Annotated in this window: 105 protein-coding genes, 1 other RNA gene and 4 pseudogenes (1 of these 110 running past the window's edge); 41 read left to right on the top strand and 69 right to left on the bottom strand. The window is 54.7% G+C overall.

Going from position 1 to position 115,343, the window contains the following annotated elements:
* Nucleotides 1–183, bottom strand: partial view of a GPW/gp25 family protein gene (locus ACK13D_RS08200; RefSeq protein WP_418796123.1) — the 5' portion only. It extends 174 nt beyond the left edge of the window; only the first 183 of its 357 coding nucleotides appear in the window; it begins with the start codon at nt 181–183; its stop codon lies off the left edge, out of view.
* Nucleotides 180–758, bottom strand: coding sequence for a phage baseplate assembly protein V (locus ACK13D_RS08195; protein WP_418796121.1), 579 nt, complete (start codon nt 756–758; stop codon nt 180–182). The genes ACK13D_RS08200 and ACK13D_RS08195 overlap by 4 nt, the downstream gene beginning before the upstream one ends.
* A gap of 75 nt (nt 759–833) precedes the next feature.
* Here ACK13D_RS08195 and ACK13D_RS08190 point away from each other — a divergent pair, with 75 nt between their 5' ends.
* Entirely contained in the window at nt 834–2,279 is a 1,446-nt protein-coding gene (locus tag ACK13D_RS08190; protein ID WP_418796120.1) for a hypothetical protein, read from the top strand.
* Between the two features lie 8 nt (nt 2,280–2,287).
* Here the strand turns inward: ACK13D_RS08190 and ACK13D_RS08185 are convergent, their stop codons facing one another.
* From ACK13D_RS08185 to lysC, 3 genes are read right to left on the bottom strand one after another with little or no spacing between them, the layout of a single operon-like run.
* Nucleotides 2,288–2,737, bottom strand: coding sequence for a phage virion morphogenesis protein (locus ACK13D_RS08185; protein WP_418796118.1), 450 nt, complete (start codon nt 2,735–2,737; stop codon nt 2,288–2,290).
* On the bottom strand, nt 2,730–3,161 hold the full coding sequence (locus tag ACK13D_RS08180; RefSeq protein WP_418796117.1) for a phage tail protein: 432 nt from the start codon (nt 3,159–3,161) through the stop codon (nt 2,730–2,732). The genes ACK13D_RS08185 and ACK13D_RS08180 overlap by 8 nt, the downstream gene beginning before the upstream one ends.
* Nucleotides 3,124–3,408: an Rz1-like lysis system protein LysC gene (lysC, locus tag ACK13D_RS08175; RefSeq protein ID WP_418796216.1), complete on the bottom strand. Its 285-nt coding sequence runs from the start codon at nt 3,406–3,408 to the stop codon at nt 3,124–3,126. The genes ACK13D_RS08180 and lysC overlap by 38 nt, the downstream gene beginning before the upstream one ends.
* A 45-nt stretch (nt 3,409–3,453) precedes the next feature.
* Between lysC and ACK13D_RS08170 the strand changes: the two are divergent.
* Nucleotides 3,454–4,008: pseudogene (locus tag ACK13D_RS08170) on the top strand (phage portal protein); the annotation flags it as partial.
* Nucleotides 4,009–4,055: 47 nt separating this feature from the next.
* Here the strand turns inward: ACK13D_RS08170 and ACK13D_RS08165 are convergent.
* From ACK13D_RS08165 to ACK13D_RS08140, 6 genes and pseudogenes are all read right to left on the bottom strand, one after another.
* Nucleotides 4,056–4,925 (bottom strand): hypothetical protein, encoded by an 870-nt coding sequence (locus tag ACK13D_RS08165; RefSeq protein WP_418796115.1) that lies wholly within the window; start codon nt 4,923–4,925, stop codon nt 4,056–4,058.
* A gap of 14 nt (nt 4,926–4,939) precedes the next feature.
* The gene (locus ACK13D_RS08160) at nt 4,940–5,611 is read right to left on the bottom strand and encodes a hypothetical protein (protein ID WP_418796114.1); all 672 of its coding nucleotides are present in this window, start codon (nt 5,609–5,611) and stop codon (nt 4,940–4,942) included.
* Between the two features lie 12 nt (nt 5,612–5,623).
* Nucleotides 5,624–6,382 carry a TIGR04255 family protein gene (locus ACK13D_RS08155; RefSeq protein WP_320513732.1) on the bottom strand — a complete coding sequence of 253 codons (759 nt, stop codon included), beginning with the start codon at nt 6,380–6,382 and terminating at the stop codon, nt 5,624–5,626.
* Between the two features lie 67 nt (nt 6,383–6,449).
* Nucleotides 6,450–6,623, bottom strand: a complete 174-nt coding sequence (locus ACK13D_RS08150) for a hypothetical protein (protein ID WP_418796113.1) — start codon at nt 6,621–6,623, stop codon at nt 6,450–6,452.
* Nucleotides 6,624–6,670: 47 nt separating this feature from the next.
* Complete coding sequence (locus ACK13D_RS08145) at nt 6,671–6,859, bottom strand: hypothetical protein (protein ID WP_187505866.1); 189 nt, start codon at nt 6,857–6,859, stop codon at nt 6,671–6,673.
* Nucleotides 6,860–6,967: 108 nt separating this feature from the next.
* Nucleotides 6,968–8,735, bottom strand: a pseudogene (locus ACK13D_RS08140) (replication endonuclease).
* Between ACK13D_RS08140 and ACK13D_RS08135 the strand changes: the two are divergent.
* Nucleotides 8,698–9,686 (top strand): annotated as a pseudogene (locus ACK13D_RS08135) (phage integrase). The pseudogenes ACK13D_RS08140 and ACK13D_RS08135 overlap by 38 nt on opposite strands.
* Before the next feature lie 73 nt (nt 9,687–9,759).
* On the top strand, nt 9,760–10,371 hold the full coding sequence (locus ACK13D_RS08130; protein WP_418796112.1) for a hypothetical protein: 612 nt from the start codon (nt 9,760–9,762) through the stop codon (nt 10,369–10,371).
* A gap of 616 nt (nt 10,372–10,987) precedes the next feature.
* Here ACK13D_RS08130 and ACK13D_RS08125 read toward each other — a convergent pair.
* The 4 genes and pseudogenes from ACK13D_RS08125 to ACK13D_RS08110 all read right to left on the bottom strand — a co-directional run.
* Nucleotides 10,988–11,299: a DUF1493 family protein gene (locus tag ACK13D_RS08125; RefSeq protein ID WP_418796111.1), complete on the bottom strand. Its 312-nt coding sequence runs from the start codon at nt 11,297–11,299 to the stop codon at nt 10,988–10,990.
* A gap of 8 nt (nt 11,300–11,307) precedes the next feature.
* Nucleotides 11,308–11,751 carry an STM2901 family protein gene (locus tag ACK13D_RS08120; RefSeq protein WP_418796109.1) on the bottom strand — a complete coding sequence of 148 codons (444 nt, stop codon included), beginning with the start codon at nt 11,749–11,751 and terminating at the stop codon, nt 11,308–11,310.
* 440 nt (nt 11,752–12,191) lie between these two features.
* A complete protein-coding gene (locus ACK13D_RS08115) occupies nt 12,192–12,413 on the bottom strand; it encodes a hypothetical protein (RefSeq protein ID WP_418796107.1) in 222 nt (73 codons plus the stop codon).
* A gap of 477 nt (nt 12,414–12,890) precedes the next feature.
* Nucleotides 12,891–12,980 (bottom strand): annotated as a pseudogene (locus tag ACK13D_RS08110) (tail fiber assembly protein); the annotation flags it as partial.
* 367 nt (nt 12,981–13,347) lie between these two features.
* Here ACK13D_RS08110 and ACK13D_RS08105 point away from each other — a divergent pair.
* Nucleotides 13,348–13,620: a hypothetical protein gene (locus ACK13D_RS08105; RefSeq protein ID WP_418796105.1), complete on the top strand. Its 273-nt coding sequence runs from the start codon at nt 13,348–13,350 to the stop codon at nt 13,618–13,620.
* A gap of 118 nt (nt 13,621–13,738) precedes the next feature.
* On the opposite strand, the gene ACK13D_RS08100 is transcribed toward ACK13D_RS08105, so the two are convergent.
* Complete coding sequence (locus tag ACK13D_RS08100; protein WP_216844881.1) at nt 13,739–13,894, bottom strand: YnfU family zinc-binding protein; 156 nt, start codon at nt 13,892–13,894, stop codon at nt 13,739–13,741.
* Nucleotides 13,895–14,202: 308 nt separating this feature from the next.
* Between ACK13D_RS08100 and ACK13D_RS08095 the strand changes: the two genes are divergently transcribed.
* Both ACK13D_RS08095 and ddlA read left to right on the top strand, forming a co-directional pair.
* A complete protein-coding gene (locus tag ACK13D_RS08095) occupies nt 14,203–22,788 on the top strand; it encodes a GH36-type glycosyl hydrolase domain-containing protein (RefSeq protein WP_418796103.1) in 8,586 nt (2,861 codons plus the stop codon).
* 225 nt (nt 22,789–23,013) lie between these two features.
* Nucleotides 23,014–24,111, top strand: coding sequence for a D-alanine--D-alanine ligase (gene ddlA, locus ACK13D_RS08090; RefSeq protein ID WP_418796101.1), 1,098 nt, complete (start codon nt 23,014–23,016; stop codon nt 24,109–24,111).
* 20 nt (nt 24,112–24,131) lie between these two features.
* Here ddlA and ACK13D_RS08085 read toward each other — a convergent pair whose 3' ends face one another.
* The 4 genes from ACK13D_RS08085 to ACK13D_RS08070 all read right to left on the bottom strand — a co-directional run bounded on the left by ACK13D_RS08085 (nt 24,132) and on the right by ACK13D_RS08070 (nt 29,320).
* Nucleotides 24,132–25,553 carry a GGDEF domain-containing protein gene (locus ACK13D_RS08085; RefSeq protein WP_060681123.1) on the bottom strand — a complete coding sequence of 474 codons (1,422 nt, stop codon included), beginning with the start codon at nt 25,551–25,553 and terminating at the stop codon, nt 24,132–24,134.
* A 269-nt stretch (nt 25,554–25,822) separates the two neighbouring features.
* Entirely contained in the window at nt 25,823–27,298 is a 1,476-nt protein-coding gene (locus tag ACK13D_RS08080; protein ID WP_052271971.1) for a SulP family inorganic anion transporter, read from the bottom strand.
* Nucleotides 27,295–27,930, bottom strand: a complete 636-nt coding sequence (locus ACK13D_RS08075; RefSeq protein ID WP_029519418.1) for a carbonic anhydrase — start codon at nt 27,928–27,930, stop codon at nt 27,295–27,297. Before ACK13D_RS08075 ends, ACK13D_RS08080 begins: the two co-directional genes overlap by 4 nt.
* Before the next feature lie 580 nt (nt 27,931–28,510).
* Entirely contained in the window at nt 28,511–29,320 is an 810-nt protein-coding gene (locus ACK13D_RS08070) for a 5'-nucleotidase, lipoprotein e(P4) family (protein ID WP_010699771.1), read from the bottom strand.
* 106 nt (nt 29,321–29,426) lie between these two features.
* On the opposite strand from ACK13D_RS08070, the gene ACK13D_RS08065 reads away from it, so the two are divergent.
* The gene (locus ACK13D_RS08065; RefSeq protein ID WP_187495875.1) at nt 29,427–30,134 is read left to right on the top strand and encodes a polyphenol oxidase family protein; all 708 of its coding nucleotides are present in this window, start codon (nt 29,427–29,429) and stop codon (nt 30,132–30,134) included.
* 267 nt (nt 30,135–30,401) lie between these two features.
* Nucleotides 30,402–32,420 carry an oxidoreductase gene (locus ACK13D_RS08060; RefSeq protein WP_418796099.1) on the top strand — a complete coding sequence of 673 codons (2,019 nt, stop codon included), beginning with the start codon at nt 30,402–30,404 and terminating at the stop codon, nt 32,418–32,420.
* Here the strand turns inward: ACK13D_RS08060 and rlmG are convergent, their stop codons facing one another.
* Nucleotides 32,421–33,539 carry a 23S rRNA (guanine(1835)-N(2))-methyltransferase RlmG gene (rlmG, locus tag ACK13D_RS08055; RefSeq protein WP_418796098.1) on the bottom strand — a complete coding sequence of 373 codons (1,119 nt, stop codon included), beginning with the start codon at nt 33,537–33,539 and terminating at the stop codon, nt 32,421–32,423.
* A gap of 83 nt (nt 33,540–33,622) precedes the next feature.
* On the opposite strand from rlmG, the gene ACK13D_RS08050 reads away from it, so the two are divergent.
* Nucleotides 33,623–34,126 (top strand): M48 metallopeptidase family protein, encoded by a 504-nt coding sequence (locus ACK13D_RS08050; protein WP_010256568.1) that lies wholly within the window; start codon nt 33,623–33,625, stop codon nt 34,124–34,126.
* Here the strand turns inward: ACK13D_RS08050 and ACK13D_RS08045 are convergent.
* A complete protein-coding gene (locus ACK13D_RS08045) occupies nt 34,123–35,811 on the bottom strand; it encodes a chloride channel protein (RefSeq protein ID WP_122889570.1) in 1,689 nt (562 codons plus the stop codon). The genes ACK13D_RS08050 and ACK13D_RS08045 overlap by 4 nt on opposite strands.
* A gap of 146 nt (nt 35,812–35,957) precedes the next feature.
* On the opposite strand from ACK13D_RS08045, the gene ACK13D_RS08040 reads away from it, so the two are divergent.
* The 3 genes from ACK13D_RS08040 (at nt 35,958) to sstT (ending at nt 39,638) form a co-directional block, all read left to right on the top strand.
* Nucleotides 35,958–36,944: a Gfo/Idh/MocA family protein gene (locus ACK13D_RS08040; protein WP_418796096.1), complete on the top strand. Its 987-nt coding sequence runs from the start codon at nt 35,958–35,960 to the stop codon at nt 36,942–36,944.
* Nucleotides 36,945–37,201: 257 nt separating this feature from the next.
* Entirely contained in the window at nt 37,202–38,170 is a 969-nt protein-coding gene (locus ACK13D_RS08035) for a TerC family protein (protein WP_010699777.1), read from the top strand.
* Between the two features lie 235 nt (nt 38,171–38,405).
* Nucleotides 38,406–39,638 carry a serine/threonine transporter SstT gene (sstT, locus tag ACK13D_RS08030; protein WP_187505854.1) on the top strand — a complete coding sequence of 411 codons (1,233 nt, stop codon included), beginning with the start codon at nt 38,406–38,408 and terminating at the stop codon, nt 39,636–39,638.
* A gap of 196 nt (nt 39,639–39,834) precedes the next feature.
* Here sstT and ACK13D_RS08025 read toward each other — a convergent pair whose 3' ends face one another.
* The 3 genes from ACK13D_RS08025 to uxaC are packed head-to-tail and all read right to left on the bottom strand — an operon-like array spanning nt 39,835 to nt 44,196.
* A complete protein-coding gene (locus ACK13D_RS08025) occupies nt 39,835–41,325 on the bottom strand; it encodes a UxaA family hydrolase (protein WP_033780651.1) in 1,491 nt (496 codons plus the stop codon).
* A gap of 4 nt (nt 41,326–41,329) precedes the next feature.
* Complete coding sequence (locus ACK13D_RS08020) at nt 41,330–42,778, bottom strand: tagaturonate reductase (protein WP_050679851.1); 1,449 nt, start codon at nt 42,776–42,778, stop codon at nt 41,330–41,332.
* A gap of 2 nt (nt 42,779–42,780) precedes the next feature.
* Nucleotides 42,781–44,196: a glucuronate isomerase gene (gene uxaC / locus ACK13D_RS08015; protein ID WP_010256553.1), complete on the bottom strand. Its 1,416-nt coding sequence runs from the start codon at nt 44,194–44,196 to the stop codon at nt 42,781–42,783.
* Nucleotides 44,197–44,595: 399 nt separating this feature from the next.
* Between uxaC and ACK13D_RS08010 the strand changes: the two genes are divergently transcribed.
* From ACK13D_RS08010 to ACK13D_RS07965, 10 genes are all read left to right on the top strand, one after another.
* Nucleotides 44,596–45,900, top strand: a complete 1,305-nt coding sequence (locus ACK13D_RS08010) for an MFS transporter (protein ID WP_010699779.1) — start codon at nt 44,596–44,598, stop codon at nt 45,898–45,900.
* Between the two features lie 86 nt (nt 45,901–45,986).
* Nucleotides 45,987–46,763, top strand: coding sequence for a transcriptional regulator ExuR (exuR, locus tag ACK13D_RS08005; protein WP_022623920.1), 777 nt, complete (start codon nt 45,987–45,989; stop codon nt 46,761–46,763).
* Between the two features lie 324 nt (nt 46,764–47,087).
* Nucleotides 47,088–47,762: a DedA family protein gene (locus ACK13D_RS08000; protein WP_010699781.1), complete on the top strand. Its 675-nt coding sequence runs from the start codon at nt 47,088–47,090 to the stop codon at nt 47,760–47,762.
* Nucleotides 47,762–48,109 (top strand): EnvZ/OmpR regulon moderator MzrA, encoded by a 348-nt coding sequence (gene mzrA, locus ACK13D_RS07995; RefSeq protein ID WP_010256540.1) that lies wholly within the window; start codon nt 47,762–47,764, stop codon nt 48,107–48,109. Before ACK13D_RS08000 ends, mzrA begins: the two co-directional genes overlap by 1 nt.
* 194 nt (nt 48,110–48,303) lie before the next feature.
* The gene (locus tag ACK13D_RS07990; RefSeq protein WP_010256536.1) at nt 48,304–48,678 is read left to right on the top strand and encodes a DUF1090 domain-containing protein; all 375 of its coding nucleotides are present in this window, start codon (nt 48,304–48,306) and stop codon (nt 48,676–48,678) included.
* A 35-nt stretch (nt 48,679–48,713) separates the two neighbouring features.
* Nucleotides 48,714–49,019 (top strand): DUF883 family protein, encoded by a 306-nt coding sequence (locus ACK13D_RS07985; RefSeq protein WP_010256532.1) that lies wholly within the window; start codon nt 48,714–48,716, stop codon nt 49,017–49,019.
* Between the two features lie 2 nt (nt 49,020–49,021).
* On the top strand, nt 49,022–49,417 hold the full coding sequence (locus ACK13D_RS07980) for a phage holin family protein (RefSeq protein ID WP_010256529.1): 396 nt from the start codon (nt 49,022–49,024) through the stop codon (nt 49,415–49,417).
* Entirely contained in the window at nt 49,417–49,701 is a 285-nt protein-coding gene (locus tag ACK13D_RS07975) for a YqjK-like family protein (protein WP_010256526.1), read from the top strand. Before ACK13D_RS07980 ends, ACK13D_RS07975 begins: the two co-directional genes overlap by 1 nt.
* Before the next feature lie 202 nt (nt 49,702–49,903).
* A complete protein-coding gene (locus tag ACK13D_RS07970; RefSeq protein WP_010256522.1) occupies nt 49,904–50,317 on the top strand; it encodes a DoxX family protein in 414 nt (137 codons plus the stop codon).
* 76 nt (nt 50,318–50,393) lie between these two features.
* Nucleotides 50,394–51,368, top strand: a complete 975-nt coding sequence (locus ACK13D_RS07965) for a glutathione S-transferase family protein (protein WP_418796091.1) — start codon at nt 50,394–50,396, stop codon at nt 51,366–51,368.
* 294 nt (nt 51,369–51,662) lie between these two features.
* On the opposite strand, the gene rnpB is transcribed toward ACK13D_RS07965, so the two are convergent.
* Nucleotides 51,663–52,041, bottom strand: an RNA gene (rnpB, locus tag ACK13D_RS07960) — RNase P RNA component class A.
* 33 nt (nt 52,042–52,074) lie between these two features.
* Nucleotides 52,075–52,941: a 16S rRNA (cytidine(1402)-2'-O)-methyltransferase gene (gene rsmI, locus ACK13D_RS07955; RefSeq protein WP_010256516.1), complete on the bottom strand. Its 867-nt coding sequence runs from the start codon at nt 52,939–52,941 to the stop codon at nt 52,075–52,077.
* A gap of 62 nt (nt 52,942–53,003) precedes the next feature.
* Between rsmI and ACK13D_RS07950 the strand changes: the two genes are divergently transcribed.
* Genes ACK13D_RS07950 through dolP form a run of 4 tightly spaced genes read left to right on the top strand, consistent with a single transcriptional unit; the run spans nt 53,004 to nt 56,570 of the window.
* Nucleotides 53,004–55,028, top strand: coding sequence for a penicillin-binding protein activator (locus tag ACK13D_RS07950; protein ID WP_045139594.1), 2,025 nt, complete (start codon nt 53,004–53,006; stop codon nt 55,026–55,028).
* Nucleotides 54,986–55,381 (top strand): YraN family protein, encoded by a 396-nt coding sequence (locus ACK13D_RS07945; protein WP_010699787.1) that lies wholly within the window; start codon nt 54,986–54,988, stop codon nt 55,379–55,381. The genes ACK13D_RS07950 and ACK13D_RS07945 overlap by 43 nt, the downstream gene beginning before the upstream one ends.
* 14 nt (nt 55,382–55,395) lie before the next feature.
* Nucleotides 55,396–55,983, top strand: a complete 588-nt coding sequence (gene diaA / locus ACK13D_RS07940; protein WP_010256507.1) for a DnaA initiator-associating protein DiaA — start codon at nt 55,396–55,398, stop codon at nt 55,981–55,983.
* A gap of 14 nt (nt 55,984–55,997) precedes the next feature.
* A complete protein-coding gene (gene dolP, locus ACK13D_RS07935) occupies nt 55,998–56,570 on the top strand; it encodes a division/outer membrane stress-associated lipid-binding lipoprotein (RefSeq protein WP_010256504.1) in 573 nt (190 codons plus the stop codon).
* Between the two features lie 52 nt (nt 56,571–56,622).
* On the opposite strand, the gene ACK13D_RS07930 is transcribed toward dolP, so the two are convergent.
* A complete protein-coding gene (locus tag ACK13D_RS07930) occupies nt 56,623–57,327 on the bottom strand; it encodes a pirin family protein (protein ID WP_060681136.1) in 705 nt (234 codons plus the stop codon).
* 129 nt (nt 57,328–57,456) lie between these two features.
* Between ACK13D_RS07930 and ACK13D_RS07925 the strand changes: the two genes are divergently transcribed.
* Nucleotides 57,457–58,356, top strand: coding sequence for a LysR family transcriptional regulator (locus ACK13D_RS07925; RefSeq protein WP_010256496.1), 900 nt, complete (start codon nt 57,457–57,459; stop codon nt 58,354–58,356).
* A gap of 9 nt (nt 58,357–58,365) precedes the next feature.
* Here the strand turns inward: ACK13D_RS07925 and ACK13D_RS07920 are convergent, their stop codons facing one another.
* From ACK13D_RS07920 to pmbA, 11 genes are all read right to left on the bottom strand, one after another.
* Nucleotides 58,366–60,288, bottom strand: coding sequence for a BglG family transcription antiterminator (locus ACK13D_RS07920; protein ID WP_031594357.1), 1,923 nt, complete (start codon nt 60,286–60,288; stop codon nt 58,366–58,368).
* A 107-nt stretch (nt 60,289–60,395) separates the two neighbouring features.
* Complete coding sequence (gene dagF / locus ACK13D_RS07915) at nt 60,396–61,136, bottom strand: 2-dehydro-3-deoxy-phosphogluconate aldolase (RefSeq protein WP_033780645.1); 741 nt, start codon at nt 61,134–61,136, stop codon at nt 60,396–60,398.
* Nucleotides 61,133–62,254, bottom strand: a complete 1,122-nt coding sequence (locus ACK13D_RS07910; protein WP_033769812.1) for a DgaE family pyridoxal phosphate-dependent ammonia lyase — start codon at nt 62,252–62,254, stop codon at nt 61,133–61,135. The genes dagF and ACK13D_RS07910 overlap by 4 nt, the downstream gene beginning before the upstream one ends.
* The gene (locus ACK13D_RS07905) at nt 62,238–63,368 is read right to left on the bottom strand and encodes an amidohydrolase/deacetylase family metallohydrolase (RefSeq protein ID WP_418796088.1); all 1,131 of its coding nucleotides are present in this window, start codon (nt 63,366–63,368) and stop codon (nt 62,238–62,240) included. The genes ACK13D_RS07910 and ACK13D_RS07905 overlap by 17 nt, the downstream gene beginning before the upstream one ends.
* 43 nt (nt 63,369–63,411) lie before the next feature.
* Nucleotides 63,412–64,053 (bottom strand): DUF4310 family protein, encoded by a 642-nt coding sequence (locus ACK13D_RS07900; protein WP_010256482.1) that lies wholly within the window; start codon nt 64,051–64,053, stop codon nt 63,412–63,414.
* A gap of 11 nt (nt 64,054–64,064) precedes the next feature.
* Nucleotides 64,065–64,841 (bottom strand): DUF4311 domain-containing protein, encoded by a 777-nt coding sequence (locus ACK13D_RS07895; protein ID WP_010256480.1) that lies wholly within the window; start codon nt 64,839–64,841, stop codon nt 64,065–64,067.
* A 128-nt stretch (nt 64,842–64,969) separates the two neighbouring features.
* A complete protein-coding gene (locus ACK13D_RS07890; RefSeq protein WP_010256479.1) occupies nt 64,970–65,269 on the bottom strand; it encodes a DUF4312 family protein in 300 nt (99 codons plus the stop codon).
* 2 nt (nt 65,270–65,271) lie between these two features.
* Nucleotides 65,272–65,628: an SFCGS family glycine-rich protein gene (locus ACK13D_RS07885; RefSeq protein WP_010256477.1), complete on the bottom strand. Its 357-nt coding sequence runs from the start codon at nt 65,626–65,628 to the stop codon at nt 65,272–65,274.
* A gap of 1 nt (nt 65,629) precedes the next feature.
* Nucleotides 65,630–65,977 carry a glycine dehydrogenase gene (locus tag ACK13D_RS07880; RefSeq protein ID WP_418796085.1) on the bottom strand — a complete coding sequence of 116 codons (348 nt, stop codon included), beginning with the start codon at nt 65,975–65,977 and terminating at the stop codon, nt 65,630–65,632.
* Nucleotides 65,978–66,272: 295 nt separating this feature from the next.
* Nucleotides 66,273–66,659 (bottom strand): cytochrome b562, encoded by a 387-nt coding sequence (cybC, locus tag ACK13D_RS07875; protein WP_010256473.1) that lies wholly within the window; start codon nt 66,657–66,659, stop codon nt 66,273–66,275.
* A gap of 62 nt (nt 66,660–66,721) precedes the next feature.
* Nucleotides 66,722–68,062 (bottom strand): metalloprotease PmbA, encoded by a 1,341-nt coding sequence (gene pmbA, locus ACK13D_RS07870; protein WP_010256470.1) that lies wholly within the window; start codon nt 68,060–68,062, stop codon nt 66,722–66,724.
* Nucleotides 68,063–68,177: 115 nt separating this feature from the next.
* On the opposite strand from pmbA, the gene yjgA reads away from it, so the two are divergent.
* The gene (gene yjgA, locus ACK13D_RS07865) at nt 68,178–68,723 is read left to right on the top strand and encodes a ribosome biogenesis factor YjgA (RefSeq protein ID WP_010256467.1); all 546 of its coding nucleotides are present in this window, start codon (nt 68,178–68,180) and stop codon (nt 68,721–68,723) included.
* A gap of 40 nt (nt 68,724–68,763) precedes the next feature.
* Here yjgA and ACK13D_RS07860 read toward each other — a convergent pair whose 3' ends face one another.
* Together ACK13D_RS07860 and mpl are read right to left on the bottom strand one after the other, a co-directional pair.
* On the bottom strand, nt 68,764–69,504 hold the full coding sequence (locus ACK13D_RS07860; RefSeq protein WP_010256466.1) for an oligogalacturonate-specific porin KdgM family protein: 741 nt from the start codon (nt 69,502–69,504) through the stop codon (nt 68,764–68,766).
* 353 nt (nt 69,505–69,857) lie between these two features.
* A complete protein-coding gene (gene mpl, locus ACK13D_RS07855) occupies nt 69,858–71,210 on the bottom strand; it encodes a UDP-N-acetylmuramate:L-alanyl-gamma-D-glutamyl-meso-diaminopimelate ligase (protein WP_010256463.1) in 1,353 nt (450 codons plus the stop codon).
* Between the two features lie 168 nt (nt 71,211–71,378).
* On the opposite strand from mpl, the gene fbp reads away from it, so the two are divergent.
* Complete coding sequence (gene fbp, locus ACK13D_RS07850) at nt 71,379–72,386, top strand: class 1 fructose-bisphosphatase (protein WP_010256459.1); 1,008 nt, start codon at nt 71,379–71,381, stop codon at nt 72,384–72,386.
* Between the two features lie 61 nt (nt 72,387–72,447).
* Here the strand turns inward: fbp and ACK13D_RS07845 are convergent, their stop codons facing one another.
* Complete coding sequence (locus tag ACK13D_RS07845; protein ID WP_418796082.1) at nt 72,448–73,101, bottom strand: hypothetical protein; 654 nt, start codon at nt 73,099–73,101, stop codon at nt 72,448–72,450.
* Nucleotides 73,102–73,257: 156 nt separating this feature from the next.
* Nucleotides 73,258–74,817 carry a methyl-accepting chemotaxis protein gene (locus tag ACK13D_RS07840; protein WP_418796080.1) on the bottom strand — a complete coding sequence of 520 codons (1,560 nt, stop codon included), beginning with the start codon at nt 74,815–74,817 and terminating at the stop codon, nt 73,258–73,260.
* Between the two features lie 169 nt (nt 74,818–74,986).
* On the opposite strand from ACK13D_RS07840, the gene ACK13D_RS07835 reads away from it, so the two are divergent.
* The 3 genes from ACK13D_RS07835 (at nt 74,987) to ppa (ending at nt 76,539) form a co-directional block, all read left to right on the top strand.
* Complete coding sequence (locus tag ACK13D_RS07835; RefSeq protein WP_418796078.1) at nt 74,987–75,397, top strand: lysozyme inhibitor LprI family protein; 411 nt, start codon at nt 74,987–74,989, stop codon at nt 75,395–75,397.
* A gap of 61 nt (nt 75,398–75,458) precedes the next feature.
* The gene (locus ACK13D_RS07830; RefSeq protein WP_003855520.1) at nt 75,459–75,908 is read left to right on the top strand and encodes a DUF441 domain-containing protein; all 450 of its coding nucleotides are present in this window, start codon (nt 75,459–75,461) and stop codon (nt 75,906–75,908) included.
* Nucleotides 75,909–76,008: 100 nt separating this feature from the next.
* Entirely contained in the window at nt 76,009–76,539 is a 531-nt protein-coding gene (gene ppa, locus ACK13D_RS07825; RefSeq protein ID WP_003855519.1) for an inorganic diphosphatase, read from the top strand.
* A gap of 59 nt (nt 76,540–76,598) precedes the next feature.
* Here ppa and ACK13D_RS07820 read toward each other — a convergent pair whose 3' ends face one another.
* The 3 genes from ACK13D_RS07820 to tamA are packed head-to-tail and all read right to left on the bottom strand — an operon-like array spanning nt 76,599 to nt 82,434.
* Entirely contained in the window at nt 76,599–76,952 is a 354-nt protein-coding gene (locus ACK13D_RS07820; protein WP_010256451.1) for a gamma-glutamylcyclotransferase family protein, read from the bottom strand.
* Between the two features lie 2 nt (nt 76,953–76,954).
* On the bottom strand, nt 76,955–80,722 hold the full coding sequence (gene tamB / locus ACK13D_RS07815) for an autotransporter assembly complex protein TamB (RefSeq protein ID WP_033758895.1): 3,768 nt from the start codon (nt 80,720–80,722) through the stop codon (nt 76,955–76,957).
* Nucleotides 80,719–82,434: an autotransporter assembly complex protein TamA gene (gene tamA / locus ACK13D_RS07810; protein ID WP_154210861.1), complete on the bottom strand. Its 1,716-nt coding sequence runs from the start codon at nt 82,432–82,434 to the stop codon at nt 80,719–80,721. Before tamA ends, tamB begins: the two co-directional genes overlap by 4 nt.
* A 518-nt stretch (nt 82,435–82,952) precedes the next feature.
* Between tamA and ACK13D_RS07805 the strand changes: the two genes are divergently transcribed.
* Entirely contained in the window at nt 82,953–84,275 is a 1,323-nt protein-coding gene (locus ACK13D_RS07805) for a hemolysin family protein (protein ID WP_010256442.1), read from the top strand.
* Between the two features lie 146 nt (nt 84,276–84,421).
* Here ACK13D_RS07805 and ACK13D_RS07800 read toward each other — a convergent pair whose 3' ends face one another.
* Nucleotides 84,422–84,628, bottom strand: a complete 207-nt coding sequence (locus tag ACK13D_RS07800; RefSeq protein ID WP_003855513.1) for a DUF1107 domain-containing protein — start codon at nt 84,626–84,628, stop codon at nt 84,422–84,424.
* A 314-nt stretch (nt 84,629–84,942) separates the two neighbouring features.
* Here ACK13D_RS07800 and ACK13D_RS07795 point away from each other — a divergent pair, with 314 nt between their 5' ends.
* Nucleotides 84,943–85,500 (top strand): YtfJ family protein, encoded by a 558-nt coding sequence (locus tag ACK13D_RS07795; RefSeq protein ID WP_010256439.1) that lies wholly within the window; start codon nt 84,943–84,945, stop codon nt 85,498–85,500.
* A gap of 74 nt (nt 85,501–85,574) precedes the next feature.
* Here the strand turns inward: ACK13D_RS07795 and cysQ are convergent, their stop codons facing one another.
* Nucleotides 85,575–86,318 (bottom strand): 3'(2'),5'-bisphosphate nucleotidase CysQ, encoded by a 744-nt coding sequence (cysQ, locus tag ACK13D_RS07790; RefSeq protein ID WP_010256437.1) that lies wholly within the window; start codon nt 86,316–86,318, stop codon nt 85,575–85,577.
* 293 nt (nt 86,319–86,611) lie between these two features.
* On the opposite strand from cysQ, the gene ACK13D_RS07785 reads away from it, so the two are divergent.
* Nucleotides 86,612–88,555 carry a bifunctional 2',3'-cyclic-nucleotide 2'-phosphodiesterase/3'-nucleotidase gene (locus ACK13D_RS07785; protein ID WP_050680379.1) on the top strand — a complete coding sequence of 648 codons (1,944 nt, stop codon included), beginning with the start codon at nt 86,612–86,614 and terminating at the stop codon, nt 88,553–88,555.
* Nucleotides 88,556–88,602: 47 nt separating this feature from the next.
* Here ACK13D_RS07785 and fklB read toward each other — a convergent pair whose 3' ends face one another.
* Nucleotides 88,603–89,223: an FKBP-type peptidyl-prolyl cis-trans isomerase gene (gene fklB / locus ACK13D_RS07780; RefSeq protein WP_010256433.1), complete on the bottom strand. Its 621-nt coding sequence runs from the start codon at nt 89,221–89,223 to the stop codon at nt 88,603–88,605.
* A gap of 219 nt (nt 89,224–89,442) precedes the next feature.
* Here fklB and ACK13D_RS07775 point away from each other — a divergent pair, with 219 nt between their 5' ends.
* Nucleotides 89,443–90,120, top strand: coding sequence for a LysM-like peptidoglycan-binding domain-containing protein (locus tag ACK13D_RS07775; protein WP_149917073.1), 678 nt, complete (start codon nt 89,443–89,445; stop codon nt 90,118–90,120).
* An 82-nt stretch (nt 90,121–90,202) separates the two neighbouring features.
* Here the strand turns inward: ACK13D_RS07775 and rplI are convergent, their stop codons facing one another.
* Genes rplI through rpsF form a run of 4 tightly spaced genes read right to left on the bottom strand, consistent with a single transcriptional unit; the run spans nt 90,203 to nt 91,643 of the window.
* Nucleotides 90,203–90,652 carry a 50S ribosomal protein L9 gene (gene rplI / locus ACK13D_RS07770; RefSeq protein ID WP_010256429.1) on the bottom strand — a complete coding sequence of 150 codons (450 nt, stop codon included), beginning with the start codon at nt 90,650–90,652 and terminating at the stop codon, nt 90,203–90,205.
* A gap of 39 nt (nt 90,653–90,691) precedes the next feature.
* A complete protein-coding gene (gene rpsR / locus ACK13D_RS07765; protein ID WP_002210155.1) occupies nt 90,692–90,919 on the bottom strand; it encodes a 30S ribosomal protein S18 in 228 nt (75 codons plus the stop codon).
* 4 nt (nt 90,920–90,923) lie between these two features.
* Nucleotides 90,924–91,241, bottom strand: a complete 318-nt coding sequence (gene priB, locus ACK13D_RS07760; RefSeq protein WP_010256154.1) for a primosomal replication protein N — start codon at nt 91,239–91,241, stop codon at nt 90,924–90,926.
* A gap of 6 nt (nt 91,242–91,247) precedes the next feature.
* Entirely contained in the window at nt 91,248–91,643 is a 396-nt protein-coding gene (gene rpsF, locus ACK13D_RS07755; RefSeq protein ID WP_003855334.1) for a 30S ribosomal protein S6, read from the bottom strand.
* Between the two features lie 405 nt (nt 91,644–92,048).
* Between rpsF and ACK13D_RS07750 the strand changes: the two genes are divergently transcribed.
* A complete protein-coding gene (locus ACK13D_RS07750; protein WP_010256150.1) occupies nt 92,049–92,255 on the top strand; it encodes a hypothetical protein in 207 nt (68 codons plus the stop codon).
* A gap of 48 nt (nt 92,256–92,303) precedes the next feature.
* Here ACK13D_RS07750 and yjfP read toward each other — a convergent pair whose 3' ends face one another.
* Nucleotides 92,304–93,053, bottom strand: coding sequence for an esterase (yjfP, locus tag ACK13D_RS07745; protein WP_167430469.1), 750 nt, complete (start codon nt 93,051–93,053; stop codon nt 92,304–92,306).
* Between the two features lie 158 nt (nt 93,054–93,211).
* On the opposite strand from yjfP, the gene ACK13D_RS07740 reads away from it, so the two are divergent.
* Both ACK13D_RS07740 and bsmA read left to right on the top strand, forming a co-directional pair.
* On the top strand, nt 93,212–95,143 hold the full coding sequence (locus tag ACK13D_RS07740; protein ID WP_163640159.1) for a methyl-accepting chemotaxis protein: 1,932 nt from the start codon (nt 93,212–93,214) through the stop codon (nt 95,141–95,143).
* Nucleotides 95,144–95,199: 56 nt separating this feature from the next.
* A complete protein-coding gene (bsmA, locus tag ACK13D_RS07735) occupies nt 95,200–95,526 on the top strand; it encodes a biofilm peroxide resistance protein BsmA (protein WP_187491961.1) in 327 nt (108 codons plus the stop codon).
* On the opposite strand, the gene ACK13D_RS07730 is transcribed toward bsmA, so the two are convergent.
* From ACK13D_RS07730 to nnr, 15 genes are all read right to left on the bottom strand, one after another.
* Nucleotides 95,500–97,128, bottom strand: a complete 1,629-nt coding sequence (locus ACK13D_RS07730; RefSeq protein WP_187500599.1) for an isovaleryl-CoA dehydrogenase — start codon at nt 97,126–97,128, stop codon at nt 95,500–95,502. The two genes, bsmA and ACK13D_RS07730, sit on opposite strands and share 27 nt — an antisense overlap.
* Nucleotides 97,129–97,348: 220 nt before the next feature.
* Nucleotides 97,349–98,083, bottom strand: coding sequence for a 23S rRNA (guanosine(2251)-2'-O)-methyltransferase RlmB (gene rlmB, locus ACK13D_RS07725; RefSeq protein ID WP_010256134.1), 735 nt, complete (start codon nt 98,081–98,083; stop codon nt 97,349–97,351).
* Nucleotides 98,084–98,152: 69 nt separating this feature from the next.
* Nucleotides 98,153–100,645, bottom strand: coding sequence for a ribonuclease R (gene rnr, locus ACK13D_RS07720; RefSeq protein WP_061902002.1), 2,493 nt, complete (start codon nt 100,643–100,645; stop codon nt 98,153–98,155).
* A 16-nt stretch (nt 100,646–100,661) separates the two neighbouring features.
* On the bottom strand, nt 100,662–101,105 hold the full coding sequence (gene nsrR / locus ACK13D_RS07715; protein WP_010256130.1) for a nitric oxide-sensing transcriptional repressor NsrR: 444 nt from the start codon (nt 101,103–101,105) through the stop codon (nt 100,662–100,664).
* 218 nt (nt 101,106–101,323) lie between these two features.
* Nucleotides 101,324–102,622 carry an adenylosuccinate synthase gene (locus ACK13D_RS07710; protein WP_031592738.1) on the bottom strand — a complete coding sequence of 433 codons (1,299 nt, stop codon included), beginning with the start codon at nt 102,620–102,622 and terminating at the stop codon, nt 101,324–101,326.
* Between the two features lie 166 nt (nt 102,623–102,788).
* The gene (locus ACK13D_RS07705) at nt 102,789–102,989 is read right to left on the bottom strand and encodes a DUF2065 domain-containing protein (protein WP_010256126.1); all 201 of its coding nucleotides are present in this window, start codon (nt 102,987–102,989) and stop codon (nt 102,789–102,791) included.
* Between the two features lie 57 nt (nt 102,990–103,046).
* Entirely contained in the window at nt 103,047–104,051 is a 1,005-nt protein-coding gene (gene hflC / locus ACK13D_RS07700; RefSeq protein ID WP_010256123.1) for a protease modulator HflC, read from the bottom strand.
* A 3-nt stretch (nt 104,052–104,054) separates the two neighbouring features.
* Entirely contained in the window at nt 104,055–105,293 is a 1,239-nt protein-coding gene (gene hflK, locus ACK13D_RS07695) for an FtsH protease activity modulator HflK (RefSeq protein ID WP_022623936.1), read from the bottom strand.
* Between the two features lie 227 nt (nt 105,294–105,520).
* Nucleotides 105,521–106,801, bottom strand: a complete 1,281-nt coding sequence (hflX, locus tag ACK13D_RS07690; protein WP_010256119.1) for a ribosome rescue GTPase HflX — start codon at nt 106,799–106,801, stop codon at nt 105,521–105,523.
* 72 nt (nt 106,802–106,873) lie between these two features.
* Nucleotides 106,874–107,185: an RNA chaperone Hfq gene (gene hfq, locus ACK13D_RS07685; RefSeq protein WP_010256116.1), complete on the bottom strand. Its 312-nt coding sequence runs from the start codon at nt 107,183–107,185 to the stop codon at nt 106,874–106,876.
* 103 nt (nt 107,186–107,288) lie between these two features.
* Nucleotides 107,289–108,239: a tRNA (adenosine(37)-N6)-dimethylallyltransferase MiaA gene (miaA, locus tag ACK13D_RS07680; protein WP_010256112.1), complete on the bottom strand. Its 951-nt coding sequence runs from the start codon at nt 108,237–108,239 to the stop codon at nt 107,289–107,291.
* The gene (gene mutL, locus ACK13D_RS07675; RefSeq protein ID WP_089414878.1) at nt 108,232–110,097 is read right to left on the bottom strand and encodes a DNA mismatch repair endonuclease MutL; all 1,866 of its coding nucleotides are present in this window, start codon (nt 110,095–110,097) and stop codon (nt 108,232–108,234) included. Before mutL ends, miaA begins: the two co-directional genes overlap by 8 nt.
* A gap of 46 nt (nt 110,098–110,143) precedes the next feature.
* Complete coding sequence (gene amiB / locus ACK13D_RS07670; protein ID WP_418796069.1) at nt 110,144–111,814, bottom strand: N-acetylmuramoyl-L-alanine amidase AmiB; 1,671 nt, start codon at nt 111,812–111,814, stop codon at nt 110,144–110,146.
* Nucleotides 111,811–112,287, bottom strand: a complete 477-nt coding sequence (gene tsaE, locus ACK13D_RS07665; RefSeq protein ID WP_064690027.1) for a tRNA (adenosine(37)-N6)-threonylcarbamoyltransferase complex ATPase subunit type 1 TsaE — start codon at nt 112,285–112,287, stop codon at nt 111,811–111,813. The genes amiB and tsaE overlap by 4 nt, the downstream gene beginning before the upstream one ends.
* Complete coding sequence (gene nnr / locus ACK13D_RS07660) at nt 112,284–113,804, bottom strand: bifunctional ADP-dependent NAD(P)H-hydrate dehydratase/NAD(P)H-hydrate epimerase (RefSeq protein ID WP_263056240.1); 1,521 nt, start codon at nt 113,802–113,804, stop codon at nt 112,284–112,286. Before nnr ends, tsaE begins: the two co-directional genes overlap by 4 nt.
* Between nnr and queG the strand changes: the two genes are divergently transcribed.
* Nucleotides 113,803–114,942 (top strand): tRNA epoxyqueuosine(34) reductase QueG, encoded by a 1,140-nt coding sequence (gene queG, locus ACK13D_RS07655; protein ID WP_010256097.1) that lies wholly within the window; start codon nt 113,803–113,805, stop codon nt 114,940–114,942. The genes nnr and queG overlap by 2 nt on opposite strands.
* Nucleotides 114,943–115,343 lie beyond the last annotated feature (401 nt).

Below are 115,343 nucleotides of genomic sequence, written 5' to 3'. Positions count from 1 at the left end.
TACCTGCAGGCGGATCACGTCGTTCTGTGGCTGGTCAATCAGCACCGACAGCAGCGAGCCGTAATCACGCCGGGCGATGCGGCTGCCTTCCGGGGTGATCAGGATGTCGCGCACGCTCTGCCGGATGTGTTCAATGTCGGTAATGGCTTCGCCGGTGCCGCGGTTCATGCCGAGGTACATCATTGCGGGCCTCCTGACATATCGGTGCCGATCTTCACTTTGTTGTGTAAGTGCTTATCAGCAATCACGCCGTTAGAACTCATTGAGCCACCGCCGTGTGTAACGTTTCCGTTCATCACCGTGTCGCTTTTGATCCGTGTCTGGCTGGCGTCTATTCCCAGCGCGTCGGTGATCAGCAGAATGCCGTCCGCCGCTTCAATGCGCACGCTCCTGATGTTCTTAATCAGCAACTGGCCCGTTTCCGGTTCGTACTGAAACCAGCCACCGTCCTTAAACACGGTGGTGGTGCCGTCTTCCGAGTAGTCGGGCGGCGGGAAGGCTTCGGAATAAATGGCAGGCAGCGCAAAGGCGGTTTCAAGATTGCCGCCCAGGCTCAGCAGCACAACCTGTTCCCCGACGGTGGGCTGCCACCATGTGCGCGTATTACCGGCGCGCAGGGTAAGCCAGTTAATCCAGTTGGTTTCAAGGTCGCCCGTTTTCACCCGGCATAGCCAGTTCACCGGATCAACTTCGGACACGGTGCCGGTGCGGATCAGGTTGGTGATAAGGCGCATAATTTCGGTGAGTTTGTCATTCATGAATTCATTATGCGAAGATGTTGTGATAGTACTAAGCACACACAATTGTGCTAGAAACCACACAAGGAAAAAATAATGGCTATAAAAAAAATGGAATCAAAGTTATTAACATTTGAATTTAAAAACGATGCATTGCAAGATATTAAATGTAACATCGAAATTGAAGATGATTCCCACTGGAATAAAATACTTGTCACTACCCTCGATAGCTCTATTGTGAAATTTCAAGATATGAAAGAAGGCCGAGTCACCATATCTTCTAAAAACTTAAGTGGCGACTCCTTTAAGAAAATTGAGTTTTTGGGTGTGTCTATTAGAGGCTTTGAAATGAGCTGGGGTGACGTAGCCATTGTTAGGTTTACAATGTATCCTAAAGAGGTTTTTGTTACCCAATCTTTTGATGGCATAAAAAGAAAACGCATAGCAACACTCAACTATTACATTAACAAAACCCCCATGTTTTCTCCTCGGATTATTTGTTCTCCCGATGAGCATGGTAACGTCAAGCAAAAAAAAGGAGAAGTGCTGACTTTTGAAACAGCTAACGGTGATGTAATAAAATCTGATACTTTATTTACTTATCATTCTAAAAACGGTCACTTTGAGTCTGATCAATATCAAGTATTAACTACAAAAATTCGCAAGACCAATCTTATAATCAATAAAATAATTTGCGACATCAATCCTCATGTTGAAGATATCATGTTAATGATGTCGTTCTTACAAGATAGTAAGGTTCATAGTGTTAACTGGAGGGTTCAGTACAGTAATAAGATGACATGGCATTATAAAAGTAATAACTTCAAGGCTCACGATATAGATAACCATAGGTACAATGAATTAATTGATAGAGTTTATATTAAAGATTTTATGAGCGTAGCATTAAAGAAATACCACACCTCTTCTTTTAGGAAAGAAATAAAGAACAGCATTAGCTCATTATCAATAAGAAAAAAAGGTTATGTTGAACTTACATTTTTGTCTTTTTTTCAGGCCTTTGAATCGTTGGTTCTTTCTTATAAACGCAGTAACGGATTGGAGTTTATAATTGACAAGGCCACATTTGAAAGTCTTAAAAAATCAATAGCTGACACTATCAAGGCAGAACTTCCGCTATTGAAAGTTCAAAGAGGGAAAATAAAAAACAAACTCAATGAGCTTAACAGGCTATCTCTAAAGGAATCAACCGAAATGTTCCTTACTGAATTTGATGTAAGAATAGAGGATGCGTGGCCTTTATTTGATAATAAAGCACAAGGTGTTATTGGGTTATCTACTATCCGTAATGTACTAATACATGGTGACTTATTACCTTCAGATCAGCTAATCAACATTGCAATTGCACTGGAGCATTTACGTATAATTTTATCAAGATGCATTTTTTGCATTTTGGGCTGGGATGTATCCAAAACCAATATTAGCGAGGAATTCCTATTCAGAAATCATAACCTCTTTGACCCTAAGGTGCGGCAATCTTCAATTATGGAAATTAATGATTACTTCAAAACTAAAAATAACTAATAGCTATATTAGCTTTCATTCAGCCAAAGCATTAAAATTTCCTGAACTTTTCTTTGTACACTGTCATCTACACCCAAAAGTGCGCGCTCCGCATATTTCACCACCGGCCCGCGACGGCTTACCCTGTCGCGCAGGCCGTAGTGATGGACGCGGGCCAGCTTCTGAACCCCCGGAACAAAGGCAACCTCTGCGGCGTCTGCGCCTGCTTGCGCCTTGAGATATTTTGCCGTTTTCAGCTTCGCGAACATGCCGCGACGGATGCGCCCCTTTTTGCTGCGGGCGCTGACGCGGCGCGGCTCCCATGCGGTGCCGTCCGGGGAACGTTGTGCTGTGATGTTTGCCTGCTGAATGCGGCGCACGTCGTGTGCCACCTCGCGCAGCATCTTTTTCCGGGCTGCCGGTTCCAGCTGTGAGAGAAGCGCAGCCAGCCAGGCATCCACTTCATGCAGTTCAGCCATGCTTCACCGTCCAGAATTCCTCCGGCGCGTCCGGCTCCGGCACCGCTTCGATATGTGCCTTGCCGTTCTCAACCGTCGCTATCACGCGCTCGGTCAGCTTCAGGTCCATGCTGATGTCACAGCGGTCATTTGCCAGAATATCGACCTCAAACGAAAACAGCTTTTCGCGCGCCTCGCTGTTCTGCATCGCGTCGGGCTGATTTTCCCGCAGCCATAAAAGTACCGGGGCCATCAGCAGATTCTGGTCGCCGGTGAAGTCGGTGATCACCACGTTCAGCGTGTAGCGATACTCCCACGACAGGGACGCGGCGGACGTGGCGACCAGCTGGCCGCTGTCTACGAACAGGTGCAGGCGGTCAGGGTTTTCGGCAACGTAGGGGACCGGCTTATTCAGTGCGCTGCGTAAGGACTGCGGCTTGTTCATCGTCTTTTTCCTGACAGCTGATGATGGTATCCACCTTACCGGCACATGCCACCCAGGCGGCCTCGATTTCGTCCAGCAGGGCTAGAAGATCTCCGTTAGTGCGCGGCGCTGCCGGGTCCAGCTGGCAGCGTGTTATTTTCGGACAGCCACTCACGGTAAGATTCACCTCCTGAGAGGGCCGGTCGCTGGCGCAGCCGGACAACAGGATCAGGCAGAGTGGTATCACTCCAGCGGCGCAGGTCTTCATTTTCACGTTTCAGTTCCTGAATCTTTCGCTGCCGGTCGCGCAGCAGGTAGCGTCTTCCACCTGATGGAGCCGGATATCAATCAGGAGATTTACGGCCTGCCGGGCTACCTGTCGGCCATCCCGTCCGCGCTGCTTAATGAGTCGGCTACGCTGTTCCGCCGCAATTATTACCTCAATGGCAGCCATGCGGGCTTCATCATGTACATGACCGACCCGGCGCAGAGCCAGCAGGACGTGGACAATATCCGCGGTGCCATGAAAAGCGCAAAGGGCCCTGGCAACTTCCGTAACCTGTTTATGTACAGCCCGAACGGGAAAAAGGACGGCATCCAGATCATCCCGCTGTCAGAGGTGGCGGCAAAGGATGAGTTTCTGAACATCAAGAACGTGAGCCGTGATGATATGCTGGCTGTGCATCGCGTTCCGCCGCAACTGATGGGGATCATCCCGAACAACACTGGTGGATTTGGGGATATCGAAAAGGCCAGCATGGTGTTTGTGCGTAATGAATTGATGCCATTACAAAGACGTTTTGAGGAATTAAACAATTGGCTTGGTGAAGAAGTCGTAAAATTTAATTCCTATAACCTCAACTTATAAACTGATTGTTAATAGAGTAGAAGATGCCTATTTTGGCATCTTCTATCTTATGCTCCAAGAAACTCTCCAGGCAGAGGATGTTCTTCCAGTCCGGGATTATATGAAAAATACTCTAATGAGAACCTGCTAAATTGTCGTTCGACCTCTTTGGTTAACTCACGCTCAGTTAGAGTTTCAATTTTATTAAGCTCAATGCCTTTCGCAGCATCGAAAATACTTTTTAGCTGAAAGGTCATAGTGTCTGAATGATTTTGCTCAAAGTTCCTATACTCTCTTCCTTTCATATAATACGGAATGGAGATGATGACTTCAATATTATAGATATCATCGTCTTCTAGTTCCTCGTTAGTGTCGATTTTGACAAATACACCAGATGCAAATTTGCTAAAAAGCTCACTCTCCCAGAGTTTCTTTAACTGCTTTTTAAATGGTTCCAGCCTTTTATTAAAGCTATCTGGAAACGTAGCCTGCCTGTAACGTTGAGCTACCCAATCAAGTAACATTGAAAGGTTATCACTTTCAAATTGCATGTTTGAATCGGGTGTTGCCTTCAAAAGAGTCTCTCTATCTACTTGAGCGAAACTCAAGGCACTAACCTCAAAGCAAACTGGATTGCTTTTTTCTGATGCCGTTATGTGTAACTTTCTGGGATTACGGGCATTAGCAAAGTTCCCATCAAATTTAGCTTCCCAAACAACAAGAACTTGTGCCCAAGGCTCCTTGTAGAAGGAGTGTTCCACGAGGGCACAATCATAAATTATAGGAACTATACACGCTAAAGTTTTATCTTTAACCACATCTACGATCTTCTTTGGAAGCTCACCAAGAAGATCGGGATTAGAGTCCAATCGGATAAATGCACCACGCTTCCAACCAGCTTTTATCCAAGCTGCTCTTAAATTATCAGGCTGCTCCATTGAACTCTCCAAAATTACTCATCAAGCATATAGCTTCGCTTTGCCATACCATCTAACTTGGTGTAGATATTGTCATACTGATTCAATAACTCATTGAAATCTAGTGGTTCTTTTAAAAAAGCAGATAAAAAATCAGCATCTGCCTTACGACCAAAAAGAAATTTACCAAGAAAGTTGGCATGCTGGGGATTAAATTCCTCTGCAAACTTAGACAATACTGACAATTTCTGAGCAGCACTTGCCTTTATCTTAGTGTCAGGAGATCCTCTCCAGTTGTAAATTGTTTTTCTTTCAACTTTTAAAATTTTAGCCCACTGAGCAGTATTAAATCCAAATAAGTTTTGTAGTCTATCGCTCTCGTTGAGATCTTCATCGTCCTCGCTATCTTCATCACCAATAGCGTTACGATTAATACCTGACAAAGTTAATGGCTTAACAATACTATAATTATTGTTATTGTTAGAGCTAGTAACCCCTATATTGGCTAATGCTAAAGCAGCCGCAAAAAGAATACCTGTAAATATGCTACCATAAATAAACTTACTTTCTGAATGGCTGCTGCTAACCCCGGTATACGAATCCGGATAAAAAGCATCATCAACCATAAACTTTGCATTTTTTAATGCAGAAGCTGAATCTGATCCTGTAGCAACTCTACTTGCTTTTATATCTACATATCCACTCATGTCTGCCCCTTACTAAACTTTAATGATATCGAAAAATGCTGCGTTAGCATTATTCCTTAGCACTTGGGTTTTTTCAGAAACAAAATCAAAATTAAAATCCACCAACTCTTTAGTATAGTAAAAAGAATCAATATCTAAGTGCGCAAATATTCCTTCTCGAAAATTGTTTCCCTCAAATAAATCAGAAGCAAATTCCATTAAGTCGGGTAAATATTTTGGTGCATTCATTAATACACCGCTGTTAATGGTTATAGATTCAGTATCCATTCCATACCTAGCAGTCATGTTGCTGCCACCACGACCCCATGAGTTAAGAGTGGGCTGTAAAAAGTCCAATCTTTCGAAATACTCACTAAATTCTGTATTAGGATCGTAATCAAAATTATTTACGAATCTCATGCCTACAAAAGACAAATGAGTTATATTAAAAATATCATGAACACGCTTTAATAAACCCAATAATCTTTCGTGGAAATTGGTAAAACCCTCATATTTTTTTGTATGAAGTATTATAGCCCCCGGCGAGATCCTTATTCCCCATGCCTTGTTAGAAGATAACAATGACAACACAGGATCAGTATCTGTGACTACCTCTGGCACTCCCTCTGCCTTAAATTCGAAGCGATATGTGTGGCTTTTCTTCACATGCTGAACATGAGGAAAATCTTTTCTAAGATCCTCTATTATCTTATCCCTGCCTTCATTGAATTTGGACTTCGATATGCGTCCGTACTCAATCTTTGCAAGCATGTAAATCAGATGTTTAGACATCCGGCACCTCTAAGTTAGTGTTCCACTACTGCTAATTTTACACACTTTTCTTTGAGGCGTATATCATTTACACACTTTTGATATGTGCTGTCGCGCTATCTGCAAGTGCGCGCGCTCGTAGCCCCGCCACGCCTGCCCGCTTTATGTAGTGGTTTTCATGCACCTGCATGACATAAACAAAAGCCTGCCAATACTGGCGGGCCTGAGCATCAGACATCCTTCCGAGATCATGCGATTTCATGCAGCATGGTCATGCACTTAAGGCTCGCAGTTATGTTGGACCTTTTATCATTCAGCCTGATTCATTGAAAGGCTGTATTCATGCTTGCGTAGACGCGCCATTAACTCATCTGTGAGTTCGGAAACCCACTCAATTGCCATACGTTTTTCTTGATCACTACAATCGCTGACAGCAACAAGTTTTAAAAAGAAATCAATACGCTGAAGCTTCACCGACTCCAAAAGATAGTCCTGCATTTTCCCTCACCTGCTTACAACCACTGTTTATGCATACAGTATAGAAAATCCAGTCGGAATTGAAACTATTTCTTATGTATCAATGGGATTGATCTGAACCTTGCCAGATCAAAATGGTTCTTCCTGCAATCTGCCGTTCCGGTAGAAAAGCCGCATTTTCGCCCCTGCATTGACACTACAGCCCTTAATCAACAGCCCAATCTCATATTCATCGCCGTTAAATCCCTTGGCTTTTAGTTGCAGCTCTAACCGTCGGCGCTCTAGCCCCGTACAGTTATTGACAGAACTCCAAGGGGCGGCGATGCCGCCAGAAAAATCTGCCTCCGCTGACCTTCGCCCAATTTAGCAACTTTTTCCCATTTGACCAGGCGCGTCATGACTTCTGAATCCGGCACCATTGGCGAATAGATATCCTGCACCCGCTGAACATCTTCGCCGTACTCATTGCCCATTTCAGTAAGTTCGTAGCAAAGGCGGATCACTAAATCCTCACGCGCTACTAATGGCCCGCCCTGCGCCATCGTATGGGACGCCCAACAGCTGGCAACGGAAGCTGACGCCAGCACCGCATCCATCTGCTTATCTGGCAGACGTGCATCACCCATACGGCGCAGCTCACGCCAGACAGTCACAGGCGCACCACCGATCTGCTGAAAATGACGAATACGCCAGCGTGAAGCCCATGCCGAAACAGCCTTAACCATGTCGCGCATATTTGCGCCGGTTTCATCATCTTTCTCTCTGTCCATCGCGTAACCGTCGATATTCTTTGAAATATATTTGGCGATATAGCCTGTCGCACTGCCCTTCTCAGGGTCGATCGGCTCGGCATGAAATCGTGCTTTCATTGCCTGCGGTGTGGTCAACTCCCCGGAATCCTCTTTATAAGCCTGATCACGCATGATTTGCTGAACCCGCTGGACGTTTTGAGGGCGCATAAACAGCAGAATGTGCCAGTGCGGCGTGCCGTCGTGGTGAGGTTCAACAACGCGAAAACCAAAGAAATGAATAGCTTCGCGTGACAGTGCCGCGCGGATCCTCGCCCATACACGGCAGAGATAACGCTGGGTGTCACGTGGGCTTGAACCGCTCCACTGAGAAACAAAGCCGCCCTGGCTGTAAACTGCGTGATAACGTGATGGTGCTGTGATTGTATAAAATTCACCTACGCACCCTGTTTCATTGGCGACATCGTCAAACCCACGCATTCTGGTCATCAATTCGCGGCGGCGTATTGCCGATTGGACACGCTGCGGTTGACCATTTCATGCAGCGCAATACGGTCCCCGTCCTGATTGATGAGATCAAAGCATTTGAAGAATTCACGGTTACGTTTTTTCTGCTCTATCCATTCGACCAGCGTACTGCGGGAAACGTAAGATGATGCGGCTTTCTGTACTTGCCCAACCGTGATAGCCATGTGTTCACGCTGTAAATCTCGCATCTGCTTCAGGCGGCCACGCCACCATTCAGGAGCCATCATGCGAAGCAGACCAGACTGGGCTTTGCGCAGATGCAATTCACCTTTAGCTGAACAGAACTCTGCCCAGTAAGGTGGCTGCGTTCCTGTCAGCGCAGCCAGTTCAGCGATGTAACGGTATCCGGTGAGCGTCACGGTCAGTTCGTCCGCCTCCTGTGGTATGGAGACCTTATCAACGAACTCAGCCAGACTTTGTGACAGGAAGAAGGCCATCTTATAAGCCAGATCGCGAATGTCCTGGCGGTCCAGCGTCGGAAGGCGATCAAGCTGTTTGATAAAGGGCAGCTCAAACTGCGCAGCATCGTTCAGCCGGTAGCGGTTGCGTACAAGCTGCAGGCGTGGCAATACGCTATGGCCAATGGTCTGGCGCAGTTTCCCAAATGGCCGTGACGGCAAAAGGATTCGCCGCCAGTTTGCAACTAAGGGCGAAGCACAATCCTATGAGAAGTTCGTAAAAGAGCAGGCTCAAAATAAGCCCTGGCTGGGAGAGAAAGTAGATAAGCGGCGAGTAATTGAGTTGGATGAATTGTGGTTCAACACACATGGCATTACGTTGGCGGATGGTGAGAAGCGGCAAACCACAATGGCATTCGCCTGCGAGGCGATGGGAAACCCACTCGCAACCGAGTTTAATGCGAAAATTTTTGCGTCTTATCGCGAGCAGCAGTTAAGCGGCAAAATCACCCGCTCCAGCAGAGTGAGACGGTTACGCCGCGTACGGTGAATTTAGATTTGGCGTATTTCAGGCCGATGTTTAACGAGCTTCGCCGGTTAGATGAATGGACGGCACCGAACCCATTAGAGAACGTACGCGAGTTTAAGATCAGTGAATCAGAGATGGCATATCTCACCATTGAGGAAATCAGAATCCTCCTCGCCGAATGTGAGAACAGCCGCTCCAAAGACCTGACGACTATTGTGAAAATATGCCTGGCAGCTGGCGCACGATGGAGAAAGGCGGAAGGCTTGAATGGAAACCAAATCCGCGCCGGTCAGATCATCTATGTGAAAATTAAAGGCAAGAAAAACCGAGCGGTGCCGATAACTGAAAAATTATAGGCTGAACTGCCATCGAGTAGGAAAGCGCAACTGCTCTTTAAATCTTGTTACTCAGCTTTTAGAAAGGCCATGCAGCGCGCCGGTATCGAGACACCTACCGGGCAGCTTACGCATGTTTTGCGCCACACCTTCGCCTCTCATTTTATGATGAATGGTGGAAATATTCTTGTTCTTCAGCGAATACTAGGGCACACAGATATCAAGGTAACGATGCGGTACGCACATTTTGCTCCGGATCATCTGTCAGAAGCGATTTCATTTAATCCATTGAATCAATTGGAATTATGAAATAAATAGAACCTTCACTGCACAGAAATTCATGATGATCATTTTAAAATAGGTATTTTGTGAAGGAGGCAACATGCCGACTATCGGGGAAAGAGTTAAGTACGCAATAGATCACATGGAGCGAGGTGAGATTTATGCGGCATTAGAACACGCCTGTAATGCTCTTGATGTGACATCACAGCGTTACTATGAGCAAAAAACCAGTAGCAGAAGACACTTCAAAAACATCATAAAAAAATATTCTTGGTTGGTTGAGTTTATGGCTCTTGGCGGAATAAATCTCGATGAAACCATATTCGACAACTTCCCAATCACTGACGGAGTGCGTGAACCAATACTAAAACCAGATTTTTCAGACTTAATGTATCATGTTGTAAGGTGTGGTCTGGTTCATAGTGATTCATTATCTAAGGGATTTTCTTTCCATAAAGAAGGTGCTGTACTTCTTGCAGAAAGCACGATCATATTCCCTGAAACGGTAGTTTGGGGAATACTTTCAATTTCTATATTTTGTCCAATAAACAAAGATGAAATTACCGCACCTGATTATTGGATAGGATTCTTCCAAAATAGGTTGGTTATAAACGATTTCTGGGGCAATGAGAGCATAGCACGGCACCTTACAAACAGATATCCTCTCCCAAGAGTGACCTTGACTGATTTATGCAACCTCAAAGCCGATTAATGAGTTGAAGAGGATGGCAGCAAAGTGGCAGCAGAGCGCAACGCTATGTGCCACTTTTTATCACTATTCGGCCTAAAGGAAACATAAAAATCAGTAAGTTACTGATTTAACTCGCTTCAAAATGGGACTCATAATCGCTTTGTTGCTGGTTCAAACCCAGCAGGGGTCCACCAAATCTAAGCTGTTAAATCAGCTGATGAAGACCACTATGATCCTCATTTTTAAAGCTACTGCATGAGTCTTTCAAAACCCCGATAGAACTAATATTAAAGAAGATCCCGACGGATAATCCACGCTCACAAACCATGCACCAGTTGCATTCATTGTTCTCCTGGGTGAAGAAGAGCTTTAAAAAATATGAAAGTTCTGTGGAATAGTCCTTCTCATTCAAATACCTAATGAGACGCCGAATGAAGATACCAAGCCATTAATGAGTAGTAAGCCCCCAGCAATCCTGCACAAACTCAATGTCATAGCGAGCTATTAGTAGCGCTCATACCAATATCAACCTCTGTTATACTCAGTAGTTTTAACTACTTTCCTTTTGGCTATTTTAATTTCATATCCAATCTTTTAATTTTTAAAAAATGAACACTCTTTTCTACTGCATCACATTTTAGTAAAGCCACTCCCCCGCCTCAGCGGAATTAATCAGCATCTGAACAGTCAAAGGCTCAGGCTGATGATGATCGGTGCGCAAATATTTTGGCAAAATAGCGTTCGGCAAAAAATGGATTCCTGTAGCCGGGAAATAGAGACGAAAATCAAATCGCTTCATATCAACACTAAATAGTTCAGCATATTCTTCAAAAAAATCAAAAGCCTCTTCAGGCAAAACGCAATTTTTACCTGTACTCAGGGATGCATCATCTGGCATTTCCCAAAAGTATTTTTTTATCAGACGATGAACATCTTCAACTTTACTCATAACCAGCCTTATCCTTTTTCACCTGTAATCAGCTTATAGCGATGAACAACATTGCGGGTAATAATCGAAAGATCATATGCAGTTAACGCAGCGCCAATCCAGGGCACCCAACGACCAACATATGCCCCAACACTTGTTGTATATGCCCATTCACCGCGCACCATTTTTCTCCAGGTAATAGTACGATGTTTTTTCTGAAAACGCTGGCGAATAAGCATTCGGCTTGCGAGAGAAAGCGGGCTGGTTCCACGTGTGGTTTTTTGGGCATCCAGCTTACCTCTGACTGGAATCACAGGGAAGCTTGCCAGCATTGACGCGATTGCAACCATATCAGTTATTCCACTAAAGTTTTTTTTGAACTCATCAAGTATAAGCCAAAACAGAAGCTCATCACCATCAACACTCATTCCATCAAAGAAGTATCTTCCATTTATTTGCTCTGTCGTATCCATACCGTTTTCCTGACATAAATGAAGATAAATATCTTAATGCCTCTGTTTAGCTTGGTCCATACTGAATCATTTAACTGAGAAGATTAACTTAAACATAAAAAAATGCTGTAAGCCATTGTGGAACTATAGTCTCAGCATTCTCCATCAGGCTTCTGTAGAGGATACTTTTGTGTTTAACGTTCATACGGCCTATACATACTTTTTCTATTACGTAAGCGACGATCTTAACCGAAGCAGTAATTAATCCTGGCAGCGGCTGCGACCTCCACTACGCGTGCATAACTCGCTAATAAATATCCCGCTAATGATATGCATCAGCCTGGCTTTGATGGTCAGCTTTATAGTTTTATTGGTATCTTTGGCGACTACAAAGAAAGTCACAATCAGTACCACGGCATTGTTGTTTGATAGCTTAAATTACGGATCACATCCCATACCGATCATGCTTCTCCTTTTAGCTTATCCATCAGGTAAGCAACAAAGTAGGCAAGCATGAAGAACCCGAAGAAACCAACAATTTTCCACAGCCAGCCATCAAGTAACAACAAAGAGAAAAATGCAGCAAATGAGCAAATCCCTGTTGAGATGGCTTCAAAAATATTTGCAGTTTGTATACCAATGAACTTACCGAATTTTAGAAGAAATGATTTTGCAGAGCTCATTTTGCATCCTTTCACATATTAATCAATGTCTCTTGATATGAATCAAATAGGATTTGAGTGGCCACTCTAAGAGGAAATAGACCATATCCAGATTCATTCGAAAAACCTTTGAAGAGTCCATCAGAAATCTACTTTGCATCCGCCTTGATAAGACTTAAGCTCCTTCAGTCTATCCTTGCACCATGAGAACCTTCAACAATAGCGAAGAACCAACTCTGACTTACCGCTTAACATCCTCAACTGTAACGACACGAGTGAATATTTTTTTAGCGATAAATTGGGTAAGGATAAATTGTGAACCCAATCCTTCCCCGCGTCTGCCAGCCCCCTATCCCGGTTTACAATCGAAAGCTTGTTTACCTTCATTATCGAGCTTTGCGTAAAAACCGTTAATCACAATAGTAATCAGTTGCCGGATAGGTTCGTGTCTGTCTGCAGTGGCTTTGATTGATGGATAATAAAAAACCCGCTGGAATGTTAGTTCCACTCAGCCAGACACGCGATCTCGTCATCAGCTGCAATGCTGATATCAACCGCATCCTGCAGCGGCTTGGTGGTCCGGTTTGCCTCATCGGTCGCGGCGGCGAGTCACTTGATAGCCTTCAGCACTTCATTTTCATCTTCCGTTACCTGGGTTACAGGTTCACCTCTCCCTTTCCCTGCTTAACCTCACACTTTCTTTACCCACTATTTTCCCTGTAAAAGACGCCACTCATCCTAACTCTGATAGCCCGACTGATACCCCGGAGTCACTTTTTAACCCTGCAGAGGGTGTATCAGATTATTTTCATAAACCCGCTATATTTACGGATATGAACAAATGCAGTCCAGACGGGCCAATTGAAATCTGCACAACGTGTGCGCTGAGGTCAGATTCACAATTATGCAGATTAATTTATTGAACAGAAGAGTATGAATAGATTAGAGGTTTATCATGAAAAGTTCATCGAGTGCTGAACTCTGCTGCCGGGTACTTCGTGGAAGAACCATCATGCCGCTGAAGAAAGTTGCGTTGTATCAGGTCGAATTTGAAAATGGCAGATTTGCTGTGTTACGCATTAATAACCTTCTGACGCTTCAGGAAGGCGATATTATCTCAAGAGTTAATGAAGTGTGGTCTGCAGGACCAGATATTATTCAACTTTCTCAATTCGAATTTCTCGACCAGGGTGAAGCACAACGTTATTTCACCGAGTACGAAAGATAATGCAGAGTTATCAGCGCATTGAAATTAATGTTACGAAGATATTGCCTCAATGAGGGATAGGGTTAAACAATATGACTTGCTGCTGCCTGTTGATCGCAACATAAAAAGACGACGGAGTTTATATAACATACAATGACTTACAGTGAGGGCATAAGACTGCCTGTCCTTTATTCTTTTTAGCTACAGACTGTCTGGAAAACTTTTTACACACCGGACACTGTGTATTGGTTTCGCTGCTATGTAGCGCGTCGAAGAGAAAGCTCAACCAGGTCATGTCGTTATCCTCTGAAATGTTGCCATCAGCGTAACACAGTGCAGGTAAATTAATTTTTTTATCTGTCGGCTCTGATGTTAAACAGGGCTAAGGTGAGGAGAAGGCAGCTGTTTATTTTTTTTAACTTTATTTTATCGCTACAAGAGAACGCCAGCCGGTTAATCAGGATAGCTACGAATAACGGAAACAGGACTATAATCAATATCATCTACACCTGTTTATCACCTCCAGCCCTTCTTTTGGCTCCTTTTTTGTCATCCTTTCTTTTTTTCCGGATCCAGCTGCTGCGTAAGCGCAAGGAAATGAGTGTGAAAATAAAACTGACGACGTGGTTCAGCCGGGAAAGTGAATTACCCGATGAGCATTTTCCTTTGTTCCCGACTGAAGGTATTTATCAGGCCCACCGGCCAGATATTTTTTCGGCTGAACAAATGGATAACTACGGCGAAAAATTAGCGAAAACGCATAATCTGTCGGGTGGAAAATGGTCCTACCGACTGTTGCAGCAGCTGGCAGATAATGAATTGTCATTGACGCGCAGCGCAGAGATCCTGAGTGAAGGCGATAAGCGCAGCCAGACACCGGCGGCCGTCTGGATACTGGATAATTTTTACATCATTGAAGAGCAGATCCGCCTGGTCCGGCACCTGTTACCGGCAAAATTTGGTAAAGGACTGCCCATGCTGGAGGAGTCGGCTCATTACCTGCGCATCCAGGCTATCGCCGAGGAGATGATTAAGCACAGTGATGGCCGACTGGAAACCAGCGTCCTGCATCCTTTTATCGCTGCCTACCAGCGCGTTACGCCCCTGCTGCTCGGCGAACTGTGGGCCATGCCTGCCATGTTACGGTTTGCGCTTATCAACAATCTGGCCCGGATTGCGGCTGACGTGGCCAGGGTACATCAGGAACGTAATAAAGCGGAGCAGTGGATCAGCGATATCCTCTCCACTGCCGCCGAAGATGCGTCAAAAGTTATTCTGGTCATCGCTGATATGGCCCACCAGAACCCGCGGGTTTCCGGCGCTTTCGTCGCTGAACTTGAACGGCGATTAAGTGGCCAGAACAATACTCTGGCGTTAACCTGGGTCGAACAACAGCTGGAAAATACCGGCCGGAAAACCTCGGAAGTCATTGAGCAGTTCAACCGGCAGCTGGCCCTGAGTCAGCTCTCTGTCAGCAACAGTATTACCGGCCTGCGACAACTCGGCGAAATTGACTGGCAGGCCTTTGTCGAATCCGTCAGCCTGGTTGAGAAAGTCCTGCAGCAGGATCCCACCGGGACATACCCGCTGATGCATTTTGACAGTCGCGATGACTACCGCCACGTGATTGAACGTCTGGCACGGCACAGTCGCTTTGATGAACGTGAAGTCGCCCAGGCTGTGCTGACGCTGGCAAGCCAGCCTGATCTTCCCCTGCGTCAGCAGCATGTCGGCTATTACCTGCTGGATAAAGGATTTCAGCAACTGGAACAGCAGCTTGACGTTAAGGTGACGTGGCTGAACAGGAGCCGGCAGCATCTGAGCCAGACTCCTTTACTCTCCTGGTTAGGCAGCCTTTTACTGCTGACAACCGCGTTTACCGCCGAGATGCTCTACAGCACCCATCAGGCGGGCATGGCGTCATTACTCTGGTTGCTGGTGCTGCCCGCCATCATTGTCAGCAGCCAGCTAGCCTTGCAGTTGCTGAGCGAGTTAACCACCCGCAGCCGCCATCCCCTTCCCCTGCCCCGACTCGATTATTCTCTGGCGGTACCGGAGCATGACCGCACACTGGTAGTTATCCCCTGTTTACTCAGCAGCAATGAGGGAACAGACGCCCTGCTGCGCTCTCTGGAAATCTGCTATATCGGTAACGCCTTAACGAATATCAGTTTTGCGTTACTGACCGACTTTACCGATAGCGCCGAACAGGACCATCATCATGACGCCGCGCTTATCCGTTACGCCGTGCTGAAAACGGAAGCGCTGAATCGGCGCTACAGCGGGGGTAAATCGGACATTGCGCTCTTCTCCCTGTTACACCGTGACCGCACCCATAATATTTCTCAGGGCGTCTGGATGGGGTATGAACGCAAGCGCGGTAAGATCCATGCCCTGAATCGCTGGCTTCAGGGTGAAGAAAACGCCTTCAGCGTCACGGTAGGTGCCACGCAGACGCAGCTGCACAGCGTTAAATATGTGATTACTCTCGACAGCGACACAATACTGCCGCGTGAGACTGCGCATAAGCTGATTGGCGTCATGGCCCACCCGCTCAATGCGCCGGTATTCGACGATGTCAAAAATCGGGTAGTTGAAGGCTATGCCATCCTGCAGCCTCGTCTGGCTGAAGAGATACCGGTTAACGGTCAGAGCCGCTATGCCCGGCTGTGCAGCAGCATTCCGGGGAATGATGCTTACTCCTCACTCTCATCCGATATTTATCAGGATCTGTTTGGTGAAGGCTCATTTGTCGGCAAGGGTATTTACGATGTCGCTGCCTTTAGCCGGGCGATACGCAATACCTGTCCGGAAAATCTGGTGCTGAGCCATGACCTGCTTGAGGGGTGCTATGCCCGCTCCGGTGTGGTCAGTAACGTCGTCCTGTATGAACAATATCCGGATAGTTATCTGAGCGATGTTGCCCGACGATTTCGCTGGGTGCGGGGCGACTGGCAGCTCCTTAACTGGCTACGGCTGCAGGTGCGGCAGGAAGATTGCAGTCGTCAAAAGAACCCGCTCAGTGCGCTTTCCCGCTGGAAATTAACAGACAATCTGCGCCGCAGCCTGGTGGCGCCTGCCCTGCTGATGCTGGTGTTTATGCTGTGTACGATAGTACCGAATCCAATATTCTGGGTCGGGTGCATCATGCTATTTCTGCTGCTTCCGGGACTGCCAGCGTTGGTGATCGATGGGGTGACGAAAAGTAAAACGCGTGCCTGGCGACAGCATTTATCCATGCTGGTCACCGATGCCTTTAACCGCCTCTCCCGCGCTGGCCTGGCGCTGGCCATCCTGCCACACGAAAGTTACTGGTCGCTGAAGGCGATTATCGTGACCTTATGGCGCCTGACTATCAGCCATCGCTACCTGAACGAGTGGAAGAGCGCTTCATCACTGAAACCTGTCGAGCCTGATGTGCGCCATTTCTACCGCCGCATGTGGATTAATCCGGTAGCAGGCGCGGTTCTGGTATTCCTGACCAGCCTGAGCATGCCGTCGATGACGCATGTCGCACTGGCGCTCGCTTTATTGTGGGCGGTCGCCCCCGCGTTACTGAGCCGCATGAGCCAGCCCAAACGCGCTCAGCCAGGCAGCCTTTCAGCGGAACAGCGCATCTTTTTGCGTCGCACCGCGCGTAGAACCTGGGCCTGGTTTAACGAATTTGCCAGCAGTGATAACAACCATTTGCCGCCGGATAATCTGCAGGAGATTCCGGAGTCGCGGGTGGCCAACCGGACCTCACCGACCAACATTGGCCTGTCGCTGCTGGCAAACCTGACGGCCTGGGATTTTGGTTATATCAGCCAGAATCGGGTCATCAGCCGGACTCTCGACACCCTCGATACCCTTGATCGAATGGAGCATTTCAGAGGACATCTTTATAACTGGTATGACACCCAGACGTTAAAACCGCTGAACCCACGCTACGTCTCAACCGTAGACAGCGGTAATATGGCGGCTCACCTTGTAACCCTTCAGGCTGGCCTGGCGCAGTGGAAATACCAGCCGGTGATGTCTCTCCCCTGTATCCTGGAAGGTCTCTCCGATACCTTCTCACTGCTTAAAGACCAACTGAGCGACACCCGCAGCGACATAGTGGAACAAATCGCAGCTAAGCTAAGCCTGATGCAGCGCGCTTCACCCGCCGATTTTCACGCCGGGATGCAGGCTCTGCTGGCATTAAGCGTATTGGCAGAACAGGCTTATCTTCCGACAACGCGGGTAAACTGGCCGGCGCTTTTCCACCAGCAGCTGGTCGATTTCACTCAGGAGTGGGCCCTCCTTTTCAGCTGGGTTACCCCGGATGCGCCACTGCCTGCCGACATTCCGTCATTGCTGTGGCTCGCTGAGTTGAACCTGAACCGCCCCGGGCTCCCGGAAAAACAGGCAGAGACTGCGATATGGGCCGCCCGCGAACGAATGGCTGCCCTGCTGGAGCTGGACAGCCGCCTCAGCGATCACGCCAGTATGGACTTCCGCTTTCTCTATTATCCGGCCACGTCTTTACTCAGCGTGGGCTATAACATGGACAGCGGTCTGCTGGATGCCAGCAAATATGACCTTTTCCCTTCAGAAGTCCGCCTGACGCACTACTTTGCTATCTCCACCAGCCAGCTTCCGGCCAAGAGCTGGTTTGTGCTGGGTCGCTTATTTACTCAGCTGAATAACCAGCCCGCCGTGATGTCATGGAGCGGCTCAATGTTTGAATACCTGATGCCGCACCTGGTCATGCCGGTTTACCCCGACACGCTGCTGGAAAAAATGGCGTTATCGGCGGTCAGGCAACAGATAGCCTCGGGTAACAGCACCAATACGCCCTGGGGCGTTTCGGAATCGGGTTACGCTGCGTTTGACGTCAATCATAACTACCAGTATCGGGCATTTGGTACGCCGGAACTGGGTCTGAAACGCGGCCTGAATGACAATCATGTTGTTGCGCCCTATGCGACGCTGCTGGCGCTGATGGTGCTGCCGCAGGAGGCGACGGCTAATCTGATAAGACTTAAAAAAATGGGTGCCAGCGGTGACTACGGTTATTACGAAGCGCTGGATTTCACCGCGGACCGACTGGCTCCCGGTCAGCCATTTTCGATCGTCAAATCGTATATGGCCCATCATCAGGCGATGGGATTGCTAGCGCTTTCTCACCAGCTGCTGGATGCGCCCATGGTCGCGCGCTTTATGTCCAGCGCACTGTTTCAGTCTTCGCGTTTGCTGCTGCAGGAAAAAGTGCCTGATGATATTGAGCTCTATACCCCACGCCGCAGTTTTGTCGAAAACAGTGACCCTAAACAGCAGCGCAGCATTCCCGACCAGCGTGAATTCAGTGGTTCAGATCCGCGCCAGCCACAACTGCAGCTGCTTTCCAATGCAGATTATCATCTGATGGTGACGCACGCGGGGACAGGCTACAGCCAGTGGAAGGGGCTGGCACTCACCCGCTGGCGTGCGGATAGCACCAGCAACAACTACGGAACGTTCTGTTACGTTACCGATCAGCAATCCGCCGAAGTGATTGCTCACAGCTATCAGCCGACCTGCTGCGAGCGTCCGCATTATAAAACCCGTTTCAATGATGCCGGGATTGAGTTTGACGCTTCAGGCACCACTTTCAGCATTCACACGCATATCGTGGTCTCCCCGGAAGATGATGTGGAGATCAGACGCATCACGGTCACTAACCGTTCCCGTCAGACCCGCCCGTTTGATATCACCAGCTACACCGAAGTGGTACTGGCACCAGCAGCCAGCGATATGGCCCACCCTGCGTTCAGTAATCTGTTCGTCCAGACTGAGATCGTTGACAGGCTGGAAGCGATTCTGGCTCACCGTCGACCACGTGAAGAGAAAGAAGTGACGGCATGGATGTTTCACGCGATGGCGATACATGGCAATACCGGCCGCCAGACCTCTTTTGAAACCGACCGGGCTCGTTTTCTCGGGCGCGGCAGGACGCCAGCCGATGCTCAGGCGCTGATGCCGGGCAGTGAATTAACGGGTCAGCAGGGAGCGGTGTTAGATCCCGTGTTATCAATTCGCCAGTCAGTGACGTTAAAAGCGGGAGAGGCCGTCACCATCGATATGCTTTACGGTGTGACACTTCAGCGTGACACCACTATTGCGCTGATTGAGAAGTACCGTAACCACATCAGCGCCGATCGGGTGTTTGAACTGGCGTGGTCCCACAGTCAGGTCGCCTTGCGTCAGTTGAATATCCGCACCGAAGATACCAGCCTGTTTAATCAGCTGGCCAGTGCCGTACTGTTTTTCAGTGCCGAAATGCGTGGCGAATCAGACGCGCTGATGCAGAACCGGCTGGGCCAGGAGTCATTGTGGCGTCATGCGATTTCGGGTGATCTGCCGATTCTTCTGGTTCGGATAGAAAACATTAATCAGCTCGACCTGGTCACCACCCTCATTCAGGCGCATCAGTACTGGCGACAAAAAGGGCTGACGGTCGATCTGCTCATCCTGAACAGCGACCAGGGCGGCTACCAGCAGAACCTGTTCAATCAGCTCACGACCCTGATCCCTGCCGGAGATGAACGGCAGCAGGCGGACAAACCTGGCGGCATATTTATCCGCAAAAGCGAAAGTTTTTCCGCTGACGATCTGCAACTGTTGCTGAGCGTCGCGGCGGTCGTGCTGGAAGGCCGGAACGGCAGCCTCGCCGATCAGCTCAGCACGCTGTTAAAACCGGTGCGCACCCCGCCTGCTTTTGCGTTTCCATCGGTCAGTAAGACGCCGCCGCCTGCAGCCGTCACCTTTTCGCCGGAGCGGTTGCAGTTTTTTAATGGCACCGGTGGCTTCAACGAGGACGGCAGCGAATATCACATTATTCTTTCCGGCCAGCAGCAGACACCTGCGCCGTGGTGCAATGTGCTGGCCAACAGCCAGTTGGGCACCGTCATTTCCGAGAGTGGCCAGGGCTATAGCTGGTATGAAAATGCGCATGAATATCGTCTGACGCCCTGGCACAATGACCCCGTCAGTGACAGCTCTGGCGAAGCGCTTTATCTGCGTGATGAAGAGACGGGTGATGTCTGGTCGCCCACGCCGCTTCCGGTTCGCGGCAAGGGCGATTATCTGACCCGTCATGGCTTCGGTTACAGCACGTTTGAACACACGGAGTATGGCATCAGCAGCACGTTAACGGTGTTCGTGGCAGAGGAGGCGCCGGTCAGACTTTCCCTGCTGACGCTGAGTAACCTCTCTGGCAAAACGCGTAATCTGTCGATTACCGGATACGTCGAATGGGTTCTGGGTGAGCTGGCGAGCCGCTCCGCAAGGCATGTGGTGACGTCCCCTGCCGCTATCGCGACAGGCAGCGCGGTTCTGGCCAGAAACTTTTATAACAGTACGGGCTCTGCAAGGACCGCTTTTTTTGCCGTCACAGGTACCCGGATTGCGTACAGCGGCAACCGGCTTGAGTGTCTGGGTCGTAACGGCACCACACGGCAGCCCGCGATGATGAATGTTCGTGGTCTGTCGGGTAACACCGGGGCAGGAATGGATCCCTGCGCCGCGCTGCAGACGCTGACGACACTGATTGACGGCGACAGCCGCAGCTTTGTTTTTGCCCTTGGCGTCGGTGAGGATGAGAGTGCAGTGACCGCGCTGATGCAGCAGTTCCTCTCCACCGGGGAGGCTCAGAACGAGCTGTCCAAAGTTAAACAGCACTGGCACCAGCTACTGACTAAAGTGCAAATCCAGACACCGGCAGCGGAGGTCGATTTACTGGCAAACAGCTGGCTGCTGTACCAGACGCTGGCCAGCCGTTTGCTGGCGCGCAGCGGATATTACCAATCCGGTGGTGCCTTTGGTTTCCGCGATCAGTTGCAGGATACGCTGGCGCTGACCCACGCTGCCCCTCAGCGCCTGCGCGATCAGCTGTTGTTGTGTGCATCCCGCCAGTTTATCGAGGGAGATGTACAGCACTGGTGGCATCCGCCTGCTGGCCGCGGCGTCAGAACCCGCTGCTCCGACGACTACCTGTGGCTGCCTTATGCGCTGTGCCGCTATGTGCAGGCAACCGATGATATTGCGCTGCTGTCACAGCCCGTCAGCTACCTTGAAGGTCGCCTGCTGGCTGAGGACGAAGAGTCTGTCTATGAGCTTCCGGGCGTCAGTAAGATTAACGAACCGCTATGGCAGCACTGCGTTCGCGCGGTTAACCACGCCCTTAATTACGGTCAGCACGGCCTCCCGCTGATGGGCTCAGGGGACTGGAACGATGGTATGAGTACCGTCGGGATTGCCGGCAAGGGTGAAAGCGTCTGGCTCGGCTTCTTCCTCTATACGGTTCTGGACCGCTTTGCCGCGCTGGCTGTGCGGTTCGGCGATACCGATACCGCCCGCCACTGTCAGGAGCACGCGCAGACGCTCAAAACCGCGCTTAACCATGCGGCCTGGGATGGCGAATGGTATCTGCGCGGCTTTTTTGACAGTGGCCAGACGCTCGGTTCACATGCTGACAGTGAGTGCCGGATAGACGCCATTGCCCAGAGCTGGTCGGTACTCTCTGGCGCAGGCGAGGACGCCAGATGCCGGTCAGCAATGGCGGCGCTTTATCAGCATCTGGTTGATAAGGATAACCGGCTGATTAAATTGCTCACTCCGCCTTTCGATGGCGCAGGGCCAAATCCGGGCTACATTCGCGGTTATTTACCGGGCGTCAGGGAAAATGGCGGTCAGTACACCCATGGGGCTCTGTGGGCGATTATGGCCTTTGCGGCGATGGGTGAAACAGAGCGCGCCTGGTCCCTGCTCTCTATGATTAATCCGGTTAATCATAGTGGCAATCAACAGGATATGGCGATCTACAAAGCAGAGCCTTATGTGATGGCTGCGGATGTGTATGCGGCCGAAGGCCACAGCGGGCGAGGCGGCTGGACCTGGTATACCGGCTCGTCAGGCTGGACCTATCAGCTTATCAGTGAGAGTCTGCTTGGGATAACCCGGCGCGGCAACGCGCTGTCTGTCCGGCCACAGCTTCCCGCTGACTGGTCAGAGATAAAAATTGTCTACCGTGAGGGGGAAGGGATCTACAACATCCGGGTCACTCGCGGTGACAGCACCTATCAGCTGTGGCTGGATGGCAAACGGTGTGACGGTGACGAAATAGCGCTGGAAAGCCATCGCCAGGAACATCAGGTTGAAGTCAGGCTGGGCTCTGCATCAGGTTAAGTTAAACCTGACACCCCGCCTGCATCAGGTTAAAGAGGAGATTCAGTGACCTTTGCGAGCGGGCCGTTGAGCTGCCACCCGCGTCAGCACTGGGAGCTGAACGGCAGCGTTCTGGTGAGTGGCGAGGGTTAATCGCCTGCCCACAATTATCTGTCGCCCTGCCCTGTTTTCCCTCGCGAAGCCCATGCTATCTTGTGGTTTTGATTTTTTCAGTGGGCAAAATTGATGACAAAGTTGCGGGTAGGGATCGTGTTTGGCGGGAAATCGGCTGAGCATGAGGTGTCGTTACAGTCGGCCAAAAATATCCTTGAGGCGATCGACAAAACCAGGTTTGACGTGGTGCTGCTGGGCATTGATAAGCAGGGACACTGGCGTCTTAACGATGCTTCAAACTTCTTACTTAACGCTGAAAATCCGGCGCTGATCGCGCTGAATCACGCCGCTGAAGATGTGGCGCTGGTGCCCGGCACGACTCAGCAGCAGATTATCACCCGTCATAACGCCCATCCACTGTCGCAGATCGACGTTATTTTCCCTATCGTGCACGGTACGCTGGGTGAAGATGGCTCCCTGCAGGGCCTGTTGCGTATGGCCTCGTTACCTTTTATCGGTTCCGACGTGCTGGGCTCTGCGGTCAGCATGGATAAAGATTTTACCAAACGCCTGCTGCGCGACGCAGGCCTCAACGTCGCGCCGTGGGTGAGCGTCACCCAGGCCCAGCGTGCACAGCTGGACGCCAGCGCAGTCATTGCCCGCTTTGGCCTGCCGCTGTTTATCAAACCCGCCAACCAGGGTTCATCGGTGGGCGTCAGCAAAGTGGACAGCATTGAAGAGTTTGATGCCGCGCTGGCGCTGGCCTTCTCCTTTGACCGCAAGGTGCTGATTGAACAGGGTATCAAAGGTCGCGAGATCGAGTGTGCGGTGCTGGGCAACGATGCCCCTGAAGCCAGCCCCTGCGGTGAAGTGGTGGTGCATGACGCCTTCTACTCGTATGACACCAAATATATCTCTGAGAGCGGTGCGCAGACGGTGGTCCCGGCAGCCATTTCACCGGAAACCAGCGATGCGATACGTGAGGTTGCCATCAAAGCCTTTACCGCGCTGGAGTGCTTTGGCATGGCGCGCGTCGATGTGTTTTTAACTGCCGATGGCGAAATTATCGTCAACGAAGTGAATACCCTGCCCGGCTTCACCAATATCAGCATGTATCCGAAACTGTGGCAGGCAGCCGGACTCAGCTATCAGGATCTGATCAGTCGCCTGATCGACCTGGCAATTGAACGCCACCAGCAGGCCAGTACTCTGAAAAGCAGCGTCAGCTGACAGAACCCGGCGGCGTGGCGTTATGCCACGTCGCTGGTGATGGCACGGTAGTTAACCGGCGAGGTCTGATTGCGGCCATTGCGTTTCGACAGATAGAGATTTTTATCGGCTGCGGAGATCAGCCGGTTGATCACGCGGTGCCACTCCGTCGCCTCACCGGCACTGCCATGCGCCAGCCCCAGACTGACGGTTACCGTGGCCGTACTGCCCTGCAGCCAGAACTTCTCTTTAGCCATCTTCTGCCGGATGCTCTCAGCAAGAAAATAGAGCTTTTCCGGATTCTGGTCGAACAGCACCACCGCAAACTCTTCGCCGCCAAAACGGCAGATGCGCCCCTCTTTACCCACAACGCGCTGCATACGGCGGGCGATCTCTTCCAGCACGCTGTCACCCGCATCATGACCAAAATTGTCGTTAATCGCTTTAAAGTAGTCGACATCCAGCAGGATCACGCCCGCCCGGCGGTCCGGGAAGATCGGCTCAGCACGCAGACTTTCATAGAGGCCGGACCGCGACAGCAGCCGGGTCAGGAAGTCATAGTTGGCGCGCAACGCCAGACGCTGGTTGAGCTGGCGAATCGCATCCATGCTCACCGCCACAATCAGCGGGCTGATCGCAATGGTCGCCACGCCCAGCCGTGCCGAAGTCAGATGGGTGATCGGCAGCATATTGTCATCGCCCTGGATATTCATCACACCGTGCGAAACCAGAATGATTTCGCTAATGCCGGTGAGCAAAATCACCAGACTGGTGAGCGGCATCGGCAGCACGATGGCGCACCAGACCAGCGCCGGAACCGGGAACGTCAGGCTGCCTGCGCCGCCCATCATCGCGCCAATCATCAGCGAAAAAATCACGGCGACAACCGGTGCCAGCTTGCGCATCTGCATAAACTGCCGGGGCGACAGCGACGCCCAGTCGCGCGTCAGCAAAAAGGGCAGCAGCATCAGCCCGGTTGAGAACTGTTCGCTGAACCATTCGCCCCAGGCCGTCACCAGCCCGCTGTTAAAATCGGCCTGCTGCGCCAGCGCCCCCCAGCTGGCGCAGGCCAGTCCGGCCAGCAGACAGGCCGGAAAAATGCGCAGCACGCTGGTTATACGCTCGCTGCCGGAGTCGTGCTGAAGATGTTTTACCAGCAGCGTCACCGCCACCAGCACAAACAGAAGATTCGCCATGTTGAGGGTAAAAGCAGAGAGCGCCCAGCCTGAAAAAACGGTGTCGTTAAACACCATCGCAGCAAAGGTGGCCAGGTAATAGCGGGTCTGATGCAGAAAAGGATTCCGGACGATCACGCCAGTGACGATCGCATTGACCGGCCAGAACAGCGACAGCTCCTGTGGAAAGCGCAGGTGTCCGCCGATAAAGCAAAACAGCAACGTGATTAAAAACAGTGAAAATGCGTTCTTCTTAACGTTGTGCTCTTCAAACAGCTGTATGCGCATACATCCGGACCTTGTCACAGAGAGGCTGGCTGTCCACGCCAGCCTGGACAGGCGCGTGGTGTCAGAATGATTAAATCCTGAATATCCTCAATGTCATCCGGCGATAAAACCTCGTTTCATGGGCTAACTCAGAAAAGTTACCGTTTTGAGGCTAAACCCATCAGATGACAGCAAAAACTGGGGCTCTATTATGCATCGCAAATAAAAAAATCGGATATCCGAGATATCCGATTTTTGCTGTTCTGACGACTTTACCGTTGCGCTAAACGCTATTTTACGGCAACCGGCCACTGACTCAGGCGAATGCCGCGTTTGTCGGCGTTATCGCCAAAATCTTTCAGCACCGCTTTGACGTCGGGATCGATATACTCCGCATTGTCGTTATCGACGATGACTACGCTGTTCTCCGGGATCTCATCCAGCAATCCCTGCAGCTTTGGATTGTGCATAAAGGTCAGGTTCTGCTGAAAGCGCAGCACGTAGTGGTCGTCATAGCGGGTGAGCTGCAGCGCGTTGCGATGGCTCTTATAGATGCTATAGAGGATCTGCGTGGCGATGCCGATACCAATCCCGACCAGCATGCCCAGCGTGATAATACCGACGATGGTGGCCAGAAACGGCACGTACTGCTGGGCGCCCATCCGGAACTGCTCAATAAACAGTTTGGGTGTCGCCAGCTTGTAGCCGGTATAGAGCAGCACGGCAGCGAGGCTGGCCAGCGGAATGGCGTTCAGCATCTCACTGAACCACATACCGCAAATCAGCAGCAGCACACCGTGAATGAAGATCGACAGTTTGGTCTGCGCGCCCGCACTGACGTTAACCGAACTGCGCACGATCACCGCCGTTATCGGCATCGCGCCAAGAAAACCGGCTGCCAGGTTACCGATGCCCTGCGCGAACATCTCTTTGTTAGGCGATGGCGCGGGCGTCTGAGGACGCAGTTTTTTCAGCGCCTCCTGACTCAGCAGCGTTTCCAGACTGGCGACCAGGGCTAAGGTTACCGCAACAACCCAGACCTGCGGATTCTGCCAGGCCATCCAGTCGGGCGTTTCCAGCTCTGCTACCAGCGCGGAAATGCTGTCAAAAGCGGGCAACGAAATACGCGCCAGACCGCTGGTCATCTCCGGGAACAGCCGTCCACCCAAGACGGTAGCAAGGCAGCCTATCAGCACGGCAATCAGCGGCCCAGGGATCCAGGCCAGCGCTTTGATCCGCTTCACCGGTGCGGTAGTCCAGAGACATAAAATGGCCAGGCCGACACCCGCTACCGCTACCGCAGGCAGCGAGAAGGTCATCTCACCGGTCACCAGTGAAACCAGCTCCGCATCGCCCGCGGCTCCCAGCGCCACCGGGATCTGCTGCATGATCAGCAGCAAACCGATCGCCGCCAGCATCCCTTTGATGACGCTGCCCGGCACCAGCGAAATAAACCGTCCGGCACGCAGCAGGCCAAACAGACATTGCAGTGCTCCGGCGATAATCAGCGCGGTGAGAAAGGCGGAAAAACTGCCCAGAGACGCCATTGAGGCGACGACGATGGTGACAAGGCCTGCCGCCGGGCCGCTGACGGCAAACCGGGACGGACTCAGTGATGTGACCACCAGGCCGCCAATCACACCGGTCAGCAGACCGGCAAACGGCGGTAATCCGCTGGCCTGTGCGATGCCAAGACAGAGCGGTAAGGCGACCAGAAACACCACCAGACCCGCAGGAATATCACGACGCAGGGTATCGAGGTTCATAATGAAGGTTCCTCTGCAGATTGATGAATCAGCTCTTTAAGATGGCCGGAGCGCAGGTCATACACACAACCAAACACCTCCAGTTCCTGGCCCGATTGCCAGATTTGCCGGACCGGTTCAGATTTCACCAGTCTGGCGAATTGCGCCTTAACGTTGGCCTCAACCAGCCGATCGAGCTGTTCACCCGGCTCCGCGTCTGAAGGGGGGCTTTCCGCCAGGCCATGCTGAATATCATGACGCAACGTCTGAATGCGTCTCGCCAGCGCGCTCTCCTGCCCGTCCAGCACGCTGCCCGGCAGATTCTGCGCGGCTTCCACCCCACCGCAGCCATAGTGGCCGCTTAATACAATGCGTTTCACACCGAGAAAGAAGAGCGCGTATTGCAGCACGCTCAGTAAATTGTCATCGTCCTCAATCACCATGTTGGCGATATTACGATGCACAAAGAGTTCGCCAGGATGGGAGCCGGTTAAGACTTCTGCCGGAACGCGACTATCAGAACAACCTATCCAGAGTGAGTGCGGCTTTTGCTGATGAAGGAATTTTTTAAAGTAGTCTGGATTACGCTGGCGGCGCTGTAATGCCCAACTGCGATTTTTCGCTAATAAGGGTTTAAGTGTCGTCACAATCATCTTCTCTCTACTACCGGGATGTCGCATCCTGGCTAACCACAAAGTGTATCGGCTCACAAATAAAGCGTGAGCCGCCAGGTAAATAAGAACTAAGTCACAGAAAAAGGTTATAGCCGCTAACCATTGCCAATGCACGAGCAATATTTCACAGCACTTTAACATCATGCTATTTGTCAATCCGGCGTCAGTAAGAGTCAGGGTTAAGTAAATTTAATTAAGCAGAAGAGAAGTGGGATAATTAGCGTTTATAAATTTAAAATCAACAATATCAATAAATTAAAATATAAAATATAATAAACTAAAGTTACTGCTGACAAAAAAATACAATCATTAACCAAGGGGATATTCACTGCCATACCAACCGGCCTGCTTTTTACCAGGAATACTCTTAATTAAAAAATTAACCATTAGCACGATCAACCGGCTTAATTGCTGATAGCCAGTCAGATATGCCTGATTTTAGATAAGAATGAAGCAAGAGATAATTAATTTAATTTGCAGCAAAATAGTGACGGGAGAAAGTAAATCAGGACCATGTTTTAACAGAGCCTGACACGGTCAGGCTCTTTTTCTTGACGAATTATTTACCGTTCCAGCTTTGCAGCCGCGATTCCCGCACTGACAGCTGCTGTTCCGGTGTCAGTTTATTGTAGTTTTCCGCCATTCCGCTCTCCCAGTCGCCGTAGAGCGGATTCGGCAGCACGATGAACTGCGTTCCAAACTGCTGATGGTTAAGATTCACAAAATCACGACGCGTCTGATTACCCTGATGCCAGGTCGCGCCACCAAAATCGTTGAGGTTATCGCCAACGTAGAGCACCACGTTATAGCCGGCATTTTTAATGGCATCGAAACGCGCCTGCTTATTGGAGCTGTCAGTATTCAGACGTACCGTTTTATCGCTGACGTTGGGGAAGCCGAGCTGCTGCATGTTAGCGACCGTGGCCGCGTAATCTTTCTGATCGCGGTTCGACACATAGAACAGCGTGCCGCCATTCTGTGTGACATGACGCGCAAACTCTATCGCGCCCGGCACCGCTTTCGCCTGCCGCGCCTGTGTCCAGGCTGACCAGGTTTTGCTGCTGAACGGCTGGCCGTTCTTCGCCTGCCACGCGCTGTAGGCACTGTTATCCAGCATCGTCTCATCCAGATCGACAATCACCGCTTTGGGTTTGCCAGTCAGCGAGGGGGCCTGATCAAACGCCATACGCGCGGTATTAAATGCCTGCCAGGTCAGCGCCTGATATTCACCAGACTGCTGGAACCAGTTTACCGCCAGCACCGATTGCTGGCCGAGTTGCTGTTGCGCGGTCTGATGTGTCGACGAGGCGCAGCCGGTAAGCAGCAGCGCGACCAGTCCGGATGCAGCCAGTTTTGCGGAGGTTTTCATCATTTCATCCTTAAGGTGAGAAAGGTCTGAGGAGAAGCTTCAAAAATGTAGCAGTTAACGTAAGCTGTGGGCAGCCCAACGCACGCTGTTATAACAGGAGATTCCTATGGCCGTGATCCCGCGCTCGCCATTGCTCGATTCGCTGGAGTGGCTCGAATATGCGTTTCAGCCAGCCGGTGAGCCCCCACCCGCTGATGCAGCCTATGGACATCAGCGCCACAGCGCGACCGTGGTCACCGATATCGAGAACATCCCACCCAAAAGCTGCGAGTCTGATGGCGTGATTAGCAGCGGGACGCGCCCGGTGGCGGTCTACACCGCCGACTGCCTGCCAGTGCTGTTCGCCGATCGCCAGCAGCGGATCGTGGCCGCGGTTCATGCCGGACTCAAAGGTACGCTGGCGGGTGTGCTGACCCGCGCGGTTGAAAAACTGTGCGAGCAGGGCTGTGAGCCGCAGAACCTGATGGTGGCGATCGGTCCGGCGATGGGCCCCTGCTGTTATGAACTGGCCGAACCGCAGCTGGCGGAGATTGCGCAGAACCCGGCATTGGCCAGCGGGCTGCGCTGGCACCAGAACCAGCCGGTTAATCCTCTGGCGCAACGTCCACAGGCCGCTGCCCGCCAGCAGGGTGTCTGGTTCGATCTGCCTGCGCTGGCAACGCATTTACTGGTGCAGGCGGGTGTGCCGGCTGCGCAGATCGATAACGTCAATGTCTGCACCTACTGCATGGCCGAAAGCGGTTCAAGCTACCGCTTCAATACCCACCACGGCAGCGGCTATCACTCCCGCTATTCGTGGATCCGTCGACGTTAATGGGTTTTCTGGCACCGCGCTGACAGCATGTAGCGGAACCTGAACAGCGACGGGCGCTGACGCCTGTCGCAAAGCTACGCGGGCCACGGATGGCGGTCTTAACTTCTTTGCGCAAGGCACGGGCTAGCTCCGCCCACTCTTTGTTACTCACCTCACTCCCCTGCCGTTGTTTATGATTTCACTCACACCCTGACATTCTTTCACTTTTTTTTAACGCAGAAGTGGCTAGAGTGAACTCATCCGACCACTTTACCGTGAGTGACTATCATGTCCGTCAATCCTGACTATCCTGCGCTGTTTACGCCGCTGGACCTTGGCTTTACCCGACTGAAAAACCGCTTTCTGATGGGGTCAATGCACACCGGACTGGAAGAGCACCCGGATGGTGCAGCCCGGCTGGCGGCTTTCTATGGCGAGCGGGCGCGTGAAGGTGTCGCGCTGATCGTCACCGGCGGCATCGCCCCCAATGCCCAGGGTGTCACCACCGCGCATGGCGCGATGCTCACCGACGAGACGCAATGTGACTGGCACCGGCAGATCACGGAGGCAGTACATCAGCATCAGGGCAAAATCGCCCTGCAGATCCTGCATACCGGTCGTTACAGCTATCAGCCCGATCTGGTTGCGCCCTCAGCACGCCAGGCGCCGATTAATCCGTTTACGCCACAGGCGATGAGCGAGGCGGCGATTGAACAGACCATTGAGGACTTTGCCCGCTGCGCCCGACTGGCACAGCAGGCGGGCTACGATGGCGTGGAGATCATGGGTTCCGAAGGCTACCTGATTAATCAGTTTCTGGTGAAGCACACCAATCAGCGCACCGACCGCTGGGGCGGCGACTTCCGGCAGCGGATGCAGTTCGCGCTGGCGATTACCCGCGCCGTTCGCGCCGCGACCGGTGACGCCTTTATCATCATCTTCCGGTTGTCGATGCTCGACCTGATCGAAGAGGGCAGCACGCTGGAGGAGACGCTGTTGCTGGCGGGCGAACTGGAGCAGTGCGGCGTCACGCTGTTTAATACCGGTATTGGCTGGCATGAGGCGCGCATCCCGACCATCGCCACCTGCGTGCCGCGTGCGGCCTTTGCGTGGGTGACGCAGCGCCTGCGTGAACAGGTGAAGGTGCCGGTCATCGCTACCAATCGCATCAACCATCCCGCTGTTGCCGAGCAGCTGTTGCAGTCCGGCTGCGCCGATATGGTGTCGATGGCGCGCCCTTTTCTCGCCGATCCCGCCTTTGTCACTAAAGCACAGCGCGGTGAACCGGACAGCATCAACACCTGCATTGCCTGTAATCAGGCCTGCCTCGATCAGGTGTTCGCCGGTAAAATCACCTCCTGCCTGGTCAATCCGCGCGCCTGCCATGAGTCGCTGATGCCGGTCATCGCCAGCACCGCCCCGCGCAGGCTGGCCGTAGTGGGTGCCGGTCCGGCCGGAATGGCGTTTGCGCTGCAGGCGGCGCAGCGCGGTCATCAGGTAACACTCTATGAGGCCGCGCCGGAGATAGGCGGCCAGTTCAATATTGCCCGGCTGATCCCTGGCAAATCGGAGTTCAGCGAAACGCTGCGCTATTTCCGGCATGAGCTGGCAGCCGCAGGCGTGACGGTTCAGACGGGCTGGCGGGTGACGGCGGATCAGCTGAGTGACGCCGATGAAGTGGTGCTGGCGACCGGCATTCAGCCGCGTACGCCCGATATTCCGGGCATCGACCACCCCAGCGTGCTGAGCTATCTGGAGGTGCTGCGCGATAAGCGCCCGGTGGGGAAACGGGTGGCGATTATCGGCGCAGGCGGTATTGGCTTTGATGTGGCGGAGTATCTGTCACAGCCATCCCATGACGAAGATCTGGCGGCGTTTTATGCCGAATGGGGCATCGACCACAGCCTGACGCAGCGTGGCGGCGTGATGAAACCCGAGCCGCCTGCTGCGTTACGGCAAATCTGGCTGCTGCAACGCCGATCGGGAAAACCGGGTGCCGGGCTGGCAAAAACCACCGGCTGGATCCATCGCGCCAGTCTGCAGGCGCAGGGCGTTGAGATGTGGGGCGGCGTTGAGTATCTGGCGATTGATGACAGAGGCCTGCATCTGCGGCGCAACGGCGAAACGCTGTTGCTGGAGGTCGATAACGTGATTATCTGTGCCGGACAGGAGCCGCAGCGCGAACTGGAAGACGCGCTGCGTGCAAAAGGACAGAGGGTGACAGTCATCGGCGGTGCGGATGTGGCGCAGGAGCTGGATGCGCGCCGTGCGATTGCGCAGGCGACGCAGCTGGCATTAACCGTCTGACTAGCGCATTTTCACCGCGCGCAGCACCACGAACTTCTGGTTAGAGGCGATCAGCGTACAGTTACCAAACAGCTTCTTCAGCTTGGGGTGATAATCGAGGTGGCGGTTGCCGACAATGCGCAACTCGCCGCCATACTGAAGGCAGCGTTTGGCATCGCGGAACATCTGCCATGCCAGGTGATCGGTCACCGCGTGCTGCTGGTGGAACGGCGGGTTGCACAGCACCGCGTGCAGCCGATCTGACGGATAGCCGCTCAGCACGTTGTTCACCAGGAACTGACAGCGTGACAGATCCTCAGGACGGTTCACTTCCACGTTAAGCTGACTGGAGGCGACCGCCATGTAAGACTCATCAAGGAAATGCACCTCGGCCTGCGGGTTCTGCTCCAGCGCCACCAGTCCCACCACGCCGTTACCACAGCCGAGATCGACAATCTCGCCCTCAATGTTTTCCGGCAGATGCTGCACAAAGAGCCGTGCGCCGATATCCAGCGAAGCGCGCGAGAAGACGTTGGCGTAGTTGTGAATCTGATACGGGGTACCATCCAGCGGCCAGACCAGCGTCGGCGTGGCCTCACGCAGTTCAGGCTTGCTGAACTGGCTGTAGATCAGACGCGCTTTTTTCCACGCCAGTGAGGTTTTGGTTTCACCAATGATCTGTTCGAACAGCTGCAGCGTAGAGTTATGGATCTCTTTGGCGCGCGCCGCCGCCAGAATCACCGTATCAGGCGTGACGACTTCGCGAATGGCGCGCAGCTGGTGCTCCAGCAGCGCCAGGGTTTTAGGCACCTTGATCAGCACAGCCGCAGGTGAAGCAGGCAGTTCAGCCAGGCTATCAACAAAGTGAACGTCGCTGTCATCCAGCCCATTAAAGGTCAGGTTCTGACGGGCGGCCTGCTGGCTCAGCCAGGAGTCGCTGACGTGCCAGACGGTACGCGAATTCAGGGCGCAGGTTAAGGCCCCGAAACTGTCGTTGAAGACCAGCACCGGCCCCTCTGGCAGCGCCTGCTGTAACAGATATTCATCAGCCGCATCCCAGGCTTGTAATGGACTTTCGTCACGCATCTGCGGGAAGCGATGCAGGATCAGTGTGCGATCGTTCAGTTCAAGTTGGCTCATGAATTCTCCGGCGTGGTACACTTTGGTTGATTTTCGCCCCAAAATCGGGGGCGCAGTATACTGTCTTTCGCCTGGAATCCCTAATGTCCTCACTGATCTACCTTCAGGGTTATCCTGCCCCCCTTCTTGAGCAGGTTCAGTCATTGATCGCCCATCAGCGCTTAGGTGCGTTCCTGCAGGAACGTTATCCCGACACCCACGACGTGATGAGTGATAAAGCGCTGTATGACTACACGCAGGCGCTGAAAAATCGCTATATGCGCAATGCGCCGCCGATCAGCAAAGTGATGTGGGATAACAAGATTAAGGTGATGAAGCATGCACTCGGGCTGCACACTGCCATCTCGCGGATTCAGGGCGGTAAGCTTAAGGCGAAAGCGGAAATCCGTATCTCGACCTTTTTCCGCCTCGCGCCAGAGCCGTTTCTGCGGATGATCGTGGTGCATGAGCTGGCACACCTTAAAGAGAAAGATCACGATAAGGCGTTCTACCAGCTCTGCTGCCATATGGAGCCGGATTATCACCAGCTCGAATTTGATGCGCGACTGTGGATGACGGACCAGGCGATGCGCGGCAACGCGGCTTAAAGAAACTCCTGCGCTTTCTGAATCAGGCTGGTTTTGGTCAGCGCCCCCAGAAAGCGCCGTTCTTGCGGATTGTTGAGCACAGGCAACCGCTCCAGCGTCACCGCCGCAAAGGCTTCCCATCCCTCACGCATACTCTGATTCTGATACACCACGGGGAAATCCTGATCCATCACGCACTGCACCGGTGAGTCGAGGGTGATCTCCTGGGCCAGCACCCGGCGCGAAATTTCATGAATCGAGACCACACCGAGGAAAGCGCCCGCGGCGTTGATCACATAAACATAGCGTTCGCGCTTCAGGGAGCTGACCGCCAGCGCCTGCCCCACCGACTCCTCCGGCTGCAACGCCGCACCCGCAATAATCAGCTCGGCAATGCGCATGTTATCGAAATCATATTTCGCTTCTGAACGGCTGAAGTGATGACTCACGACCGGATAAGTACTGGCGGATTGCAGGCGATAGACCACCATCGACGCCAGCACCGTGGCGATCATCAGCGGAAACAGCAGGCTGCTGTTGAGCGTCATCTCCAGCACCATCAGCATCGCCATCAATGGCGCCTGACTGACCGCCGCCAGCACCGCCGCCATACCAATCGCGGCATAGAGCAGCACATTGCCGAGCGGCAGATGCAACGCCGCCCCCATCGTCGCGATGATCACCCCCAGCAGCGCGCCAATCAGCAGCGAAGGGGTAAAGAGTCCGCCGACGGCGTTCGACCCTACCGACAGGCTGGTAGCGAGGGTTTTCAGCACCAGCAACAGCAGCAGACCCGGCAGCAGGTAGTGCCCGGCCATCACTTTGACGATCACCTCGTAGCCGTTGCCGAGGATATCAGTGGAGATCAGCGCCAGTAAGCCGACCGCAAAGCCGCCCGCTCCGAGGCGCAGCGGCAGGGAGGCGACCCGGCTGAACAGCACTTTGCTGCGGGCGATGCATTTAATCACGATCCAGCCCGCCAGACCGGCGCACAGACCAATCACCACCGTCATCAGCAGGCTGCTGAGATCCATGGCGAAGTTCGCGTCTGCCAGCGGATAGAGCGCGCTGCGAAAACCCAGCGTCCACATGGTCATCACCGCCGTGGCGGCAGCGATGATCAGGGGGATCAGCCGCTGCAACGCAGAAATGCCGAAGGCGATTTCCGCCACAAAAATCGCCGACGCCAGCGGCGCATGGTAAACCGACGCGAGGCCCGCCGCCGCCGCCATCGCCACCACGTCACTGTTTTTCAGGTTAAGTGAGGCCGGTAACAGGCGACCAATCGCACTGCCGCATAGTGCCGAGAGCTGCACCATCGGCCCCTCTTTACCTATCGACGCGCCGCTGCCGATACTGGCAATCGACGATAAGGCACGGAACAGTGAGGTCCGGGTCGGCACCGCATCGAGCCGGGCGTTGATCACTTCAAGGTAATCCGTTTTCACCGTCTGCTGCTGCTCAATGGCAACGGCATAACGCAGAAAATAGCCCGCCAGAACGCCGCCCGCCCCCACCAGCAGCGGCCAGAAGATCCACGGCCAGAGATGCAGGGATTCGGTTATTTCGCCACTGCGGGCAAACAGCAGATGGTTGATCAGTTCAATCACGCCGCGGAAAGCCAGCGTCACCAGCGACGCCGCACACCCGACCGGAATGGCGATCAGAAGTGTGGTCCAGTTTAATGCGTGCTTACTTGCTTTCACCTGCGCTCCCTGGTTGGTACATAAACATCATCGCTTCCGCATATTATTGGAATGCGGATCGCAGGATCAATCCCTGCCCGCCCGGCACCATTGCACAGCGTGGGTGAGATGTTACTCTGCCGCTTTACAGCTGCCGGAGAGATGACGTGATTCGTTTTGCCATTGTGGGAACAAACTGGATTACACGCCAGTTTATTGATGCCGCTCATGAAACCGGAGCGATGAAGCTCTGTGCGGTCTATTCACGCAGTCAGCAGCAGGCTGAGGCCTTTATCGCCGATTATCCCTGCAAACAGACCTTTACCTCACTGGAAACGCTGGCCGCCAGCCCGGAGATCGATGCGGTCTATCTGGCCAGCCCCAACGCACTGCACTGTCAGCAGGCGCTGCTGTTTATGTCGCACGGCAAGCATGTGATTTGCGAAAAACCGCTGGCCTCTAATCTGGCAGAAGTGGAACAAATGATCGCCTGCGCCCGTGAGCATCAGGTGGTGCTGTTTGAGGCGTTTAAAACTGCCAGCCTGCCTAATTTCCTGCGGCTGCAGCAGGCACTGCCTGACGTGGGTAAACTGCGAAAAGCGCTGCTGAATTACTGCCAGTACTCCTCACGCTACCCGCGCTATCTCAACGGTGAGAACCCCAATACCTTTGATCCGCGCTGGTCGAATGGCTCAATTATGGATATCGGTTATTACTGCCTGGCCTCGGCAGTGACGCTGTGGGGCGAGCCAGATCGCGTGCAGGCCAGGGCGACTTTGCTTGCGAGCGGCGTGGACGCGCACGGCGTGGTGGTGCTGAGTTACGGTGATTTCGATGTGACGATTCTGCATTCGAAGGTGAGTGATTCCAGCCTCCCCAGCGAGATTCAGGGTGAAGCGGGCGCGCTGGTGATAGAGAAGTTATCGGAGTGCCAGCAGCTGACTTTTGTGCCGCGGGGCGCGGAAAAGCAGACGCTGAGCCAGCCGCAGCATATCAACACCATGCTGTATGAAGCCGCCGCTTTTGCCCGGCTGGTTGAGCAGCGCCAGGTGGACCACCCTTCGCTTGAGGTTTCGCGGATTACTGCATCGCTGCTGACTGAGATACGCCGCCAGACCGGCGTGATCTTCCCGGCCGACCAGGCTGCTGTGTAAATATTTCTAAATATGTCTGAGAGGTGTTGCTTCCTGTGCGGCTAAACCGTAACTTACCCTCCTGCAAAGGGGAGTAACTTGTAAGCTGATTGATCGTCATTACGATGCGAAAGCATCCGGTCATCAGGCAACCCGGAATCAATTTCTGTGTTGTAAGTGAGACCTTGCCGGAAGGCGAGGTTTGCTTACACAAAAATAAGCGGCTGACGTCTTCTGACTTCAGCCGTTTTTTTTTATTTTTCGGACAGGATACGAATATGCAAACTGTGGGTACGCCTTTACTGTGGGGCAGCTTTGCGGTTGTGGTGCTTATCATGCTGGCTATCGACCTGCTGTTGCAGGGACGCCGTGGCGCGCAGACCATGTCTTTCAAACAGGCGGCCGTCTGGTCGCTGATCTGGGTTTCAGTCTCACTGCTGTTCAGCGCCGCCTTCTGGTGGTATCTGGAGGGCAGCGCGGGACGTGAAGTCGCTAACACGCAGACGCTCGCCTTCCTGACCGGTTACGTGCTGGAAAAAGCGCTGGCGGTGGATAACGTTTTCGTCTGGCTGATGCTGTTCAGTTACTTCTCTATTCCGGCCAATCTGCAGCGCCGGGTGCTGATCTATGGGGTATTAGGCGCTATCGTGCTGCGTACCATCATGATCTTCGCCGGTAGCTGGCTGGTCACGCAGTTCAGCTGGATCCTCTATGTGTTCGGTGCCTTCCTGCTGTTCACCGGTGTGAAAATGGCGCTGGCGAAAGAGGATGACAGCGCGGTGGGCGAAAAACCTGTGGTGCGCTGGCTGCGTAAGCATCTGCGCATGACTGACGATCTCGACGGCGAGAAGTTCTTCACCCGCAAAAACGGCGTGCTGTTTGCGACGCCACTGCTGCTGGTGCTGATCATGGTGGAAATCAGCGACGTGATCTTTGCGGTCGACAGTATCCCGGCGATCTTCGCCGTGACCACTGACCCGTTTATCGTACTGACCTCAAACCTGTTCGCTATCCTGGGTTTGCGTGCCATGTACTTCCTGCTGGCAAACGTGGCGGAACGGTTCTCGATGCTGAAGTATGGCCTGGCGATTGTGCTGGTGTTCATCGGCTTTAAGATGCTGATTGTCGACCTCTACCATATCCCGGTCGGTATCTCGCTGGGTGTGGTCGGTGCCATTCTGGCATCAACCCTGCTGATTAATGCCTGGGTTAACCGCAAAAGAGACCAGAAAAAGCTCGCACCATAATTACCTGCAGGGGCAGCCGATGCCCCTGTTTTATTTTGTGGCAGCCTGTCACGCCATTTCATCCCTCTGTCACACTTCCACTATCCAGCATAATAAAAATCTGACCTGCTCCACAGTGACAGAACTTTCTCTTTTCTCGTCCGATCTTTTCCTTATACTCCGCCGGGCAAACCGTTTTAGCCGATGCAAAACATCGCGTCTGAAACTACATCCGCGACAAAATATAGAAAATATTATGCAGAAAACTCTCTCCGCACGTCTGGGCACGCTGCTCGCCGGAAGCCTGGTGAAGCAAATCATGATTGGGCTGATCGCCGGTGTGGCGCTCGCCTGGATTTCACACGATGCCGCTATCGCGGTCGGTCTGCTGGGTGAACTGTTTGTCAGTGCGCTGAAAGCAGTCGCGCCATTGCTGGTACTGATGCTGGTGATCGCCTCGATTGCCAACCACCAGCAGGGCCAGAAGAGCAATATCCGGCCGATTATTATGCTTTATCTGCTGAGCACCTTTTTCGCGGCGGTGGTCGCGGTGGTCTTCAGCCATCTGATCCCGCAGACGCTGACCCTGGCGGTGGGCACCACGGAAATCGTTCCGCCTTCCGGCATTACCGAAGTGCTACGCGGACTGCTGATGAGCATGGTGTCGAATCCAATCACGGCCCTGATGAACGCCAACTACATCGGCATTCTGGTGTGGGCCATTGGTCTCGGGCTGGCTTTCCGTCACAGCAGTGACACTACCCGCGCCTTTCTCAATGATGCCTCTCATGCGGTGACGTGGCTGGTACGCTGCGTGATTCGCTGCGCGCCGATTGGTATTTTCGGTCTGGTGGCCTCGATCCTCGCGTCTACCGGCTTTGGCGCGCTGTGGCAATATGCGCATCTGCTGGCGCTACTGATCGGCTGTATGCTGCTGATGGCGCTGGTGGTGAACCCGCTGCTGGTGTTCTATAAAATCCGTCGCAACCCCTATCCACTGGTCTTCACCTGCCTGCGCGAAAGCGGCGTGACCGCCTTCTTTACCCGCAGTTCTGCCGCCAACATTCCGGTGAATATGGCGCTGGCGAAACGTCTGGATCTGGATGAGGATACCTATTCGGTGTCGATTCCGCTGGGCGCAACTATCAGTATGGCGGGGGCGTCGATTACCATTACCGTGCTGACGCTGGCGGCGGTGCATACGCTGGGGATCAGCATTGATGTGCCGACGGCGATTCTGCTGAGTCTGGTGGCGTCACTCTGTGCCTGTGGTGCATCTGGCGTGGCGGGCGGTTCGCTGCTGCTGATCCCGGTGGCCTGTAACATGTTCGGCATTCCGAATGATCTGGCAATGCAGGTGGTGGCGGTCGGCTTTATTATCGGCGTCCTGCAGGATTCGGCGGAAACCGCGCTGAACTCCTCAACCGATATTCTGTTTACCGCCGCCGTCTGTCAGGCTGAAGCGGAGCGCGAAACCAGTCGGGCTTAACCTTTCAGATAGCTCAAAAGCTCAAAGAGTGGGTGGCAGAGTCCGAAGAGCAAAGCGTCCCGCGCCAGGGAAGGCGCGGGCCGAGCGAGCAGGGATGCTTTAAGCGACTTTGCGATCGGACTCTGCCACCCACGAAGGGCACAGGATTAACCGACGGTAATAACAACATCAGGATCGCCATTGTTTGCCTGACAAACTATAGCGTTACACCGCTTTTGAAAATCGCCAGCTCGCGGAAATCGTTCTTCTCGTTGTTGGTCGGCTGACCGCTGGCAATCGCCACAATGCTGTCGACAAAGTCTTCCAGCATCGCATCCATACTCATTCCCTCGATCAACCGTCCGGCATTAAAGTCGATCCAGTGCGGTTTCTTCTCCGCCAGCGGCGTATTGGTGGCCAGCTTCACCGTCGGCACAAAACCGCCATAAGGTGTGCCGCGTCCGGTACTGAACAGCACCATGTGGCAACCGGCACCTGCCAGCGCACTGGTGGCGACCGCATCATTGCCCGGCGCACTCAGCAGATTCAGCCCCGGCGTTTTTAACCGTTCGCCATACTTCAGCACATCGACCACCTGGCTCTGCCCCGCTTTCTGAGTACAGCCTAGCGACTTCTCCTCCAGCGTGGTGATACCGCCCGCTTTGTTGCCTGGTGACGGGTTTTCGTAGATCGGCTGCTGGTGATCGATAAAATACTGTTTGAAATCGTTGATCATCGCCACCGTTTTGCTGAAGGTCTCCTCGTCGCGACAGCGACTCATCAGAATCCGCTCTGCGCCAAACATTTCCGGCACTTCGGTCAGTACGGTCGTGCCGCCATTGGCGATCATCTGGTCCGAGAAACGTCCCAGCAACGGATTGGCGGTGATGCCAGACAAACCATCCGAACCGCCGCACTCCAGACCAAACTTCAGCTCGCTGAGTTTGCCCGGCTCGCGCTGGTCGTGACGCATTTTTTCATACAATGCGTGCAGCCGCTCCAGCCCGGCTTCCACCTCATCGTCATGCTGCTGGCACACCATAAACTCGACCCGGTCGCTTTCAAACGCGCCGAGGGTGTCACGGAAGGCATCAACCTGATTGTTTTCGCAGCCGAGACCAATCACCAGCACCGCGCCAGCATTAGGATGGCGCACCATGTTCTGCAGCATGGTGCGGGTGTTTTCGTGATCCTGCCCCAGCTGCGAACAACCGAAGGTATGGCTGAACAGGAACGCGCCATCGATATCTTCTGCCTCCTGCGTCTCTTTCAGGAAACGCTGCAGGATCTGACGCGCAATGCCGTTGACGCAGCCGACGGTCGGCAGGATCCACAGCTCATTGCGGATGCCGACCTCGCCGTTAGCACGACGATAGATCTGCACCTCACGGTCACCCGGCTGCGGCGGCAGCGTCACAAACTCGGGCTGATACGCATATTGATCCAGATCGCTGAGATTGGTGCGGGCGTTCTGCGAATGGATTAACTCACCGGCGGCCACAGGCTGCGTGGCATGGGCAATCGGCAGCCCATATTTGATCACCAGCTCATCCTGCGCGATAGGCTGCAGGGCAAATTTATGCCCGCGTCCGACCGCCTGTTGCACCGCCACACGCAGTGGCGGCAGCTCTATCATGGCGCCCGCGTCTAAATCACGTAACGCCACGGCGACATTGTCGCGGGGATCAATTTTAATTGCGTCTTGCATAGCGTTATCTCAGTTGGCTCAGCGCCTCACGCATTCCGTGGGCGATGATATTTTGCAGGTGTTGGGTGACAGCCGCAGCCAGTCCGGGCTGACGGGTTAAATCTTCACCCCAGTGTTGCGCGTCGCTGAGTACGCCGTTCACCAGCTGTTGCGGTGACAGCTGATCCGCATCAAGTGCTTTCCAGGCGTCGGCGTAGCGCTGTAACCACTGCGGCTCGTCCTGCAATGGCCAGCTTTTGCCGGCTGACTCGCCGCGATAAAAAGCGATCAGCGCGGCCAGCGCAAAGGTGATGTGTGTCGGCCACTCGCCGGTTTGCTGATGCGCGGCAAGGAGTGGGGTCAGCAGACGGGTGCGGAATTTGGTCATGCCATTAAGGGCAATCGACAGCAGCGCGTGGCGAATAAACGGATTGCGGAAACGACGCTGTACCGCATCGGCAAACGCGTGCAGTTCATCGGCAGGCAGATCCAGCGTCGGGATCACTTCGTGACGCAGCAGGTTATCCACAAATCCGGCGATAGCCGGATCGGCCATCGCCTCTCCCACACTCTCAATACCGGCCAGAAACGCGACCGGTACCATTGCAGTGTGCGCGCCATTGAGAATGGCCACTTTTTGCGCTTTATAGGGCGCAATGTCATCCACATGCCGAACCTGCGGCGACAGCGCCGCCAGCTTCAGTTCATTAAACAGCGCCGACGGCCCCTGAATCACAAACTGATAGTAGACTTCGCCCGCCACCAGATAGCGATCTTCATAACCCAGCTCGCGTTGTAGCTGCTCGCTTTCCGCCGGGAAGCCGGTGACGATGCGGTCGACCAGGGTGTTATAGAACGCGCAGTGCTGATGAACCCAGGTTTTAAATTCGGAGGGCAGATGCCACTGATCGGCGTAGCGCAGCACCAGATCGCGCAGCGTGTCGCCGTTATGGTCAATCAGCTCGCACGGCACCACCAGCCAGCCCCGGTCGCTGGCGCCATTGAAGTGGGAATAGCGCGCCCACAGCAGCTGCGTCAGTTTGCCAGGGAAACTGCTGGCAGGCTGATCGGTAAGCTGATCCGTGCCGACAAAGGCGATGCCCGCTTCGGTGGTATTGGAGAAGACCATGCGCAGATCCGGATTACGGGCCAGCGCCATAAACTCGCCGAACTGCTGCCAGGGCTGGATTTCACGGTTGAGACTGCGGATCAGCCGGGTTTCGCTGACCTGCTCGCCCTGATCGTTCAGCCCGCGGATCAGTGTGGTATAGAGTCCATCCTGCTGATTCAGGCTGTCGCTGACTTCACGGTTGCGCGGCCGCACCACTACGATCCCGGCATCGGTGCCCTGATGTTCATTAAGCCAGTCGATCTGCCAGTCAATAAAGGCGCGCAGGAAGTTGCCTTCGCCGAACTGGATCACCCGGTCGCGATAGACGGCGCCCGGAAAGTCGTGACGGTTTAGCCTTTTCATTATCAGGCTCCCAGCTCGATGCCGAAGTAATCGCGGGCATTGTTGAAGCAGATGTTCTGTACCATCTGACCTAACAGTGCTTCATCGGCTGGCGCTTCACCCTGCTCCACCCAGCGGCCTATCATCTGGCACAGCAGCCGGCGGAAATATTCGTGGCGGGTGTAGGAGAGGAAGCTGCGGCTATCGGTCAGCATGCCGACGAAACGGCTCAGCAGACCAATCTGCGCCAGCTGCGTCATCTGACGCTGCATACCATCCAGCTGGTCGTTGAACCACCAGGCTGAACCGAATTGCATCTTGCCCGCCTGACCTTCGCCCTGGAAGTTGCCCGCCATGGTGGCCAGCACTTCGTTGTCGCGCGGGTTCAGGCAGTAGAGAATGGTTTTAGGCAGCGCATTATTGAGATTCTGCGCGCCCAGCAGGCGTGCCAGCGGTTCGGCCAGCGGCTGGTCGTTGATCGAATCGAAGCCGACATCAGGCCCCAGCAGCTGGTACTGGCGCGGATTGGTGTTGCGCAGTGCGCCAATGTGATACTGCTGCACCCAGCCACGGCGGGCATATTCGCTGCCCAGCCAGACCAGCACCGCCGTTTTAAACTGTGCCGTTTCCTGCGGGTTGGGCGCGGCACCGCTGCGACGACGCGCCAGAATCGCATCCAGCGTGGCGTCATCCGCCTCGGCGTAGCAGACCACATCCAGCGCGTGATCGGAGACTTTACAGCCGTGCGCCGCGAAGTGATCCAGCCGCTGATGCAGTGCGCTGCGCAGATCGTCAAAACGCTGCACGCTGATATCCGTCAGCTGCTCCAGCGTCTCGATCCACGGCAGGAAGGTTTCCGCTTCGATATTAAACGCTTTGTCCGGACGCCAGCTCGGCAGCACTTTAACGCTGAAACTGGCATCGTCTGCCAGCGCGCGGTGATGGCGCAGGTCATCCAGCGGATCGTCAGTGGTGCCCACCATCTTCACCTTCATCTGCTGCATGATGCCGCGCGTGGTAAAGCTATCCTGCGCCAGCAGTTCATTGCAGCGATGCCAGATGCTGTCAGCCGTTTTCTCAGAAAGCAGCGTATCGGTAATACCGAAAGGCCGGCGTAACTCCAGGTGGGTCCAGTGATAGAGCGGGTTGCCGATAGTGTGCGGCACGGTACGCGCCCAGGCGTCAAATTTTTCACGATCGCTGGCGTTACCGGTACAGAACGCCTCAGCCACACCGTTGGCGCGCATGGCCCGCCACTTATAGTGATCGCCCTTCAGCCAGATGTCATAAAGGTTGGCGAAGCGATAATTTTCGGCAATCTGCTGCGGCGGCAAGTGGCAGTGATAGTCGAAAATCGGCTGATCCTTTGCATAGTCGTGATAGAGACGACGGGCGAATTCGGTATCCAGCAAAAAATCTTCGGTCATGAAACGTGACATACATGCTTCCTCATCGACTGAACCACGGATGGCCCAAAGTTATCATACCAATTTTAGTCCGTTACGGATTTATTTGCGATCCTGCTCACATAAACGGCGGTAGCTGGCTGCCGTTATGGACGTTTTTGTCGCCCGCATCGCGCTAAATGGCTGTCATTACGCAGGTTTCCAGTATCCCACAGTGCAGAAAGGGTTTTTGTGATGGCTCTCAACTTTTAAAGTTGTATAACAAGTTAGGCTCTCGCCCCATCGTGAGGTCGTTAGCGACTCACAAATGGCAAGGTCATAACAGGGTTGCTCATACAGAACCTGCGGGCGTGAGCAGAGCTGCATCACGTGCTGTCCCGCTCCAGATAACAACAGCGGCAAGACCGCATACAGAACTGGAAGAGGTAGAGGATGCGTAAGATCAAAGGGTTACGCTGGTACATGATTGGACTGGTGACGCTCGGTACGGTGTTAGGGTATCTGACCCGTAACACCATTGCCGTGGCGGCCCCGACATTAATGTCAGAGCTGCATATCACCACGCAGCAGTACTCCTACATAATTGCGGCCTATTCAGCCTGCTACACGCTGATGCAACCGGTGGCAGGTTATGTACTGGATCTGCTCGGCACCAAAGTCGGCTACGCGGTGTTTGCTATTATGTGGGCGATTTTCTGTGCCGCTACCGCGATGGCGGGCAGCTGGGGCGGACTGGCGCTGGCACGTGGCGCAGTCGGTGCGGCTGAAGCGGCGATGATCCCGGCCGGACTGAAAGCGAGCAGCGAATGGTTCCCGGCTAAAGAGCGTTCGGTCGCCGTGGGCTACTTTAACGTGGGTTCGTCTATCGGTGCGATGCTGGCTCCGCCGCTGGTGGTCTGGGCGATTGTGGCGCACAGCTGGCAGATGGCATTTATCATGACCGGTGTGCTGAGCATGGCCTGGGCACTCAGCTGGCTGGTGTTTTACAAGCACCCGAAACAGCAGAAGAAGCTGAGCGATGAAGAGCGCGACTATATTATCTCCGGCCAGGAAGCGCAGCATCAGACCGGCAACACCCGCAAAATGTCAGCACTGGAGATTATCCGTAACCGCCAGTTCTGGGGTATTGCCCTGCCGCGCTTTCTGGCAGAACCGGCCTGGGGAACGTTCAACGCCTGGATTCCGCTGTTTATGTTTAAGGTATACGGCTTCAATCTGAAAGAGATTGCGATGTTCGCCTGGATGCCGATGCTGTTCGCGGACTTCGGCTGCATCCTCGGTGGCTATCTGCCGCCGCTGTTTCAGCGCTGGTTCGGCGTTAACCTGATCGTCTCCCGCAAGATGGTCGTGACGATGGGTGCGGTGTTAATGATTGCGCCGGGCACCATCGGCCTGTTCACCAGCCCCTACGTCGCCATTGGTCTGCTGTGCATCGGCGGGTTTGCGCATCAGGCCCTCTCTGGCGCGCTAATCACCCTCTCCTCAGACGTTTTCGGCCGCAATGAAGTTGCCACGGCTAACGGCCTGACCGGCATGGCAGCCTGGACCGCCAGCACCATGTTTGCGCTGGTGGTCGGTGCACTGGCCGATACGCTGGGCTTCAGCCCGCTGTTTGCCGCGCTGGCGGTGTTTGATCTGCTGGGCGCCGTCGTTATCTGGACGGTTCTGAAAAATAAACCCATTTCAGAGCTGAATGCCGAAGCTGTTATTCCGCAGGCCAGCGCCGTTCGCAGTTAATCTGCCGGGCTGGCGCAAGCCAGCCCATTTCCTCGCACCTCCTGAAGTGGTATAACAACTTATCTGTCTGCTACCAGGATTGTGCTATGGACTTCACTGAATCCCGTCGACTTTATCAACAGCTGGCCAGCGAGCTGAAAAGCCGCATTGAAACCGGGATCTATCCGGTGGGTGACAAACTGCCTGCTGAGCGCCTGATTGCCGAAGAGATGGAAGTGAGCCGCACCGTCGTACGTGAAGCGATCATCATGCTGGAAGTTGAAGGCTATGTTGAGGTCCGCAAAGGCTCGGGCATCCACGTCATTGCCAGCCAGCAGCAGAACCGCATCGCTTCCACCAGCAGTCAGCTGGAGTTCGCCACGTTTGGCCCCTTCGAACTGCTCCAGGCTCGTCAGCTGATTGAGAGTAATGTGGCCGAGTTCGCTGCAACGCAGGTAACGCGTCAGGACATTATCGACCTGATGGCGATTCAGGAAAAAGCCCGCCAGGAGGATCACTTCCGCGACTCCGAGTGGGATATGCAGTTTCATGTACGTATCGCGCAATCCACTCAGAACAGTGCTTTAGCCGCCATCGTTGAAAAAATGTGGCTGCATCGCCTGCACAATCCCTACTGGCTCAAACTTCACGAACACATCGACCAGCGCAGCATTCTCAGCTGGTGCGACGACCACGATCAGATTCTTAAAGCTCTGATGCGCAAAGATCCCGCCGCCAGCAAACTGGCGATGTGGCAACATCTGGAAAATACTAAACAGATGCTGTTTAACGCGACGGCGGATGATTTTGAATTTAACGTGGATCGATACATGTTTGGTGAGAATCCGGTCATCCTGCCTGATGGGTCCAATAACGCCCGCTAAAAGTGCCTGAAAATGCCCTGAGATGGTCAGTTAATCTGCAATAGTGTCAGGTCATGTAAAGCTCCTTTTTACACGCCGTTTCACAAGGTAAAACTCCTGTTCGCCAGAGAGTTTTCCTGTCTCAGCCAGGCGATTTTTGTTACAGTTATCGCCCTTTTATTACCCTTTGCGACTGGGGGTTATAAAGTCGCTGATTTAACAATCAATTCTGGAAGGATCCGGAAAATCCCGCCCAGGCTGCGCTCCTAAAATTTATAACGAAATGCCGGTCTGCGTTTAAGTCCCTGTGGGACATGTTTAACAATGATGTTCAGGAATGAATTGATGGATATTTTGCAATCGTTGCTGCATGCCCTCTGGCAGCAGGACTACGAAACCCTCTCCGATCCCACGCTGGTATGGGCCATTTACGGCGTGCTGTTTATGATTTTGTTTTTAGAAAATGGCCTTCTTCCCGCTGCATTTCTGCCGGGTGACAGTCTGCTGATTCTGGTCGGCGTACTGATTGCCAAAGGCACCATGAGCTTCCCCCTGACGATTCTGGTGTTAACGACCGGTGCCAGTCTTGGCTGCTGGGTGAGCTACTTACAGGGCCGCTGGCTGGGTAACACGCCCACGGTACAGAAATGGCTCTCCCATCTTCCCGCCCAGTATCATCTGCGCGCGCACAGCATGTTCCATCGTCACGGCTTATCTGCCCTGCTGATTGGTCGCTTTATCGCGTTTGTGCGTACTCTGCTGCCTACCATCGCCGGATTGTCAGGCCTCAGTAATGCTCGCTTTCAGTTCTTCAACTGGGTAAGTGCGTTCCTGTGGGTAGTGATTCTGACCGTTATCGGCTTCGCGCTGGGTAAAACCCCGATTTTCCGTCGTTATGAAGATGAGATGATGTTCTTCCTGATGATGCTGCCGCTGGCGCTGCTGGTGTTTGGTCTGGTGGGATCGCTGGTGGTGATATGGCGTAAGCGTCAGGCGAATCAGAACGGGAAAGCCGAGTAATGAAACTGCTGCAGGCTATTCCTAAACGGTGGTTACCGTGGTTGATCGCTGGCGTTTTTGCGCTGGTCGCGCTTTGTGTGGTCCCCGGTCTGATGAAGCACGAGACGGTGGTGCAGATTCGGGTTTCCCATGCTGGCGCCACCCTGCCCGATGGTTTTTATCTCTACCAGCAATTAAGTGCGCAGGGTATTCGTATCAAAAGCATTACGCCTGCGGGTGATGCACTGATCATCCATTTTGATAGCGAAGAGCAGAGCCTGGCGGCCCAGAAGGTGTTACGCCGTCTGCTGCCACAGGGCTTTATTGTGGCGCAGCACGATCACTCTCAGCACCTCTCACTGGCGTAATCTCCCGACTCCCCTCTCCTTTTCAGACCGTCGCGCCATCGCTCGGCGGTCTGAAAGGCGCTCTATCTCCCGGTCTTCTTTGAACTTTTTACTATGGGTGTCTATGCTTAAGCGAGAGTCGATTCTTAGCACCCGCAGCCATATGATTACGCGGGTGATGATGGATCAGGTCGCAATGGAAGGGTCCAGGACCAATGAAATATCAAGTATTACTGGGAGTCGCGCTGTTTTCGCTGTCGGGTTCGCTGCTGGCGGCAGAATCGCTGTGTGAGCAGAAAGAGCAGGATATTCAGCGTGAAATCGGGATGGCGCAGAAGCATAACAACCAGCGCCGGGTTAACGGTCTGGAGCGCGCGCTGACCGAAGTCCGGGCCGATTGCAGCGACAAAAAGCTCGAGGCCGCCCATCTGGAAAGAATTAACGCTCAGAAGCAGAAAGTTGCTGAGCGTGAGCACGCACTCAGGGAAGAGCGTGAAGAGGGCCATGACAAGGAGAAGATTGCTAAGCGACAACAAAAACTGGATGAAGCGCGCCGGGAGCTGAAAAAGTTACAGGCGGAGCCCTATTAATCGGAACTAACCAACTGATGTTAAAGGAGTATTTTATGTCTAAAGACACATCATCGGAACATTTGCGTGCTGAACTGAAAAACCTGGCCGATACCCTGGAAGAGGTGCTGAGCAGCAGCACTGAAAAATCCAAAGGCGAGCTGGATAAACTTCGCAATAAAGCGCGTGTGGCGCTGGATAGCTCACGTGAACGTCTGGGCGAATCAAGCGAGCGCATTGCTGCGACCACCCGCGAAGCGGCGCAAAAAGCCGAAGGCTACGTGCGTGAAAATCCATGGCATGGTGTGGGTATCGGTGCAGCGATTGGCGTCGCACTGGGCATGCTCATTTCGCGTCGATAATTATGGCTGACTCACAGCATAACCACGGCCCGGCTAAAGGGGTCATTAACATCGGCCAGCGCATTGTTACCACGCTGGTTGGCATGGTCGAGACACGCGTTCGTCTGGCAGTGGTGGAACTGGAGCACGAGAAAGCTAACCTGATTCAGCTGCTGTTGATGGTTGGCCTGACAATGCTGTTCACTGCATTTGGTCTGATGAGCCTGATGGTTCTGATTATCTGGGCAGTGGATGCGCAGTACCGTCTGATGGCCATTGGCATCACGACCGGCACGCTGCTACTGCTGGCGGTTATTCTGGGGCTCTGGACGCTTCACAAATCACGTCAGTCCACGCTGTTGCGCCACACGCGCAAGGAGCTGGAAACAGACCGGGATTTACTTGAGGACCAGCGCTGATGAGCCGCCGCGAGCGTGAAGAACGCATCCATGAACTGCTTAAGCATGTGCAGCAGCAGCGGCTGGATTTAAGCGCTGCGCGGCGTGACTGGCTGGAAGGCACCGCCCATTACGATCGCGGCTGGTTCACCTTCCTCAGCTTACGCCGCTACCTGGCCATTGGCAGCAGTGCGCTGGCTATCTACTCCGTTCGCAGTCCCAACATGCTGTTACGCTGGGTAAAACGGGGATTCGGCGCCTGGAGTACCTGGCGCATGATCAAGTCCGCTCTGCCACCGCGTTAATTTTGCTAAAAGCCGGTCCTGAAAAGGCCGGCTTTTCTTCATCAGAATTTCTGAAAAACACTGACAGTATATCTCGCTTACAACCTTTCCACTCCGCGACTATCATCTCCAGCTATCAACCCAATGAACGCAATACTGCTTTCAGCGGGCATAAACCTTGCGGGCAGCTTGCCCTGCATCCCTGATAGCGCTGGAGTAAATGATGAAAAAATTCGAAGACGTTGGTTTGTTACTGGCTCGCATCCTGATGCCAATCCTGTTCATTACGGCTGGCTGGGGCAAAATCACCGGTTATGCAGGCACTCAGCAATATATGGAAGCAATGGGCGTTCCGGGCTTTATGCTGCCACTGGTTATCCTGCTGGAGTTTGGCGGCGGTCTGGCTATCCTGTTTGGTTTCCTGACCCGCTTTACTGCCCTGTTTACTGCAGGCTTCACCATCCTGACCGCGTTTCTGTTCCACAGTAACTTTGCCGAAGGCGTGAACCAGCTGATGTTCATGAAGAACCTCTCTATCGCCGGTGGTTTCCTGGTGTTAGGTCTGGTGGGTCCTGGTGCATACAGCATTGATCGCCTGATCAGCAAAAGAAAAACACAGCCAGCGATTGCGCGCTAATCTCACATAAAGCGTAATGCCACATATACTTAGCAGGGCGGGGACATTTCCCCGCCCTGTTTGCATTGGAGCCATTATGGGACAGTTAATTGACGGTGTCTGGCATGACACCTGGTACGACACCAAATCTACCGGCGGACGCTTCAAGCGTTCAGAGTCGGCTTTCCGCAACTGGGTTACCGCGGATGGCAGTGCTGGCCCGGTGGGTAAAGCGGGATTTGTCGCCGAACGCGACCGCTATCATCTTTATGTCTCGCTGGCCTGCCCCTGGGCGCACCGCACGCTGCTGATGCGTCAGCTGAAGGGCCTTGATAGCATGATCGATGTCTCCGTAGTGCATCCGCTGATGCTGGAGAATGGCTGGACGTTCGATGATAATTTTCAGGATGCGACCGGCGATAAGCTCTACCAGAATGAGTTCCTCTATCAGCTCTATCTGCACGCCGATCCGCAATACAGTGGCCGCGTAACCGTGCCGGTATTGTGGGACAAGCAGCAGAACACCATCGTCAGCAATGAGTCTGCCGATATCATCCGCATGTTCAACAGTGCGTTTGATGCTGTCGGTGCCCGTGCCGGGGATTATTATCCTGTTGCTCTGCACGAAAAGATTGATGAACTGAATAGCTGGATCTACGACACCGTGAACAACGGCGTTTACAAAGCAGGCTTTGCCACTTCTCAGTCCGCTTACGAGGAGGCAGTCACTGCGCTGTTCCATTCGCTGTCGCGGCTGGAGCAGATTTTAGGCCAGCATCGCTATCTTACTGGCGATCAATTGACCGAAGCGGATCTGCGGTTGTGGACCACACTGGTGCGATTTGATCCGGTCTATGTGACCCACTTTAAATGCGATCGCCATCGCATCAGTGACTACAGAAACCTGAGTGGTTTCCTGCGTGATATCTATCAGATGCCTGGTATCGCAGAGACGGTTAATCTGCCGCATATTCGTCATCACTACTATTGCAGCCATAAGACCATCAACCCGAATGGCGTCATTTCGCTGGGCCCGGCGTTTGACTGGGATGAACCGCACGGCCGCGGTTAAGCTGCCTGCATATCGCGCAGGGAGCAGATACAATCTGACCGCAATGACAATCTAAACGCGAAGGGAACAGGGTCAGAAGAGGAAAGCGTTCCGCGCCAGGGATGGCGCGGGCCGAGCATGTCAGGGATGACGGATTTTGCGACTTTCCGATCTGACCCTGTTTCCTGCGCAGGCGCGATCTCCCAGCCAATCATTAACCGCACTCTTTCAGGAATAAGCGTCGTGGGCAGTCATTCATCCTGTCACCGCGCGTCACAAAGCAAAAACCCCGCCGAAGCGGGGTTTTTGATAAAAAGTCGAAGCTGACCGTTAAGCCGGGTTCTGTCGTGGACAGTCATTCATCTAGGCCAGCAATCGCTCACTGGCTCAAGCAGCCTACCCGGGTTCAGTACGGGCCGTACCTTATGAACCCCTATTTGGCCTTGCTCCGGGTGGAGTTTACCGTGCCACGAACTGTTGCCAGTCGCGCGGTGCGCTCTTACCGCACCCTTTCACCCTTACCTGATCCCATTTCTGGGCCATCGGCGGTTTGCTCTCTGTTGCACTGGTCGTAGGCTTGCGCCTCCCAGGCGTTACCTGGCACCCTGCCCTATGGAGCCCGGACTTTCCTCCCCTCTGCCCGTCTCCCCACAAGTGAGGACGACGACAAAGCGGCGACTGTCTGGTCAGCTTCGGCGCGGGATAATAGGACATTCGCCGGCGTTTGTCACGCCTCTTGCTGCTCCAGCGCATACTTATAAAGCGCATTTTTCTTCACGCTGTGGATCTCAGCGGTCAGCGCAGCCGCGCGTTTCAACGGCAGCTCTTTTTGCAGCAGCGCCAGCGTACGCAGCGCATCGGCCGGTAACGCATCTTCATCATCGGTCTTGTACCCTTCGACAATCAGCACCATCTCGCCTTTGCGACGATTCTCATCTTCTTTTACCCACGCCAGCAGCTCGCCGACCGGTGCACCGTAGATCGACTCCCAGGTTTTGGTCAGCTCGCGCGCCAGCACCACGTAGCGTTCGGCACCCAGCTCACTCACCATATCCTGCAGGCTGTCGATCAGACGGTGGGTCGACTCATAGAAAATCAGCGTGCGCGGCTCCTGCACCAGCGCCCGCAGGGCGTCGCAACGGCCTTTGGTTTTGGCGGGCAGAAACCCTTCGTAACAGAAACGATCGGATGGCAGCCCTGCAGCACTTAACGCAGCAATGGCAGCACAGGCGCCCGGCAGCGGCACCACACGAATGCCCGCTTCACGGCAGCGACGCACCAGATGGTAGCCCGGATCGTTGATCAGCGGCGTGCCAGCATCAGAAACTAAGGCTATGCTTTGACCCTCCTGCAGCTTCGTCAGCAGCAGTTCAGCCTTGTGCTGCTCGTTGTGGTCATGAAGTGAGAAGAGTCGCGCATTGATGGCGAAATGTTGTAGCAACAGTCCGGTATGACGTGTATCTTCCGCAGCGACCAGATCGACGCTCGAAAGCACCGTCAGCGCCCGCTGGGTGATATCACCCAAATTACCAATCGGGGTTGGAACGATGTAGAGCGTGCTGGCAGAAATCTCTGCCCGATCGAGTTGTTTCATTGTTTCATCCGAATTGCCGATTTAATATTGAGCATCTTGAAAAAAACATCACTGGATACAGTATGCTTCCTTCAAAAGTCGTTCGTCATAAAGCAGGACGCTTTCTGCCTGTCATTCTTGCTGGGCTGATTTTAGCCGCATGTAGCGGTCAGGGGCCGCAAACCTCAACCGTCAATATTCAGGGGCCCGTCACAGCCAGCTCCGCTTACTATCTGCAGCAAGCGCAGCAAAGCAGCGATGATAGCAAGACCGACTGGCAATTACTTGCAATCCGCGCCCTGTTGAAGGAAGGAAAGTATCCTGAGGCGACTCAGCAACTGAGCCAGTTGCCGCAGCAGCTCTCTGAGACGCAGCAACAGGAATCCCTGCTGCTGAAAGCGCAATTGCTGATTGCACAGCAGAAGATCAAAGACGCCGAACCGCTGTTAGCGGCAGTGAAAACCGGCGCACTGTCGCAGGATCAGCTGGCGCGTTATTACAGCCTGCAGATCGCCAGCGCACAGGGTCGCCCTTCACTCTCGCTGCTGCGCAACTATATTGCCCAGGAGCCGCTGCTGAAAGGCACCGATCATCAGGGCAATATCGACGCCACCTGGCAGACACTGACCCAGATGTCGCCGCAGGAAGTCAGCAACCTGGTCATCAATGCCGATGAAAATGTGCTGCAGGGCTGGCTGGATCTGCTCGCGGTCTGGCGCGCCAACACGCAGGATGCTGAGATGCTCAAGTCAGGCATCAAAGACTGGCAGACCCGCTATCCGCAGAACCCGGCGGCCAAAACGCTGCCGACGCAGCTGAGCCAGATGCAGAACTACACCAAAGCTTCAACCAGCATCATCGCGCTGCTGCTGCCGCTGAATGGCCAGGCGCAGGTGTTCGCCAACGCGATTCAGAAAGGCTTTAACGACGCGAAGAATGGCATCTCCGCGCCGGTCGCTCAGCCTGCGGCAGCTCAGCCCGCCGCTGCTGATGCAACCGCCAGCACCCAACCCGCTGCCGCTGCTGGTTCTTCCACCGATCCAATCAGCGCGCCGCAGCAGCAACAGCCTGCCGACGCGACGCCACAGCCTCAATCACAGCCTGCTGCCGCGGAACCGGCCAGCAACGCACAGATCAAGGTCTATGACACCAGCAGCCAGCCGATTGAACAGGTGATGCAGCAGGCACAGCAGGATGGTGCCACCATCGTGGTCGGCCCGCTGCTTAAGAGCAACGTTGAGAAGGTCGCCAACAGCCAGACGCCACTGAATGTGCTGGCGCTCAACGAGCCGGAAAAGATCCAGAACCATCCGAATATTTGCTACTTTGCGCTTTCTCCTGAAGACGAAGCGCGCGATGCGGCGCACCATATCTGGGATCAGGGCAAACGCCAGCCGCTGTTGCTGGTTCCGCGTAGTGGACTGGGCGATCGCGTCACCAATGCCTTTGCTCAGGAGTGGCAGACGCTGGGTGGCAGCACCGTGATGCAGCAGCGCTTTGGTTCGACCTCAGAGCTGAAACAGGGCATTAACAGCGGCGCGGGCATCAGTTTATCCGGTACGCCAGTGAACGCTGCACCTGCCGAGCCGCAGGGTGTTACGATTGCGGGCCTGACTATCCCGGCACCGCAGCAGAACACGCCAGATGTGGTCAGCACCAGCAGCGGCGGCGGTGTCGATGCGGTCTACATCGTCTCAACGCAGGACGAACTGCAGCTGATCAAACCGATGATCACCATGCGCACCGGCAGTCGCAGCAATATCTCGCTCTACGCCAGTTCGCGCAGCGCGCAAGCCGGTGCCGGCCCGGACTTCCGTCTGGAAATGGATGGCCTGCAGTTCAGCGATATTCCGCTGCTCTCCGGCAGCAATCCTGGCCTGATGCAGCAGACATCAAAGTCATTCAATAATGACTATTCGCTGGTGCGCCTCTATGCCATGGGAATGGATGCCTGGACGCTGGCGAATCACTTTAACCAGATGCGTCAGTCACCTGGCTTTACGCTGGACGGCAATACCGGCAAGCTCAGCGCCGACACGGATTGTGTGATCAACAGGAAGTTGACATGGAACCAGTATCGTCGGGGCGAAATCGCACCGGCCAACTAAATCGGCGTCAGACTGGCGCCAGGTATGAAGAAGATGCCCGGCGCTATCTGGAGCAGGCTGGCCTGATATGGGTCGCCAGTAATGTTCACTTTCGCAATGGTGAACTTGACCTGATAATGCGTGACGGGCACTGTTGGGTGTTTGTTGAAGTTCGCTACCGACGCGATGCGCGTTATGGTGGCGCGCTCGCCAGCGTAACCCGGAATAAACAACAAAAGCTGCTGCGCGCTGCCGCTCTCTGGCTGGCGCAACGCGGCGGCAGTTTTGAAACAGTGAATTGCCGTTTCGACATCATCGCCATTACCGGCACGGCGCTCGAGTGGCTGCCGAATGCCTTTAATGCAGACGTTTAGAACCAGGTGGTCGTGTGCAGGACAGAATTAAAGCGTGTTTTACCGAAAGTATTCAAACTCAGATTGCCGCAGCCGAAGCGTTGCCCGATGCCATCTCCCGCGCCGCTATGACGCTGGTGCAGTCGTTACTGAATGGCAATAAAATCCTGAGCTGTGGCAACGGTGCCTCATCCGCCAATGCACAGCACTTCGCCGCCAGCATGATCAACCGTTTCGAGACCGAACGCCCAAGCTTACCGGCGCTGGCGTTGAGCGCCGACAACGTGATGCTGACCGCGATTGGTAATGACCGCCTGCACGATGAAATCTATGCCAAGCAGGTGCGCGCTCTGGGACACGCAGGCGATGTGTTACTGGCTATCTCAACCCGTGGCAACACTCGTGACATCGTTAAGGCCGTGGAAGCGGCGGTAACACGCGATATGACTATCGTTGCGCTTACCGGGTATGATGGCGGAGAGCTCGCCGGACTGCTGGGTCCGCAGGATGTGGAGATCCGCATTCCGTCGCACCGCAGCGCCCGTATTCAGGAGATGCATATGCTCACCGTTAATTGCTTATGCGATCTGATCGATAACACTCTCTTTCCCCATCAGGAATGACCGAAGGAGCACGAATGAAAGCATTGAATGCTATAGCTATTCTGTTAACCGCCATGCTGCTGCAGGGCTGCGTTGCGGTTGTGGCGGGCGGCGCAGCGGTTGCCACCAAAACGGCCACCGATCCACGCTCGGTAGGTACGCAGGTTGATGACAGCACGCTGGAGCTACGCGTGACTAACGCGCTGGCTAAAGATCAGCAGATTAAAACCGATGCCCGCATTATCGCCACGGCCTATCAGGGCAAAGTGTTGCTGACCGGTCAGGCGCCTTCGCAGGAGATCGCCGGTCGAGCCAAACAGATCACCATGGGCGTTGATGGCGCAACCGAGGTCTATAACGAGATCCGTATCGGCCAGAAAGTGACGCTGGGCACCACATCGTCAGACACCTGGATTACCACCAAAATCCGCTCGCAGCTGCTGGGCAGCGATCAGGTGAAATCCTCCAACGTGAAGGTGACGACGGAGAATGGCGAAGTGTTCCTGCTGGGTCTGGTGACACCGCAGGAAGCGCAGGCAGCGGCTGATGTCGCCAGCCGCGTCAGTGGCGTGAAGCACGTCACCACGGCCTTCACCATGCTGAAGTAATACGCAAAACGCAAAAAAGGCGGCCCTAGCCGCCTTTTTTATTGCCCGATGTTCAGACGGGAATGTCGATGACCAGTGCGCGGGTCGCGGTTTTCGCCGTCAGTTGCAACAGCTTCTCTTCCTGCAAAAAGGCACCATCGCCACAGCCCAGCTTCTCCTGATGATCCGTGCCGGACATCGCTTCCAGCGAACCGTGAATCGACTGCAGATAGGCTCGCGGCCCCTGTAACTGCAGCGAATGCTTTTCGCCTGGTGCCAGCTCGACCTGATGAATCCACACCTGCTGACGCAGTTGCAGACTGTCGTCCATGCCATCCGGCGAGGCGATCAGCTGGGACAACCGGCCATCCGTCAGGGCAATTTTCTGCATCCGCGGATTTTCGCGCTCCGGACAGGCGGCCAGCCAGAGCTGCATGCGTGTCAGCGGTCGATCTTTGCTCAGGTTCATTTCGGTGTAACTCACACCCGGCTGGGCAGAGAGCAGCAGCGCCTCCCCTTCCCGCACGCTGATCGTGTTGCCTTCGCTGTCGCGGTATTCAGCTTCACCCTGCAGCACGATGTTCAGGACATCAACCTGTGGATAGGTGCGCGGCTGAAAAGCGGCACCCGGCGCCAGCACTTCCTGGTTCAGTACGCGCAGCGACGCGTACCCCATCAGTTTGGGATCAAAATAGTGGCCAAAAGAGAAACTGTAGCGCGCCTGTAACCAGCCGAAATCGGCCTGACCACATGCGGACGCACTGCGTGTCGTTATCATTGTTTACCTCCAGCATCCGGTGACGAGGATCGGCCACGGACTATATGCTCCCATGGTAAAAGTCTGGACGCCGGATTGTTAGCCAGTTAATCTGCCGGGCATGTTCAAATTTCCTGACAGAGAACCGGGATGGCTAAAGAGCGTGCGTTAACCCTTGAATCTTTACGCGTTATGGATGCGATTGATCGGCGTGGCAGTTTTGCCGCGGCGGCGGATGAACTGGGGCGCGTTCCTTCCGCCCTCAGCTACACCATGCAAAAGCTGGAAGAGGAGCTGGATGTGGTGCTGTTTGACCGTTCCGGTCACCGTACCAAATTTACCAACGTGGGACGCATGCTGCTGGAGCGTGGCCGGGTGCTGCTGGAAGCAGCCGATAAGCTCACCACCGATGCTGAAGCGCTGGCACGTGGCTGGGAAACCCATCTGACCATCGTCACCGAAGCACTGGTACCTGTTGATGCGCTGTTTCCGCTGGTGACGCGGCTGGCCGACAAGGCCAACACACAATTTTCGCTGGTGACGGAAGTGCTGGCGGGCGCGTGGGAACGGCTGGAACAGGGCCGGGCCGATATCGTGATCGCCCCCGATATGCACTTCCGCGCCTCCACCGAGATCAATACGCGCAAGCTCTACACCATGATGAGCGTCTACGTCGCCAGTGCCGACCATCCGATTCATAACGAGCCTGAACCTCAGTCTGAAGTGACGCGGGTGAAATACCGTGGCATTGCGGTCGCAGATACCGCGCGTGAGCGTCCGGTGCTGACCGTGCAGTTACTGGATAAGCAGCAGCGCCTGACCGTGAGCAGCATGGACGATAAGCGCCGTGCGCTGCTGGCTGGCCTGGGCGTGGCGACCATGCCCTATTCGCTGGTGGAGCAGGATATTGCGGAAGGCCGTCTGCGGGTGGTGAGTCCGGAATATACCCGCGAGGTCGATATTATTATGGCGTGGCGGCGTGACAGCATGGGCGAAGCCAAATCCTGGTGCCTGCGTGAGATCCCGCGCCTGCTGGCGAAGAAAAACTAAAGCGCCGATTCAGGGCGAGGGCCAGGAGCGGCTCAGGCAATCCATCGCCACTGCCCTGAAGCGGGTGAAATCGGTGCTGTCCCGCAGGCGGGTCATCGCCCTTTCACGCAGGAACGTCACAAACAGATCGTATATCGCCATCGCCTCTTCATATTCACTTTTGCTGATCGCCAGCAGGAAAATGACATAGGCGGTATCGTCTCCCCAGGCGATGCCGTGCGGCGCCAGCACGGTATAAACCACGGTTTTCTTTGCCAGCAGCCCCAGCGAGTGCGGCAGCGCAATGCCTTCGCCGAGCATGGTGCTGACAATCGCTTCGCGCTCTTCAACCGACGGATAGAACGCCGCATCCACAAATCCCTCCGCCTCCAGTTGATCGCACAGCTGGCGAAACAGTTCAGACTGGGTCATCGGCCTGTCGACGATATGAAAGTGCTGAGCATCAAAAAATTTCGCCAGCATATAGGGCCGGGTACGGTCCACCAGCACCAGCTTGCCAATCTGTTCCAGCTGAAAACCGGTGGGAAACGGCGACATCACCACCACCGGCTTCTCTTTTTCGCTGAGCCGGATGGTAGAGATAACAAAATCTTCGTCGATGCGGCTGCGCGCCTCATACTCGCGCTGAGACAGGCGGGCCGTGACCTGCAACTGCGGATATTTGCGCAGCAGCATCGCCTCAATCATTCGCAGCGTAGAGTTACCGCTGTCGCAGACCAGCAGCACCTGCGGATGACGCTGATAACCGACGTCATAGTGGCGCTCCAGCCCGACACCGATATGCAATACCAGAAAGCCAATCTCATTCTCGGTGATGACGTAAGGGGTATATTTCCCCCAGCTGGTCACCGCCGCTAAGGTGACATCATAGGCCATGGGATAGTGCTGTTTGATGTTGCTGAGCAGCGGGTTGGGAATATGAATCTGATAGCGCACCCGCGTAATCATGGTTTTGATGTGGGTGAGCAGGTCAGCACGCAGCTGCTGATCGTTTTGCAGATTGAAGTTGTAATGCGTGTTGATAAAGCTGAGCAGATAATCCACCAGCGCGTCGGCGTCATCAGCATTGATGGCGCTGGGAGCAATCGCCTGAATGCGTCGCGCGGCGATATTGACCCGCAGCCAGTTCTCTTCCGCCGGTGAAATCGGTTTGCTGACCAGCGGGCGCATCAGATTAATCAGGTGATGGGCCGCTTCACGCACCTCATCACCAATCTCCTCTGCACCCGGATCGTTAAGCGGATAGCCTTCACTGATGCGCCGCACCGCCACGGCGCAGTAAAGCCGCAGATAGCGTTCACCCTCATCGCTGAGCCGAATGTTGTGCTGAGCAAAACAGCTTTGCAGCAGCGGGCGCAGCGTCTCCAGCATGCCGCTGTTCAGCGCTTCGATAGTGAGCAGCGGGCTCTCGGGCTGCGCCTGATCAATTTGCCATAACAGGTCGGTCAGGCAGGTACGAATTGCCACTTCGCTGCCAAACAGCTTCATGCCGTAATGTGGCTTGCTCTCAATGGTGAGGTGATAGCGCCCCAGCCATTCGCGCACCTCCGCCATATCATTCTGCAGGGTCGCGCGGCTGACAAACCACTCCTCTGCCAGCTCTTCAAGTTTCAGGGAATAAGCGGCGGTAAGAAAGCGGGTCAGCAGGTAGCGAACCCGATCCGGCGAGGTGCGCGGTACCCGCAGCGGCGACGCGGTATGCTGTTGCAGATGCTGAAAGCGCTGAGCATCCTCAATCTTCAGCTGATAGCCCGCGCCGCGATTGAGGACAAACTGCGCGCCATGTTCTGCCAGCAGCGCATTCAGCGCCGTGATATCGGTACGCACGGTGCGTGTCGAGACGGCGAAACGCCGCGCCAGCTCATCCTGAGGCAGCGTTTCGTTTTGCATGGCATCGAACAGTTGCGCAAGGCGCTGATTGGGAAATCTCACAAGCGTTACCTGTTTGCAGACAGAAATAGGGAACATCAGCCTACGGAGATCGTCTCGCAACGTCCATGTTGCGCGATCTGCCTGTTGCAGGCAGATCGTGTTGATCTCTAAGCCAGCAGCGTTTTACAGATGGCCAGCAACTGCTTCACATCTTCAACGCGGGTCTCTCCGCTGGCTTTGTCGATGATCGAACTGTAGACGTGCGGGATCACTTTGCTGACGCCCGACTCCAGCGCAATGCGCACGATCTCACCGAAATTTTCCAGATCGATGCCGCCGGTTGGCTCCAGCCAGAAATCCTGTTTTGCACAGGCTTCCGCCACAGCGCGATACTCATCCACCGCCTGCAGACCGCCCATCGGGAAATATTTTACCGAGCTGCCGCCCATATCCTGCAGCATCGCGATCGCCGTTTCGACGGGCACGATCCCGTCACGCTGTTTTGAGCTGCGCGGTCCGGTGGAGATTTTCACCAGACCTGGCGTGCCGGTGGGCGAGATCAGACCGTTCACTATCGTCTGCGACTGCCCCAGCAGCGCACGGCTGGTGGCGACGCCGGTAAAGACCTGATTCACATGCTGCGGTTGCAGCACTGCCGAGATCTCACTCACCATCTGTGACTGGTTGGGATCGCCCGCACCCAGACCAATCGAGAGCGCATTATCGATCAGCGCGGCATACTCGCGCATATCGGCGATAGCGGCTTCATTGCTGGCGTAGTTTTTCGACAGCACGCCGACCAGCACATGCCCTTCTGCCGCCTGCCAGATGGCGCGCGCATTCTCTTTCGATCCCGCCAGTACGTTAAGGCAGAGACGATCCTGATAGAAATTGGGTGTCAGCGTCATGCGTTTTTCTCTCCGTTTAACAGTGCCTGAATGCGGGTGAAAATAGTGTGCAGTTGATCGGCGCTGACGCTGCGCACGTCCGCCTCAATGATCCCTTCGTTGGCTTTGTAGCCACGGAAGTAGATCGCCACATCGCCGTTTTTCAGCGCCTGTACCAGATCGCCGGTGCGCTGCTGGATCGCGGCTTCGTCAAACTTGATCTCAGCCCGGGCGATGTCGCGTCCGGCGGCATCCCACACTACCCGGGCCGTCACGCCATTCAGACTGTTGAGCTGTTCAATGAACGGCGTCATTTTTTCTACCATCTGCGCGCCGCTGATTTTTGGCTGCGTCAGATAGTTTTCAATCGCCTGGGTCAGCCCCAGGATCCCCTCTTTGCCCACTTTCATCGCGCGGCCAATGCCGTTGGTCTGGCGCTTGACCCACTCAACGTAGTGGTGTCGGCCAATTACCAGTCCGCTGGTCGGCCCTTCAATCGCTTTTGCTCCGCTGTAGATCACCAGATCTGCCCCCGCCTGGTAGTAGCATTGCAGATCCTCTTCCGCCGCCGCATCGACGATCAGCGGGACGCCATGCTGGCGCGCAACGGCTGCGGCCTGCGCCACATCGAGATGGCTCTTCTGCACACAGTGGTGCGATTTTACATAGAGGATCGCCGCGGTCTGTGGGGTGATCGCCGCCGCCAGCTGGGCGGGTGAGCACTCGTTGCTGTAACCCGCTTCCACCAGTTGCCCGCCACCCAGTGCCACCATGCTGCCGACCGGTGCGCCATAGTTCACGTTGTGCCCTTTCGGCACCACAATCTGATGCGGGACGGTCAGCGGCGCGGCATGCAGGTTATCCACCAGCCAGTCGTTGTCTTTCACAATCACCGCCGCCACGCTCTGGGCGATACCGGCCGAGGCGCAGGAGACCACCAGCGCGTTCTCCACCTTCAGCAGACCGGCGATATAAGCACCGGTCTTATCCACCAGATCTTTCATTTCGAAGTAGTGATCGAGGCCATATTTCACCGTATCGATCACCTCACTCGACGGCGTAGAGACGCCGAGGATCGTCATACGGCCAGAGGCGTTAATCACCGGCTTCAGGCCATACTTTTCATATACCGAGGTCATGCGCTATTCCTTCTTCAGTCGCGATCCACGTACCAGCAACGACGGCCGCCAGCGGGACCAGATGCTTCTCACCTGCGACCTGTTCACCTTCTGAATCGATGAATGGCCGGGTTTCCTCTTTGACGCTAAACACAGTCAGATCGGCATCGTAGCCGACTTTCAGCTGGCCTTTGCGCTGCAGGCGCAGTCCTGCCGCCGCATTGAGCGTTACGCAGTCAATCACCTGCGGCAGCGTCATACCGACACTGAAAAATTTCGACATCACATGCGCCAGGTTGTGAACCGGTCCGGCCAGACGATTGCGGCAGTAGATGTCAGAGCTGATGGTGTCGGGCAGAATGCCCTGCGCAATCGCCGCGCGGGCGACTTCAAAGCTGAAGCTGGCACTGCCGTGGCCGACATCGAGTTTGACGCCACGCGCGATAGCCTGTTTTACGGCCGCTTTGAGTTCGCCCTGCGGCGTCAGGATACGGTTGGGTTTGCCGTTAAAGCAGTGCGTGATGATGTCACCCGTGGTGAGCAGATCCGCAATCTGGTCGAGATTGGGCGGATTATTGCCAATGTGAACCATCAGCGGCAGCCCGCCGGTTTCCTGCTGGATCGCCTTCGCTTTAATCAGCGGCTGCACACCATTCTCGCCCACCACGCTGCTGCTGATGCGCGCCTTGAGGCCGACAATAAAATCGGGCAGCCGCGCCACCGCCTGCTGCACCGCCTCGCCATCTATCTGCGTCATGTCAGCCAGCTCATTCTGGGTGACGATGCCGGTGCGGGCGATATTGATCAGCGCATAAACCTGGGTCTGTGCCGCGCGTGTCAGCCGGTAAAAGTCATCAATGTGCTCTGCGCCGGTGCTGCCCGCATCGACAACCGTGGTGACGCCATGCGCAACACCAATCGCATCCGCTTCATCATGATAAATCGGTGATTTGGGATAGCAGTGAACGTGGGAGTCGATCCAGCCTGCGCTGAGGTAGTAACGGCCAGCCAGATCGCGCTCGCGCTCTGCGTTGCCCTGCACCTTGCCTATGGCGGCGATGCGGCCATCCTGCAAGGCAATGTCGACCACCTGCTCATCGCTGAGACGCGCACCGCGAATAATCAAGTCGTACATGGTTTCTCCTTAACGGCAGCCCGCTGCCGGGCTGCCGGTGAGATCAGAGAGCAATCGGAAACAGTGCCCCGAGGATCATCGCGCCGAGGATAGCGCCGCCGGTAATGGGCTTGTTCCAGAGATAGAAGAGCAGCGCGCCCAGCAGCGAACCCAGGCCAATCGGAATAGATGCCGCCATGGCTGACAGGATGATCAGCGGCCCCAGAAAGCGCCCCGAGGCATTACCCGCACCCATCATCACGTCTGCGCCGTAAGTTGAGTCGCTCTGATTGATGGTGAATTTACGCGCCAGAATAATCAGGTAGCCAATCGCCACACCAATTACCAGGCCCGTCGCCAGCGAGGCAGCGAAGTTCGCCACCGGGAAGACAATGCCCGCCCCCAGCAGTAGTGCCGGAACGCCCAGTCCGACGCCGGTCTGAATCGCCCCGCCGATATCCAGAATGCCCACCAGCGAGCCTTCGATGATACGGGCGAACAGGAAGCTGGCACCAAAGGCGGCGACCGCGCCGTAGACGCCGGTCTCCATGCCTGCGCGCAGCATCGACACAAACGCCACTTCATTGAACGCGCCGATGCCATAGAGGTAATACATGTGTGTCCCGGCAAAGACGCCAGAAGAGAGCAGGCCAACAAAGATCGGGAAAGACCAGTCGGCGTACCAGAAGCCTTTATTTTCGTTCATCGCATCGCCTCTTATTTGCCGCTGACTGAGTTATGGATCATGTCGAGCCAGCCGGGAATGCCGAGCTGGAAGGACTGCAGCAGCTTCATATCGAAACCACGGAAGAAGCCGCTCAGCACAAACAGCAGCACGATGGCGGTCATCATGACTTTGGTGACCCGGTTCCAGCCGCTCTCTTCCACGCCTTTACCGATCAGGATACCCAGCACCAGTCCCGGCACGGCGTTGCCCATGATCAGCTGCGCCAGACCGCCAAAAATGGTGGCCCAGAAACCTGACTTTCTGCCCGCGTCGATCGCCGCCAGCCAGAAGATCACCGGCATGACGGTGTTCACCAGCAGGTTAGCGGCGGGCACCAGCACTTTGACTGCCGTGACCTGCAGCGCAGCCGGAACAGCCGAGGCGGTGGAGTTGAGGAAGGCGACCACGATCATGCCGATGATGCCGCAGGCGATGGCCATTTTTTTCGGATCGTGCAGCGTCTCCGCCACATTACGATTCTTCACCATCAAGGCGGCCGCACCCCAGTTTGGAATGATGCGATGATCCACATCCTGAGTGAATGAACCGGCTGCAACCGACGATGCCCAGGCATTGAAAAAGAAGCCAAGACCAAAGGAGAAGTGGGATGCCGGATCGCCCTCGCACGAGTTCAGTTCGCCCAGCGTACGGAAAGCGCCCATGCCCTGAGTGGTTGGCGCGTGGAACATGCGCGCCGCACCCGCACCGACGCCGACCCCTACCAGCCCGCCAATGATCAACGACTTAAACAAAATGATTAAAAACATGTTGTTGTACCTTGTTGTCGTTTTTACCTGCCCTATCGCACGCCGCCGCATCGCCCATGCCTGATCATCGCGATGTCGCGACAGCAGAGCATCGGGCAAACGGCTGGCTGGCGTTAACAGGCTCTGTTTTACGATGCCGCCGTGAACGCCACCTGTTCGGTGTCGAAAACGGTGACGCTGACGGTGATCTCCAGCGTGACGCTGAAGCTCCGCCGTTGGCGCGCCAGAAAGAAGAAGAGAAACTTCTCGGTTTTGACGCTCTCCTGCGCGCGCAGCACCCGGACATCCTGAGGTTCAATGCGCAGCAGAATTTTTTGCGTCGCGCGCAGAACCTGGTTCTGCACACGACTCAGGGCATCGGCAAAGGCTTTTGCTTTGGTGTCGCCTTTGCCCTCGACCGTCACCTGGGTAACGTATTGTTCTTTCATAATCAGCTGCCGTGCTTCTTGTTCCAGGCCTGCACCAGCCGTTCGCCTAACTCTTCTTTATCCATAAAGCCGAAGCCCAGCACCGTGGCACCTTCATTAATGGCGGTGACGCCTTCGTCGACAGAACGCATGCCATGTTTTGCTTTGTAGCCATATTTGTTCTGAGCGGTGATAGCACCGGCGCCGCCGCTGCCGCAGAACGAGATGCCGAAATCGGCGTTTTCCGCCTTCATCACGTCACCCAGTTTCATGTCAGCAGCGACACCTGGCACCACGACGGCACGGCCACCCGCTTTTTCGATGCCCGCCGCCACTTTCTGTCCTTTACCTAAACGATCACCAATCACTACTGTTACCATCTTATGTTCCTCTCTGGTTGTTTGATCGCGCGACTTCAATATGCACTGACAGCAGCCAGGCCTCTTCGCGGGGCAGATTGCCAAACAGATCGACGACCTGCTGCGCCAGCGCTAACGTTTCCGGCGGAATATCCTCAAACAGCTCCGCTTCCACTTCCGGCAGCGGCTCACCGCTCAGCGAGCGTGACGCCATGGCACCGACATGTGATTGCAGCATCTGCTGCTGAACCGCATTGGGCTGAATACCATGCTGCTGATAGATCGCAGCAATCTGCGTCATCACGCTGTCAGCCAGCTGTTGCACTTTCTCAGGTGCCGCTTCATACACCGGGACGCCGTTATTACTCACCTTGCTACTCCTGTTAAACCGGATAATTCGCGTTAAAAACAAATTAGCGGTCATCGCCCCGGCTGTGGAGAGGCAACATTTCCAGCAGCAAGTGGAAATTGAAGTGAAGGTTGTGCGTCAGATCGCAGGCTGCATGCTTAGTGCGACACGCGTCGCAGAATGCGTAATTTGATGGATTTAACCGAGAAAAGCGGTGATGTTGTGCGGCGACAAGCCGGACGCGCGGGGGTTCAGGGTGCGGTAATAAGCAGAAGTGATGGTAAAAAACCGCCGGCCTGGCTGGCCGGCGATCTGATTAACGGAATTTCTTATGGTTGGTATTGCGGATGTCGTCGAACTTCGCTGCTTCGCGTTTCGCCCCGTCCACATTGTTGGCTTTCGCCAGCGCGCTGACCACATCGATCTGCGCGATCAGTGAGTCGATACCGGCATGGAAATCTTTCACCTGTGGGCTGTCAGCCGGCTGGCCTTCCAGCTTATCCGGCGTGCCCTGTCGCGCATCCTGCGCTGCGGCACGCATTTTGGTTAACGCCTGCTGCATCTCCTGGGCATTGTCACTTTTTTTGACGATTTTCAGGTTCGCATTCAGTGTATCCATATCCTGCTCCAGATCCGCCGCATAGAGACTGACGCTGGAGAACAACAGAGAAGCCGACAACATTGCAATCACATGCTTACGCATCATTACTTCCTTTTTATTGTGATGAAAAAAAGCAGCCAACCGGCTGCTTCAGGAATCCATCTTTATTGTCCCGCTATCTTCATCTCAGGCAGTAACACTGAACCGCACTGGATATTGCTGCGGGTTTCAATATCGTCACCGATGGTCACCATATTGCGCCACATCTCTTTGAGATTTCCGGCGATAGTCACTTCGCTGACCGGGTACTGAATAACGCCATTCTCGACCCAGAACCCGGCCGCACCGCGTGAGTAATCACCGGTAATGGCGCTGACGCCCTGTCCCATCAGTTCGGTCACCACTAACCCGGTGCCCATCTGCTTCAGCAGGTCGTCAAAGCTGTGGCCCTGGCCCGCAATGCGCCAGTTATGAATGCCGCCAGCGTGACCGGTGCTGGTCAGGCCCAGTTTGCGGGCTGAGTAGCTGGTTAACAGCCAGGTCTGCAGCACGCCATCTTTGATGATGTCGCGCGCCTGGGTACGCACCCCTTCGCTGTCGAATGGCGTGGAGGCGAGCCCTTTCAGCAGATGCGGCTGTTCATTGATGGTGAGCCACTCCGGCAGGATCTGCTGACCCATAGAATCCAGCAGGAAGGTCGATTTACGGTAAACGTTGCCGCCGCTGATCGCGCCAACCAGATGACCAAATAAGCCGGTTGCCACTTCAGAGGCGAAAATCACCGGGGCTTTCATGGTCGGAAGTTTACGCGGTGCCAGACGAGAGAGCGTGCGGCGCGCGCACTCTGCACCGACCCACTCCGGGCTCTTCAAATCTTCAAACGCGCGCCCAATGGTGTAGGCGTAGTCGCGCTCCATGTTGCCATCCTGCTCGGCAATCACGCTGCTGGAGAGCGAGTGACGGCTTGAGCAGTAGCTCTGTAACATACCGTGGCTGTTGCCAAAGACTTTGATGCCGACGTGGCTGTTGAAGCTGCCACCTTCAGTGTTAGTAATACGCTTGTCGGCGCGCAGTGATGCCTGTTCCGCCTGCGCAGCCAGTTCAATGGCGCGGTCAGCATCAATCTCCCACGGATGGTAGAGATCCAGGTCTGGCGCATCATAGGCCAGCAGCTCTGCGTCGGCCGGACCGGCGAAGGGATCGGGCGAGGTATAGCGCGCAATATCAATCGCCGCCTGCACGGTGCGTTTGATCGCGTCCGGGCTGAGGTCGGTCGATGAGGCGCTGCCTTTACGATTCTGATGATAGACGGTGATGCCCAGCGCACCGTCGCTGTTGAATTCGACGTTTTCCACTTCGCCATAGCGGGTGCTGACCCCGATGCCGGTGGTTTTACTGACTGCCACTTCCGCGCTGTCAGTGCTTGCTTTAGCCAGTTCAAGTGCCTGCGCAATGGCCTGCTCCAGTACTTTTCGCTGTTCTGCAACCTGAGTAGATACGTTCATCGACCTGCCGTCTAATCTTATGTGTGAATGATTTGAGTCTATCAGAGTCAGAGAACAATTTCGCAGTCACCCGATAAACTGGTAGGATTAGCCTCTTTTTTTTGGGAGCCCGGAAATGACCAAACAGCCCGATGAGTGGCTCGACGATGTGCCAGATAATGACGAAGAAGAAGATGAAGAGATTATCTGGGTCAGTAAGAGTGAAATTAAACGCGATGCAGAAGAGTTAAAGCGCCTGGGTGCCGAACTGGTTGATCTGGGTAAAAACTCGCTGGATAAAATCCCGCTGGATGAGCGCCTGCGTACTGAAGTGGAACTGGCACAGCGCATCAAGAAAGAGGGTCGCCGTCGTCAGCTGCAGCTGATCGGTAAACTGCTGCGCAGTATTGATGTGGAGCCGATCCGCGTTGCGCTGGATAAGCTCAATAATCGCCATAACCAGCAGGTTGCGCTGTTCCATAAACTGGAAATGCTGCGCGATCGTCTGATTGAACAGGGTGATGAAGCGATGGGCGACGTGATTGCGCTTTATCCCGATGCCGATCGTCAGCAGTTACGCAGCATGATCCGTAACGCGCAGAAAGAGAAAGCGGGCAGCAAGCCGCCGAAGTCTGCCCGTCAGATTTTCCAGTATCTGCGCGAACTGGCCGAAGCGAAGTAACGCCATGGCGGGCAGCCTCGCCCGCCTCCCGGCAGCGCATTCATCGATAGATATAGAGAATACCGGTGCGCAGCCGCAGCTGGCGTTCGCTCGATGTCGCAGAACGTCCGATATCACCAAAGGTGACGTAAGGCACCCAGACGCGATCGTTGCCAAGCGCATAATCGAACTGTAACTCCTGTTCGTAATCGTCATGTTTATTGGCAAAGAGTTTCGCATCCGCGTGTTTATACACCAGCTTATAGGTGGTGGTCAGCCGATCGCTTTTATTTCGCAGATAGAGATCAAAACGGTTGGCAGTGCGATGCCGGTCAGTATCGCAATAATCAATACCGCCGGTGCGGCATTGATCGTCATGCGCATAATCGGTCAGCTCAAGACGATAAAGGCCACCGAGAGACCAGCGATCATTAAATTTATACCAGGGTGCCACACCAAATTTCCATTCAGTGCGCGAGGAGTTAAATTCTGGCTGAATAAAAGGCGACACTGTCCAGTTTCCCCAGTAATACGACTTCAGAAAGGTCACCTCCACTACGTTTAACACGGTGTCGTTATAATATTTGTCTTTTGGATCGGCGCCGCCGGTTTTGAATTTGGTTTCGACCCCGAGAAACATATTGTCCGGCAGCGTGGTGCTCAGACCCAGCTTGTCGTAGTGCGTGCGGTCGCGAAGGCGGTACTCATGCCGGTAATCAACGGTGGCCGTGGCCAGCGCCGCAGCAGAACTGCATAACAACGCGGCGCCCAGCAAAAACGACAATGAATTATTATTTCCCATATGAACATCCTTATTAGTGGTAATCAGAGCAATGAATTATCCGAACTCATTCGTTTAACCCAGAGTTAACTTATATTTAAAACCCTCATCAATATAAGATCGCGCATAAAGAGAACCTGTTATTTATTCCTTTAACTTTAACGCGTTAATTATTATCCCTCAGTCACTACAGGGATGATGCTAGAAATAACCGGCGAGAGCGGCCTTTCTGTTTCAGACACTAATAAGAAAAATATGGCAACGGCAGGAAGAGTGAGCAGATCGAATTCAAAAATATGCGGGATTTATTGAGGGAATAATATTTCCGGGGATAATGCTTTTAAAAAAAGCGCCCGAAACGGGCGCCTGTGACATTATGCCAGCCTGTCCAGCAGCTTCTGGTGGATACCACCAAACCCGCCGTTGCTCATGACCAGAATCGTGTCGCCTGGCTGCGCGGCTTTGGCCACCATTTCCACCAGGGTATCGATATCCGCGCTCCAGTGTGCAGGCGGAATGCACGCTTCTGCGACATCAGATACCTGCCACGGAATATGGTGCGGCTGGAACAGAAAGACCTCATCAGCACGCGCCAGCGACGGTGCCAGATCGTTCTTGCTGACGCCCATCTTCATGGTATTAGAGCGTGGCTCCAGCACAGCCAGGATACGCGCTCTGCCGCCAACTTTGCTGCGCAGGGCAGCCAGCGTCGCCAGAATCGCGGTCGGATGGTGAGCGAAGTCATCATAGACTTTGATGCTGTTCACTTCGCCGCGCAGCTCCAGCCGTCGACGCGCATTGATAAAGCTGTTCAGCGCCTGGCCTGCATCTTCCGGCTTCACACCCACATGGCGCGCGGCAGCAATCGCCATCAGCCCGTTGTGCATATTGTGTTCACCCACCAGCGCCCAGTTCACTTCCCCGACTTTTTCGCCGTCGAGCCAGATTTCCCAGTGAGACGCATCGTTGGTGAGCTTCTTCGCCTGCCAGCGCCCGTGCTCGCCGACGTTCTCCTGCTCGCTCCAGCAGCCCATCGCCATCACCTGTTTGAGGTTAGGATCATGTTCCGGCAGCAGGATCTTGCCCTGGCCCGGTACGATCCGCACCAGATGGTGGAACTGCTTCTGGATCGCCCGCAGATCGTCAAAGATATCGGCGTGATCAAACTCAAGATTATTGAGGATCAGCGTACGTGGGCAGTAATGGACAAACTTGGAACGCTTATCGAAAAACGCGCAGTCGTACTCATCCGCCTCAATTACGAAGAATGGACTTTTTCCTAATTTTGCCGAGACATCGAAGTTTCCGGGCACACCACCAATAATAAAGCCTGGCTCAAGGCCGCAGGCCTCGAGAATCCACGCTGCCATGCCGGCTGTGGTGGTTTTACCGTGGGTTCCCGCGACCGCCAGCACCCAGCGATCGCGCAGCACGAAATCGTGCAGCCACTGCGGGCCAGAGAGGTAAGGAATGTTGCGTTCCAGCACCGCTTCCACGCAAGGATTACCCCGCGTCATCGCGTTGCCGATAATCACCAGATCAGGCACCGGGTCAAGCTGACTGGCGTCGTAACCTTCTGTTAATTCAATACCTTGCTGTTCAAGCAGAGTACTCATAGGTGGGTAAACGTTGGCGTCTGACCCGGTCACCTGATGACCAAGTGAACGGGCCAGCATCGCCAGACCGCCCATAAAAGTGCCACAAATCCCGAGGATGTGAATGCGCATTACGTGATCCATTACTCAAAAGTTCGGCGCACAGTGTAACGCCGCTCGCAGACGGAAGAAACGGATTAGGACTATGGTTTTTGAAGTTCAATCGGCTAAACTGCGTACGCATCCGTTGGCAGACTGTTACGCGTGCTGCCACTCCATCGAAGATTCAGGGAATGTGTTATGAAAACGTTGGGCGAATTTATCGTCGAGAAGCAGCATGACTTTCCGCACGCTACAGGTGAACTGACAGCGCTGATTTCCGCTATTAAGCTGGGTGCCAAAATCATCCACCGCGATATCAACAAAGCCGGTTTAGTGGATATTCTGGGTGCCAGCGGCGTCGAGAATATTCAGGGTGAGCAGCAGATGAAACTTGATCTGTTTGCCAACGAGAAACTGAAGGCAGCACTGAAAGCACGCGGCATCGTCGCCGGTATCGCTTCTGAGGAAGAAGACGAGTTTGTGATCTTTGAAGGTGAAGAAAACGGTAAGTACGTGGTGTTAATGGATCCACTGGATGGTTCTTCTAACATCGACGTTAACGTTTCCGTCGGCACCATTTTCTCTATCTACCGCCGCGTCAGCGAGCCGGGTACGCCGGTTGTTGAAGCGGACTTCATGCAGCCAGGCAACAAGCAGGTCGCTGCCGGTTACGTGGTTTACGGCTCCTCCACCATGATGGTTTATACCACCGGTGCAGGCGTGCATGCGTTTACTTACGATCCGTCTCTGGGTGTGTTCTGCCTCAGCCACGAACGTATGACCTATCCACCAACGGGTTACACCTACTCCATTAACGAAGGTAACTACATTCGTTTCCCGCAGGGTGTGAAGAAATATCTGAAGTTCTGTCAGGAAGAGGATCTGCCAACGCACCGTCCTTATACCTCACGTTACATCGGATCGCTGGTCGCGGATTTCCATCGTAATCTGCTGAAAGGCGGCATCTACCTCTATCCAAGCACCGCCAGCCATCCTCAGGGTAAGCTGCGTCTGCTGTATGAGTGCAACCCGATGGCGTTCCTGGCAGAGCAGGCGGGCGGTAAAGCCAGCGACGGTCAGAAGCGTATTCTGGATATTCCACCGGTCACGCTGCACCAGCGCTGTCCGTTCTACTGCGGTAACGAGGCGATGGTGAACGACGTTGAGCGTTTCCTGGCCGAGTTCCCGGATTGCCGTCAGGGTTAATCCGGCAGGGGTAAGGTAAAATTTTAAAAGCCTGCTCAATGCAGGCTTTTTTATTGTTTCGCTAATAGTGCGTTTCAGCCGCATCGCGATGCTGGTAATAATGGGCTATCTCTTTTTCAGCTCGTTTGCGCATACCTGAATTAGCGGGAAAATGAACTAATCCTGCAAAATATAAAAGCAGCCCCAGAAAACTGATGAATAAGCCAAAAAAGGAGCCAGCAGACATTATGAATATCCCCAATGCCAATGCTGCCAGACCTATAACTAAAAGCATAAAAGCAGTGCAAATTCTGGAGCTTATCTTAGATTTATTGAAATATAGCTTACCACCATTATCCATACTCAAAACATATTGATGGACAGCAAAATACTTAAAATCTGTTATTTCACTCGAATGGTTAATGATGCCAATAACTTCCTGCTGAATTATCCTGTTTTTTATACCATAAATCTGCTGATTCGATAGTGTCACATAACGATTCTTAAGATGCGTTGACTCTTCCTTTTCGATAATTCCATCATTAATTTTATTTTTCAAAATTTTAATTTTATTGCTAAGTGTATGCTGAAAAACATGTTCGATCTTAATATTTTTAGCAATCCGCCGACATAAATAAAATAAAGTAAGCAATATCACAGCCAACATGACATTAAGAGGCGAACGCTCCAACAGGGAAGTTAGCCTTTCAAGGGTTTCAACGAATACAGTATCCATATTCTCAGTCCTGATTATTTACAATAATGATTTATTATCCATGCTAACTAAAAAAACATTAGATAAAAATAACTTAGGCTCAAAGAACAGTTAACATGTCGACTTTAGTAAAAATGAGAAAAAAGAATGAGCGCATCATAAATGCGCTCACCATTTTTACGCCGTCTGCAACCTGAACTGCGCCATGGTTGCCTGAAGCTGCTCGGACTGCGCTTCCAGCGACTGGGTCGCGGCGGTGGCCTGCTCTACCAGCGCCGCGTTCTGCTGCGCCGCCGCATCCATCTGTGTGACCGCCAGATTGACCTGCTCAATGCCACGGCTCTGTTCGTCGGAGGCCATCGAGATTTCTTTCATCAGTGCCGTTACGCGCATGACCTCACCAGAAATCTCATCCATGGTTTCCCCGGCCCGCGTCGCCATCTCGCTGCCCTCTTTGACCCGCGACTGTGAATCACTAATCAGCGTACGGATCTCTTTGGCCGCGTTAGCGCTGCGCTGTGCCAGCGTGCGCACTTCATTTGCCACTACCGCAAAGCCACGGCCCTGTTCGCCTGCGCGCGCCGCTTCAACGGCGGCGTTGAGCGCCAGAATGTTGGTCTGGAAGGCGATACCATCAATCACGCCAAGAATGTCGCCGATACGATTGGCACTGTCGGTAATCTCATGCATTTTTTCCATCACGTAGCAGACTACCTCCGCGCCGCGATCGGCAGTATCAGAGACCGCGTTAGCCAGCTGGTGCGCCTGCTGGGCATTGCTGGCGTTAAGCCGCACGGTTGCCGTGAGCTGCTCCATGCTGGCGGCAGTCTGCTCCAGCGAGGCGGCGGACTCTTCGGTACGCTGCGACAGATTGACGTTGCCCGCGGCCAGTTCACGGCTGCCGATGTCGATCTGCATACTCGCTTCGCGCACCTGACTCACCGAGGTACGCAACGACTGCTGCATCCCGGCGAGCGCATGATTAAGCCGCCCCAGCTCATTGTTGCCCGACGGTGGCAGCGCCTGCGAGAGGTCGCCCGCCGCGACCTGCTCAAGATGGAGAATGGCCAGGTTCAGCGGCTGCAGCAGCATCCGGCGCAGCAGTTGCCAGGCGAGCACCAGCAGCAGCAGTGTTAATACCACCGCCACGGCGATCAGGATTTTCATTTTGGTTTCGTTGTAGGCCGCCTGCGCCAGCTGGGCCTGGGTGATCTGATCGGCCAGCTGGCTGAAGTCCGTGACGGCCTTGTTGTAGCTGGCTGCCAGCGTCGCCAGGTTGCCTTCCAGCAACTGGTAATACTCGTCGGTATATTGCTTATCCAGGGCGTTCATCATCGGTTTGATGCCCTGGTCGAGATAGGCTTTGTAACTGGCCGAAACTGCATCAGCCAGCTTTTTGCCGTGCGCCGTCACCGTTCCGGCGTCTACAAAGCGCTTCAGGCTTTGCTGTGATGAGACCACATCCGCCTGCGACAGTTTTGTTACTGCCGCCCCCTCTTCCAGTAAACCAATTTCAATTTTACGCACCGCCAGCGCGGCGTTAGCGCGGGCCCGCATCAGATCGGCATTGCTCTGGTAAAGACTGTTCAGCTCGATCCCCTGAATGCGGTTGATCACATCCAGCGAGCGATTCCCTTTGTTAATTGCCACGATACCCATAAAACTCACCGCCAACAGCAGCAGTGTCATAAATGCCAGCAATGCCAGCAACCCCGTGCGAAGTGATAACTGTTTCATCCAGATAGTTTCCGTGTATGTGAAAAGGCAAATTTTCCAGCGGCCCTAAAACGGATGAAGTATCGGCAGTAACGGCGCGAAACTTTAACCCTGATTAGTGTTAACAACTTGATCATCACGGGAACATCCATCAAGCTAATCGCCGCTTATCCGTTATCCGGAGAAAAGAATGAAACCAGGATTACTTCTGATGCTGCTGTGCCTCAGCACAGCGGTGCTGGCAGAGGATCTGCCGACAGACGCCTCGCCCGATCGCTGCCTCAATGACGCCTCGACTACCCTTGCCATGAACCAGTGCTACGCTGCGGCCAATCGGGCCTGGGATCAGGAGATGAATAAGCAGTACAACAAACTGATGAAAACCCTCTCCGGCGAACCTAAAAACAAACTGCGCGCCGCGCAGCGCGCCTGGCTGAGCTACCGCGACAGCTGGCTTGAGGCGAGCCGCAGCCAGCTCAGTACACAAGGCACGCTGGGCAGCGTGGCGCTGAGCGCTCAGAGCCTGAGCCTGGTGCGCAATCAGGCACTGATGCTGCAGTCACTTGGTAAAGGCAGCTGTGCTAACCCCGATGACTGCTGATCGATAACCGGCTTTTGCGCTGACTGAAGTCAGCGCACTCATTAACCTTCAGGGAGAAACCATGGCTGCTTACGCCTCGACCATCATTCTGATTTGCCTTGCCGTGCTGAGTTATTTCGTTCACAACAACGCGGTCACGATTTCAATTCTGGTGCTGCTGGCGATTAAAATTACCCCGCTGGCTCAGTTCTTCCCCTACGTAGAAAAACAGGGCATTACCTTAGGCATCATTATTCTTACCGTGGCGGTGATGGCCCCGCTGGCAAGCGGCTCACTGCCCGCCTCTGCGCTGATCAAGTCGTTTGCTAACTGGAAGTCGATTGTGGCGATTCTGGTGGGGATCTTTGTCGCCTGGCTGGGCGGCCGTGGCGTGAACTTTATGAGCGTCCAGCCTTCGGTGATTGGTGGTCTGCTGATTGGTACGGTGATTGGCGTGGCGTTCTTCCGTGGGGTGCCGGTAGGACCACTGATTGCCGCAGGCATTGTTTCGCTGTTTGTGGCGGCTAAGTAGCGTTTGGGCGCATTCCGAAACGCCAAAAAGGGGGCATACTTTCAGAGTCAGTTGGCTATAATAGCCGACACTCAACATACGACTACTGAAGGAATGCCAGATGAGTTTGAACCAGGTGCCAGCAGGTAAAGACCTGCCAGAAGATATCTACGTTGTCATTGAGATCCCAGCGAATGCTGATCCGATCAAATATGAAGTTGATAAAGAGTCTGGTGCCCTGTTTGTAGACCGTTTCATGTCTACCGCCATGTTCTATCCGTGCAACTACGGCTACATCAACCATACCCTTTCTCTGGATGGTGATCCGGTTGACGTACTGGTTCCGACCCCGTATCCACTGGTTCCAGGCTCAGTGATCCGCTGCCGTCCGGTTGGCGTGCTGAAAATGACCGACGAGTCTGGCGAAGATGCCAAACTGGTTGCCGTTCCGCACACCAAACTCTCTAAAGAGTACGATCACATCAAAGATGTGAACGACCTGCCAGAACTGCTGCGTGCACAGATCACCCACTTCTTTGAGCACTACAAAGATCTGGAAAAAGGCAAATGGGTGAAAGTGGATGGCTGGGATAATGCCGAAGCCGCTAAAGCTGAAATCATCTCCTCTTACGAGCGCGCACAGAAGAAGTAATTCTGCTGCCGGTTTGTGAGTCGAAAAAAAAACACCGTCCGGATGGACGGTGTTTTTGTTCAGGCCTCTGGCTCCTCATCGCGCTTCAGCCAGTCACCACTCATGATGCGCTGGCGTCCTGCCACTGAGCGTTGATAGACATAAAGCCATGCACTGCCAAACGGCGTCTGAGTCAGATAACGTTTGTACTCTCCCCCTTTGGTGCGAAGCGCATCCAGCTCCGCAAGGGTTGAGGCATCAATGCGGTACACCTCACAATGTACCGCTCCATTGCCCTCAATCACGCCGGGATAATGGCCCAGACTGTAAAGCTCAAAGCCTTCAATCTGGTGATCACCCAGCCACTGCGCATTCGTCATCCAGTGACTGTTTCCCTGTTTGCGCCGTAAACTGCCGTAGACAATTATTCGCATTGCTAAAACTCAAACTGATAGAGCAAATCGAGAGCCTGATCCACACCGGACACGGCTTCCAGATAGAGTTTAGGCATCAGGCGGTAACGCAAGGTTAACGTCGCCAGTGAATCAAATATGCCAACACCGTATTTTACCTGCAGACCCGGTAGCACATAGCCGCTGACCTGCACCTGCTGGCTGTCGCCAACACCGGCAGTATCAACAGCGAGATTGCTGACACCGAATGTCTCCCCGATTTTACCCACAACCTGCCCACTTTGTGCAACCCCTAAGCCAACAAGTGCTGAAGTGAGGGCGTTACTGTCGCCGTCGCTGCCCAATCCCTGACCGCGCAGCAGATAGGAAAGCGCTTCCTGTTGCGACATCGCCGGATCGGAGAAGACTTCCGCTTTTGGCTCATCCGCCAGGCCAGTGACGCGCAGACCCGCGGTGACGCCATCTTCGGTGGCATCCGGGTTACGAATGGCTTCCAGGTTGACGTAAGGCTGATCCGGCGGACCGGCAAACTGCAGCTCGCCTTTACGCACGATCAGATCCTGACCATAAGCGTGGAAGCGACCGGACGGAATGTTGATCTGACCGTTCAGGCCGAGTCCTGACTTATCCTGCACCATTTTCAGATCGCCATTCAGCTTCGCTTTCAGGCCAAACGCAGAGAGTCGCACATCGTTGCCGACGTGGATCACCAGATTGCTGTTAATCGGAATCGCGGCGGTTTGCGGTGCAATCGGCTTCAGCTGTTTATCCAGCAACACCTCATCCGACGAAACGCCAGTGGCGCTTTCCGGCACTTCCTGCACCGTAATGCGCGCCCATGGAATATCGACCCGGCCATCAAGGTTAAAGGCCGCTGGCGTCGCTTCAAACACCAGATCCGGCGAGACATCCATGCGCACCATCGGCGGCACGGTCACGCGAACCCGGCTGCCCTGCGCCGCAATGCGCGCACGCCAGTTGTCGAGCTGGCTCCAGTCTGCGTTACCGCTGAGGTTGATATTGCCCTGCCCGGTCTGCACCAGCCCGTTCAGGGTGGAGCTCATGCCGTTAAACACCAGATTCAGGTTGGCACTGGTCAGGTCAACCGGCATAAAGTTGCCATCCACATCCACACCCGTCAGGCCAAGCTGACCAAATACCTGCGGCTGCTGCACGCTGCCGCCCAAGCGCAGGCTGCTGTTCAGGCTGCCTTTGATCTTCTCGCCCTGCATCAGCGCCGGATTGAGCATCGCCAGCGAGACATTGCGGATGTTGACGTTACCGCCCAGCGTGCGGCGGTTTTGCGGATCGTCGATCTGCACGTTGCCATCCAGCTGACCGTTATTGGCGATGCGGATCAGCCAGTCGAGCTGGGCGCGTCCGTTTCGCAGCGCGGCATTGAGGTTCAACGTGTCAAAGGCGATCGGCAGATTGTTGCCCTGCACATCCTGCACCACTTTCACGCCGTTGCCCTTCAGCGCCACGGTACCGGTTGGCAGGCTGCCATCGGCAGTCCAGTTGACGCGCACGTCGCCGCTGAACAGGCCGCTAAGCTGAGTCGCATCCGGCATAAACGGCTTCACCATCGCCAGGTCAAAGCGATTCAGCACCACATGCGCCTTGCCTGCCGGGCCCGCTTCAACCGGCTCCGGCACACAAATTTGCGCATTGGGGTTCTGCCAGCAGTGTGGGCCGATGGTGGCCGTCTGGCGGCTGTTCAGATAGTCGATGGCCATGGCGCGGGTCAGACGCCACTCACCGACTGGCGTATCAAAGTGGGTGTCGTTCAGCGACCCTTTCCAGCGCTCCGTCTGGCGATCAAAGCTGCCGTTCAGCGCCAGCTGGCCAGAGACCGGTTTGCCCTGCACATTGAGCTTCAGCTGATGCTGATGCTCATTGCCGTCCGCGTTCAGCGTCAGCAGGCTGATGTTCAGCGCATCCTGCTTCAGCTGCTCGACGCGCAGTTGCAGTTTACCCGCCACCTGCTCGCCGGAACGGACGTCGCCATTCAGGGTGACGCGATTAATCTGCATCTGCTGCCAGCGCAGACCACGGGCATTAAGATCGGCCAGCAGCTGCGGTGCCTTCAGAGTACCCCGCGCTTTTATTGTGCCGTTGATGACGCCGCCCAGACCCGGCAGCGCATTGTCGAGCTGGGGTGCGTCGATACTGGCATCGAGATCCAGACTGTCGCCCAGCGCGCCTTTAACATCCAGATGGTTGCGTCCCAGCGCCAGCTTAATGCCCGGCACCGTCCACTGGTTGTAGCTGTTACCGGTCAGGGAGCCATCAGCGGTCACGGCGTTCTGTTTCACATTGCCTTTCAGCTGTAGCTGCGGCACGCTCAGTTGCCAGCTGCCACCATACAGACTGCCGCGGGTGGTGATTTTGCCATCCAGCCTTGCTGGCCAGTCGGGATACTGTTTAGCGGTATTAATTCCCGCCAGCGTCAGCTCACTGCGCCAGCTTATCGCCTTGCTCCAGTCCACCAGCGCGGTGAGATCGATATTGCCCTGCAGCGCAGCCACGCGCAGGCGGTCGAGGCTGAACTGCTCAACGTTGCCTTTACCCGTCAGCGAGATCGTCGCCGGTGGTACAGATTCACCCTTCACGGCAGTCTGCAGCGACATCACATAGTCGGTGGCTTTGCCTTTGAACTGATAGTCCAGGTTATCCGCCTGATACGCTACCGGACCGGTCAGCGGCCAGCGTAACTGCGGACTGGTCAGCTTCAGTGACAGCGGCAGTCCCGCCACCGCCAGCTGGGTCGTGGCGTCCAGTTGCGCATTCACCGGACCGGAGAGGTTCAGCCCCATCTTCAGCTCGTCGCGCATCGCGCCATTAAGTTTCAGCGCGAGCTTTTCGCCTTTAATCGGATCGGTATTCACTGTGCCGTTAAGGGAGAAATCGACTGGCCAGTTATCCGCCAGCGTCGCCTGACCGCTACCCTTCAGGTTGCCGAGGTTCGAGTCCACCTCCAGCGTGCTGAGCTGCATCTGACGATCGGCGGTTCTGGCTTTCAGCAGCAACCGGCTGACGGAAATATCGGTGTCGCCGGTAATGCGCAGCTGTTCACCCAGAATCTGCTGCACCTCAATATCCAGCGGCAGACGGAAATCAGGCATCTCAGGCAGCAGGGGTTGCGCAAACATCGCCTGCAGCGTTTCACCCAGCGGTTTTTCAGCGGGATGTGGCTGCTGGACTTTCGGCTCCACCACCTCGTCATTGACCACTTTCGCCGCTTTCGGCAGCGCAATCAGCAGGCTTTGAATATGGGTCGGGTTCAGCGTCAGCGCACGATCCTGCCACTGCAGGCCGGTGGTGAAGTCGAGCAGCGATATTGCGGTGTCATCAACTTTGACATTGATATTGTGCAGGCCAAAGTGACGCAGCGTGATGGGGTATGGCGTGCTGAGGTTAGTGTTGCCACTCTCCTCTTCCGGCGCTGGTGCCGCAGGCGTCATTTTCTTGCTGTCGACCACCACGCTGATATCGCGCAGGGAGACATCGTTAACGCACACGGAGGAGTGCAGCAGGCAGTTGAGATCCACCGCCAGATGAATTTGCCCGGCATCGACGCTGACCCCAGGCATTTCGTAACGCAGACCGTTAAGGGTCAGGTTACGCCAGCCCCCATCGACCTGCTTGATTGACAGGCCCGGCACCCAGCGCGACGCACCTTTCAGCACTAAATGCAGCCCAGGCGTGGTACCGATTAAAAATGCCACCCCACCCAACAGCACGACCAGAAAGATCAGAATGCCGATCAGGACCTTTTTCCACAGCTTCATAGTTCTGGCCCCAGCCCTACGTAAAATTGTAATCCATGCTCTTCGTCATCCCCGATGGGTCTGGCGATATCAAATTTGATTGGGCCAACCGGTGAAGACCAGCGCACGCCGACGCCCGCACCGGTTTTGACGTTACTTTGCTTGATGTCGTTAACCGCTTCGCCCGAGTCGACAAACACCGCGCCCCACCATTTCCCGGTGACGTTGTACTGATATTCCAGCGATCCGGTGGCGAGTTTTGACGCACCGGTGAGTTTGCCGTCATCATCGCGCGGTGAAATGTTTTTATATTTGTAGCCACGAATACTGCGGTCACCACCGGCAAAGAAGCGCAGATCCGGCGGCACTTTTTCGAAGTCGTTGGTTTCGATCCAGCCCAGATTGCCGCGCGCCACAAAGCGATGACTGTCGCCAAGGGTACGGATCCAGACGTTTTGCGCCTGCAGGATCAGGAAGTCGACGTCTGAACCCCAGGTGGTATCAGAGACGTCTGCCGAATAGCGCTGTGAATCGCCCCATGTCGGCATCAGGCCGCCACGGGAACGGGTACGGTTTACGCTGACGCCGGGATAGAGCAGCATAGTGGTGTTGGTCACGCTGCCCTGAGTAAAGTGATCCAGGCTCCAGCGCAGGTTGACCGCCTTCTGCCAGCCGCTGCTGCTGTCCCAGTTGCGCGACATCGCAAGCGTCGTGGTATCCGCTTTGGTGTCGTTGAGGTCGGTGCGCTTCAGGCCGCCGGAGAAGGTGTAGTACTGCTCAAGCGGGCTTTTCAGCAGCGGCACTTTGTAGCTGAGATCGACCTGCTGTTCCGGCGCGGAAACGTAGGCGCTGGCCGCCAGGCTGTGGCCGCTGTCGTTGATCCACGGTTTTTTCCAGGTCCCTTTCAGGCGCGGACCGACGTCTGTGGAATAGCCGACGCCGGTTTCAATGGTGTTTTCGGTGCGGGGTGACATTACTGCGCTCAGCGGCAGCACTTTGGTCTGTCGTCCCTTGCTGAATTCCGGCGCGACCACCACCGAATTAAACCAGCCGGTAGCGGAGAGGCGGCGATTCAGCTCGGCTAAATCGCGGGAGCTGTAGTAGTCCCCCTCTTTAAACGGCACCAGGTTTTGCAGGTACTCTTCGCGAATTTGCGATCCCTGGAAAGTAACGTCGCCGAAGCGATAGCGTTCGCCACTGTCGTAGTCGATATCCCAGAACGCTTCACGCCGCTCAACCGAGACACCAAGCTGGCTTTTTTTAAACGTGCCGTCGAAATAGCCGTTACGCAGTGCGAGATTAGAGAAGCCGCTTTTGAATTTGTCATATTGCCCGTGGTTAAGCTGGCTGCCCACTTCAGGGCGTCCCTGCTTCACCCAGGCTTTGTAATCCGCGTCATTGCGCGCATCGCCTTCGACCACAATCGTGCTGCCGCCGATTTTTACCGGTTCACCAGGCGTTACGTGTGCCACTAATACCGGTCGTCCACCCTGCGCAGGCGCGGGGCGGGATTCGAAATCGATGGTGGGCTCGTAATAACCGAGCGCGCGCAGCCCCTCTTTTATCGCAACAGAAACGCGCGCGCGAAAGCGGCCATCATTAGAGACCTCATCGCTGCCGATGGTGGACAGACGCGCTCTGACATTCTTTTGCAGATCCCCGGATAAGCCGTCTACCTGTAATCGCACTGTCGCCGCCTCAAGGGCGGGCGCGGCAAGCAGCAGGCCAGCCATGCAATAAACATAAAATCGTGGCACCTGTACTCCTGTTAATCATGCCGGCCCCTTTTCCGCGGGGCGCTTATTAATCTTCTTTGCCCGCACTACCGCAACGGCAACATCCTCATCATAGCCGCACTTTATGGCAAACGGCGGAGCAACTCTGACATCTAAGTCAAATAACGGGGCTATTGTCGGTAAATGGGGTGAGCGATACAACTCCTGCGGGTCGGAATGATCAGTCCGATATGACTCACTCAGATAAATCCGAGTCTGTAACCGGCCGCTCTGGCTGCTAATGCGCCCTTAAGCAGCGGTTTGCCCTCTGGCGGCGCAATGAGCGCTCCTGCTATAATCGGCCACCACAGGCATGCCGCCTGTTTTCATTTCTGCCCCGACATGTCGTTTGTTGTCGAACTGGCGCAGACATTTTTGGCACGGATAGCTTTGTTTCACGGATAAACCAACTCTGTTTGCGCTTACCCACGCTGCCCAGGCCAAAAATGACAAGTGGATAACCCTTTGGATCTCATATGTTAGATAGCTTACTTGTCATTCTGTTACTGATCGTAATCAGTGCCTTTTTCTCTCTGTCGGAGATCTCGCTGGCGGCCGCCCGTAAGATCAAACTGAAACTGCTGGCCGATGAAGGCAACGTAAATGCGCAGCGCGTACTGAAAATGCAGGAAACGCCGGGCATGTTCTTCACCGTGGTGCAGATTGGCCTCAACGCCGTCGCCATCCTGGGGGGTATTGTTGGCGATGCGGCGTTTTCGCCGGTTTTCAGCGGCCTGTTTAACCGGTTTGTCTCGCCGGAACTGGCGGAGCAGCTCAGCTTTATCTGCTCCTTCACCATCGTCACCAGCCTGTTTATCCTGTTTGCTGACTTAACCCCAAAGCGGGTCGGCATGGTCGCACCGGAAACCATCGCGCTGCGCATCATCAACCCGATGCGTTTCTGCCTGCTGATAATGCGTCCGTTGGTGTTTCTGTTTAATGGCCTGGCTAACGTCTTCTTCCGTATTTTCAAGCTGCCGATGGTGCGTAAAGATGACATCACCTCCGACGATATCTACGCGGTGGTTGAAGCGGGTGCGCTGGCTGGCGTGCTGCGTAAGCAGGAGCACGAGCTGATTGAAAACGTGTTTGAGCTGGAGTCACGTACCGTTCCCTCCTCCATGACCTCACGTGAGAATATTGTCTGGTTTGATCTGCACGAAGATGAGACCAGCCTCAAAACCAAAATCGCCCAGCATCCTCACTCGAAGTTTTTGGTGTGCAGCGGCGATATCGACCATATCGTTGGCTATGTCGACTCCAAAGAGCTGCTGCTGCGCGTGCTGGGTAATCAGAGCATGGCGCTGAACAGCGGCCTGCAGATTCGCTCGGCGCTGATCGTGCCGGACACGCTGACCCTCTCTGAAGCACTGGAAAGTTTTAAAACCGCCGGAGAAGATTTCGCGGTGATCATGAACGAATATGCGCTGGTTGTGGGCATTATTACCCTGAATGATGTAATGACCACGCTGATGGGCGATCTGGTTGGCCAGGGTATGGAAGAGCAGATTGTGGCGCGCGATGAGAATTCATGGCTGGTTGAAGGCGGTACGCCGATTGATGACGTGATGCGCGTGCTGGACATTGATGATTTCCCGCAGTCAGGCAACTACGAAACCATCGGCGGCTTTATGATGTATATGTTGCGTAAGATTCCGAAGCGTACCGATTTTGTGAAGTTTGCTGGCTACAAGTTCGAGGTGGTGGATATTGATAGCTATCGCATCGATCAGCTGCTGGTCACCCGCATCGATGAACGACCGCCGGTGCTGAGCATGACAAAAAGCGAAGAAGAGTAGAATGACCAGCAGTCTGGACATGGACAGCGCGGAACAACCGGAATGTGACGTAGTCTGTGAGAATTGTTGGCACTGCTCAGGTTCAGAGTGACAAATAAAATGGCCTGACTGGCCAGACACTAAGGGCGCCATCGGCGCCCTTATGATTAGTTGAACTCAAGTTTGAGACGAACGACCTGGCGGTTAATTTCTGACATCACGCTCAGGTGCTGTTTGTCTTTGACGCGCGGGATTAATACTTTCCCTTTGTCGAACTCGAACGCGCCGACGTCCTTGATATACAACCTTCCTTTGAACAGCGTTTTTACATATTTCGCTATTTGTAGCGGATTATAGCGCTGGAAGATCTTCATACTGACTAACTCCTGTACATTTTTAAGCACGCTTCGCCGTTTCCAAATTTGGTTCCAGCCCATGAAGCGCGAATTCGCGATAACTATAGAACACTCAAACCTACTAATGTTCCTAAAAGTGATTTTTTTTACTGAATTGACACATCATTACAGAACACTCTGTTATCAGGCTCACACAACACAGTATAAACCTTCGTTGGTTAAGGAATTGTGGCGGCCATAACAAACCTGACACCTTTCCAGGACAGGCGCATCATCCCTGCTTACTATTGCAGTAAAATGACTAACTGGTCTGATCACTCAAGGAAATAGCAATGCGAATAATTCTGGCAGCTGTAGCGTTGTCTTTACTGATACCGGCAAGCGTGATGGCTCATGACCTCAGGCAGGATATGCGGGTACCGGCCGTTGGCGTGAACGACAAAGGCGAGCTGTTATTGCAGCAGGATAAGTTTAGCTATAAAAACTGGAATAGCGCGCAGCTCAGCGGAAAAGTTCGCGTGGTTCAGCACATCGCGGGTCGCTCATCCGCTAAAGAGATGAATGCCGCATTGATCGAGGCGATTAAGGCCGCGAAGCTGCCGCATGATCGCTATCAGACCACCACCATCGTGAATACAGATGATGCCATTCCCGGTACGGGCATGTTTGTGCGTAGCAGCGTCGAGACCAACAAGCAGCAATATCCGTGGTCGCAGTTTGTCGTCGACAGCAAGGGCAATGTGCAGCATGCCTGGCAGTTACAGCCGGGCGGTTCCGCCATTGTGGTGCTGGATAAGCAGGGTAAGGTGAAATTTGTGAAGGATGGATCGCTGACGCAGGATGAAGTGACAAAAGTGATTACGCTGGTCACCTCCCTGCTGAAGGATTAATCGCTGAAGCCCCGGTGGGGAGAGAATCGCCCGCCGGGGTTTCAGCCTTCAGCAGGCTGAGCGCTCAGACAGCGTTAAAACAGTGAAACGCGGAAGCCAGGATTAAGGAAGGATTCGCGCGGCGCGTAGTCCAGAGTTTTACCCTGCCAGTCGTGCACATGCGCGCCCGCCGCCATCGCCACGGCATGGCCCGCGCCGGTATCCCAGATGTTGGTGGGTCCGAAACGGGGATAGAGCTGGGCTTTTCCTTCTGCCACCAGGCAGAATTTCAGTGAGGATCCGGTCGCGACGGTCTGATGTTCACCTAACTGCTTCAGGTACTCTTTCATCTCATCGTCGTCGCCATGTGAACGGCTCACCACCACCAGCGGAGGACGCGCATCACGGACATGAATCTGTTCACGCTGACCGCCCTCCTCTTTCCACGCTTTGCCGTCTGCAGCGGAGTACATCACGCCCAGCACTGGCGCATAGACCACGCCCATTACCGGCTTGCCCGCTTCGATTAGCGCAATGTTAACGGTGAATTCGCCGTTACGCTTGATGAACTCTTTGGTGCCATCCAGCGGATCGACCAGCCAGTAGCGCTGCCAGTGCTGACGCACCTCCCAGGCTGGCGGATCTTCTTCTGACAGCACGGGGAGATCAGGCGTCAACTTTTTGAGGCCAGCGAGGATCACCTCGTGTGCAGCGATATCCGCGGCGGTCACCGGCGAATCATCCGATTTGTGAGAAACGTCAAGCGGCGCGGCACCGTTATAGACCTGCATAATCGCGTCGCCTGCTTCGCGTGCCAGTTGGCAGATTTGCTCTAACATTTTTCACCTCATTGTGTCTGTCTGCTGCAGGATCAGCTCATCGTCAGATAGTGACATTTTAGCAGTTCCGCCTGAAGTACCCATTTACAGGCACTCCGGCGATTCAATTTATAGATATATCAATATCATAGTTACCCATTTATCGCCACGCCTGTGCCGCTACGCCTCCATGGTTTAAGAATCCGTCGCTGACCGATGCGCCAAAACGTTATACCCATCACGATTTAAAATGACTATCTGTCATGCTTTTACATTATTTTGAGATCCTTATTTATTTTGCAGCAGGAGCAAGCATGTTTAAGCCCGGAATGATGTTACTGGCACTGAGCGTTTCCGTCGCCACCCAGGCGGCGACGGTGGATTTGCGGATACTGGAAACCACCGATCTGCACAGCAATATGATGGATTTCGACTATTACAAAGACACGCCAACCGAGAAGTTTGGCCTGGTGCGAACCGCCACGCTGATCCACGCCGCACGCCAGGAAGTGAAAAACAGCCTGCTGGTCGATAACGGCGACATCATTCAGGGCAGCCCGCTGGGTGACTACATGGCGGCCAAAGGATTACGTGAGGGCGAGATCCATCCGGTCTACAAGGCGCTCAACACGCTGGATTACAGCGTCGGTAACCTCGGCAATCATGAATTCAATTATGGCCTGCCCTACCTGAAAAAAGCGCTGGCGGGCGCACGCTTTCCCTATGTGAACGCCAACGTGATTGATGTGAAGAGCGGCAAACCGCTGTTTACCCCATACCTCATCAAATCCACCACGGTGGTTGATCGCGAGGGCAAAACGCAGACCCTGAAGATAGGTTATATCGGCTTTGTGCCGCCGCAGATCATGGTGTGGGATAAAGCCAACCTGCAGGGCAAGGTACGCGTCGATGACATCACCGAAACGGCTCGCCGCTACGTGCCTGAGATGCGCGCGCAGGGCGCCGATCTGATTATCGCTATTCCCCACTCCGGCCTGAGCAGCGAGCCGTATCACACGATGGCGGAGAACTCGGTTTACTATCTCAGCCAGGTGGAAGGCATTAACGCCATCCTGTTTGGTCATGCGCATGCGGTCTTCCCCGGCAAGGAGTTTGCTGACATCAAGGGTGCAGATATCGCCAACGGCACCCTGAACGGTATTCCGGCGGTGATGCCAGGCATGTGGGGCGATCACCTTGGCGTGGTTGACCTGGTGCTGAACAATGAGGGCGGACGCTGGCAGGTGAGCAGCGGCAAAGCACAGGCGCGGCCAATTTACGATACCGCAGCGAAGAAATCGCTGGCGGCAGAGGATCCGGCGCTGGTGAAGGTACTGGCTGACGATCACCGCGCCACGCGAGAGTTTGTGGCGAAGCCCATCGGCAAGTCCGCCGATGTGATGTACAGCTACCTGTCGCTGGTACAGGACGATCCGACGGTACAGATCGTCAATAATGCCCAGCGCGCCTACGTGGAGCATTTCATTCAGGGCGATCCGGATCTGGGCCGCCTGCCGGTGCTCTCTGCTGCAGCGCCGTTTAAAGCGGGCGGACGTAAAAACGATCCGGCCAGCTATGTCGAAGTGGAGAAAGGCGCGCTGACCTTCCGTAACGCGGCCGATCTCTATCTCTATCCCAATACCCTGGTGGTCATGAAAGTCACCGGTGCGCAGGTAAAAGAGTGGCTGGAGTGCTCAGCGGGCCAGTTTAATCAGATCGATCCCCACAGCACGAAAACGCAGTCGCTGATCAACTGGGATTTTCGCACCTATAACTTTGATGTGATTGACGGGGTTAATTATCAGATTGATGTGACCCAGCCCGCGCGCTACGACGCAGAGTGTCAGTTGATCCATCCTGAGGCCTCACGTATCCGTCAGCTTAGCTGGCAGGGTAAACCCGTCGATCCACAGGCGACCTTCCTGGTGGCGACCAATAACTATCGCGCTTACGGCGGTAAGTTTGCCGGCACCGGAGATAAATACATCGCCTTTGCCTCGCCGGATGAGAACCGTTCCGTGGTTGCAGCCTATATCAGCGCGGAAACCAAAGCGCACGGTGAAGTTCAGCCGAAGGCGGACAATAACTGGCGGCTGGCACCGATTACCTCATCCACCCCGCTCGACATTCAGTTTGAAACGGCACCGGGTGATAAAGCAACCGGATTTATTAAGCAGCATGCGCAATATCCGCTTCAGCCCAAAGGGACAGATGCGATCGGCTTTGCTCTGTGGCAGGTGAATTTACAGCAGAAATAAGGCGGAAGAAAACGCTGCAACCGGGGGGGGGTTGCAGCATCCGGATATTACAGAATTTCCAGCAGTTCGACTTCGAAGATCAGGGTGCTGAATGGTGGGATAGAGGCACCCGCACCGCGCTCGCCATACGCGAGATTCTGTGGGATCACCAGTTCCCATTTTGAGCCAACCGGCATCAGGGTCAGCGCTTCAATCCAGCCTGGAATTACGCCGCTTACCGGGAATTCCGCCGGTTCGCCACGGGCAACAGAGCTGTCGAATACGCTGCCGTCGATCAGTTTACCGGTGTAGTGAACGCGTACGCGATCCTGACGTGATGGGATTGGACCCTCGCCCTGCGTAATCACGCTGAACTGCAGGCCTGATTCGGTGCTGCTCACGCCTTCACGCTGCGCATGTTCCTGCAGGAACGCCTGACCTTCTGCGGCCATGGCTTCGGTGCGCTCACGACGCACGCCTTCAGCGCGTTCATGCACTTCACGCAGTGCGCGATGAACCACATCAACCGGTACGGCCGGCGAGTTCCCTTCCAGCGCGTCGCGCAGACCCGCGAGCAGTGCTTCTGGTTGCAGACCCTGCAGACCAGATTCCAGCAACTGCTGGCCAACCTGTAAACCAATACCGTAACTTGCTTGTGCTTCGACGCTGTCGAAAGAAGGGGTAGTCATCTTCGTTCCTTTCACTCTCGGATAAATTCGAACGGGCAGCATAGCAGCGCAGGCCGCTGGCGTAAAATGCCCTGCATCGCAGATGACTTTTGCCGGGGAAAGAGAAACAATAGAGCCGTCAATTTTATCAATGCTGGCAGGCACTTCGCGCCGGTATTGCCCATACTATAACTATCGGGGGGATCACCCCCTCTGTAGCACACGAATAAGAGAGCAAACATGGGCCAGATAGCCCCACGACGCCGCAGGATGCGTGCAAAACATCTTGTATCCCGGCTGCAGACCTGGCTGGCCGCACGCAGGCTAAAGCAGCCTGCCGGAGAGGAGGAACCCCGAATGGCTTCAGACACGTCATCCCGCCTGCCGACATGGCTTCAGCGTATCTGGCATTTTACCGACCACATTCGCTGGATGGACCCGCTGCCTGCGCCGCACCGCCGTGGCATTGTGGCCGCACTGCTGGTGATGCTGGTGGCGTTTCTCTGGCCCGCCAGCACGCTGCGCTATCCGGTCGAGCAGCCGGTCGCACCCCAGACGGAGAAAGAGGTGCCGATGCAGGCGGATATTTATGAGAACAACAGTAGCCGCCAGCCGTCATCCTCACCGTCTCAGCAGACGCCAAAAGCCGATTCTCAGGGCGAGTGGCGCAATCTGACCATCGCTTCCGGTCAGACGCTGGCGCAGCTGTTTCGTGATAATAGTCTGCCGGTCAATGATGTGTTTGCGATGGCGCGGGTGGAAGGCAGCGATCAGCCACTCAGCTCACTGAAAAGTGGTCAGCAGGTGAAAATCCGTCAGGATGCGCAGGGGGCGGTAACAGGTCTGACGGTGGAGGGCGCAAACGGTCCGGTGCTGTTTACACGTCAGCCAGACGGCAGCTTTATTCGCGCGCAGTAACGCGAACAGCGGCGATTGAAAGGCACAAAAACAAAAACGCCGGCACAGGGCCGGCGTTTGTGTCGTGCTCAGTTAATAAAGATTAACCAGCAACTACTTTCACGTTCAGTTTCGCGAATACTTCGCTGTGAACCTGGAAGCTTACTTCATGCTCACCGGTAGTGCGCAGAACGCCGTTCGGCAGACGAACTTCGCTCTTAGCCACTTCAACGCCAGCTGCAGTCACTGCATCAGCGATGTCGCGGGCACCGATTGAACCGAACAGTTTACCTTCATCGCCCGCTTTAGACGTGATGGTTACAGTGCCCAGTTCATTGATTTTCTCAGCGCGTGCAGTTGCTGCAGACTGAACGTCAGCCAGTTTGGCTTCCAGTTCAGCACGGCGTGCTTCGAAGAACTCAACGTTTTTCTTGGTAGCAGGAACAGCTTTGCCCTGTGGTACCAGGAAGTTACGAGCGTAGCCCGCTTTAACGTTAACCTGATCACCCAGGGTGCCAAGGTTTGCTACTTTATCAAGCAGAATAACTTGCATTACCTTATCCTCTTAAAGTCGTTAATGGACAGTTGCCGATTACTGATGACGATCAGTGTACGGCAGCAGAGACAGGTAACGCGCACGCTTGATGCAGCGAGCCAACTGACGCTGGTATTTTGCACGAGTACCGGTGATACGGCTCGGGACAATTTTACCGCTTTCGGTAATGTAGTTTTTCAACGTTGCGATGTCTTTGTAATCGATCTCAACAACGCCTTCCGCGGTGAAACGGCAGAACTTGCGACGACGGAAATAACGTGCCATTAGGCTAGTCTCCAGAATCTATCAATTCAATCTGCTCGGCATGGAACACCACTTTGCTCTGGCCATTTCGTGCCTGATGGCAACTAATGAAACCGTCGAGTGTGAGTTGCGTGCCGACCGTTATATGTTGAGTAATCACCTGATGGGCGCTGCCGCTGATAATAACCGGCATACGACACCAGGCTTGCCGGTGAAACCCGGCCTCCTCCTGCACTGAGCGGTGCTCAAGCACGAACTGACAGTGAGGAATTCCTGACGGGCTAACTCTTCGAACCGGCGTCTTGCACACAGTGCCAGACAGGCGAAGTCGATTAACCGTCACGATGGATTACTCTTCAGAATCCCCAGCATCTGACTCATCAGCGGATTCGTTAGCAAAATCTTCGCGACGATCACGACGCTCATCTTTCGCTTTAACCATCGGCGATGCTTCAGTTACCGCGTTTTTAACGCGCATAACCATGCTACGGATAACGGCGTCGTTGAAGCGGAAGTTCGTTTCCAGCTCATCGATCGCTTCCTGCGGCGCTTCAACGTTCATCAGAACGTAATGCGCTTTGTGCAGTTTATTGATCGGGTAAGCCAGCTGACGGCGGCCCCAGTCTTCCAGACGGTGAATCGTGCCTTCTGCACCAGTGATAGCACCAGTGTAACGCTCGATCATGCCAGGAACCTGTTCGCTCTGGTCAGGATGAACCATAAATACGATTTCGTAATGACGCATCGAAATTGCTCCTTACGGATTATTCAGCCTCCTGTCGGGGTCAACCGCGGCCCATGGAAGCAAGGAACGTTATAGGCTGTGTCCCACAAAGGTTCGTTGTGACGAGCGTTTGTGGGACACAGCCTGAGAATGCGGCTGAAAAATTGACGCGTAATCATACTGGCGGCGACGGCTAAACTCAAGCGCACATTTCAACAAATGCCATCCGGCGTGCCATATACGGTAGCTTTTCGTGCTAATCATGTGAATACAGCGCGTTAAGCGGGAAAGGTTCAAAAAAGCTGATAAAGAGCTTCAGGCGGACGATCTGGCGATAATGTGCACAGTCGCTAAACTTAATGCAGACGCTACGGTTTGGCTTATCGGCGTCTAACAGAGTGTGTTCCCTGAAGTGAGGAGTCGGGCATGAAAACGTTCGTCATCGCCACTTTACTGGGTCTCTTCCTGTCTCCACCCGCTCTTGCCAGCAATGCTGACTGTGCGCAGCAGATAAGAAGTCACAGCAGCGAAGCGGCATCGGGTTATATCTATGTTAATCGGCTGGATGCGCCACAAAAGAATCCGGTCAACGCGCCTGCCAGAGCAGCAGAAAAATCGTCTGCGCACTGGTAAGTGCCGGTAAATTTACGGGCGGCAGATCCACTCTCCGCCCGCTCATTTTTATAGCTGCTGTTTAAAAAAGCTGACCAGCGCCGTCAATGCTGATGGCGTGATCTTATGTCCAATCTGTTTTTCAGACAGCGAAGTCAGATGCTGCGCCAGCCCGTTGTCACGCAGCGCCCTCTCCAGCCGTATACTCTCCGCCCAGGGCACCACCTCATCCGCCTCACCATGCCACAACAGCAGCGGACGGTTTGCCAGTGCCTCCAGCCGGTTGCAGGGATCGTAGTCGGCCAGCGGTGCCATGCGGGCAGCAAACTGCGCTTGCTGCTCAGGCGTGTCGGCCACCAGCGGCGGAAACAGCGACTGACTGAGCTGCATAAAATAGCCCGATCCCATCAGGCAGGCGACGCTTTGAATCTGCGGATAACGCGCCATCGCGCCCAGCGCCGTCATGCCGCCCATCGACGCGCCCGCCACCGCAAAGCGCTCGCCGGCGATCAGATTGTCAGCGCGCAGCGCCGATTCCAGCTGCGGCAGCTCATCAATGTTCTGTTTCAGAATCTCCCAGAAGCGACCAAGGCGTGCATCGGCATCACCGTGATAGCGCGCGCCGTGCAGATCTGCATCCGGCATCACCGCCCGGAACCCCGCCTGTGCCAGCGCGACAGCGAAGTAGGCGTAGACCTCTTTTGAAGAGGTAAAGCCGTGATAAAACAGCACGGTAGGCAGTGGCTGATGCCGTTGTCCGGCAGGCGTGGCATGCAGGCATTCGATACCGGCCAGCGTTTCTGTGGTGAGTTCAATCATTGTCTCTCCTGAGAAGGGGCAAGGCGTGCCGATTGAGTGTACGTCTGCGGGTTAATTTACGAAATCCCCTGCTGCGTTTAGTCGCCAGATTTCGGCCTAAACTTTTCCCGCGCTTTGCCGTTGATGTTGTGTCCCCCTAACTTGATCAAAGGTAATTTATGAAGCGTCTCTCTCTCAGCGGCCTGAGTCTTGGAGTTAAGCTGTCTGTACTGACGTCTCTCAGCGTTGCGTTATTGTTGCTGGTTCTGACGCTAACCCAGAGCCACACCGCTTCGCGGCAGCTGGAAAATCTCGCCATCGATGACATGCAAAACCAGGTGCAGGGCATCAGTGAAATGGCCACCATGTTCAACGCCACTCTCACCGAAGAGGTGGCTCACTACACCAGTCTGTTTACCAGCTTCCTGCCTAAGCGCTTTAGCCTGGATGAAGACTCCCGGGTGCAGGTCGGTGCCTTTTCGACGCCGGTGCTGCGCGCCGGGTTAAAAACGCTGAACCTCGACCAGACCGCGGTAGACGATTTCACCGAACGCACCGCCGCCGTGGCGACCATTTTTGTGCGTGACGGCGATGATTTTATCCGTATTTCCACCTCGCTGAAAAAGCAGGATGGCAGTCGCGCAATCGGTACGCAGCTTGACCGCAACGGCGCCGCCTGGAAAAGCGTCAGTCAGGGCGACGTCTATCAGGGGCTGGCGACGCTGTTCGGCCATCGCTACATCACACAATATCAGCCGGTAAAAGATGAGAGTGGCAAGGTTGTCGCCATCCTGTTTGTCGGCGTTGGCATTGATAAGCAGTATGCGCTGATGCGTGAAAAAATCCTGGCACGCAAGCTGGGTGATAGTGGTCATTTCTTTGTGCTCAACGGCACACCCGGTAAGACGCAGGGAGAGTATCTGTTCGATCAGCACAACGAAGGAAAACGACCCGCCTGGGATGACGCGACACTCCAGCCGCTGCTGACTCAGCCGCAGGGCATGCTGCAGGCAGAGATCAACGGCGAGCACCAGATTCTGGCCTGGCAGCAGCTGCCGGGCTGGAACTGGGTGATCGCCGGCGAAGTTAACCGTGAAAGCCTGCTCGCCCCGATTACGCATAGCCGTAACCTGTTCCTGATAACCGGACTGATTCTGGTGGTGGTCTTTGCGCTGGGGTTTGTCTGGTACAGCCGTCGGGCGATTACCCGTCCGCTGCAGCAGGTGATCCATCTGGCGGAGCAATATGCCGCCGGGAATCTGCAGGTCCATATGGATACCCAGCGTCGCGATGAAGTGGGCCAGTTGATCGTTGCGATCAACGGCATTGGCGATGGTCTGGAGAAAATCGTCAGCCAGGTACGCGGCGCGGCGCAGGAGATCAGCGACGGCACAGACACCATCGCGGCCAGCAGTCATAACATCAGCGAGCAGATCGGGCGTCAGGCCAGCAGCGTGGAGCAGACCTCTGCCAGCATGGAGCAGTTTGGCGCGACGGTTGAACACACCGCAGACAGCCTGCGTCAGGCGATGTCACTGGTGGCCGAAGCCAGCGATATCGTCAGTCACGGCAGCCAGACGGTCGTGCGCTCGGTCAACACCATGTCGGCGATTAAGGTTTCATCACAAAGCATTGCAGATATCACCCACGTGATTGAGTCGATCGCCTTCCAGACCAATATCCTGGCGCTGAATGCCGCCGTTGAAGCGGCACGTGCCGGGGAACAGGGCCGTGGCTTTGCCGTGGTGGCCGCAGAAGTGCGTGCGCTGGCACAGCGTTCTGCGCAGGCCGCTAAAGAGATTGATGGACTGATTGCGACCTCCATCAGCAACGTGGCGGAAGGCCATCAATTATCTGAGCAGACGCGCGATGCGATGAGCGACATTGTGACCCACATCGAGCAGGTGCAGGCGCTGATGGGCGAGATCAACGTGGCGGCGCAGCAGCAGGCGGCAGGAATCGGCCAGGTTAATCTGGCGATGAACCAGATCAGCCAGGCGACTCACCAGAACAGCGAACTGGTGACACAGGCGGAAAACAGCGCGCAGAACCTGAGTGATAAAGGGCATCACCTGACCCAGCTGGTCAGCGTATTCAGCCTTAAATCCTGACGTCATTCAGGGCGATGGCATACACTTAATGCTTCGTCCTGAAAGAGGGTTTTGCTATGCGTTTCGCTTATTTACTGGTGATAAGCCTGCTGCTGGCAGGCTGTTCCGCGCTTGAGACCACGCCAAAAGCACCGCCCGCCCCGACGCAACAGGCGCAGGAGATTTCACGGGCGCAGAGTGGCGGTTTGCCAAAGCTGGGCAATATTACCGTTAACGTGCGCGGCTCACCGGATGATGCCGGGCGGGCCGTGGCCACCCGGGCTAACCAGGCCGGTGCGGCTTACTATCAGATCGTGGCGCTGAGTGAAACGGTAATGCCCGGTCTCTGGTACGCCAGCGCGATTCTTTACGGCGCATCACCTGCCACAGCCACGGGCCAGTAAACGGTCTGTGATTGCTGTCTCAAGCGGGCGGGAGCCACGCCGATCGAGCCACTGCTGGCACCATGCATCCGCCAGCGGCGGTTCGCCATATTTCAGTAGCTGAGCGCCGGTCGCAAGCTGCAGCAGCGTGCGGGTCACCTCGCGCGCCTGCTCTTCGGGGACTTTGCTCATTCGCAGCCGTAACTGACGCCAGCGCGCATCGAAATGACGATTACTCCCTTTCACCGCTTCAAATTCCTGACTCAGCATCTCCGAAACCTCTGCCTGACGGGTGAGCACGCGCAGTACGTCAAGACACATCACGTTGCCCGACCCTTCCCAGATGCTGTTGACCGGTATGTCACGATAGAGGCGCGGCAGCTCGCTCGCTTCGCAGTAGCCGATGCCCCCCAGCACTTCCATCGACTCCGCGACGAACGGGGCACCCGCTTTGCAGATCTGATATTTTGCAGCCGGAGTGAATAAGCGGGCAAACGTGACCTCATGCGGTTTTGCCGGTTGTGACCAGGCGCGCGCCAGCCGCATCAGCAGCGCGGTTTGTCCCTCCAGCTGCAGCGCCTGCTGTGCCAGAACCTGACGCATCAGCGGTTGATCCACCAGGTTTTTCCCCATCACCTGGCGCTGATGTGCATGCCAGAGTGCCACCGAGAATGCACGCCGCATCTGACCATGACTGCCGAGTGCGCAGTCGAAGCGCGTCATACCGCCCATTTTAAGGATGAGCCGCACGCCTTCGCCCTCTTCTCCCAGCAGCCAGCCGGTCGCATCGCGAAACTCCACCTCACAACTGGCATTTGAGCGATTACCCAGCTTATCTTTAAGCTGCTCAAGCTGGATGGCGTTGCGTGACCCGTCAGGCAACAGGCGCGGCAGGAAGAAGCAGCTTAATCCGGCGGGCGTCTGCGCCAGCACCAGATGTGCATCGCTCTGCGGCACCGAGAAGAACCATTTGTGGCCGGTCAGCCGGTAGGCTTCACCCGGGCCGCGCGCCGCCAGCGGCTCGGCCCGGGTGGTGCTGGTGAGCAGATCGCTGCCGCCCTGTTTTTCCGTCATGCCCATACCGATCAGCAGACCCCGTTTCTGGTCGCCGGGCTGCGCATGGGTGTCGTAACGATCGCTGAGCAGCGGATCGAGCCAGCCTTCAAACGCGGCGGGCAGATAAGTCTGCAGCAATGGAATGGCCGCGTGCGTCATGGTCACCGGGCAAAGCGTGCCCGCTTCAACCTGCGCGTGCAGAATAAAGCGCGCAGCGCGCGCCACGCTGGCCTGTTCACGTACTGTGGGATGCCAGCTGAGATTGTGCAGGCGGCTGGCGCAGACACCCTGCATCAGCAGGTGCCAGGCGGGGTGAAAACGGACTTCATCCATCCGTACGCCACGGCCGTCGTAGCGCAGCAGTTCAGGTGGCTCCGCGTTGGCAAGCCGGCCCAGCTCCAGCGACTCGGCGCTGCCCAGCTGTCGGCCTACCGAAGCCAGCCACTCCCGATCCCATCCGGCGCCTTCGCGTGACAGTGCCTCGCCGAGTGGCGTATCAGACAGGAACAGGTTGCTGTTGCTCAGAGGATGGGGCTGATTAAAAACGGTGTGTGTTGTCCAGGTCATAACCACTCCTCGCGGATGTCACTCAGTAAGTATACCCGTCGCCTTTCAAGCTGCATTTTTGTTGGCTGCGTTCACTCACCCGAATCACTTACTCATGTAAGCTCATCGGGATTCGTTCTCTTGCCGCCTCAATGCAACCCGAAATCCTTTGGGTATATACGAATGACGCGCAGTTATGCCTGGTACAGAAACTAATTTGTGGCGAGGATCACATCGGGGATCAGGCGTTGCGCTGACGCACCGCTTCAAACAGGCATACACCCGTAGCAACCGAGACATTCAGCGAAGAGACGCTGCCGGCCATCGGAATGCTGATCAGCTCATCGCAATGCTCACGGGTCAGACGACGCATGCCTTCCCCTTCCGCGCCCATCACCAGCGCCATCGGACCGGTCATTTTGCTCTGGAAGACGGTATGGTCAGCTTCACCTGCGGTACCGACAACCCAGATGTTGTACTCCTGCAGCAGACGCAGGGTACGTGCCAGGTTGGTGACGCGGATCAACGGCACATTTTCTGCCGCGCCGCTGGCCACTTTTTTGGCCGTTGCATTCAGGGGCGCAGAGCGATCTTTCGGCACGATAATCGCGTGCACACCGGCCGCATCGGCACTGCGCAGGCAGGCACCCAGATTGTGCGGATCGGTGACCCCGTCCAGCACCAGCAGGAAGGGTTTCTCCAGGCTCTGCAGCAGATCCGGCAGGTCGCCTTCCTGATACTGACGACCCGGTTTTACCCGCGCCACAATACCCTGATGCACACCGCCTTCAACCTGGCTGTCGAGCCACTTGCGCTCGGCCAGCTGAATCACGACCCCCTGAGCTTCCAGCGCGGCGACCACGGGTTGCAGGCGACGATCGTCGCGGCCTTTGAGGATAAAGACTTCCTGGAAACGTTGTGGATCACGTTCCAGCAGCGCCTGCACGGCATGGATACCAAAAATAATTTCGCTCATCGATCTGCTCAGTGTTTGGAAATGAATGAATGACCGCCCTTTCTCAGTGAGAAAGGGCGGGTGCGCGCATCAGTCAGGCTGCGCCTTTTTTCTGGCGCGCTTCGCCCGGGTGGCGGCGGCGATTTTACGGGTTTTTTCCGAGACGTTTTTACTTTTATTCTCGGTATTTGCAGCGGCGGGCTTACTCTTGTCGCCCCGGAAAGCGGCGTCCGGCTCGAAGTTGGACTTCTTGCTCGCATCACGACGGCGTTTCGCTGGCGCTTTGTCGTCACGCTTCGCCCGGTCGCGTGCGGTTTTGCCTTCACCACGTACCTGACGCTGGCTGGAGATCAGGGCAAAGTCGATTTTACGCTCATCCATATGGACGGCTTCAACACGCACTTCAACCGTGTCACCCAGACGATAGGTGCGACCGCCCGATTCACCGATCAGACGCTGACCTACCGGGTCAAAACGGTAGTAATCGTTGTCGAGCGTCGAAACGTGGACCAGACCATCAATGAACAGATCGCTTAAGCGTACAAAGAAGCCAAATCCGGTCACGCTGGAAATGACGCCGTTGAAGACGTTGCCAACCTGATCCTGCATGAAGTCACACTTGAGCCAGTCCGCGACGTCACGGGTCGCTTCATCGGCGCGGCGTTCGGTCAGGGAACAGTGCAGGCCCAGTTGCAGCATCTGCGGCATGTCGTAGTGATAGCCGCCGGTTGCTGTCGTCATATCTTTGGCGACGCTGCGATCTCTCGGCATCAGGTATTTAATGGCGCGCTGTACCAGGCCTTTACCTTCGTCCTGCTCTTTTGCCAGCAGATATTTGATGGCGCGATGCAGCGTCAGATCCGGATAACGACGGATTGGCGAGGTAAAGTGCGCATACGACGAGAGCGCCAGACCAAAGTGACCGCGGTTTTCCGGATCGTAAACGGCCTGCTTCATTGAACGCAGCAGCATGGTTTGCAGCATTTCCGCATCAGGACGATCGGCAACCTGCTTCAGCAGCGCCGCATAGTCGATTGGCTGTGGTTTATTACCACCAGGCAGACTCAGTCCCAGCTCGTTGAGCACGGTACGGAAGCTCTTGATGCTTTCGTCGGTCGGGCGATCGTGATCGCGGAACAGCGCCGGTTCCTGATTTTTCTCAACGAAGCGTGCCGAGGCGATGTTCGCCAGGATCATGCACTCTTCGATCAACTTATGGGCGTCATTACGTGACACGCGCTCAACACGCTCAATACGGCGCTCGGCGTTGAAGATAAACTTCGCCTCTTCCGTTTCAAACGAGATACCGCCGCGCTCTTCACGAGCGGCTTCCAGCGCATGATAGAGGTTGTTCAGCTCTTCAAGGTCTTTAACCAGTGGCGCATACTGCTGGCGCAGCTCTTTGTCGCCCTGCAGAATGTTCCAGACTTTGTTGTAGGTCAGACGCGCATGGGAGTTCATCACCGCTTCGTAGTGCTTGAAGCCGGTCAGTTTACCTTTGGTCGAGATGGTCATCTCGCACACCATACAGAGGCGATCGACCTGCGGGTTAAGCGAACATAAGCCATTCGACAGCACTTCCGGCAGCATCGGCACAACCTGCGACGGGAAGTAGACCGAGGTTCCGCGCTGATGCGCTTCGTCATCCAGTGGGGTGCCCGGACGGACGTAATAGCTGACATCCGCGATAGCTACCCACAGACGCCATCCGCCACCGCGCTTCTTCTCACAGTAAACAGCATCATCAAAGTCACGGGCATCTTCACCATCGATGGTGACCAGCGGCAGCTTACGCAGATCGACGCGGCCTTTTTTGGCCTCTTCCGGGACTTCTTCTTTCAGTTTGCTCACCTGAGCTTCCACTTCCGGCGGCCAGGTGTGCGGGATTTCATGCGTACGCAGCGCCATATCCACGGCCAGGCTGGTGCCCATATCATCGCCCAGAATCTCGGCGATTTTACCGATCGCTTTGCTGCGACGGTTCGGACGCTGGACCAGCTCAACCACCACCACGGAACCCATACGGGCATTCATCGTCTCTTCAGGTGGGATGAGGATGTCAAAACTCAGGCGACTGTCGTCCGGTACCACGAAGCCAGCACCGGCATCGGTAAAGTAACGGCCAACGATCTGATTGTTGCGGGGTTCCTGCACCCGGACCACGCGCGCTTCGCGGCGGCCTTTGCGATCGGCACCCAGCGGCTGCGCCAGGATCACGTCACCGTGCATACAGAATTTCATCTGTTCTGCGGAAAGGTAGAGGTCATCTTTCTGACCTTCTGCCCGCAGGAAGCCGTAGCCATCGCGGTGGCCAATGACTTTACCGCGCAGGAGATCAAGACGTTCTGGCAGGGCATAACACTGACGGCGGGTGAACACCAGCTGACCATCACGCTCCATGGCGCGAAGGCGGCGACGCAGCGCCTCAAGGTGTTCTTCTTCCTGCAGATTCATCTCTTCAGCCAGCTCTTCGCGGCTGGCCGGTTTTTCACGTTTTTCTAACAGAGCCAGAATAAATTCACGGCTCGGAATAGGGTTTTCGTATTTTTCAGCTTCTCTATCCTGAAAAGGATCTTTTGACATAGCGGTTCCTCCGATGTCATTTAATATTTATTTCCACCGGCGATCTGGACAAGATGATCTCATAAAGTGGTGTATTTCCTTCGACCAGATCTGCCAACGTATAGCTATCCAGCTCCTGCAAAAATCGCTGCACCGCATCATGTAACGCCTGCTTCAGACGACAGGCTGGCGTGATGGAACAGGACGCGCAATCCACTAATTGTAGTGGTTCCATCTTACGTACCACATCGCCAATGACAATCTGACGAGCTGGCATACCCAGACGAATGCCCCCGTTTTTACCACGCGTTGCGGCGACATAGCCCGCCCGGCTCAGCTGATTGATAATTTTGACCATATGATTACGGGACAAACCATAAGTGTTCGTCACTTCCGTAATATTGGTCTGCTGACCTTCCGGCAACGATGCCAGATAAATCAGTGCCCGTAAGCCATAATCAGTAAAACTCGTGAGCTGCACAGTAACCTCAGTGAACCTTCAGGCGCGGCATGACCTTATTCGCCCTGTGATTGATGCCAGGATTAAATCGGATCGCCATTCGATTAGCTACGATGATAAACCAGAGTCTGTCTGGCCGTGCGCTTTTTTAAGCCAGCAGAAGGTTTGACAAGCGAAGGGAGGTTAAGTGGCATCAAAGAATGGAAAAACAAGGGCCGGACAGCGTCCGGCCTGAATGATTACGCGTCGAACGGGTCGCGCAGAATCATTGTTTCACTACGATCAGGGCCGGTTGAGATGATATCAATCGGCACACCCGTTACCTCTTCCACACGCTTGATGTAGTCACGCGCAGCCTGAGGCAAACCTTCCAGCGTCTTGACGCCAAACGTTGTCTCGCTCCAGCCTGGCAGGGTTTCGTAGATCGGCTCAATGCCTTCCCAGTTCTCTGCCGCCAGTGGCGTGGTAGTCACTTCGCGGCCATCAGGCATACGATAAGCCACACAGATCTTCACCTCTTTCAGGCCATCCAGCACGTCCAGCTTGGTCATGCAGAAACCTGACAGGGAGTTGATCTGGACCGCGCGGCGAACCGCTACCGCATCCAGCCAGCCGGTACGACGACGACGACCGGTGGTCGCACCAAACTCATTACCCTGCGCACAGAGGAATTCGCCGGTTTCATCGAACAGCTCGGTCGGGAACGGGCCTGCGCCAACGCGGGTTGAGTAAGCTTTCACAATACCCAGCACGTAGTCGACATAACGCGGGCCAATGCCTGAACCGGTCGCTACGCCACCTGCGGTGGTGTTGGATGAGGTCACGTACGGATAGGTACCGTGATCGATATCCAGCAGCGTACCCTGCGCCCCTTCAAACATAATCAGATCGCCACGCTTACGCGCGACGTCCAGCAGTTCAGAGACGTCAACTACCATGCCAGTCAGGATGTCAGCGACTTCCATCACATCACTCAGCACTTTATCGAAGTCGACTGCCGGCTCTTTGTAGTACTCCACCAGCTGGAAGTTGTAGAAATCGACCACTTCTTTCAGCTTGGCTGCAAAGGTTTCTTTGTTAAACAGGTCGCTGACGCGCAGTGCACGGCGAGCGACTTTATCTTCGTAAGCCGGTCCGATGCCACGACCCGTGGTACCAATCGCTTTGGCGCCACGAGCACGTTCACGCGCCATATCCATCGCAACATGATATTGCAGGATCAGCGGACAGGCTTCGGAAATCAGCAGACGTTCGCGTACCGGAATCCCGCGCGCTTCCAGGCCTTTCATCTCTTTCATTAAGGCTTCAGGAGAGAGCACTACGCCGTTACCAATGATGCTGGTGACGTTATCGCGCAGAATGCCAGAAGGGATCAGGTGGAGGACGGTTTTTTCACCGTTGATGACAAGCGTGTGGCCCGCATTGTGGCCGCCTTGATAACGCACAACGTAATTCGCGCGCTCAGTCAGAAGGTCTACAATCTTACCTTTACCTTCGTCACCCCATTGGGTGCCCAGTACGACGACGTTCTTACCCATTTCTCAAAATCACCGATTGCTTAAAAAAGGATTCTACCATCTGATCCCGTGGTTTTCAGCACTTTTAGCATACGATTGCGCGCTTTTTTGCCTGAGTTTTGATCACTACAATATGTTGGGGATAATAGCGTTGAAAGGCACAATTTAGCCGGTCTGAACGTCAGCCTCAGAGGTTGCCGTGCAGGCTGAGCATGCAGTAAATCACCATGCCAGCAACGACCAGTCCTCCACCAAAGCGGTGTAGCAGACGATCGGGCAACCGCGTCATCGTCAGGATCATGCGTCGCCAGGCGCGCGGCATAAACATCGGTCCCAACCCTTCCAGCACTAACACCAGCGCCAGCGCCATCCAGATGCTTGTTTTCATTCTGATACCCAAAAAAAAGGGCCGACAACATTGTCGGCCCACAGGTTATATCAGTTCTTAGCGTGTCGCGTTAGAGGGCGCCTTCATATATCGGAAGAAGTCGCTATCCGGGCTTAACACCATCACATCCTGATCGCTATTGAAGCTGTTTTCATAGGCACGCAGGCTACGAATAAAGGCGTAGAAGTCAGGATCTTTGCTAAACGAATCGGCAAACAACCGCGCCGTTTCCGCATCACCGTCACCGCGTGTAATCAGCGCTTCACGCTGGGCTTCAGCCAGAGTACGGGTGACCTGGTAATCGGCCTGGGCGCGCAGTTTTTCCGCCTCTTCCTGACCCTGTGAACGCTGGCTACGCGCTACCGCTTCACGCTCAGCACGCATACGGTTGAAGATCGCATCAGACACTTCGGTCGGCAGGTTGATCTGCTTAATGCGAACATCCACCACCTGAATACCTAACGCCGCCATACTGTTCGGGTTCGGTGCTGGCTCGCTGCTGTTGGTTTCACGCTCGACACGGGCCGCTGCACTGGCAATCGCGTCATCAGCCGCAGGGGTTGCGATTTCATCATCGTTGCCTGCAGAGCCGGTATTCAGCGCGTCACGCACATCGGTAGTCAGACGACCACGGGAGTCCGTTACGATATCTTTCACATCCAGACGACCCATCTCAGAACGCAAGCGGTCACTGAACTTACGTTTCAGCAGCACTTCCGCCTGAGAGACATCACCGCCACCAGTGGCCAGGTAGTAGCGACTGAAGTCGCTGATACGCCACTTGATGTAGGAGTCTACGATCAGATCTTTCTTCTCTTTGGTGACGAAGCGATCGGCCTGGTTATCCATGGTCTGGATACGCGCATCCAGCGTTTTAACCGTTTCCAGGAATGGAATCTTGAAATGCAGACCCGGCTCAAACACCTGCGGCTTGTTTTCGCCGTCGCGCAGGACTTTACCGAAGCGCAGAACAATGCCTCGCTGCCCTTCCTGCACCACAAACAGGGACGCATAGAGCGCCACCAGCACGACAATGATTAAAAATACTATTGGCTTACGCATCGATTACTCTCTCCCTTCGCGCTGGCTGTCGCTGCGCTGAGCATTCGCCCGACGCTGATCCATGATATTGTCCGGACTGTATGACGACGTGTCATTGCGGCTGGCACTGCTATCGGAGCGCGCAGGCAGCGAAGAACCATTCGCGCCTTTCTGACCATTCTGGCCCGATGAAGTCTGACCGCCACGCATCAGTTGATCCAGCGGCAGCACCATCAGGTTATTACCCCGATCGTTAACCAGTACTTTGCGGGTATGGCTCAGCACACGCTCCATGGTCTCGATATAGAGACGCTCTTTGGTGATTTCGGGTGCAGCTTTATACTCAGGCAGAATCTTGGCGAAACGCGCCACCTCACCCTGCGCTTCCAGCACGGTACGCTCTTTGTAAGCGCGTGCCTCTTCCAGAATACGTTGCGCCTGGCCGTTAGCACGAGGCTGAACTTCGTTGGCGTAAGCTTCGGCTTCACGAACGTACTGCTCGCGGTTTTCGCGTGCGGCAATCGCGTCATCAAATGCAGACTTCACCTCTTCCGGCGGACGTGCAGCCTGGAAGTTGACGTCCAGCACCGCGATCCCCATGTTATAAGGGCGAATTGTCTCGTCGATTTCACGCTGGGTATCGCTACGCACCACGGTACGACCTTCGGTCAGGATGCGGTCCATGGTAGAGCGACCAATCACGCCGCGCAGTGCGCTGTCGGTAGCCTGACGCAGGCTGTCGTCCGCGCTGGTCACAGCATAAAGATAACGTTCCGGATCGGTCACGCGGTACTGCACGTTCATTTCCACGCGCACCACGTTCTCATCCGAAGTCAGCATGACGCCAGAAGCAGCCAGTTCGCGCACCGATTCAACGTTAACCGCACGCACCTGATCAACGAATGTCGGCTTCCAGTTCAGGCCGGGTTCGACCAGATGGCTGAATTTACCGAAGCGCGTCACCACGCCACGTTCCGCTTCTTTGATGGTGTAGAAACCGCTTGCAGCCCAGATGACTACAGCAGCAACAGCCACGATACCAACAATTTTGCCACCGCTGCCGGAGCCGCGCTGACCGTTGTCGTTCTGTTTGCCACCGCCCAGTCCACCAAGCTTCTTGCTCAGCTTACGGAAGATATCATCCAGATCAGGAGGCCCGGATTCCCGTCCTCCCTTATTCCCCCCAGAGTTGCCGCCTTGATTATTGCTGCTTCCCCACGGGTCGCGGTCCTGTCCGTTATTTCCGGGCTGATTCCACGCCATGTTTCTACTCCATTTATTGTAATTACGATTTTTACCCTTCAGCTTTCGGATTGCAGCGGTGTTGGCTGCCTTCGCTCACCCCGGTCACTTACCTGCGTAAGCTCCCGGGGTTTCACTCAGTTGCCGCCTTGCTGAAATCCAAAATACTCGGGTAACGCCAGCGTATTCGGGTCTGCAAAGAAAGTGCGACAATCTTCAATTTTTAAGGTAAATGCGTTTGGGCAACATCAAACAATGTAACTGGTCAGCGACGGTTCCTGCTTACATAAACGCATCCACTCAATAATGGGCATACGAATCTGCAATCCTACACTGCCGTCTTCTTCATTCCACTCTTTCTCAATCGCCTGCAGCTGATAGAAACGGCTGCGAAGTCGCCCCGCTTCCGGTGGCAGACGTAATGCGTGCTGGGCTATTTCACCCGCCAGACGCTCAGACAGCGCCTGCCATAGCAACGGAATGCCTGCGCCTGTCTGGGCGGAAAGCCAGACGCGGATTGGCAGGTTCTCTTCGTTACGATCAATACGTGGTTCGAATCCGTCGAGCATATCGATTTTATTCATCACCAGTAACGTCGGGATTTCGTCCGCTTCAATCTCTTCCAGTACGGCATCGACGGCGGCGATATTTTCCGTGACGCGAAGGTCAGCCCCATCAATCACGTGCATTAACAGCGTCGCCTGACGAGTCTCCTGCAGCGTGGCTTTAAAAGCGGCAACCAAATCGTGAGGAAGATGGCGAATAAAGCCTACCGTGTCCGCCAGTACCACGTCCCCGACATCAGCAACATTCAGACGACGCAGTGTGGGGTCGAGCGTCGCAAACAGCTGGTCTGCGGCAAAGACGTTGGCGGAGGTCATGGCGTTAAAGAGGGTCGACTTGCCGGCGTTGGTGTAACCCACCAGCGAAACCGTTGGCACATCCGCTTTGGCGCGTGACTGACGTCCCTGCTCACGCTGTTTTTCAACTCGCTCAAGACGAGACAAAATCTGACTGATACGGCCGCGCAGCAGTCGGCGGTCCGTTTCTAACTGCGTTTCACCCGGGCCACGTAAACCAATCCCGCCTTTCTGGCGTTCAAGGTGGGTCCAGCCGCGCACCAGACGTGTCGCAAGATGGCGCAGCTGTGCCAGCTCAACCTGCAATTTACCTTCGTGGGTACGTGCGCGTTGGGCAAAGATATCCAGAATTAAACCGGTGCGATCAATGACCCGGCATTCGCACAGGCGCTCGAGGTTTCTTTCCTGAGCGGGCGTAAGGGCATGATCGAATAATACGACCGATGCTCCTGTTGTTTTTACCGCATCGGCAATTTCAACGGCCTTTCCTTCACCGACAAAATACTTGGGGTGTGGCGCTTTGCGGCTGCCAGTAACCACTTGCAGCGCCTCAACGCCAGCAGAAGAGACCAGGGTTTCAAACTCCTGCAAATCTTCTACTTCTTTGTCTTGGGAGAACCAGATGTGTACCAGTACGGCCTGCTCACCGGCTTCATAACGGTCAAACAAGCTATAACCTCGCTAAATAAAAGACCAGGACGGAAAACCGCTGTTCTCCGTTCCTGGCTGTACGGTGACGCGTTATTCTGCGTTATCACCGTCTTGTTGTGGCTGTGGCTGCGCAGTTGTGTTGCTGCCGCCATGATGGTAATTGTTGCTGCCGCCACCGGTATTATTGCTATGGTGAGAAACCGGGCGTGAAGGAACAACGGTAGAAATGGCGTGCTTATACACCATCTGACTCACCGTGTTTTTCAACAAAATGACGAACTGATCAAATGACTCAATCTGACCCTGCAACTTAATACCGTTAACCAGATAAATCGAAACCGGAACACGTTCACGACGCAGTGCGTTCAAAAACGGGTCTTGTAATGATTGCCCCTTAGCCATTCTATCTTTTCCTTATATGCTTGTTGTTTGTTGCAAGTAGAACCTATGGTTCTGAAAAAACTGCGTAAAAATTTGCGCACGATAACCCATCAATTGTACACAATCACCCATGCTTCGCACTAAGAACCTGTAACACTGTATCACGCGCCAGCCGGGGCTCGTCACTGTCAAGCCAGTGAACATTTTCCCAACCGCGTAACCAGGTCATCTGTCGCTTAGCAAGCTGCCGGGTTGCGCAAATTCCCCGATAAACCATCTCGCTGTAATCGATTTCGCCCGATAAATAAGACCACATCTGACGATAGCCAACACAACGAATGGAAGGCATGTCCGTATGCAAATCACCTCGTGCAAAAAGGGCCCGAGACTCCGCTTCAAATCCTGACGCCAACATCTGCTCAAAACGCAACGCGATGCGCTGGTGCAGCAATTCACGGCTCGCGGGGGCGATGGCAAACTGTTGCACGTCGTAGGGTAACGCTTCACCGGATGTTTTTGTCAGTTCCGTTAAAGTTTTACCCGAAATAAAAAAAACTTCCAGTGCTCGCGAAAGTCTCTGCGGATCATTCGGATGAATACGACTGCCGGCAACCGGGTCGATTTCACACAGCTGGCGGTGTAAAGCTTCCCAGCCTTTTTCACGCGCCGTTTGCTCTATCCGCTGACGAACGTCGGGATCGGCCGAGGGCAACGGCGACAATCCTTCAAGTAACGCCTTGAAGTAGAGCATGGTTCCACCAACAAGCAACGGTATTCGTCCGGCTTCAACGATATCCGCCATTTCTGCTAAAGCATCCCGCCGGAACTCCGCTGCCGAATAGGCTTCAGCGGGATCGCGAATGTCGAGCAGACGATGGGGTGCCACTGCTAACTCCTCAGCCGACGGTTTCGCCGTACCAATATCCATCTGACGATAGATTAAGGCAGAGTCTACGCTGATTAGTTCCACTGGTAACCGCTTACGCAATTCAATTGCTAAAGCAGTCTTGCCAGAAGCCGTGGGTCCCATCAAAAAAATAGCCTTTGGCCGGCCAGCCTGGTTTAATTCACTCATGCTTCAACGCGTTGATCGCGCTCTCAATCTCTATGGGCTGTAATAAGCCTGAAGGCGGCGATTTCAGCAGCTGTGGGCAAAGCCGTTCAAGCTCTGCCAGCAGGTTGATCGCCTGTGAGTGATTCCAGTCGGAGGACTCTGTATCCTGACGCCGCGCCAGCCACTGGGCCAGTTGCGTCGCAGAGATCTCCTGCTGCCGGGCGAGATAGCCTAACAGCTCAGGAATCAAGATTTGTAAATTTTGTGTTCGTAACGGTAAAGGCACCGCGCGTAAGGTCACGTGGTCACCTTCGGGCTGAAGATCAATACCCATCTGATTGAGCAGGCTGCTCTTTTCTTTTGCGGCCTGCCGTTCATCCAGGGCGATTTTGAGCCGCACCGGAATCAGCAGGGGTTGCGGTTTAAGCCCTTCCTCACCCGGTTCAAGCTGCGCCTGTTTCAGCCAGCGCGCCGCGACCGGCAGCGCCATCAGCATTAACTTCTGATCCTGCTCCAGCAGCGCATAGTGGTTTTGCAACACGGTCAGTACCCGACCAAAACTCTGGGCATGCGCGGCCAGCGGCGAGGGTTTTTCGGCCGGACGCGGTGCCGGTTCACGGGTTTTTGGCGGCGGCGTGGCACTGACAGGCGTTTTCAGCAACTGCTGATAAACCGCGCCTTCACGCTGACGATACACGTTCTCTTTGTTTTGCCAGGCCGGCGCCGCTGCGGGCGGTGTTTGCCGCGTGGAGGCTGAAGATTGATTCTCGCTGGCGGGCGCTGAAGGCTGCGCAAAATGATTCCCCCCCGCCGCCTGACGGTTTTCCGGCTGCCAGCGCGGTGCGGCTTCTTCTGCCTGCAGCGCAGGCAAAATGGGTGACGCTATCGCCTGTAACGCGCTGACCACGCCCTGATAAATAAAATCATGCACCAGGCGTGACTGATGAAAACGCACTTCATGCTTGGCCGGGTGAACGTTGACATCCACCTGATGCGGATCGATCTCCAGATAGAGCACGTAAGCGGGCTGCTGGTCATCCTGGAGCTGGGTCTGGAAAGCCTGGCGAATAGCGTGATTAATCAGCTTGTCGCGCATCATCCGGCCATTGACGTAGCAATATTGTAACTCGGTGACCTGGCGCGAACCGGCGGGATCGGCGACCCAGCCGCGCAGCGAGAGATCATCATGCTGCCAGTCAATTCGCAGCGCATGCTGAATAAACGTGGTGCCGCAGATAGCTGCCAGTCGCCGTTCGCGCTGGCTCTCCTCGCTGACCGCCCGATACTGACGCATCATTTTGCCGTTGTGGCTCAGTGAAAGCGCGACATCAAAACGCGCCAGTGCAATACGACGGATCACTTCGTCGATATGACCGAACTCGGTTTTCTCTGTGCGCATAAATTTGCGGCGCGCCGGGGTGTTATAAAACAGATCCAGCACTTCGAGCGTGGTCCCACACGGATGCGCAGCCGGTTTAACCGTTACCGTCATATCACGCCCTTCCGCATAGGCCTGCCAGGCTTCGGTTTGATCGGCGGTACGTGAGGTTAAGGTCAGGCGGGAGACAGAACTGATACTGGCGAGCGCTTCACCGCGAAAACCCAGGCTCATGATCGCTTCCAGATCATCCAGTGAGGCGATTTTACTGGTGGCGTGTCGGGCCAGCGCCATCGACAGCTCGCTTTTCACGATGCCGCAGCCGTTGTCACGAATGCGGATAAGCTTTGCGCCCCCCTTTTCAATATCAACGTCAATGCGCGTTGCACCAGCATCCAGGCTGTTCTCCACCAGCTCTTTTACAACCGATGCAGGACGTTCAACCACTTCACCCGCCGCAATCTGGTTTGCCAGTTGGGGCGGTAAAATTTGTATCGGCATGGTTTTCCTTTTAGCTGGCCGCCCGGCGCAGCGGCCGGGCAAACAATCAGGATGCAGGGATTTTCAGGTTCTGCCCCAACATGACGTTGGTCGATTTCAGATTATTGGTCTGCATTATCGCTTTCGGGCTGACGCCATAATGTGCGGCAATGCCGGTCAGTGAATCCCCCACAACCACTTTATGACGCACAACGCCGCGTGGCGTGGCGCGCGTGGTGCGGCTGGCGGCCGCACTGGCCGGCACTTTCAACCGCTGTCCGACCCATACCACATCCCGCTTCAGGGTGTTCATCTCACGCAGGGTCGCCATGCTGACGCCATACTTCGCGGCAATCCCGGAAAGTGTCTCACCGCGCGTTACCGTATGGCGCTGAGTTACGCCGGTATATTGCGTCACCCCGGTCGCCGGGTTGCTGGCGACGTTAACCGCTGGCGACGAGCCCAGCGGCCGGTTTTCCTCCTTTGGGATGGATTGCAGCGGGTGCGCCAGGAAATAAGTGCGCAGACCTTTATAGATCGACTGCGCAATCTTATCCTGGTGTGCGCTACTGCCAAGCAGTCGCTCCTCCGAGGAATTACTGATAAAGCCGGTTTCCACCAGCAAAGAAGGAATATCGGGTGAACGCAGCACGCCAAGACTGGCATGCTCAGGCAGACGTTTATGCAGCGACGTCACGCTGCGCATCTGCTGTAACACTTTCTGGGCGATGTCATAACCGACACGCTGCGAGTGACCGAATTGCAGGTCAAGTACCGCCTGGCTGAGGTAGGGGTCGGCCTGACTGTTAGCCAGCAGGTCACCTGCGCCGCCCAGCAGCTCAGACTGTTTCTCTTTCTGCTCCAGCCAGTTAGCCATCTCGTTATTGGCCCGGCGGTTTGATAATACCCAGACCGATGCACCGGTCGCCGCATGGCTCGGCGCGGCGTCAGCATGAATTGAAACCAGCACGTTGGCGTTGGCTTTACGCGCCACGTCGGAGCGGCCCATAACCGAGATAAAATAGTCGCCATCACGCGTCAGGACGCCTTTGAACATCGGATCGTTATTCAGCAACACCCGCAGTTTACGTGCAATTGCGATCGTGACGTTCTTCTCTTTCAGTCCGCGCTGCCCGATAGCGCCGGGATCCTGACCGCCATGTCCGGCATCAATCGCCACAATCACGGTATCATTCTGGCTGACGGCCCGGCCAGGACTCACGGTGCTGGCTGTGCTGGTCACGGACGTCACCGGATTCGAATTAAAGGGGTTAGCCGCTGCGGCACTCTGGGTGGGCACGCGCGCCGGGGCCGTTACCGGCGCAGGCACACTGCGCGTAACAGCAGGTGGCTTACCGGTAATGGTGAAGACCACGCTGTAGCTGTTGCCATTGCGCTGGGTGACCGCCCGGGTTTTACCCGCCTGCGTCAGCTCAAACACCAGCCGCACGCTCTGTTTATCTTTCGGGGTGCTGGTGCGAATTCGCTTTACGATGTTTTCGCCGCTGAAATTTAACGGCAGCCCCTGAACCACGCCGCTCTGGCGCACATCAAGCACCACACGGTCAGGATTGCGCAGCGGGAAGAAGCCATAGACAGGCTGTCCGGCAAAGTTCAGGGTGATGGTTGCCAGGCTGTCGCCATTAGCGACTTTGATATCCGACAGGGTGGCGGCAAACAGGGGTGTACAGACCAGCAGCAACAGTGTCACCAGCGCTATTTTCATCCGTGACATCATGCCTGATCCCTGCCCTGACCAAATTGTTCAAGCCATTGCTGGCCCGACGAGGATTGTGCCGTCAGTTCCGCTTCACGCGCCTCGCCCACGTAACGCAGCGTTAGCATGAGATCGGGCGGCGGCAGAAAACCGGCGCCCTGCTGCGGCCATTCAACCAGGCAGATAGCATCGCCGCTGAAATAGTCGCGGATGCCCATGAATTCAAGCTCTTCAGGATCGGCAAGACGATAGAGGTCGAAGTGATAAAGTGTGCGGTCGTCCAGCGTGTAAGGCTCAACCAGCGTGTAAGTAGGGCTTTTGACGTTGCCCTGATGGCCCAGCGCCTGCAGAAAGCCGCGGCTGAAGGTGGTTTTACCCGCCCCCAGATCGCCATAGAGATAAATCACTGCCGCGCTGCCACAGGCGCGCGCCAGCTGAGCGCCCAAACTGAGCGTAGCCGCCTCATCGGGCAAAGAGATAACACAGGTCTTCATGCTTCTTTATTCATCTCAGGATTAACAAACTGCCACAGCAGATCCAGTAAATCAGTTGCCAGCATACCGCGCGTACCACGTTCCGCAGCGACCGCATCGGCCGCGGCACCATGTGCAACGCAGCCGGCGCAGGCCGCATCAAACAGCGTCAGTTTCTGGCCCACCAGCGAGGCGATGATTCCACTCAGGAGATCGCCCATACCGCCGGAGGCCATACCGGCATTGCCCACGTCAGCAAAGGCCATTTCACCTTGCTCGCTGGCAATCAGCGTACCGGCACCTTTCAGTACCACTACACCACCATAACGCTGCGCCAATGTCTGCGCTGCATGTAAGCGGTCACTCTCAATTTCACTGGTCTCGGTATTCAGCAAACGCGCCGCTTCTCCAGGATGCGGCGTAATAATGCGATTCTGACGTTTCTCCGCACTGATTGCCAGCAGGTTAAGTGCATCCGCGTCCCAAAGCATCGGCTTTTCACTACTCGCGACCTGCTTCAGCGCCCGCTTTCCCCAGTCGCGCTGACCCAGACCGGGCCCTATCGCAATGACATCGGCCCACTCCAGCGCCTCCGTCAGGCGCTCATCGGTCAGTTCATCGACCATAATTTCGGGCCGGGCGGTCAGGATCGGAATAATATTATCTTTGTGAGTAAGTACTCGCACTAACCCACTACCGCTGCGCAACGCCGCTTCTGCCGTCATCCGCACCGCGCCAGCGGTACCGGCATCGCCCCCCACTACCAGCAGCCGGCCATGACTGCCCTTGTGCGAGGTTGGTTTGCGCGGCTTGAGCCAGCGGGTTAATGCGCTGGCATCATAACGCGCGATGGGAGCTACTTCGCCCGCCAGAAAAGCGGCCAGGCCGAGATCCGCATAGTAAAGCTCTCCAATGTAATCTCGCGCTTTGCCAGTAATCTGGCCCGGTTTCAATGCGACTACACTCAGCGTATGGCTGGCATTAATTACCTCACCGGGCGCGGTGCCATTGCGGGCTGATAAGCCGGAAGGCATATCAATGGCAAGTTTCGGCGCCGCATGAGCGTTCGCCTGCTGGATCAGCGTGGCATAGGGTTCTTCGGGCGCACGATGACTGCCGGTTCCCAGCAGCGCATCCACAATCACATCGATCTGCTCTGGCCAGACCGCATCGGCCGCATGAATTTCACCGCCCGCATCCAGCCACGCGTCACGTGCACGCTGCGCCTCTTCAGGCAACGCTTTTTTACTTTCGCACGCCAGCAGCGTAACGGTTTTGCCCGCCGCCTGTCCCAGTCGCGCCAGCACATAACCATCGCCACCGTTATTGCCGTGACCACACAGAATCAGCCAGTGGCTGGCCTCTGGCCAGTGCGCAGTCAGATGCTCGTAAGCGGCCTGTCCGGCACGCAGCATCAGCTCATACAGCGTAATGCCGAGCGCATCGGCCCCCTGTTGCTCAAGCTGGGCCACAGCCTGCGCAGGCCAGACAGAATATGGTAAACTGCGGCTGTTTTTCTTCGAATCCTGGTTACTCATGTCATACCCTCTCGATCTTCATCAATTCGCACAACAGATTAAACAGTGGGGATTGGATCTCGGCTTTCAGCAGGTCGGCATCACCGATACCGATCTCAGTGCGGAAGAGCCGCGCCTGCAGGCGTGGCTGGATAAGCAGTATCATGGCGAGATGGAGTGGATGGCGCGACACGGCATGATGCGGGCGCGTCCTCATGAACTGCTGCCCGGCACGCTGCGCGTTATCAGCGTTCGCATGAACTACCTTCCGGCCAAAGCCGCCTTTGCCAGCACGTTGAAAAATCCCCAACTGGGCTATGTCAGCCGTTATGCATTAGGTCGTGATTACCACAAAGTATTGCGCAATCGACTGAAAAAGCTCGGAGAAATGATCCAGCAGCATTGTGGCGAGCTTAATTTTCGCCCGTTTGTGGATTCGGCCCCGCTGCTTGAGCGGCCGCTGGCAGCCAAAGCGGGACTCGGCTGGACCGGCAAACATTCGCTGATACTGAATCGGGAAGCAGGCTCATGGTTTTTCCTCGGCGAACTGCTGATCGATATTCCGCTGCCGATAGATACACCGCAGCAGGAGCAGTGTGGCCGCTGTGTCGCCTGCATGACCATCTGCCCTACCAGCGCGATCGTTGAGCCCTACGTCGTGGATGCCAGGCGCTGTATTTCCTATCTCACCATTGAGCTGGAAGGCGCGATCCCGGAAGAGTTTCGCCCGCTGATGGGCAACCGGATATATGGCTGTGATGACTGCCAGCTGATCTGTCCGTGGAATCGCTATGGACAACTCAGTGACGAAAGCGATTTTTCACCGCGAGCGGCGCTACACGCCCCTGAGCTGATCGATCTGTTTCAATGGGATGAAGCGAAGTTTTTACGCATCACTGAAGGCTCAGCGATTCGCCGCATTGGTCATTTACGCTGGCTACGTAATATTGCAGTGGCGCTGGGTAACGCGCCCTGGTCGCCCGAAATCGTTCAGGTACTGGAACAACGACTCGGTGAAAGTGACCTGCTGGATGAACATATTCTGTGGGCAATCACGCAGCAGCAGCAGAAACGCGAGCAACTCGTGGTTGAAGTGCAACCTGCCCAGCAGAAGCGCCTGGTTCGTGCAGTAGAGAAGGGTTTACCGCGTGATGCGTGATTGAACAGCTTGATCGCGAATTATCGTTTTCCACATGCTGTGAATAAAAATAAAAAGCTGTTGTCATTCAACTGCAACAACGCTGATTTTGCTGTTAAATAACAAATTGAAATATTTTCATAATGATAAATATCAACAACTTATATAAAAGTTGTGTTTATTTAATAATGAGGCTATCGCTTCGGTTAACCTGCAAGGTTGTGGATAACTCTGTTCAAAAGCCATTTACAGATCGCCGTAACAGGCGCAGATGATGGGGTGCAGTGCTGTGGATAACCTTCATGAAACAATCAAAATCACGCGACGTAAAACAGTCGGCTAACGGACTGAAATGAGGGTGATGTTAAATCTGGAGCGGGAAACGAGACTCGAACTCGCGACCCCGACCTTGGCAAGGTCGT

The organism is Pantoea sp. K16 (assembly GCF_048452805.1).
GTDB classification, from domain to species: domain Bacteria; phylum Pseudomonadota; class Gammaproteobacteria; order Enterobacterales; family Enterobacteriaceae; genus Pantoea; species Pantoea agglomerans.
Note: the sequence above shows the minus strand (reverse complement) of the source record. Positions and strands in the feature narration are given on the sequence as shown.

Bases quoted from the DNA above. Each gene is read 5' to 3' on its own strand.
- dolP (WP_010256504.1), top strand. From the start codon at position 55,998: ATGAAAGCATTGAATGCTATAGCTATTCTGTTAACCGCCATGCTGCTG.
- ACK13D_RS08100 (WP_216844881.1), bottom strand. From the start codon at position 13,894: ATGACCTGGTTGAGCTTTCTCTTCGACGCGCTACATAGCAGCGAAACC.
- dagF (WP_033780645.1), bottom strand. From the start codon at position 61,136: ATGACGCTGACACCCAATTTCTATCAGGATCGTCTCTGCCTTAACGTA.
- ACK13D_RS08085 (WP_060681123.1), bottom strand. From the start codon at position 25,553: ATGCGCATACAGCTGTTTGAAGAGCACAACGTTAAGAAGAACGCATTT.
- rpsF (WP_003855334.1), bottom strand. From the start codon at position 91,643: ATGCGTCATTACGAAATCGTATTTATGGTTCATCCTGACCAGAGCGAA.
- ACK13D_RS07835 (WP_418796078.1), top strand. From the start codon at position 74,987: ATGAAACCAGGATTACTTCTGATGCTGCTGTGCCTCAGCACAGCGGTG.
- rlmG (WP_418796098.1), bottom strand. From the start codon at position 33,539: ATGAGCCAACTTGAACTGAACGATCGCACACTGATCCTGCATCGCTTC.
- ACK13D_RS07845 (WP_418796082.1), bottom strand. From the start codon at position 73,101: ATGGATACTGTATTCGTTGAAACCCTTGAAAGGCTAACTTCCCTGTTG.
- nnr (WP_263056240.1), bottom strand. From the start codon at position 113,804: ATGAGTAACCAGGATTCGAAGAAAAACAGCCGCAGTTTACCATATTCT.
- ACK13D_RS07965 (WP_418796091.1), top strand. From the start codon at position 50,394: ATGGGACAGTTAATTGACGGTGTCTGGCATGACACCTGGTACGACACC.
- ACK13D_RS08025 (WP_033780651.1), bottom strand. From the start codon at position 41,325: ATGCAAGACGCAATTAAAATTGATCCCCGCGACAATGTCGCCGTGGCG.
- ACK13D_RS07830 (WP_003855520.1), top strand. From the start codon at position 75,459: ATGGCTGCTTACGCCTCGACCATCATTCTGATTTGCCTTGCCGTGCTG.
- ACK13D_RS08010 (WP_010699779.1), top strand. From the start codon at position 44,596: ATGCGTAAGATCAAAGGGTTACGCTGGTACATGATTGGACTGGTGACG.
- ddlA (WP_418796101.1), top strand. From the start codon at position 23,014: ATGACAAAGTTGCGGGTAGGGATCGTGTTTGGCGGGAAATCGGCTGAG.
- rsmI (WP_010256516.1), bottom strand. From the start codon at position 52,941: ATGAAACAACTCGATCGGGCAGAGATTTCTGCCAGCACGCTCTACATC.
- lysC (WP_418796216.1), bottom strand. From the start codon at position 3,408: ATGAAGACCTGCGCCGCTGGAGTGATACCACTCTGCCTGATCCTGTTG.
- ACK13D_RS07970 (WP_010256522.1), top strand. From the start codon at position 49,904: ATGAAAAAATTCGAAGACGTTGGTTTGTTACTGGCTCGCATCCTGATG.
- hfq (WP_010256116.1), bottom strand. From the start codon at position 107,185: ATGGCTAAGGGGCAATCATTACAAGACCCGTTTTTGAACGCACTGCGT.
- mzrA (WP_010256540.1), top strand. From the start codon at position 47,762: ATGAAACTGCTGCAGGCTATTCCTAAACGGTGGTTACCGTGGTTGATC.
- rplI (WP_010256429.1), bottom strand. From the start codon at position 90,652: ATGCAAGTTATTCTGCTTGATAAAGTAGCAAACCTTGGCACCCTGGGT.
- ACK13D_RS08165 (WP_418796115.1), bottom strand. From the start codon at position 4,925: ATGGAGCAGCCTGATAATTTAAGAGCAGCTTGGATAAAAGCTGGTTGG.
- bsmA (WP_187491961.1), top strand. From the start codon at position 95,200: ATGCGTTTCGCTTATTTACTGGTGATAAGCCTGCTGCTGGCAGGCTGT.
- ACK13D_RS07895 (WP_010256480.1), bottom strand. From the start codon at position 64,841: ATGTTTTTAATCATTTTGTTTAAGTCGTTGATCATTGGCGGGCTGGTA.
- yjgA (WP_010256467.1), top strand. From the start codon at position 68,178: ATGACCAAACAGCCCGATGAGTGGCTCGACGATGTGCCAGATAATGAC.
- ACK13D_RS08155 (WP_320513732.1), bottom strand. From the start codon at position 6,382: ATGTCTAAACATCTGATTTACATGCTTGCAAAGATTGAGTACGGACGC.
- ACK13D_RS08000 (WP_010699781.1), top strand. From the start codon at position 47,088: ATGGATATTTTGCAATCGTTGCTGCATGCCCTCTGGCAGCAGGACTAC.
- ACK13D_RS08130 (WP_418796112.1), top strand. From the start codon at position 9,760: ATGCCGACTATCGGGGAAAGAGTTAAGTACGCAATAGATCACATGGAG.
- ACK13D_RS07950 (WP_045139594.1), top strand. From the start codon at position 53,004: ATGCTTCCTTCAAAAGTCGTTCGTCATAAAGCAGGACGCTTTCTGCCT.
- fklB (WP_010256433.1), bottom strand. From the start codon at position 89,223: ATGACTACCCCTTCTTTCGACAGCGTCGAAGCACAAGCAAGTTACGGT.
- ACK13D_RS08035 (WP_010699777.1), top strand. From the start codon at position 37,202: ATGCAAACTGTGGGTACGCCTTTACTGTGGGGCAGCTTTGCGGTTGTG.
- ACK13D_RS08050 (WP_010256568.1), top strand. From the start codon at position 33,623: ATGTCCTCACTGATCTACCTTCAGGGTTATCCTGCCCCCCTTCTTGAG.
- amiB (WP_418796069.1), bottom strand. From the start codon at position 111,814: ATGATGTCACGGATGAAAATAGCGCTGGTGACACTGTTGCTGCTGGTC.
- ACK13D_RS08120 (WP_418796109.1), bottom strand. From the start codon at position 11,751: ATGGATACGACAGAGCAAATAAATGGAAGATACTTCTTTGATGGAATG.
- ACK13D_RS07740 (WP_163640159.1), top strand. From the start codon at position 93,212: ATGAAGCGTCTCTCTCTCAGCGGCCTGAGTCTTGGAGTTAAGCTGTCT.
- ACK13D_RS07910 (WP_033769812.1), bottom strand. From the start codon at position 62,254: ATGACCTCGGTATATGAAAAGTATGGCCTGAAGCCGGTGATTAACGCC.
- fbp (WP_010256459.1), top strand. From the start codon at position 71,379: ATGAAAACGTTGGGCGAATTTATCGTCGAGAAGCAGCATGACTTTCCG.
- ACK13D_RS07775 (WP_149917073.1), top strand. From the start codon at position 89,443: ATGGGCCAGATAGCCCCACGACGCCGCAGGATGCGTGCAAAACATCTT.
- ACK13D_RS07795 (WP_010256439.1), top strand. From the start codon at position 84,943: ATGCGAATAATTCTGGCAGCTGTAGCGTTGTCTTTACTGATACCGGCA.
- ACK13D_RS07980 (WP_010256529.1), top strand. From the start codon at position 49,022: ATGGCTGACTCACAGCATAACCACGGCCCGGCTAAAGGGGTCATTAAC.
- ACK13D_RS07840 (WP_418796080.1), bottom strand. From the start codon at position 74,817: ATGAAACAGTTATCACTTCGCACGGGGTTGCTGGCATTGCTGGCATTT.
- cysQ (WP_010256437.1), bottom strand. From the start codon at position 86,318: ATGTTAGAGCAAATCTGCCAACTGGCACGCGAAGCAGGCGACGCGATT.
- ACK13D_RS07805 (WP_010256442.1), top strand. From the start codon at position 82,953: ATGTTAGATAGCTTACTTGTCATTCTGTTACTGATCGTAATCAGTGCC.
- tamB (WP_033758895.1), bottom strand. From the start codon at position 80,722: ATGAAGCTGTGGAAAAAGGTCCTGATCGGCATTCTGATCTTTCTGGTC.
- ACK13D_RS08065 (WP_187495875.1), top strand. From the start codon at position 29,427: ATGGCCGTGATCCCGCGCTCGCCATTGCTCGATTCGCTGGAGTGGCTC.
- hflC (WP_010256123.1), bottom strand. From the start codon at position 104,051: ATGCGTAAGCCAATAGTATTTTTAATCATTGTCGTGCTGGTGGCGCTC.
- ACK13D_RS08080 (WP_052271971.1), bottom strand. From the start codon at position 27,298: ATGAACCTCGATACCCTGCGTCGTGATATTCCTGCGGGTCTGGTGGTG.
- ACK13D_RS08190 (WP_418796120.1), top strand. From the start codon at position 834: ATGGCTATAAAAAAAATGGAATCAAAGTTATTAACATTTGAATTTAAA.
- ACK13D_RS08185 (WP_418796118.1), bottom strand. From the start codon at position 2,737: ATGGCTGAACTGCATGAAGTGGATGCCTGGCTGGCTGCGCTTCTCTCA.
- ACK13D_RS08160 (WP_418796114.1), bottom strand. From the start codon at position 5,611: ATGAGTGGATATGTAGATATAAAAGCAAGTAGAGTTGCTACAGGATCA.
- ACK13D_RS07985 (WP_010256532.1), top strand. From the start codon at position 48,714: ATGTCTAAAGACACATCATCGGAACATTTGCGTGCTGAACTGAAAAAC.
- sstT (WP_187505854.1), top strand. From the start codon at position 38,406: ATGCAGAAAACTCTCTCCGCACGTCTGGGCACGCTGCTCGCCGGAAGC.
- ACK13D_RS08180 (WP_418796117.1), bottom strand. From the start codon at position 3,161: ATGAACAAGCCGCAGTCCTTACGCAGCGCACTGAATAAGCCGGTCCCC.
- ACK13D_RS07945 (WP_010699787.1), top strand. From the start codon at position 54,986: ATGGAACCAGTATCGTCGGGGCGAAATCGCACCGGCCAACTAAATCGG.
- tsaE (WP_064690027.1), bottom strand. From the start codon at position 112,287: ATGAAGACCTGTGTTATCTCTTTGCCCGATGAGGCGGCTACGCTCAGT.
- cybC (WP_010256473.1), bottom strand. From the start codon at position 66,659: ATGCGTAAGCATGTGATTGCAATGTTGTCGGCTTCTCTGTTGTTCTCC.
- ACK13D_RS07730 (WP_187500599.1), bottom strand. From the start codon at position 97,128: ATGACCTGGACAACACACACCGTTTTTAATCAGCCCCATCCTCTGAGC.
- queG (WP_010256097.1), top strand. From the start codon at position 113,803: ATGTCATACCCTCTCGATCTTCATCAATTCGCACAACAGATTAAACAG.
- hflK (WP_022623936.1), bottom strand. From the start codon at position 105,293: ATGGCGTGGAATCAGCCCGGAAATAACGGACAGGACCGCGACCCGTGG.
- ACK13D_RS08145 (WP_187505866.1), bottom strand. From the start codon at position 6,859: ATGCAGGACTATCTTTTGGAGTCGGTGAAGCTTCAGCGTATTGATTTC.
- exuR (WP_022623920.1), top strand. From the start codon at position 45,987: ATGGACTTCACTGAATCCCGTCGACTTTATCAACAGCTGGCCAGCGAG.
- mpl (WP_010256463.1), bottom strand. From the start codon at position 71,210: ATGCGCATTCACATCCTCGGGATTTGTGGCACTTTTATGGGCGGTCTG.
- ACK13D_RS07890 (WP_010256479.1), bottom strand. From the start codon at position 65,269: ATGAAAGAACAATACGTTACCCAGGTGACGGTCGAGGGCAAAGGCGAC.
- ACK13D_RS08195 (WP_418796121.1), bottom strand. From the start codon at position 758: ATGAATGACAAACTCACCGAAATTATGCGCCTTATCACCAACCTGATC.
- ACK13D_RS07705 (WP_010256126.1), bottom strand. From the start codon at position 102,989: ATGAAAACAAGCATCTGGATGGCGCTGGCGCTGGTGTTAGTGCTGGAA.
- ACK13D_RS07860 (WP_010256466.1), bottom strand. From the start codon at position 69,504: ATGGGAAATAATAATTCATTGTCGTTTTTGCTGGGCGCCGCGTTGTTA.
- uxaC (WP_010256553.1), bottom strand. From the start codon at position 44,196: ATGTCACGTTTCATGACCGAAGATTTTTTGCTGGATACCGAATTCGCC.
- ACK13D_RS07975 (WP_010256526.1), top strand. From the start codon at position 49,417: ATGAGCCGCCGCGAGCGTGAAGAACGCATCCATGAACTGCTTAAGCAT.
- ACK13D_RS08075 (WP_029519418.1), bottom strand. From the start codon at position 27,930: ATGATTGTGACGACACTTAAACCCTTATTAGCGAAAAATCGCAGTTGG.
- ACK13D_RS08070 (WP_010699771.1), bottom strand. From the start codon at position 29,320: ATGAAAACCTCCGCAAAACTGGCTGCATCCGGACTGGTCGCGCTGCTG.
- ACK13D_RS07925 (WP_010256496.1), top strand. From the start codon at position 57,457: ATGGCTAAAGAGCGTGCGTTAACCCTTGAATCTTTACGCGTTATGGAT.
- ACK13D_RS07800 (WP_003855513.1), bottom strand. From the start codon at position 84,628: ATGAAGATCTTCCAGCGCTATAATCCGCTACAAATAGCGAAATATGTA.
- rlmB (WP_010256134.1), bottom strand. From the start codon at position 98,083: ATGAGCGAAATTATTTTTGGTATCCATGCCGTGCAGGCGCTGCTGGAA.
- ACK13D_RS07905 (WP_418796088.1), bottom strand. From the start codon at position 63,368: ATGTACGACTTGATTATTCGCGGTGCGCGTCTCAGCGATGAGCAGGTG.
- ACK13D_RS07785 (WP_050680379.1), top strand. From the start codon at position 86,612: ATGTTTAAGCCCGGAATGATGTTACTGGCACTGAGCGTTTCCGTCGCC.
- tamA (WP_154210861.1), bottom strand. From the start codon at position 82,434: ATGGCTGGCCTGCTGCTTGCCGCGCCCGCCCTTGAGGCGGCGACAGTG.
- ACK13D_RS07885 (WP_010256477.1), bottom strand. From the start codon at position 65,628: ATGGTAACAGTAGTGATTGGTGATCGTTTAGGTAAAGGACAGAAAGTG.
- yjfP (WP_167430469.1), bottom strand. From the start codon at position 93,053: ATGATTGAACTCACCACAGAAACGCTGGCCGGTATCGAATGCCTGCAT.
- pmbA (WP_010256470.1), bottom strand. From the start codon at position 68,062: ATGAACGTATCTACTCAGGTTGCAGAACAGCGAAAAGTACTGGAGCAG.
- miaA (WP_010256112.1), bottom strand. From the start codon at position 108,239: ATGAGTGAATTAAACCAGGCTGGCCGGCCAAAGGCTATTTTTTTGATG.
- ACK13D_RS08150 (WP_418796113.1), bottom strand. From the start codon at position 6,623: ATGAAATCGCATGATCTCGGAAGGATGTCTGATGCTCAGGCCCGCCAG.
- ppa (WP_003855519.1), top strand. From the start codon at position 76,009: ATGAGTTTGAACCAGGTGCCAGCAGGTAAAGACCTGCCAGAAGATATC.
- ACK13D_RS08105 (WP_418796105.1), top strand. From the start codon at position 13,348: ATGAAAAGTTCATCGAGTGCTGAACTCTGCTGCCGGGTACTTCGTGGA.
- ACK13D_RS08060 (WP_418796099.1), top strand. From the start codon at position 30,402: ATGTCCGTCAATCCTGACTATCCTGCGCTGTTTACGCCGCTGGACCTT.
- ACK13D_RS07930 (WP_060681136.1), bottom strand. From the start codon at position 57,327: ATGATAACGACACGCAGTGCGTCCGCATGTGGTCAGGCCGATTTCGGC.
- rnr (WP_061902002.1), bottom strand. From the start codon at position 100,645: ATGTCAAAAGATCCTTTTCAGGATAGAGAAGCTGAAAAATACGAAAAC.
- ACK13D_RS08125 (WP_418796111.1), bottom strand. From the start codon at position 11,299: ATGAGTAAAGTTGAAGATGTTCATCGTCTGATAAAAAAATACTTTTGG.
- rpsR (WP_002210155.1), bottom strand. From the start codon at position 90,919: ATGGCACGTTATTTCCGTCGTCGCAAGTTCTGCCGTTTCACCGCGGAA.
- ACK13D_RS08115 (WP_418796107.1), bottom strand. From the start codon at position 12,413: ATGAGCTCTGCAAAATCATTTCTTCTAAAATTCGGTAAGTTCATTGGT.
- ACK13D_RS07710 (WP_031592738.1), bottom strand. From the start codon at position 102,622: ATGGGTAAGAACGTCGTCGTACTGGGCACCCAATGGGGTGACGAAGGT.
- ACK13D_RS07900 (WP_010256482.1), bottom strand. From the start codon at position 64,053: ATGAACGAAAATAAAGGCTTCTGGTACGCCGACTGGTCTTTCCCGATC.
- ACK13D_RS07820 (WP_010256451.1), bottom strand. From the start codon at position 76,952: ATGCGAATAATTGTCTACGGCAGTTTACGGCGCAAACAGGGAAACAGT.
- ACK13D_RS08020 (WP_050679851.1), bottom strand. From the start codon at position 42,778: ATGAAAAGGCTAAACCGTCACGACTTTCCGGGCGCCGTCTATCGCGAC.
- ACK13D_RS07750 (WP_010256150.1), top strand. From the start codon at position 92,049: ATGAAAACGTTCGTCATCGCCACTTTACTGGGTCTCTTCCTGTCTCCA.
- ACK13D_RS07990 (WP_010256536.1), top strand. From the start codon at position 48,304: ATGAAATATCAAGTATTACTGGGAGTCGCGCTGTTTTCGCTGTCGGGT.
- mutL (WP_089414878.1), bottom strand. From the start codon at position 110,097: ATGCCGATACAAATTTTACCGCCCCAACTGGCAAACCAGATTGCGGCG.